Source organism: Rhizobium sp. NLR8a, assembly GCF_019685235.1.
Lineage (GTDB): Bacteria > Pseudomonadota > Alphaproteobacteria > Rhizobiales > Rhizobiaceae > Rhizobium.
Map to the genome: position 1 here is coordinate 1 of NZ_JABDWI010000016.1, position 112,953 is coordinate 112,953.

Consider the following 112,953-nt stretch of genomic DNA (forward strand, 5'->3'; position numbering starts at 1 on the left):
AGAAGGGGTCTAGCTTCATGAAAAGACTGCCTTGCCGATGACGGGAGTGGATGGGACGGCGACGTCGCGTGGCTCCAGCGGTATGGCCCCATGCGCCAGGCGGCCGGCATCGATGGCAAGCGCGAAGGCCTCGGCAATGCTGGCGGGATCGCCTGCGCCGGCAACGGCGGTGTTGAGAAGGACGGCATCATAACCATATTCCATGACGGTGGCGGCATGAGACGGGCGGCCGATGCCGGCATCGATGATCAGCGGCACATCCGGAAAGTGCGCCCGGAACGATCGCAGCGCCATCGGGTTCAGCGGCCCCTGAGCGGACCCGATCGGCGCGCACCAGGGCATCAGCACGCGGCAGCCGGCTTCCAGCAGCCTTTCCGCGACGACAAGGTCGTCGGTCGTGTAGGGGAAGACCTGAAAGCCCTCGCCAGTGAGGATGCGGGCCGCCTCGACAAGGCCGAAGACGTCAGGCTGCAGCGTATCGTGATGTCCGATGACTTCGAGCTTGATCCAGTCGGTGCGGAAGACGTCGCGCGCCATTTTCGCCGTCAGCACGGCCTCCTGCACGCTGTGGCATCCGGCCGTATTCGGCAGCACGCGCACGCCAAGTTCGCGGATCAGATCGAAAAAGGCGCCGCCCGCTTTGCCGCCGACGGCTTCGCGGCGAAGCGAAACGGTGACGATCTCGGTCTTCGAGCGCTTGACCGCTTCTGCAAGGACAGCTGGAGACGGATAGCGGGCGGTCCCGAGTAGCAGTCGGGAGCGGACTTCAACATCATAAAGTTTCAGCATCTCAGCCTCCTTGCATGGGTGAGAGAATTTCGATGCGGTCGCGTTCGCCGAGCCTGAAATCGGCGCGGTCCTCGCGGTGCACCAGCTCGCCGTTGACTGCGGTTGCCAGCCATTCGCCTTCGTAGTCGAGAGCGAGGAGAAGATCTGCGAGCGTCGCGGCCGCGACCTCCTGTTCCTCACCATTGATGATGAAGGTCATGATGCCCTCCTTTCCGGTTGATTGCCTTCGCCAAGAAGAAGCCGCGCCACCTCGCCTGCCATGGCAGGCGCCAGTAGAAAACCGTGGCGGTAGAGACCATTGACATGGACTGTGCGCCCTTCCTGCGTCACACGCGGCAGATTGTCGGGATAAGCCGGCCGCACGCCTGCGCCGGTTTCCGTCACCCGTGCCTCGCCGAAGGCAGGATTGAGGGTGTAGGCGGCATTCAGCAACTCCATCAGCGAACGCGCGGTGATAGGGCCGGTATCGTCACTTTCGATCATCGTCGCCCCGATCATGAAACGATTTCTTTCGCGCGGCACGATATAGATCGGATGGCGCGGATGCAGCAGGCGAACGGGGCGAGAGAGAGTCACTTCGTTCGTTTCGACGCAGAGCATCTCTCCGCGAACGCCGCGCAAGCCGGGCAGAAGGCCGATCTGAGCAGCCCCGGTGCAGTCGATCACCCGATCGTAATGGGCAAGGTCAGCATCGCCCGTGGTGCCGAATGTGAGACGCATGCGGGCTTCTTCAAGTCCGGCGGCCAGCCCCGCGAGTGCCTGCCGTGGATCGAGATGCGCTTCCTGCGGAAAGAACAATGCCCTGCGGAAGCGGCCGGCGAGATCCGGTTCAAGAGCCGCGATCGCCTGCTCGTCCAGCCATTCCCATCCGCTTGTCCGGCGACAAAAGTGGTCGAGTTCGCCGGCATCGCGCCCGGCCGCCACGACAAGCGTTCCCCGACGATTGATATGGCCGGGTAGTGCTGCCTCCCACCAATCGGCGGCAAGACGGCCGAGCGCCAGGACCGGCTCCTCCGCGCTTTCCCTTTCGCACCATGGGGCCAGCATGCCGCCGGCAAAGCCGGAAGCGCCTGCACCGATCCGGTCGGCTTGATCAGCGACGCTGACCCGGAAACCATGTCGATAGAGCTGCCAGGCAACGGTGAGGCCGGCAACGCCGGCCCCCTTGACGAGAATATGCATCGTCATTCTCCGGCAGGCGTTTTCGCGGCCTCGGCGACCGGCATGTAGAGATCGCCGCCATCACGATACCTGGCAGCCATCGCTTCCAGTCCTTCTTTCTGAGCTTCGGCGCGAATGTCGTGGGAAATGCGCATGGAACAGAATTTCGGGCCGCACATCGAACAGAAATGCGCTACCTTGTGCGCCTCTTTCGGCAGGGTCTCGTCATGGAAGGAACGCGCCGTATCCGGGTCGAGCGAGAGGTTGAACTGGTCTTCCCAGCGAAATTCGAAGCGCGCCCGCGACAGTGCATCGTCACGGATGCGGGCGGCCGGATGGCCCTTGGCAAGGTCGGCGGCATGCGCGGCAATCTTGTAGGTGATGACACCGGTCTTGACGTCGCTGCGGTCGGGCAGGCCCAGATGCTCCTTCGGCGTGACGTAGCAGAGCATCGCCGTTCCGAACCAGCCGATCATTGCGGCTCCGATGCCGGAGGTGATGTGATCGTAGCCGGGGGCGATATCGGTCGTCAGCGGTCCGAGCGTATAGAAGGGAGCCTCGCCGCAGACCTTGAGCTGCTTGTCCATATTCTCCTTGATCTTGTGCATCGGCACGTGGCCGGGGCCTTCGATCATCACCTGGCAATCCCTGGCCCAGGCGATCTTGGTCAGTTCGCCGAGGGTTTCAAGCTCGGCAAATTGCGCGGCGTCGTTGGCATCGGCGATCGAGCCGGGGCGAAGACCATCTCCAAGCGAGAAGGATACGTCATAGGCGCGGCAGATGTCGCAGATTTCCTCGAAATGCTCATAGAGGAAGCTCTCCTTGTGGTGATGCAGACACCACTTGGCCATGATCGAACCGCCGCGTGAGACGATGCCGGTGACACGATTGACGGTGAGCGGGATATAGGCAAGCCGCACGCCCGCATGAATGGTGAAATAATCGACCCCCTGCTCGGCCTGTTCAATCAGCGTATCGCGATAGACTTCCCACGTGAGATCCTCGGCTATGCCGTTCACCTTTTCCAGCGCCTGGTAGAGCGGCACCGTTCCGATCGGAACCGGCGAATTGCGGATGATCCATTCCCGGATGTTGTGAATGTTGCGGCCGGTGGAAAGGTCCATGACCGTGTCGGCACCCCAGCGGATTGCCCAGACCATCTTCTCCACCTCTTCCGCCATCGACGAGGTAACGGCCGAGTTGCCGATATTGGCGTTGATCTTCACCAGGAAATTCCGGCCGATGATCATCGGTTCGGCCTCCGGATGGTTGATGTTGGCTGGAATGATCGCCCGGCCGGCTGCCACTTCCTGCCGCACGAATTCGGCCGTCACGAAATCGGGAACGTCAGCGCCAAAGCTCTCGCCGTCGCGAGCGAGCGTCTCCTTCGTGGCCTGCCGGCCAAGGTTTTCGCGGATGGCGATGAACTCCATTTCCGGCGTGACGATGCCGGCACGCGCATAGGCGAGCTGGGTGACGGCGCGGCCGGCCTTTGCCTTCAGCGGCGTGCTGCGAAGGGGGAATTCCGGCGTCAGCCGTTCGCCTGTGGCAAAACCATTGTCTTCAGGCTTCACCACACGGCCTTCATAGGCTTCGACGTCGCCCCGCGCCCTGATCCAGCTCTCGCGCAAACGCGGGAGCCCGGCGTCGATCGAGACCGTATGTGTCGGGTCGGTATAGGGGCCGGAGGAGTCATAGACCGTTACCGGCGGTTCGCCCGAGGTCGGGTGAAGGCTGATTTCGCGCATCGGCACGCGCAGATCCGGATAGAGCGTTCCGGGCTTGGCGATCTTGGTCGAGCCCGGAAGCGGGCCGGTGGTGACGACCGGAGTAAGCTTGGGTGCAACAATATTCATGGGTGAGGCTCCAAGGTTTGACGTTTGGAGACCCAGTTCCAGAGTTGGAATGATGAAAAGACGCCTCAAGCAACAAAGCGAAATCCGCCCGACAGCCGCAGCGTCCGCACCGTCCCTACGCCAGTATGAACTGGATCAGGTTCAACGGGTCACTGCGCCACAACAGGCAAAGCCGTATTGTTCAGCAGAATCTCAGCCCCTTGCCGGGACACCCCTGGTGAATGCTCGGCATCAAAGACCGGAGTGGCCCTGATGTCAAGCCGACCCTCACGCGTTCTCATCCGCCGGCTTTGAGTCCGCGGCAGACATCATTCCGCGTCCTCACGCGAGCTACGGCTCTCGCCAAAGGACTACCGTCAGCCGATCTCGGAAACTTGCGGCTTAGATAAGCGGGGATCGGTGTATCGACCCGACTGTACAAGAAATGCGCCACACCAACAGCAGACAAGACGTGGATAGCGAGCGTGCCTGACCTTGCAGAGGGCCTGCCAACGCAATTTTCCAGACCCCGGCTCAACGGCCCGGTATGTAAGTCAAGCGGCAATATTTATTCAGCTGAATTGAATGTTCGAAATAGCAAAATCACTGGAAGTACTTATCCGATTTCAGCATTGAATATCTTTACACCGATAGCTGTTGTCCTTACTTCCTCTATCGTTATGTCTAGCAAGGCAACACCGATGTGAGACCACTCACGACCCGCCGTCCCCCAGCGGGACTCGCGGTCATTCTCCCTGACAATCAGCAGCCTTAAGCGTTCGACAGGTTCTTAGCGCGTCGAGCAAAAAGGCGCGCCATTTCCCCGTCATATCAACCAACGCCAACCGGGCGGTCATCGGGTGGACGAACCCGTGCGCCTATGCGAGAGAAAAGATGGAAACCCTCCAATACCTTAGCCCGATGGGATGGAAGGCGATCGAAATCGCTGTGACCCTCATCATACTGGCCATGCTGTTCCGGTGGAGCGGAGTAATCCGCTATATCCCCAACGACAGGCTCGGCATCCTCGAAAAGCTGTGGAGCTTTCGCGGCTCCGTCGACAATGGCTTCATCGCGCTCTATGGCGAGGCCGGCTTTCAGCCGGATGTCGTGCGCGGCGGTCTGCATTTCTTCATGCCGTTCCAGTATTCGATGCATCGCGCCAACCTCGTGACCATTCCGCAGGGCCAGATCGGCTATGTCTTCGCCCGTGACGGCGAGCCGTTGCCGCCGACCCAGACGCTGGCCTCGAATATCGATGCCGATGATTTTCAGGATGTGCGCAGCTTTCTCACCAAGGGCGGCCAGAAGGGGCCGCAACGCAAGATCCTGCGCGAAGGCACATATGCCATCAATCTCGCGCAGTTCATCGTGTTGACCGCGCAATCAACTTATGCAGTCAACCTGAACGCGTCGGAACAAAGACTGTTTTCCGACATGTCCACTTTGATCACTGAGCGGAATGGCTTCGAGCCCGTCCTCATCCACGACGCCGAGGACCTGATCGGGATCGTCACCATCCATGACGGTCCGGCGCTGCCGGATGGCGAGATCATCGCGCCGACCGTTGCCAACAACCCGAAGGATCCGAACTTCCACAATAATTTCCAGGATCCGGAGAAGTTTCTCAATGCCGGCGGTTATCGCGGCCGGCAATTGCAGGTGCTTGCCGACGGCAGCTATTTCCTCAACCGCATCTTCGCGACCGTCGAACTCGTGGAAAAGACGATCATCGACGTCGGCACGGTGGGTGTCGTCGTCTCCTATACCGGCCGGCGAAGCGCGGATATTTCAGGTCAGTCTTATCGCCACGGCGAACTGGTCGAGACGGGCGCACGCGGTGTCTGGTCGACGCCGCTTCTGCCGGGCAAATATGCGTTCAACACCTATGCCGGCAATATCATCATCGTGCCGACCACAAACTTCGTGCTCAAATGGACGAAGGAACAGTTCGGCGAGCACCGGCTGGACGAAAACCTTTCAGAAGTGTCGCTGATCACCAGGGATGCGTTCGAACCGGTGCTGCCACTCTCGGTCGTCGTGCATATCGACTATATGAAGGCGCCGCTCGTCGTGCAGCGTTTCGGGGACATCAAACGGCTGGTCGAACAGACACTCGATCCGATGGTCTCGGCCTACTTCAAGAATATCGCTCAGACCAAGACCTTGATCGAACTGCTGCAGGAACGCAGCGAAATCCAGCGCAGATCCGGTGACGAAATGCGGGAGAAGTTTTCGTCGTATAGCCTCGAGCTGCAGGAGGTGCTGATCGGTACGCCTCGCGCCAGTAATGGCCAGAACAGCATCGAGCAGATCCTCATCCAGCTGCGCGAACGCCAGATCGCCGTCGAGAAGGTCGAGACTTATAAGTTGCAGGAAGCGGCGGCGATCCAGGAGCGCACATTGCGCGAGAAAGAAGCACTGGCCGAACAGCAGGCCAAGATCACGACGTCGGCGCTCACCATCGAGATCAGCGAGAACGAAGGCAAGGCGCAGCTCGCCCGCACCCGCCAGCAGGCCGAAACCATTCAGGTCACCGCCAAGGCAGAGGCCGAGAAGGTGCGCCTGGCCGGCCTCGGCGAAGCCGACCGGATCAAGGCGATCGCACTTGCAGATGCCGAGCGTATCAAGGCGACCGGCCTTGCCGATGCCCAGAAGGTACGCGCCGTCGGTCTGGCGGAAGCCGAGGCGACCGAGAAGAAGGTCGCGGCCTTCGGCGGTCCGGACTATCAGCTCCACTCGCAGGTGCTGATGCGCTTTGCCGAAGCGATCGAAAACGGCAAGCTGCCGCTCGTGCCGCAGATCCAGGTCGCCGGTGCCGGCGGCGACAAGGGCGGCGCCAACGGCCTGGTGGAAATGATGCTGTCGATGCTGGTCGCCGATCGGCTTGGACGACAGGGTGCCCCGGCTGTGGTGCCAGCGCCGGCCGAATAACATTGATTGTGGATGGGCCGGTCATGCCGGCCCATTTTTCTTCCTGCCTAAAACGCCGGTCGGAAACTCTCGCGCAGAATTCCGAAAGTGGGCCGCCATTCGAATAGATCGACGCTCGTGTACACGCCGGAGCCAACGAAGGGATCTCCCGCGCTGAACGCCTCGAACTCGGCCAGCGTTTCGACTTCCGCAATTACGACGGCGGTAGAAGCCCTGCCCTCGGCCGGCGGTGCAGACGGGCCGGAAAGCATGATGCGGATCGTCGCGCCGCGCAGATAGGCCTTGTGTTCCTCGATCAATCGGGAACGTTCGGCCGCCTTGCCGGGGTCGCATACGGCATAGCGGACAACGATCATTGTTTATTCCAGATCGGCGTCAGCACGAAATCGAAATCGGAGCGCCAGACCGTCGGACGATCGATACGCTCGAAAGGCGCGACCAGGCTGTTTTTGACACCAAACACCGTATCGGATTCCAGATAGGGATCGTTGCCGACAAAAGTGTGGGTTACGAGCTTCTGATAACCTGGAGCCGTGATCAGGTAATGGGTATGGGCGGGACGGTAGGGATGGCGACCGAGCGAGGCCAGCATCTGGCCGACCGGACCGTCATCCGGGATCGGATAGGAGACCGGCTTGATGCCGACGAAGCTATAGGCGCCATCTGCACCGGTGATGAAAATGCCCCGGTTGTTCCATTTCGGCTGGATATCCGGCTGCTGGACGTCGTAGAAGCCATCGGCATTATCCGACCATACGTCGATCCGGGCTCCCTCGATCGGATGACCATCGAGATCCAGCACTCGCCCGATGAAGAGGCAAGTCTCACCCTTGCCGTCGAGCGAGATGTTTTCGCCCATCTGGCGGACGGGCGCCCCTTCGATGTGAAACGGTCCAAACACGGTATTTTCCGTGGCGCCCGGCGGACGCCGGTTGTTGATCGCATCCACCAGCATCGAGAAACCCAGCGTATCGCTGAGCAGGATGAATTCCTGTCGCTGGTCATGACAGCGATGACCGGTGCGGGTCAGGAAGCCTATGGCCAGCTCCCATTCCTCCTGGGTCAGGCTTATATCCTTGGCAAAGGCATGCAAATGCTTGACAAGCGACGCCATGACTTCGGCCAGACGTGGATTGATGTCCGGCCCCATCCGCGAATTGACGGCTTCCGCGGATCTCTCTTCGCTGAAATATTCAGGCACCTGGCCTCCTCCTAATGCGTTAACGCGGCCGTGCGCCCTCCCAGGCGCTCTGCAGCAAAGCCCGGATCGCTTTTCCTTCGATCGGGCGCGGGTTCCAGTAGGGATTCCCAGCGGCAAGTTCTGCCGCATGATCCAGATCGGCTTCCTTCATACCCAGATCCCGCAGCGCCATCGGGGCACCGATCGAAGCGGCAAAATCATAAAGACCGCTGCCCAGCGAGCCGCCGAAAAGATCGGCAGCGGGCTTGAGCGCATCCGTTGCGGCTGCGGCGTTGTAGGCAGCGGAATGGGGCAGAATGACCGCATGGGTTTCTGCATGCGGCAGATCGAAGCTGCCGCCCAGCGTATGGCAAAGCTTGTGATGCAGGGCCATTCCAACGGCTCCGAGCACCGTGCCGCACAGCCAGGAGCCGTAAAGCGCTTCGCTTCGGGGTTCGATGTCCCTCGGGGCATTGACGATTTGCGGCAAAGCCTGCTTCAGCGCGCGCAAGCCCTCGACCGCCATCATCGACGAAATGGGATTGCGATCTTGCGCATAGAGCCCTTCGACCGCATGCGCCATGGCATTGAGCCCGCTGCTGACGCTGATGTTGACCGGCAATCCCAATGTCAATTCAGGATCGTAGATCACCACCTCAGGCAGGATGCCGGGGCCGCGGACCGTGGTCTTCTGTCCGTTCTCCGTCTGGCCGAGGATCGGTGTAACCTCCGATCCAGCATAGGTCGTCGCCACCACGATCTGTGGTGCGTCGTTGCGATAGGCGATGGCCTTGCCGAGACCGATCGTCGATCCACCGCCGATCGCGACCACGCAATCGGCACCGGCCTTCTCGTATGCCGCGATCGCGCGCTCGGTCACATCGACCGGCGTGTGCATGACAGCACCGTCGAATAGTCCCGCCGCAAGCGGGCCGAGGGAAGCAGCGATGCGCTGAGCGTCGGCTTTCTGGTGCGGGGTCGAAAGGATCAGGGCGCGCTTGCCGCCCTGCCCTGTAATCGCCTCGGCGAGGCGACTCACCGAGCCGCTCCCGAAGATGACCTGGGCTGCGCTGACCGTGTATCTGAAAGGTGCGACCATGTTATCGATCGAGCTTGAACAGTGAAACTGCATTGGTGCGACCGATTTTCAGACGGTCGGCTTCGGAGATGGTGGCGCTGTCGAACCAGTTTGCAGCGTGGTCGACGTTTTCGAATGGCCAGTCTGTCGAAAACAGAATTCTGTCCGCGCCGATTTCCAGCATAGCATCGATCAGCGATTGCGTGCGGAAATTCCCCGACGTCGTAATGTAGAAATTCTCGTTGAAATAATCGGCAATCCGGCGTTTGGCCGGATAGTTCTTTTCCACCTTGACCCACGCATTCCGGTGGTCGATGCGCCACATCATGTACGGCAGTCCCTCGCCCATATGACCGACGATGATCCGCAAAGCCGGGTGCTCGTCAAACAGGCCGGATCCCATCAGGCGCAGCGCATGCACAGCGGTCTCCTGCGCGAACGCCCATGTCGGACCCATCAGCCAGGAATGGCCGGCATAGATCCGGCTGTCCTGCGGCAGCGGGTTGCGCGGGTGCAGATAGAAAGGAATGTTGAGTTTTTCGACTTCGGCCCAGAACGGACGGTATTGCGGCAGATCGTAGTAGAGCGGCGTTGTTCCGTCGCCTTCCTGCGAGAAGCCGTTGACCAATGCGCCGACGAAACCCATCGTCGTCACGCAGCGCTGCAATTCCTGCGCAGCGGCATCCGGATCCTGCAGCGGCAAAGCTGCAAATCCCAGGAAACGGTTCGGGTTTTTAGCGCATTGCTCGGCCAGAAAGTCGTTGGCGCGTCGGGAAATCTCCAGGGCCTTGGCCTTGTCCGGGATCGCTTGCACGGCTGGTGCGTTCAGCGACAGGATCATTTTCTCGATGCCGTGAGCATCCATCAGCCGCAGACGCTTGTCCTGGATATCCAGAAGACGGGCGGACAGTTCCGTCCAGTAGTCGCCCGGCACGAATCCGGCCGAATCCTGCAGCGTCTCGGGAATGGCGAAATGTTCTTCAAGCGCGATCTTGCCTTGCACGATATGCTCTCTTTCCTGTCTTCAATCGAAATAATGAGGATGGCGGATCAGAATTGTCCCTTGGGCGGAAGACCGAGCAGTTGCTGGCCGACCATGGTTCCGACGGCATCCCAGTTCATGGAAATGTGGCGCCCGACGGCATTTGCATCGCGCCATGCCCGCTGCACGGGATTGGACATCTGGAGGCCGAGGCCGCCGGTCGATGCATTGAGTGCTTCGACGGCCCGAAGCGCCAGGCTGACCGCAAAAGACTGGCTGCGGCGGGCAAGAATCCGATCTTCCTCGGTGATCTCGCCGGTGCCATCCGCGCGGGCCTGGGCCAGTTGCTGCGCCCTGGCAATATCGCGCAGAATGATTTCGCGGGCAGCATCCACGGATGCGGAGGCTTCCGCCACGCGGAGCTGGATCGTCGGAAATTCGGCGATCTTGTTGTTGCCGCCGGCAACCGCACCCCGCGTCACCCTGGTGCCGATGTGGTCGATATAGCTATCCAATGCGCCCTTCGCCGCACCGACGGCCGCGCTGCCGAGGCAGAACGGAATTCCCATGAGGAGCGGCATGTTGAAAAGGCCGACACCCTTATAGAAGCGCCCGCCCGGCGTTCTGCCTGAGGTCGCGTCCGGAAAGCTCAGTATGCGGTATTGTGGAACGAAGACATCCTTGAGGATCAGGCTTTTTGAGCCGGTACCCGCAAGGCCGACCACATCCCAGGTCTCGGCAATGGTATAATCGCTGGCGGGAACCAGAAGAAACGCCGGCATAGGACGCTCCTCCTCGCCGTTTGCTGGAATGATCGCCGCACAGAGGGCCCACTGGGCATTTTCGCATCCGCTCGCAAAGGCCCAATCGCCGGATAGACGGAAACCGCCCTCGACGCGTTCAGCCATTCGGACCGGCGCGTAGGAACCGCAGAGCAGCGCATCCGGATTGCTGCCCCACACGTCCTGCTGGACCCTTTCCTCGAACATGGCGAGGAGCCATTGATGTGCGGACAGGAGACCGGCGACCCAGCCGGTGGAGGCACAGGCCGCCGACAGTTCGATATTTGCATCGACAAGCTCGGCAAACGATCCTTCGTTACCGCCGAAACGGGCGGGCTTGACGATATCGAAATAGCCGGCGGAGCGCAGCAGATCGATATTGCGCGCCGGCACGCGACCGGATTTTTCGGTGTCGCGGGCGCCGGCACGGATTTCGTCCAGCACCGGGGCGATGCGATCTGCAAGACATGCGTTCTCGACCCGCGTTGCGGCGGGAAACAGGGAAGCTGTGTTCATGGAACGACCTTCAGTTCTGGGATGTGGGAAGCGCGTGCTGTGGTGCGCAATATTTCGAGTTTTCGTACATCAGCGGGATCGTGTCTTGGGAAAGGCGTGTATCCACCACCTGCCCGATGAAGATCGTGTGCGTCCCGTAGGGAACCGCACCCATGCGGCGGCAGACAACCGAGGCATGAGCGGAATCAAGCACCATCATGCCGCGCTCATGGCGAACCCAATCGGCAGCCTCGAACCGACGTTCAGGCGCAATCTTGCCGCTGAAACCTTCCGACAGGGCGACCTGCCTGTCGGTCAGAATGCTGACTGCAAATTCCGGCACCTCAAGCAGCATGTCATGCAGGTAGGTACGATTGTTCAGGCAGATGAGGAGAGATGGCGGATCCATCGAAAGTGATGTGACGGCAGTTGCCGTCATTCCATGGTCCGTACCGTTGCGGCAGGCGGAAATGATCGTCACCGTCGCCGGGAAACGGCGCATGGTCGATCGAAACGCATCGCTGATCGGTGCAGGGGCCGGCACTATGCCGAGAGCAGCAGTGGCAGACATGATTTCCTCCCGTGTTTCCTCGCGACCAAATTATTGCATTTGCAACTGTTGTCAACGCAAATCTATAAGTCAGGCGGGAAAAATGTTTGATCTACCCCGCCATTGTCGGCGGCTGAAAGCCAATCATGTTGTCATCCCGGTCATTTAGGTGCATGTCGGAGAGAACGTTCAGCAAGCGCCCCGAATCCCGCCAGCAGACAGAGATATGTACAAACTTACCGATTCCGTTCCGTATCTTCTCAATCGCGCCGGCGTGCGGATAGCCGAGGTGTTCGCGCAGAGAATTGCCGAAGATGATCTCAGCGTGGCGATGTACAGGGTTCTGGCGATGCTCAAGGAGCGCCGGGAAAGCACCCTGGGGGATCTCGCCGACGTCGTATCTGTCGAGATTTCGACGCTTTCGCGCCTGGTCGGCACGCTGGCCAAGCGCAAGCTGGTGTCGAGAACACGTCCGGAAGACAATGGCCGGATCGTCATCGTCAGGCTGACCCCGCAGGGCGAGTCGCTGACGGAAAGGCTCATGCCGCTTGCCGTGGAGCTTGAAAGCGCCGCGGTTCAGGGCATGTCGGCCCAGGAAGTCGCAGCCCTGAAGAATGCGCTGCGCCGCATGCACAGCAACCTGCCGGCAATATCCGCAAAGGGAAAAGTTGCCAGCTGAGAAGTTTGCAGTTGCAAATATTTTATTCGCAAGTATTTAATGGCGTGTCATCATTGTCTTGACATCGCCCGCTCGCGGGTGAGTCTGGCGCTGGGAGGAACCTCGCCGGCAATGATCCAGGAGGATTTGTACATGGATCGGTGCGGACCTGCCGCTGGCAGCAGCGTGCTTCCTGTACTCAATGTATGGGGAGGGAAAATTGGCCATACAAGATCTCGCTATTGTCAACGAACGTGTTCGCAGCCCGAATATCATCATCGCCCTTTGTGGTCTGCTGATCCTGTTTGACGGTTATGATCTGATCGTTTACGGCGCAGTCGCGCCGGCGCTGCTCGGTGAAGCAAGCTGGGGCCTGACGCCCGGCATGGTCGGACGAGCTGCTTCCATCACCCTGTTCGGCATGCTGCTCGGCGCGCTCGTTGCAGGAACACTCGCCGACAGGATAGGCCGTCGCAAGGTCATCATCGGCAGCCTGCTGAGTTTCTCCGTTATGATGATCGGCAGCGGTCTGGCGCCCAACTTTCTCGTTTTCGAGGCAACCCGCTTTCTCGCCGGTCTGGGCCTTGGCGCTCTTTTTCCGACAGTAACCGCATTGATTATCGAGTTTTCCGCGCCGAAACGGAAGGCGATCGCCTATTCGATTGCTCTTCTCGGTTATCTCGCCGGCGGCATCATCTCGGGTATGCTCGGAATGTTGCTGATACAGAAATGCGGATGGCGTCCATTGATGATCATCGGCGGCGCACCGATCCTGCTTCTGCCTTTCTTTATCCACCTCATCCCGGAGTCCCCCGAATGGCTGGCAACGAAAAACCGCCAGGCCGAAGCCAACCAGATCGCAAACCAGTACAGACTGCCCAATCCCCTAGCCAGGCCCGTTGGACAACGCCAGGTCGGCATCCGGTCACTGTTTTCCGAAGGTCGCCTGCTGCCGACCTTGAACGCATGGGGCATCCACTTTTGTTCGCTTCTGCTGACATTCGGAATGGTCAACTGGCTCCCGACCATTATGAACAAGATGGGCTACGACCTCGGTTCTGCCCTGCTCTTCTCCGTAACGCTCAATCTCGGAGCCGCGGTCGGCCTGCTGATTGGCGCAAGGATTGCCGACCGTGGAAATGTCAAAATCGTCGTGGCAGGTCTGTTTCTTCTTGGAGCCTGCTCGATCTGGTTGCTGACGCAGGTGGATCAGGGACTCCAGGTTTACGCTCTCGTCGCACTTGCCGGGACGGGAACGATCGGCACGCAGATCCTCGCCAATATTCTCGTTGGAAACCTCTATCCGGTGGAGATCCGCGGAACCGGCCTTGGCTTCTCGCTCGGCATCGGCCGTATCGGAGGCATGATAGGACCGGCCATCGGCGGTGCGGTTCTGGGTGCGGGCCTTGCTCCGCAGTGGAACTTCTACATCTTCGCTTCGGTCGGTGCCCTGGGATGCGTCCTCGCACTCATGACATTGCTGTATCGCAAAAAGGCTGAGTGATGCCGGATTGTCGGCAGGTTCCCCATCCGGAACCTGCCGACAATACTAATGAACCATTCCAGGTTTCGCCCTGTTGGCGAACTGGTGGACGAGCATGATGCCCTGCTCAAGCAGCAGTTCGGCCGCCCGCAGATTGTGTGGCGCAAGCTCCCCCGAAAGTCCGCGGATCGTATTGGCGATGCAGACGGAGTTGACGACGAAACGGGCGTCGCCCTCCTCTTCGGCCTCCTCGGCGGTCGCCTCCAAGGCGTCGGCGACAGTGTCGAGCAGGCTCGACCGTTCAACAAGCGTCATGTCGTTCAGAGTCTTCGAAATACCGTTCATGATTGTCTCCTCGCGCGAGCCCGAGGCGGGCCACAGCGCCGATTTTCTCGATGTGCGTCAGATGGCTGTGACTGTCAGATGGAGATCCATGTCTTCAGAAGCAACGCATGGCTGCCGCGCGCTTCACGCATGCGTGCAGCGCGGCTCAAGGCCACCGAGAAGAAGGTGGCGGCCTTTGGCGGGCCGGACTATCAGCTCGATTCGCAGATCCTCATGCGCTTTGCCGAAGCGATCGAAAACGGCCGGCTGCCGCTCGTGCCGCAAATCCAGGTCGGCGGCGCCGGCGCCGAAAAAGGCGTCACCAATGGTCTTGTGGAAATGATGCTGTCGATGCTGGTCGCCGATCGGCCTGGTCAGCAGCGGGCGCCGGCTGCAGTGCCGGCGCCGATCGAGCAGCATTGATTGTGGATGGGCCGGTTCCGCCGGCCCATTTTACTCGCCAGGACGCTGCCGCCATGCTCTGAATATTTCATGTTTCGCTGACGGGCGATAACGTCCGTTTATTTGTCAGACGGCGCCTGCTGGATCACTCTATCGCAACACCATTCTTGCATTCATGGCCTATCGTTTCGTCCACACTGCCGATCTCCATCTCGACTCTCCCCTGCGCTCTCTCGCGCTTCGCAACGCAGAGCTGGCCGACCTCGTGAGTGACGCCAGCCGGCAGGCGCTGGTCGCGATCGTCGATCTTTGCCTTGAGGAACAGGTCGACGCGCTTGTCATCGCCGGCGATCTCTACGACGGCGAGCAGACGTCGATGAAGACGGCGCGCTTCCTGGCAGGAGAGCTCGAACGGCTGCACCGAGCGGGCATCTCAGTCTTCAAGATCCGGGGCAATCATGATGCGATGTCGAAGATCGCCAGGGAACTGGTGATGCCCGATACGGTGAAGATCTTCGGCGGCCATGCCGAGATTGTGGAGGCCACGAAGGGCAGCTTGTCGGTCGCGATCCACGGCCTGAGCTTTGCGAAACCGCAGGCCCCGGACCCGCTGCTGCCGAAGTTCAAGCCGCCGGTAACGGATGCCGTCAATATCGGCATCATGCATACGAGCCTGGCCGGATCGGCCGGACATGATGTCTATGCGCCCTGCAACGTGCTCGACCTGCATGCCTCGGGTTTCGATTATTGGGCACTCGGGCATCTCCACCAGCGCAGCCAGTATCCCGGCACGGCGACGGTCGTCATGCCCGGCATGCCGCAGGGCCGCGACATCAATGAAGCGGGCGTCAAGACCGTGTCGCTGGTGACCGTGGCGGACGACCGGACCGTGACGGTTGAGGAGCGGCGCACCAGCATCGCGCAGTTCGATCGCGTCAATGTCGACCTCACTGGTGTCGATGATTGGCGTGAGGCGGCCATGGTGGTCGAGACGGCGCTGATGGCGCAGCGCGACCGCACGGCTTCGCCCCATCTTGTCGCACGCCTCAGGCTTTCCGGCCGCACGCCGCTCTCCTGGCAGCTCCGGCGCGATGTTGACCTCATGCAGGCGGAAGCCGAGCGGCGCAGCGACCTGATCGGCCGCACCTGGATCGAGAAGCTGGAACTCGCCTTCGAAGCGCCCTCGATGCCCGCAGACGCGTCCGCCGCCGATCCCGTCATCGAACTCGGCACGCTGATGCGGGACGAGGTCATCGCGCGTAGCGGATTTCGCGACGATGTCAGGGAGATGGTCCGGGACCTGCTCGCCGACCTGCCGCCCGAGAGCCGGGCATTTGCCGGTGATAACGAGGCGGGTTTTGAACGCTTCATCGACAGCCTTCTCGCCGATGGCGCCGAGGACATCGCCGCCCGGATGAAGGCGGTGGATCGGGGAGACAGCTGATGCGTCTGCGCCGCCTCGATCTCACCCGTTATGGCAAGTTCACCGATCACTCCATCGATTTCGGCGCGGCCCGTCAAGGTTCGCCGGACTTGCACATTGTTTATGGCCTGAACGAAGCGGGCAAGTCGACCACCTTCGCCGCCTACCTTGATCTGCTCTACGGCATTGGTGAGCGCAGCACCTATAATTTCCTGCATCCCTACAATACGATGAAGGTCGGTGCGCGATTGGAATTTGGTGGCTCGGAATACGAGCTCGCGCGGCTCAAGCTGCGGACCGGCAGCCTTGTCGATGATCGGGGACAAGCTGTGAACGAGGCGCTCCTGGCCGGCGCCCTTGGAGGCGTCGGTCGCGAGGCCTATCGCACCATGTTCTCGCTCGACGATCAATCGCTCAAGGAAGGCGGCAACGCCATCATACAAAGCAAGGGCGAACTCGGCGAATTGCTGTTCTCGGCCAGCTCGGGTCTGGCAGGCCTGAGCCGTTCGCTGGTGACCGCGGCCGACGAAGCCAACGCAATCTACAAGAAGCGGTCGTCGAGCACCAAGCTCGCGGAACTCAAGCGTTCGCTCGAAGCGCTCAAGGCCGAGCGCAATGCCATCGACACGCTTGCTTCGGCCTATGCGGGCCTGAAATCGACCCATGAGCAGGCCGAGCGCGCCTATGGCACGACCACACGGGAATTGGCCGAGGCCAAGTCGCGGTATCAGGAGCTGACCCGCCTTCTCGGCGCCTTGCCTGCAGCGCTGGAGCTCCGGCGGCTGGATGCAGATGCAGCCGCCATGAGCGATCTGCCGCGGCCGCCGTCCGAATGGTTCGCGCTCCTGCCCCAGCTTTCGCGCGACGAGACGCGGCTGCAGGCGCTTGTCGAGACCGCCGACCGCACGCTGCGCCAGCTTGCCGACCAGATCGAGGCGATCGCGATCGACGACAAGGCTCTGGCAGTCGCCGCGCATATGGACCTGCTGGATCAGGGTCGGGCGCGCTATCTTGCGGCTGAGAGCGATCTGCCGAAGCGCCGGCTGGCGCTGGCCGAACAGGAGGGTGAGTTGGTCCGACTGCTGGCCGATCTCGAACAGCCCGGCCATGCGAAACCCGAGGCCCTGCTGCTGCCCGCTTCGCTGATCGGCATCATCCGCGATCTTATCGAACGGCGTTCCGGCGTCGAGGCGAAACTGGCAGCCGCTGATCGGGAACTGTTGCGAGCGCGGGAGAATCTCGAAAGGCTGGACAGGGAAGGCGGCTCGCGAGATGGAGCTGGGGTCCTGGATCCCGAGCTTTTCGGCCGCATCGAGATCGCCCTGAGCCGGCTGGCGGGATCTGATCTCCCCGTGCGGCTTACCATGGAAGAACGGACACTTGTCCAGGCGAAGCGAACGCAGGAGAACCGGTTTGAACAGCTCGCACCCTGGAGCGGCAACGCCGCCGCTCTGCGGCAAATGGCCGTGGCAGAGCCTCGACAGATCGAAGCCTGGCGTGGCCAAGCGGCCGCTATCGACAAGCGGATTGGCGATCACGAGGGAAGGCTGCGCGATCTCGGCACCGAACAGGCGCTGACCAAAGCCCGGATCGCGGCCTTCGTCGCCGGCGGTTCGATCGACGATACCGAGGCCGCGCGGCTGCGCGATGAACGCGATGCCGCCTGGCAGGCGCATCTTACCAGCCTGAATGCCGCCACGGCTCGGATTTTCGAGGAGCGGATGCGGCAGGACGACGTGGTATCCGCCGGCCGGCTGTCGCGGGCGCAGGAACTGGCCGAGCTGCGTCAACTCCGCCAGGCGGAAGCGGCAACGGCAGCAATGATCGAGCGGCAAAGGGAACTGCTTGGCGAAGCGCGCGCCGAACATGATGCGCTTGCCGAGCGCATCGGTGATCTGCTGCCTGAAAGCATCGAACATGACGCCGAAGCCGCGGCGCGCGTGGCCGCACTCGAGACTTGGAGCACCAAGCGAGCCGCGGCGCTCGCCGCCTGGGACGATCTGCAACACGCAGAAGACACGGTGCACGCACTTCGCCTCGAACTGGATAGGTGTGTCGCAACGCTTGCGGAGAGCCTTGCAGAAGCCGGTCTTGATGACGCAGGCCAGCGACCGGTCGCCGAGCTGATGCAGGCTACAAATAATATAATCGTCGCCGGCAGAGCCGAGCGGGCGACGCGGCAGGCGCACGAGAAGGCGGTCGGTGACCTCAGCCACGATCTCAGGGAACGCGAGCGCGACCGGCAGGAGGCGGAAGCCGCCATGGCGGCTTGGGAGCGGGAATGGGCAGAGGCGCTGTCGCGAACCTGGTTTGCCGATAAGGCCGGTTCGATGGCCGCTGTCCGCGCGATGCTGAATGCGCTCGCTACACTGCCCTCCATCCTGAAGGAGAGGGATGACCTCGCAAGTCGTGTTGCCGCGATGGAGCGCGACCAGCAGCAATTCCGCGAGCAAATTGCCGGTCTCCTCAGAGACTGCGGTCTCAGCCAGTCGGCGGTGGATACGCTCGCCTCCGCAAACGCGCTTGTGGAACGTCATGAGGCGGCGCGGCATGCGGCTCAGCTTCGGGCAGACCGGCAGGCGGATCTCGAAAGACAATTGGAAAAACGGCGTGCGCTGGAGGAGGAACTGGCCGTTCACAATGCCCGCAAGGACGAATTGACCGGCTATTTCGCTGCGGACTCGCTTGCTTCGGTCGAAGCATTCCTGAACCAGTCCCGAGAGCGGGACCGGCTGGAGGAGCGAGCCGCCGCGTTACGCCACCAGATCACCGAGGCATTGCGTGCTGCGAGTTTTTCCGAAGCCGAACGGCGCCTCGACGCTGTCGACGCCGCTGCGGTCGAGCGCGACGCCATGGAGCTTGGCGCCCGGATCGAGGATCTCACCGAGCGTGCGAAACTTCTCTATTCCGACGTGTCGCTGGCGCGGCAGAAGCTCGAGGCCGTCGGCGGAGACGACGCCGTGGCCCGGATCGAGGCCAAACGCAGAACCATTTTCCTTGAAATCGAGGAACTGGCCGTGCGGCATCTGACGCTGCGCGCGGGCACGCTCGCGGCTGAACAGGCGCTGCATATCTATCGGGAAAAACATCGTAGTTCGATGATGAACCGCGCATCGGAGGCCTTTCGCCTGATCACCGGCGGCAATTATTCCGGCCTGACGACCCAGCCCGACCGGGACAAGGAGATATTGATCGGCGTGTCGCGCGACGGTGGTTCGAAGCTTGCGGACGCGATGTCGACCGGCACCCAGTTCCAACTCTACCTCGCGCTGCGGCTGGCGGGCTACGAGGAATTCGCAGCGTTTCGCCGGCCCGTACCCTTCGTCGCCGATGACATCATGGAGAGCTTCGACAATCCTCGCTCCGAAGAGGTCTTCCGCTTGCTCGGCGAAATGGCAAAGGTCGGACAGGTTATCTACCTTACCCACCATTGGCATCTCTGCGAGATCGCGCGAGACGTTGTTCCGAACGTGACCATACATCAACTGCCGTGACAACGCGCAAAGAAACGCCGCGCCACCACTGCGTTTCGGCAGGGAAATCAATCTTGCCACGGGTCCAGCACGACAATGCCCGTGCCTTCGAAATCCCGGGCATTGCGGGTGACGACGGTGAGGCCGTGAACCAGGGCCGTCGCGGCAATCAAGACATCGGCTTCATTGCGCCGGTCTGGAACATGCAGATGCGCGCAGCACGTCGCGACCGCATCGTCGATCGACAGGATACGGTCGGCGAATGCTGGCCGAACCTGATTTTCCAGCCATGCACGCAGACGAGCGCCCTGCGCTGCATCGCGGCGCTGCACGCCGAGTATTCCACGTTCCAATTCCAGGATCGTCATGGCGGAGATGCATAGGCCTGTTGCATCTTGCGCTCGAGCCCATGCGACCACATTAGCATTGGCCTTGCCGTCTCCGACCTTCCGCAGCTCGGAAACAACATTGGTGTCCAGCAGATATTTCAAGATAGATCGACTCCACGGGGGGCGATCTCAACTCGAGGCAGATCGAAGTCGATATCCGACAGGCCTGGCATGGAGAGAGCATCGACGAGACTGCGGGGCTTGCCGGTTAGCCGCTGGAATTCGTCATAGGTCATCAACACGTGGGATGGCTTTCCACGATCCGTGATGATGACCGGACCATTTTGCGCCGCCTTCTTTGCCCTGCTCACGTCGTGATTTAGTTCGCGGCTGGAAAGATGTGTCACGCTCATAATCCACCTCCGATGTAGGCACTTACCTACATATAACATTCGGAGAATGAAAGGCAAGATCAGCCGGCCGTTTCGCGGCAGGAGACGTCGGGTCACGATCGCGAAATCGATGCGGGGCTACACGAGCGATGTCGGGATATTGGCTTCCCAGATCATCTCTGATCTAGTCTCGATTCTCAGCCGGCAACGCAGCCTGGGCTGACGGTATTTGAAAAAAAGCGAGAGCCGTATTCTCATGACCACTCACCGCTTCATTCCGACGACCTTCCACAATGTCATCGGCTCTCTTCCGCCCGCCTTGCACATCGCTGACGGCGACACCGTCGTCACGGAGACACTCGACGCCATCGGCTATGACAAGGACGGCATCCGGCGGACATCTGGTCCCAACCCGATGAACGGCCCGATCTTCGTGGAAGGCGCGGAACCCGGAGATGCGCTGAAGGTCGAGATCATCAGCATGATCCCGACGAGGGACACTGGTTTTACGCGCAGCATCGTCGCGGCCAATGTCATCGATCCTGAAACGGTTCGCGACCTGCCGCCGCGCGACATGGCGATCTGGGCGATCGACCGCGAAGCATTGACGGTCCGATTGTCCGAGCCGGTCTCCGGCCTCGACAGTTTCGTTCTGCCTCTTGCGCCGATGATCGGCTGTTTCGGGGTTGCGCCCAGCCTTGGCCAGGCAATCTCGACGGCGACCAGCGGCGAATATGGCGGCAACATGGATTATCGCCTGTTCGGTCCGGGCACGACCGTTCGCTTGCCCGTATCGGCGCCGGGCGCCCTTTTCTTTTTGGGCGACTGCCATGCGGTGCAAGGAGATGGCGAGATCGTCGGTACCGGCGTCGAGACCACTTTCGACGTCACGGTGCGGCTGACGGTGGAAAAGAAGGCCGGGCTGATCTGGCCACGCGGAGAAACCGCTGAAGACATATTCACCGTCGGCAATGCGAGACCCCTCCACCAGGCGCTCCAGCATGCGACGAGCGAAATGCTGACCTGGCTGGCGTCGGATTACGGCCTGGACCGGACAGCGGCCAGCCATCTGCTCGGCCAGGTCGTGCGTTACGACGTCGGCAACGTCTTTGACCCGGCCTATACGATGGCCTGCCGGGTCGCCAAGAAATGGCTGGTTCGCCAGTCATGACGGACCAGCATATGCGTCAGTCGTGCCGCGACAGGAAGCGGGAAACGGTCGCCAGGCAAAGCTGCTTTTCCTCGACATGCGGCATATGGCTGGAATTTTCGAAGAGCACCCATTCGCAGCCCGGGACGCGTTCGAGATAGGGCCTTACGACGAGGGGCGTCGCCTCGTCATGTTTGCCCGAGATCAGCAGCGTCGGTGCTTCGATGCGGTCGAGCCTGTCTTCGATCGTCCAATCCTTCATCGTTCCGATGACGTGGAATTCCGTCGGGCCGTTCATGTTGCGATAGACGGTGTTGTCTTCGTCCATGATGGCGAATGTCCGCGCCACATCGGGCGGCCATGGCGCGACGCGGCAGACATGGCGATCATAGAAGACGCGGGAGGCGGCGATATAGTCCGGATCGGTAAGGCTTCCCGCCCGTTCGTGCTTCAGCAGCGTGTCCTGCACCTCCTTCGGCAATTCCTGCCGCAGCCGATTGGCTTCGGCAACCCAGGTGTGCATGTTGGCCGGCGAGTTGGCGATGACAAGGGCCTTCAGGCCTTGCGGCCGGCGCACCGCATGTTCGGCGCCGAGCATGCCGCCCCAGGACTGGCCGAGGAAGGCGTAACGATGCTGGATGCCGAGATGGGCAAGCAGTGCGTCGAGCTCTTCGAGGAACAGGCCGACCGTCCAGAAATCCGGGCCCTTGTCCGGAAGGCGGGTGGAATTGCCGTTGCCGAGCTGGTCGTAGTGGATGACCGGGCGGCCGTCGAGGGCGGCGATTTCCTTGAAGGAATCGACGTAGTCATGCGTGCAGCCGGGCCCACCGTGCGCAACGACGAGAGGCAGCTTGTCGCTTTTCAGCGAACCGGTGACGCGGTACCAGGTGCGATAATCGCGAAAGGGCAGATAGGCTTCACTTGTTGCGACTTCGGCCACCGACATCTCCATTCCTCGGAAGTTTGGAAACCATAACGCGGCAACCGCGGCGAAGGCAGCTATCACAAGTTATAGGATGGCAATGATCGGCCGCGCTCTTAGAGCAGGCGGTAATGAGTGGCGCGTACGACGGCCTGCGTACGGTTGCGGGCGCCGAGTTTCTTGGCCGCGGCGTTGAGATGCATGACCACGGTCGGGACGGAACGGCCGATGATGCGCGAGATTTCCTTGGCGGAATAGCCTTCCGCCGAATGGCGGAGGCATTCGCGCTCCCGCTCGGTCAGGCGAATGGTGCCGACGCTTCGAGCCTTCGTGTCGAAAAGCGAATAGGCGGTCTCATGGAAGACGTGGGCAAGCAGGTTGAAGTCAGCGATAGCGCGCAACGCATGCCGTTCGAAATCGCGGTCGCCGCGGAAACGGATGCCGGTGACCGTCGCATAATCGCCTCCCGGCATATGCACCGGCACGGTGATACCGGTCGACATGTCGCGTTCGAGGAGATAGCGCGTCACCGGTGCGGTGTCGTCACTCATGAAGCGGTTGATCAGCGTGTCCGCATTCGTGTCGTAATTCCAGAAGAACGGCGCGGTGCTGCGCAGCGCCACCTGCTGGACCGGGTCGATGCGGAAATAACCGCGATCGAACCAATAGTCGTGCATATCGTCGGCGATGTTCCGGAGCTTCAGCAGCGACGGGATCATGATCGCGCCGTCGAGGTCGTAGGGCACCGGCGTATAGTCGTAGATGAGAGCCTCGAAGCCCAGCTGCTTCATCGCCTCGAAGGCCTGGTCGATCCGGCCGTCCAGCGTCTCATGCGCCGTAAACTGCCGTCTGATCGTTCCGATGTCGTCAAGCATGGGCTGCTCCCGGTTTCGGCGTGGCGCCCTACCCTATCACTTCTTATAGCTGGCACGGAACGCGATTTACGGTAAAAAATTAACCACGCCCAAATATTGAGCAAGGGGTATTTTCTGCTGGAGCAATCAATGTGGCGTGAAATACAGCCGGACGCGCGATTTGAGATCGATGCCGGTGGCTATCGCGTCGTCGCCTATAGCTTCGGGACCGGCAACGAGACGGTGTTCTGCCTGAACGGCGGTCCCGGTCTGCCCTGCGATTACCTGCGCGAGGCGCACTCCTGCCTGATCGACAAGGGCTACCGCGTCGTCGCCTTCGACCAGCTCGGCACCGGCGCCTCCGATCGGCCGGACGATCTCTCGCTCTGGACGATCGGCCGCTATGTCGAGGAGACCGAAACGGTGCGCAAGACGCTCGGACTCGGAAAGGTCCACATGCTCGGCCATTCCTGGGGCGGGTGGCTGGCGATCGATTATGCCTTGACCTACCCCGAAAACCTCAAGACGCTGATCCTCGAGGATACCGTCGCCGACATGCCGCATCTGATCTCGGAACTGGAACGGCTGCGGGCAGCGCTTGGTCCGGAAACAGTCTCGATGATGCAGAAGCATGAGGCGCAGGGGACCTACGATCATCCGGAATATATCGCCGCCGTCACCATCCTCAACTACCGCCATGTCTGCCGCCTGGCCGAATGGCCGGCGCCGATACGCCGTTCGCTCGACGACTGGAACATGGCGCCTTACGCGACGATGCAGGGCCCGAACGAGTTTCTTTACATCGGCAACCTCAAGGACTGGAACCGCATCCCGGATCTGCCGCGGCTGACGCTGCCCGTGCTGATCACCACGGGAGAGCATGACGAGCTGACGCCCGCCTGCGCGCTCAGGATGAAGCTGGCGCTGCCGAATGCCGAGCTCCGGGTGTTCGCCAATGCCAGCCACATGCCCTTCTATGAGAACCCGCAGGACTATTATCCGGCGCTTCTCGATTTCCTCGACCGGCACAAGGCAGCCTGATGAAAATGAAAGCGGCTCAAACCGGACGAGGACAGAGGGGCGGCCGTGCTCATGTATCGCTATAAATTCGTTCTGACCCGACCGCTTCAGTTCCTGCCCGTCATCTTCGGCATCAGCGTCATCACCTTCATTCTGGTTCGGCTGATCCCCGGCGATCCGGCGCGCAACATCCTCGGTACGCGCGCCACACCGGCTGCCCTTGCCAGCATCCGTGCCCAATACGGTCTCGATCAGCCGATGTGGCTGCAATATGTCTATTTCCTCAAAAATCTCGCCAATGGCGAGATGGGCAAATCGATCCTCTACAAGATCGACGTGCTGAAGCTGATCGTCACCCGCATCGAGCCGACGCTTGCCCTCGTCGCCGCAAGCGTCGTGCTGTCGGTGCTGATCGCTGTGCCGATGGCGGCGATCGCCGCACGCAATGCCGGCCGGGCGCCGGACCATGCGGTGCGCATCGTCTCGACCTTCGGCATCGGCTTTCCGCCCTTCTGGTTGGGGCTGATGCTGATCATCCTCTTCAGCGTCGAACTCGGGCTGCTGCCGGTTTCCGGCTACGGCGCGACGCTCGGCGACAAACTTGCGCATCTCGTGCTGCCGAGCCTGACGGTGGCGCTGTCGCTCTCGACCGTTTTGACGCGCAGCCTGCGCGCCGCGATGATCGAGTCGCTGAAATCAGATGTCGCGACGGCGGCGCGCGCCCGCGGCATGCCCGAAGGCATCGTCTTCTGGCGGCACGTGCTGCCGAATTCGCTGGTGCCGACGATCAACCTGCTTGCCGTCAACATCGGCTGGCTGATCGGCGGCACGGTTGTGGTCGAGAGCGTCTTCGCGCTGCCCGGCATGGGCCAGCTCCTCGTCAGGGCGATCTTCTCGCGTGACTATATGGTGGTGCAGGGCGTCGCGATGGTCTTTGCCTGCGCCACCGTGCTGATCAACTTCATCGCCGATATCGTCACCGTTGCCGTCGATCCGAGGGTGAAGCTATGAGCGTCGAGGTGACAACACCCGCGTCCCCTGGCCGCCTCCTCCTCGGCCGGCGGCCGATGTTTGCCGTCGGCGCCGGCGTGCTGTTGTTCTTCATCCTGCTGGCGCTTGGCGCGCCTCTTCTCGCGCCCTATGACCCGATCATGCAGAATGCCGAGGTGCGCCTGCAGGCGCCTTCGCTGCTTCACCCCTTCGGCACCGACAATTTCGGCCGTGACATCCTCTCCCGCGTCATCTGGGGTGCGCGCGTCGATCTGCAGATGGCGCTGATCGGCGTCGTCTTCCCGTTCCTGATCGGCACGACGGTCGGCACCATCTCCGGCTTCTTCGGTGGAATCGTCGATGCACTGTTCATGCGTCTGGTCGATATCATTCTTGCCTTTCCCTTTCTCGTGCTGATGCTGTCGATTATCGCGATCCTCGGCCCAGGACTCGGCAGCTTCTACATCGCCATGGCGCTGGTCGGCTGGGTCTCCTATGCGCGGCTGATCCGGGCGCAGATGCTGGTGCTGAAGAGCAGCGATTACGCAGTGGCCGCCGTCAGCCTCGGCTTCAGCCGCAGGCGTATCATGTTCCGGCACCTGCTGCCGAACGCGATTGCCGGCTCGATCGTCTTTTCCATGTCCGATGCGACTCTGGTGCTGCTGAGCGGTGCGGCCGTCAGCTATCTCGGCCTCGGCGTCCAGCCGCCGATCGCCGAATGGGGCGTCATGGTCGCGGAGGGGCAGAGCTTCATCACCACCGCCTGGTGGATCACGCTGTTTCCCGGCCTCTCCATCGTCTGCCTTGCCTTCGGCTTCAGCATGCTGGGCGATGCGCTCGGCGAATTGCTGGGAGTGCATGAATGAGCGGTCCTGTGCTCTCCGTTCGCGATCTCACCGTCAGAGCGCATCTCGATTCCGGCCCGCGCACGCTGCTTGATGCAGTCTCGCTCGATCTCGGTCGCGGCGAAATTCTCGGTCTCGTCGGCGAGAGCGGCTCGGGCAAGAGCCTGTTCTGCCGCTCGCTGGTGCGCCTCTTGCCCTCCTCGCTGCTGAAGATCGAGAGCGGTTCCATGCTGCTGGAAGGACGCGACCTGACGCGGATCCATGACGTTGAGATGCTGAAGGTGCGCGGCGGTGAGATCGGCATGATCTTCCAGAACCCGACCAGCCATCTCGATCCGGTCATGCGGATCGGCAATCAGATCGCCGAGGGCATCCGCTATCATCAGGGCCTTGGTGCCCACGAAGCTCGCGCCGCGGCGTTGGAAATTCTCGCGCAGGTCGGCTTTCCCGACCCCGGCCGGCAGTACGACAGCTATCCGCATGAATTTTCCGGCGGCATGCGCCAGCGGGCGATGATCGGTGTTGCCCTGTCCTGCAATCCGAAAATCCTGATCGCCGACGAACCGACGACGGCGCTCGACGTCACCATTCAGGCGCAGATCCTGCGGCTGCTGATCGATATTCGCGACCGCCGCGGCCTGTCGATCATTCTCATCACTCACGATCTCGGCATCGTCGCCCAGACCTGCGACCGCATCGCCGTAATGCGTGGCGGCAAGCTCATCGAAGAGGGGCCGAAGCGGACGATCCTCGCACAGCCGCAACATCCCTATACGATCAACCTGATCGACAGCCACCCGTCGATATCAGGCGGGATGCCGGCGCCGGCGCTCGAGATCGCCGAGGCACGCGCGCCGGCGAGACCCTTGCTCGAAATCGATGATCTGCACGTGCGTTTCAGAGCCGGTGGCAGCCTGGTCAAGGGTGGCGCCAAGACGGTCAGCGCCGTTGCCGGCGTCAGCCTGCAGATCATGCCGGGCGAGACGGTCGGCATCGTCGGCGAATCCGGCAGCGGCAAAAGCACGCTTGCCCGCGCCGTGCTCGGTCTCACGCCACTTTCCTCGGGTCATGTCACCTTCGACGGTGTCGATCTCACGCTGCAGAAAAGCGCTGGCCTGGCAAAGCTCAGGCGCGAAACGGCGATGGTGTTCCAGGACCCCTATAATGCCCTCAATCCCCGGCTGACGATCGGGCAGATGCTGGCCGAGGTGCTGAAGGTGCAGGGCAAGGTCGCCAAGGCCGATATTCCGGCGCGCATCGGCGAACTGCTCGATCTCGTCGGCCTCGAGCGCGAATTCGCTGAGCGCAAGCCGCGCAGCATGAGCGGCGGTCAGTGCCAGCGCGCCGGCATCGCCCGCGCGCTTGCCGTCGAACCGAAGCTGATTATCGCCGACGAATGCGTGGCGGCCCTCGACGTCACCATCCAGGCGCAGATCATCGAGCTTTTCCGCCAGCTCACCGCGAAGATGAACCTGACGCTGGTCTTCATCGCCCATGATCTGGCGATCGTGCGCAATCTCTGCGAACGCGTCGTCGTGATGTATCGCGGAGAGATCGTCGAGGAGGGCCGCTCCGACGAGGTCTTCGCGCGGCCGAAGCATGCCTATACCGCGGCGCTGATCGCTGCCATTCCCGACATCGATCCTGACAAGCCGCTGCTGCAAGGGCACCGGCCGCAGGGACGAGGCGCAATCCATATCCATCAGACGCATGCCATAACAAAGAAGGGAACGAACTGATGCCAAACAGGTGGAAATCAATCGGGCTTGCCGCCATGCTCGCTGGCCTGACATTGAGTGCAAGCTATGCCGAAGCCGCCGGTGTGCTCACCATCGGCCGCCGCGAGGATTCGACGACATTCGATCCGATCAAGACGGCGCAGAACATCGACAACTGGGTGTTCTCGAACGTCTACGATGTGCTGATCCGCGTCGACAAGACAGGCACCAAGCTGGAGCCGGGCCTTGCCGAAAGCTGGACCGCCTCCGATGACGGGCTGACCTACACCTTCAAGATCCGCGATGCGAAATTCTCGGACGGTTCGCCGCTGACGGCGGAAGACGCGGCCTACAGCCTGCTGCGCATCCGCGACGACCCGGCCTCGCTCTGGAGCGATTCCTACAAGGTGATCGACACGGCGGCTGCGACCGACGCGCATACGCTGACGATCAAGCTCAAGAATCCGTCGGCGCCGTTCCTGTCGACGCTGGCGCTGCCGAACGCTTCCGTCATTTCGAAGGCGGGCATGGAAGCGCTGGGCGCCGATACCTATGCCGAAAAGCCGGTCGCATCCGGCGCCTTCACCGTCGAGGAATGGCGGCGTGGCGACCGCATTATCCTTAAGAAGAACCCAAACTTCTGGCAGGCCGACCTAGTCAAGCTCGACGGCGTCGAGTGGATCTCCGTGCCCGACGACAATACCCGGATGCTCAACGTCCAGGCCGGCGAGCTGGATGCGGCGATCTTTGTACCGTTTTCCCGGGTCGAGGAGCTGAAGAAGGATACAAGCCTCAACGTCGACATCGATTCCTCCACTCGCGAGGATCATCTTCTGATCAACCATGCGCATGGCGCGCTCGCCAAGAAAGAAGTCCGCCAGGCGCTCGACTTGGCGATCGACAAGAAGGCGATCGTCGACGCCGTCACCTTCCGCCAGGGCACGGTTGCCAACTCTTACATTCCGAAAGGCGCGCTTTATTATTTCGCCGATAATTTGCAGCGGCCCTACGATCCTGAAAAAGCAAAGGAGATGCTGCTTGCTGCTGGCGCTTCCGACCTGACGCTCAATTATCTGATCCGCGCCGGTGACGAGGTCGACGAACAGACGGCCGTGCTGGTCCAGCAGCAGTTGCAGAAGGCCGGCATTACCGCCAACCTGCAAAAGGTCGACCCGAGCCAGGAATGGGACATGACGGTTGCGGGCGACTACGACATCTCCGTCAACTATTGGACGAACGACATCCTCGATCCGGACCAGAAGACAACCTTTGTTCTCGGCCACGATTCGAACAATAATTACATGACCAACTACAAGAATGAGGCGGTGAAGGAGCTGGTCGCCAAGGCGCGTCTCGAACTCGACCCGAAGAAACGCGAAGAGATGTATGTCGATCTGCAGAAGATGGCCAAGGACGACGTCAACTGGATCGACCTCTATTACAGCCCCTACATCAACGTCTCGCGCAAGAATATCGAGAACTTCCACCAGAACCCGCTCGGCCGCTTCTTCCTGGAAGACACGGTCAAGAACTGAGTTCGGGCAGCTCGCAATGCTCCGCCGCCGTAGGGGCGGCGGAGCCTGATTTATTGCTGAAACAACCAGCTGGCACGGCTTGCTTATTCGGCAGCCGCCAGCTTGTCCTGCGTCTTGGTCTCGAAATCGCTGGCGTCGTGGCGCTCGTGCAACTGGCTCGACGGGTCGCCGGAGAGGCGGTTGACCATCCGGCCGCGCTGCACCGCGGGCCGGCTATAGATATTGTCGGCCCAGCGCAACACGTTTTTATAGTCCCCGACTTGCAGGAATTCCGCGGCCTCGTAGCTCCAGCCCTTCACCAAGCCGCCGTACCACGGCCAGATGGCAATATCGGCGATCGTGTATTGACTGCCTGCCACATATTCGCTTTCGGCAAGACGGTGATCGAGCACGTCGAGCTGACGCTTCACCTCCATCGCGAAGCGGTCGATCGCATATTCGATCTTGGTTGGTGCATAGGCGTAGAAATGGCCGAAGCCGCCGCCGAGATAGGGCGCGCTTCCCATTTGCCAGAACAGCCATGACAGGCATTCGGCACGCTCACTCGGCTCGGTCGGCAGGAAGGCGCCGAACTTCTCGGCGAGATAGGTGAGGATGGCGCCGGATTCGAAGACGCGGACCGGCTTCGGGCCGCTGCGGTCCATCAGCGCCGGGATCTTGGAGTTGGGATTGACGGCGACGAAGCCGCTGCCGAACTGGTCGCCCTCGCCGATCCTGATCAGCCAGGCGTCATACTCCGCACCGCCATGACCGAGCGCCAGCAGTTCCTCGAGCATGATCGTGACCTTCTGGCCGTTCGGCGTTCCGAGCGAATAGAGCTGCAGCGGGTGGCGGCCGATCGGAAGCTCCTTCTCATGTGTCGGTCCTGCGATCGGGCGATTGATGTTGGCGAATTGGCCGCCATTCGCCTTGTTCCAGGTCCAGACCTTCGGGGGGATATAGTCGGAGGTACCGCTCATCTTTTAAACTCCTGGCATTGATCAGACAGAGTGCGACGCCGGTTGGGTCGTCGCATTTTTCCTGACATAGCAGAGGCGATGAGGTTTTGTCACAGCTATCGGAGCGGCTTCACGCAATCGTCAGAGCCTTGGCAAGGTTGATGAAAATCTGCCGATTCAGGCCGCACCCTCGCCTTCATGATTGACCGCCGTCCGGGTACCGGAGGAGAACATGATCAGCGCGAAGAGCGGTTCGGTGCCGAGCGCGCGCGCCCAGTGACGGATATTGCGGGGAATGCGGATCGCATCGCCAGGTTCGAGCCGATAAAGCGCATCGCCGAGCTTGTGTTCGCAACTGCCGGAAACGACGTAGAGGATCTCCTCGCAGTCGGGGTGCGAATGCAGCTGGTTGCGTTCGCCGGGATTGATGCGACAGGTACCGAAGGTCATCTCGGCGCCGGGCGTGCCGTCGCCGGTGATCTTCCAGTTGAGTTCGCCCCAACTGGTCGGCATGAATTCACCGCCAGCTTTCCTGAAAATCACATCGGTATCGCTCAAGGCTGTCCCTCCCTGTCAGAGATTGGTGGTGACGCCGGCATTCGTGCGTCTGTAGAATTCGAAGAGCTTCATGATCTCGCGGGCGATTTCGAGCGTGCCCCTTGATATCTGGGTGCCGGCAAGGATCGCATCCGTCAGATGCAGGATCTCGGGCACATAGCCGAGATAAAAGAGATTGTTGTTATAGAGCTGGCCGAGCGAATGCTCAGGCTCATAGAGCAAAGCGGCATTCTCGTCCGGCTGGATGAAGCTTGCGGCGCGGCCATAGGACGGCAGGTCCGCCTTGCGGAAATACGTCAGACGGCTGCCGTTTTCGATGATGGCGTTGGCGCCTTCGCCGATGATCTCCACGCGCTCGAAGATGCTGCCGCCCGACTGGCCGGCGGCGAGGTGCAGCGTTCCGATCGCGCCGGAGCGGAAGCGCAGGCTGGTGACGCTTGCCCCGGCCAACGGCTCCCACTCATAACTGGCACGCTCTATCTCGCCGCCGAGGAAATTGAGGATCGCGCCTGGATGGTAGATATGGTCGAGAAAGCTCTGCATCTTGACGAGATCGGCGCGGTCTTCCGGCCTCGGCAGGCTCTGGGGATAACGGACATTGATCGAGGTCAGCCTGCCGAAACCCGGCGAGCCGATCAGATCCTTGAGTTTCTCGATCGTCGGAAAGAAGGTCTTCTTGAGACCGGTCATCACCATGCGGCCGGCCGCCGCACTTGCCGCCTGCAGCATTTCGATATCGTCGATGCTTGCCGCTGTCGGTTTTTCCATCCAGACGTGCGCGCCCGCTGCAAGGGCGTCGAGCGCCAGATCGGTCGCCTGGACCCGGCCATCGGGATGATAGGCGGTGACGAGAAAGACCAGCTCCGGCTTTTCTCGCTCCAGCATCTCGCGATGATCGGTATAGGCCTTGCCGGCGCCGAAGAGTTTTGCGAATTTCTCGGCGCGGCCGAGATCGAGATCGCAGATGCCGGCAAGTTCCACCGGCGCATATCGCAGCGCCGGATAGACATTGCGATAGGCATGGCCGCCGGCGCCGATGAAGCAGGCCTTGATGCGATGGTCGAATTCGAAATTGTAGCGGATTTCCCGCTGGACGTGATGCGACATGGTCAGCCCTTGATTGCCCCCTGCGTCAGCCCCTCGGTGAAGCGGCGCTGCATCAGGATGTAGAGAAGAATGATCGGCAGGAACGAAATGACGGTGCCCGAGAAGACCAGGCGATAATCGGAGGCATAGGTGCTGGCGAAACGGACCAGCCCGAGCGGCAGCGTCTGTACCTCGGGGCTGATCAGCACGATCAGCGGCAGGAAGAAATCGTTCCAGGTGGAAAGCGCGCTGATGATGACGAGCGCTTGCACCGCGGGTGTCGAGATCGGCAGAAAGACCTTGGTGAGGATCTGGAAATGCGAAGCGCCGTCGATCTTGGCGGCCTCGATCAGATCGTCCGGCACGCCGATGAAGAAGCTCCGCATCAGGAAGATGCCGAAGGGAATGCCGTTGCTGACCTGCACCAGCACGATACCAGCAAGCGTGTTGACGAGATTCAGTCCGAAGAGCACCTGGTAGAGCGGGATGACGATCGCCTGGACCGGCACGGTGAGCCCGAGGATGAAGGCGTAGAACAGCCATTCCCGGCCGGGAAATCGGATCTTGGCAAGCGCATAGCCGGCCGGCGCGCAGGTGATGAGCGACAAGGCGACGACGCCGACGAGGTTGATGAGGCTGTTGCCGACGAGGTCCCCGAAGCCGCCGATCTGCCAGGCGTCGAGATAATTCCGCCACATCAGGTCGGCGGGCCAGGTGAAGGGATCGGCCTGGCCAATCTCGGCCTCTGTCTTGAAGCTCGAGATCACCAGCCAGACGAAGGGAGCGAGGATCAGAATCAGGACCGGGGTTAGCGCCAGCGCCACCGGCCATTCGCGATTGCGCACACTCATTGGGAAAGCCTCGCGCGCCAGCGGTTGAAGACGATGGTGATGGCGATCGCAAGCAGGCTGAGCAGGATGCAGAGCACCGCCGCAAGCCCGTGATCCTGGGACTGGAAGGCAAGCCGGTAGATGTAGGTGGTGATCAGTTCGCTCTGATAGAACGGGCCGCCATTGGTCATGACGAAGACCGTGGCGAAGCCTTTCAGGCCATTGATCATCGCCAGCGAGACGACGAAGGTGGTCACCTCGTGAAGCCCCGGCAGCGTGACATAGATCAGCTTCTGGAAGGCGTTGGCGCCGTCCACTTCCGCCGCGTCGTAAAGCGAGTGGTCGATATTCTGCAGGCCGGCGATGAAGAGCAGCATGTAGAGGCCGAAGCCCTGCCACGAGCTTGCGACATTGACGGAGAACAGCACCAAAGCGGGATCGGAAAGCCATCCTCGCGTGAACGCGCCGAGCCCGATCCGCGTCAGGGCCGTGTTCAGCAGGCCGAAAAACGGGTCGTAGATATTGGCCCAGATGACGCCGACGACGGCGAGCGACACCAGATGCGGCAGGAAGAAAGCGGTGCGGAAGAAGACTTGTGTCACTCTCAGTCTGCTGACGGCAAGCGCCAGCAGCAGACCGAGGCCGCCGGCCATCACCACATGATAGGCCAGCCAGAGGAAGGTATGGACGAGGCTCTTCCAGACGATCGGATCCTGCGCCGCCTTGGCGTAATTGTCGAGGCCGACGAAGCTCGCGGAGGTATTGAAGCCGGCGGAACTGTTGAAGCTCAGCCAGAAGGTGGCGGCGATCGGCAGCAGCGTGAAGACGGCATAAAGGGTGAGCGCCGGCGCCATCAGCCAGAATGCGGTGCCGGCATCGCCATCGGCTGAGCCGGACCCGGCTACCCGGCGTTTGGACATACGGGCGGATGTGCCACCCGTATGTCCCGCCATGGCGGGGACGGTGCTGAGAGGAGCCACGACCTTGCCGCCGGGCGTTTCTGGGATGACCACTATTTCGCCTCTGCCATCTTCGCCTGGATCTGCTTCATGCCGTCCTCGCCGCCGATCTGGCCGGAGATCAGGCCCTGAATGACCTGGAAGTAGGTGTCGAGCACGGGGCCTGGCAGATAGACGCTCGGATTGTAGCCGACGCCGCCTGCGGCAGCCGCGAAGATGTCCTTCAGCACGGGGGTCGGCGGCTCGACACCGGGAATTTCGCGCGGATAGATCATCGTGCTTGCCGGATCCTGCGCGCGCTTCTTCATCACGGCATCCGAAAGCATGAAGTCGATCCACTTCATCGCAAGCTCCGGCTGCTTTGAGTTGACCGGAACGAGCCAGCTCCAGCCGACGCCGCCGGTGGGGATATCAGCACCCTTGATGTCAGAAGGCATGGGCGCATAACCGGCGTTGGCGAGGTCGTAGCCGGCCTTGCGGGCATTGGCGGTGAACCAGGGACCGGCAACGAACATGGCCGCACGCTTGTTGAACCAGAGGCGCGAGGCGCCGTCGAGATCGAGGCCTGCCATTTCCTTCTTGATATAGCCCGCCTCGATCAGCTTCTGCAGCCGGACGGCGCCGGCGGCGACCGATGGGTCGTCGAAAGCGATCTCGCGGCGCAGCGCCTTGCCGATCACTTCCTTGCCGCTCGCCGATTGCAGTAGGTTGCCGAAGAGGTGGCCGGCGCTGCCCGGTGTGCGCGGACCGATGGCGATCGGCTGCAGCCCGGTTTCTTCGATCGCCTTCATCAGCGTTTCGAACTCGGCCCACGTCGCCGGCATTGTCCAGCCCGCCTGCGCGAAGAGATCTTTGTGATACCAGATGCCGAGAGCATCGAGCCCATCCGGAACCTCGTAGATTTCCCCGCCGAACTGGCCCTTCAGCTCGGTGTAGAGCCAGGGATAGATCTCATCCTTCCAGCCGCGCTTTTCATATTGTTCGGTGAGCGGCACGACCTGCTTGGCGTTTTTGACGACGCTGATGCGGCCGATACCGGAATTGGTGAGGATTACGTCAGGCCCGGCATCCGACTGGATCGCCGCCTGCACCGCGCCGTTGCTGATCGTGCCGGTCGGCGGCATGAATTCAACCGTTACACCGGGATTGGCCTTCTCGAAATCGGCCTTGATGCCGTTCCAGAGCTGCGCGACCAGCGGTTCGGTGATCTGCTCCGGACCCCACATTTTCAGGGTCTCGGCATGCGCCGGCAAGCTTACGGCGATCATCGCCGCCAGTGCCGTTGTCCGGGCCAGAAATTTCAGCATTGTTCCCTCCTCCGGGCCGCTCCTTGGCCACGTTTTCCGCTCGTTGAAAGGAGACCTCCCTCTCCTTCATTCACCCGGCTAACGCGCCGGATTTTCTTTCTGAAAGCGCGCCATGACGGCCTGCTGGACGTCGCTGATATGCGCGTGCATCAGCGCCTTGGCGCCGGCGATGTCGCGCGCCCGGAAAGCCTGCAGGATCTGATCGCGCTCCTCGGCGGCCCTTTCGGCCAGGTCACGACTCTCATTGGCGATCGAGCGGCAGATCTGGATCTGCAGCGCGAGCCGCGCCAGCGTTTCGACCAGCGGCGCGCTTCCCGAAAGGTCGGCGATGGTCTCGTGAAATTCCTTGTCGCGGATGCCATAGGTCGCCATGTCGCCGCGGCGCAGTGCCGCCACCGCCTCATCCAGGATGCGCTCGAAGTTTGCGATATGCCGGTCGCTCATCTCCGGAACGGCGAGCTCGACGGCGAAGCATTCGAGAGTTTTGCGCAGAATATAGAGGTCGTCGATCTCCTTCGGCGTGAAGCTGCGCACGAAGAAGCCGCGATACGGCCTGATCTCGATCAGTCCTTCCTTGGCAAGCGTTCCTATGGCCTCGCGGAACGGCGTGCGGCTGACCTGCAGGCGCTCCGTCAATTCCTTCTCATCGATCGAGACGCCGCTCGGCAGTTCGCCGGAGACGATCAGGCGAACGATCTCCTCGTAGATCCGTTCACGAAGGGTGAGGTGGCGAGGTGCGTTCATGATTTCTGTTTCCGTCTGGCGTTCATGATTTAAGTATGCAATATGCGAAATAATATACAATATGGAAAATACAAAAAGCAGGAACTTTATCGAAGTATGTGAAAATTGATCGAAAAGAGGAGGAAAAACAATGGGAAAGGTCTATATCGTCGGTACCTGCGACACCAAGGGCGCTGAATTGAACTATGCCAAGGAGGTGGTTCTTTCGGCCGGAGCCGATGCGGTGCTGGTCGATGTCGGCACGCTGGGGGACGGCGCGGACGCCGATATCAAGGTGCGCGTAGTCGCCCAATTTCATCCCGCCGGTGCGGCGGCCGTCCTTGGACAAACGGACCGGGGGACAGCGGTTTCGGCCATGGCCAAGGCGTTGACGGCTTTTCTCAATTCGCGTGGCGACATCGGTGCCGTGCTCGGTCTTGGCGGAACCGGCAATACCGCACTGGTCACGGAGGCGATGCGGGCACTGCCGATCGGGGTGCCGAAACTGATGGTCTCGACGGTCGCCTCAGGCAATGTCGCGCCCTATGTCGGGCCGAACGACCTCACCATGATGTATTCGGTCGTCGACGTCGCCGGCCTGAATGCCATCTCGCGCAAGGTGATCGGCAATGCCGCCAATGCGGCGGCCGGCATGGTCCGCAACCCCATTCCCGCCTCGGCGGATGACCGGCCGGGCATCGGCATGACCATGTTCGGCGTCACCACTTCCTGCGTCACCCAGGTTCGCGAGATGCTCGGCGAGACGCATGAAATCTACGTCTTCCATGCCACCGGCGTCGGCGGCCAGTCGATGGAGAAGCTTGCCGATTCCGGTCTGCTGCAGGGCGTGATCGACGTGACGACGACGGAGGTTCCCGATCTCCTTGTCGGCGGTGTTTTTCCGGCGACCGAGGATCGCTTCGGTGCCATCGTCCGCACCGGCCTGCCCTATGTCGGCTCGGTCGGTGCCGTCGACATGGTGAATTTCGGCGCGCGGGAAACGGTGCCGGCAGCCTTCCGCGACCGCAGGCTCCACATCCACAACGCGCAGGTGACACTGATGCGAACCACGCCGGAAGAGAACAGCAGGATCGGCGCCTTCATCGTCGACCGGCTCAACCGGATGCAGGGGCCGGTTCGTTTCCTGCTGCCGCTTCAGGGCGTTTCGGCAATCGACGCCGCCGGTCAGCCGTTCCACGATCCCGAAGCCGACGCGGCACTGTTTTCCGCCATCCGGACCGGCTGGCACGACGCGCCGAACAGGCGCCTCGTCGAGGTCGATGCCCATATCAACAGCCCGGAATTTGCCGTCGCACTCGTCGCCGGCTTCCATGAGATCCATGCCTGAGGAGAGAGTTTTGACCCGTATCGATAGAAACGACATATTGACCAAGCTTCGACGGAAGATCGCCGAGGGCCGGCCGATCATCGGCGGTGGCGCCGGCACCGGCCTTTCCGCCAAGAGCGAGGAAGCCGGCGGCATCGACCTGATCGTGATCTACAATTCCGGCCGTTACCGCATGGCCGGGCGCGGCTCGCTGGCCGGCCTGCTGGCCTATGGCAATGCCAATGAGATCGTCAAGGAGATGGGCCGCGAGGTGCTGCCGGTTGTGCGCCATACGCCGGTGCTTGCCGGCGTCAACGGCACCGACCCCTTCATGCTTCCCGATCACTTCCTCGACGAATTGAGGGCAACGGGTTTTGCCGGCATTCAGAATTTCCCGACCATCGGGCTGATCGACGGCACCTTCCGCGCCAATCTCGAAGAGACCGGCATGGGCTTCGATCTGGAAATCGACATCATCGCCCGCGCCCACGCCAAGGACATGCTGACGACCCCTTACGTCTTCAGCAGCGACGACGCCGTGGCCATGACCAAGGCCGGCGCCGACATCGTTGTCTGCCATCTCGGCCTGACCACCGGGGGCGCGATCGGCGCCGAAACGGCGCTGACGCTCGACGGCTGCGTGGAAAAGATCAACGCGTGGTCGGATGCCGCAAGATCGGTGCGCAACGACGTCATCGTGCTCTGCCACGGCGGGCCAATCGCCATGCCCGCGGATGCGGCCCATGTGCTCGCCCGCTGCAAGGGCTGCAACGGCTTTTACGGGGCAAGCTCGATGGAACGCTTGCCGACCGAGGTCGCGATCAGGGCGCAGGTCGAGGACTTCGCAAAGATATAGGCGCGGCTTCGACCGGCTGCACGCCAACGGCCGGCGATGAGCTATGGCATGACCATCGCGCCAGAGGCTTGCTGGGAGCGAAGGATCTGGTCCAGCTGTGCGACGAGGGCGCGGCTGCCTTCCACATCCTCCGCCAACCTGGAGAAAACATCCGCCATGCCGCGGAAGATGGTTGCCGCCGGATCGCCCTCTCCGAGGAAATCGGCAATCTCCTGCATTTCGGCAACCCAACGATAGGCCTTGGGATACATGTCTGGAATGGATTTCGACAGCTTGCGGTCGAAATCGGGAAGGCTTTCGGAGAGCTCGGCCTTCAGGCTCTCAGCCGCGCCCGAGCGCGATGCGGCAAGCAGCATGGCAGCGCCAAGGCCGATAAATCCCTTGTTGATGCCGGCATAACACATTTTCAGCGCCGAAGCTGCGCCGAGCGGTCCGTCCAGCCTGCGGACCCGTAAGCCGTAATCTTCGAGCAGTCTGCTTCGCTCCGCGCCGTCGCCGCTGACATAAAGGGTCGGACCTGATTTTCCGGCAACCGGCGGCCCTCCGATGATAGCGCCGTCCAGCACCGTCACGCCGATGCCGTCGAACCGGGCTGCAAGCGCCTGCATTGTCTTCGGTGCAATTGCATTGAGGTCGATGAAGGGCGGCGCCGGCGTCCTCGCCGATATGTCGGCAACCAGTTCGGCGACTCTGAGTGCCTCAGCTGGCGGAACGATCGACAGGATCAGCTCGGCTTCGGTCAGCTCTTGGCGGCCGACCGGCACCATGCCGGTTGTCTTGGCTCGCACGATCGTCTGCTCGCTTCGGCCATCGAGGCAAGTCAGCACCGTAGCGCCATGCTCGATCAATCGTTTGGCGACCGCGCTTCCCATTGCGCCCGCTCCGATAATGGCAAAGCTCGGCATCTGAAACCTCGATGTTGTGACGGCACCCGCATGAGAGTTACCGCCGATCGGGCGGTCGTCAACTGCGACAATGCGGCTGAATTCTCGTCTTGAGGCGGCCGATGGTTGCCAATATGCCGGCGGCAGTCCGGCTTGACTTTAGTCAAAGCAGGCGCTGTGGATAGCCTTATGATCAGGCAAATGACTCGCATTCGAGGATATTGATCTCAATGTATCGCACGATCATCTGCTGCATCGGCATGGGCTCGAGACAGACGGCCAACCGTCTGCTGCGCCGGGCTGCGGCGCTGGTGGATGAAGGCGGAACGATCGTCGTCATGCATGTCATCGAGAATATCCCGCGCCACCACCTGACCGGTGTCCCCGAGGAATTCGAGACGGCTGCCATTATCGACGCCGAACGGAAACTTGCGTCGCTGTGCAAGGAGCTGGACATCCCGGCGATGATCGAAGTTCGCATCGGCGTTGCCGCCTCGCTGCTCGTCTCGGCCGCAAGGGAGAGAGCAGCCGATCTCATCCTGCTGTCATCCCACGTGCCCGATATCACCGACTATGTCTTCTCCTCGATCGTCGAGAAGGTCGTGCGCCATGCAGGGTGCTCGGTTCTCATCGACCGGCGCCTCGATCATGCCGGAGAAGATTCTGCGGCTCAAACAGAAGACGTCGTTTCGCTCTGATCCTGGCGAGCCTCCGCCGATCATGGCATGACGGGATTTTGACGCTTGGCATCCCCTCCCCTGCGGCGGCCCGGCAACCTATATCAATCCCAACCCAACCAGCAGTATTCACTGCCCGACCGGAGATATGCATGAGCCAGGATCCTTATGAGCTTCTGGGCGTGAAGCGAGATGCGACGCAGAAGGATATTCAAAGCGCCTTCCGCAAACTCGCCAAGAAACTTCACCCCGACCTCAACCCCGGCGACAAACACGCCGAGGACAGGTTCAAGGAAATTTCGACCGCCTACGAGATTTTGAGCGATGAGGAAAAGCGCGGCCGCTTCGACCGCGGCGAGATCGATATGTCGGGCGCCGAGCGGGCCCAGCGCAACTATTATCGCGATTATGCCGCGGCCAGCGGTCCCAACGATCCCTATCACAACAGCGCCGGCTTCGCCGATTTCGGCGACGCCGATGACATCTTTGCGAGCTTCTTTTCGCGCCGCACCGGCGGTGGCCGGTCGCGCAGCCAGGGTCAGGATCGGCGGTTCTCCATGGAGGTCGATTTTCTCGAGGCCGTCAACGGCGCCAAGACCGAGATCAAGTTTCCCAATGGCCCCGCGCTCGAGGTGCAGATCCCGCCGGGAACCCGCGACGGCCAAACCTTGCGGCTGCGCGGCAAGGGTGAACCGGGCATTGGCGGTGGGCCAACGGGCGATGCGCTGATCGAGATTCGCGTGCGGCCCCATCGCTTCTTCACGCGTGACGGTGACGACATCCGCCTGGAACTGCCGATTTCGCTCAGCGAAGCCGTGCTCGGCGGCAAGGTTCGGGCACCGACGCCGTCCGGACCGGTCAGCCTGACGCTGCCGCCGCATTCCAACACCGGCAAAGTACTGCGTCTCAAAGGCAAGGGTGCTCCGAAACGCGGCGGTGGACACGGCGACGTCTACGTCACCCTGAAGATCGTATTGCCCGACCGCCCCGACGAGCGGCTCACGTCTCTGGTGGAGGAATGGGCGGCCGCACATCCATACGATCCGAGAAAGAACATGGAGGCCTGATCATGGATGATCTCGAATTCCGTCTTTACTTGAAAATCGATGTCGTCCAGCTCGATTTCTGGATCGAACACGGCTGGCTGATCCCGGAGACGTCGAGCGGAGGGCGGCAGTTTCGCGAAGTTGACGTCGCCCGTGCCCAGCTCATCCTCGATCTCATCGGCAATATGGGTGTCAACGAGGCCGGCGTCGACGTCGTCATGAACCTGGTCGACCAGCTCCACGGCCTGCGAGGAACGATGAGCAAGCTCATGACGGCGATCAGCCGCCAGGAGCGCGAGGTCCAGCAACGGCTGTTCGATAGTCTCCAGAATATCGACCGGCTTTAGAAATTGGCCACGTGCGTCTCTTCAGGTTGTGTACCAGTAGCGGACGATGTGGAAGAACAGCGGCGCCGCGAAGGTGATAGAGTCCAAGCGGTCGAGCACGCCGCCGTGACCCTCGATGACATAACCCCAGTCCTTGGCGTTGAGGTCGCGCTTGATCGCCGAGAGTACGAAGCCGCCGAAGAAGCCCGCGACGACGATGACCGTGCTGACGGCCGCCGCCTGCAGCGGCGAGAACGGCGTCAGGCGATAGAGCAGCGTTCCGACAAGGATGGCCGAGGCGCCGCCGCCGAAGAGGCCTTCGAGCGTTTTCGATGGGCTGATATTCGGCGAGAAACGATGTTTTCCGAGAAGCTTGCCCCAGACATATTGGAAGACGTCGCTGAGCTGCACGACGATGACGAGATAGACCAGGAGAAGGGCCGAGGGCGTGCCGGTCTGCAGCATCAGAAGTGCGGGAGCATGGCTGATCGAATAGACTGTCAGCATCAATCCCCATTGCACCCTGGCGGTGCGCGCCAGGAATTCGTTGACGTCGCCTGTCAAAGTCGCCACTGCTGGCAGGATCAGGAAGGCATAGACCGGGATGAAGATCGCGAAGAGGCCGTACCAGAGTGTCCCGAGTAGCACATAGTGCACCGGCAGCACGACGAAGAAGGACAGGAACAGCGCCAGGTGATCGCCGCGCCGCGATGGCGTCAGCGTCCAGAATTCGCGAAGCGCCATGAAGGACAGGAATGCGAAGAGGACGACCACCGCAGTATCGCCGAGCAGTATCGCACCGCCGAATATTGCCACCATGATCCACCAGGAGCGGATTCGGGCATTGAGATTGTGGACGGTCGCGACGGATCCGGGCTCGGTCGCGCGCCGCTGAAGGATGAAGCCGATGGCCGAGGCGACCGCCAGCAGACCGAGGATTGCGGCAAGCACGATGGAGAAAAAGCTGCTCATGCGATGTGCTTTCCGTCCGCCAACTCGATGACTGCTGCACGGGCGCGGGCCAGGAACACGTCCTTTGCTTCGCCCGGTTCGATGCGCAGCGGCTTGCCGAAGCGCGCCGTGCAGGTGATCGGCACGATGAGCCAGCTTCCCTTCGGCAGGATGCGCTGAAGATTGTCGAGATGGATCGGCACGAGATCGACATCGGGGAAACGGCAGGCAAGGCGATAGATGCCGCTGCGGAACGGGGCGATCTCCTCGCTGGCGCTTCTCGTGCCTTCCGGGAAGATCAGGACCGAGCGCCCCTCCTCGAGCAGGCGCTCGACCGGCTCCAACGGGTTGCTCTCGGGCAGAGGCTTGCGGTCTATCAGGACGGCGCGCAGGCCTTTCTCGGCAATGAAACGCCGAAAAGCGCTCGTTCCCCAGTAATCGCGCGCCGCGACCGGGTGGGTCAGCCGCCGCACCGGCCACGGCAGCGCAGCCATGACGGCAACGGTATCGACATGGCTGTTGTGATTGGCGAAATAGATGCGGCGGCGGGGGTCGGGCGTACAGCCCCGCCACTCGCTTCGGGCGCCGACCATGATCCGGACGAACAGCACGAGAAGGCGACGGACGAGCGCGACCGGCCAGGACGACGACCGGCTCGCGATCGGCCGCCCCGAGGCGTCTTCTTCTTCACCCATTTCAATGTCCCCAACCCAATTGATCTATGCATAGCCTGCCGGAGTCGTCGCGCCAAGCCCTGCAAACCCGGCCCGAGAAGCACGGCGGCAGCGCGCGTGCAGCCCTGCCATATCTCGTTCTTTCAGCCAGGTCGTGGCGACCGATCAGCCTGATTTTTAAGCTCATTCGTTGCTTGACACATTTTTGGGCGTTGCTATGATTTTTGAACCAAATGGTAAAAAAAGGGGAGCAATCAATGACCAAAGACATCCTGATTTCACGCCGGGCAGTCATCGCATCGGGCATTGCGCTTGGCGTCAGCGGCTTCGCCCCGCTGGCAAGGGCTGCTGCGCCGTTGAAAGTTGCCGGCATCCATGCGTCGCCGGTTGAAAATGCCTGGAACTCCTGTCTGCACAAGGCCCTCCAGGATGCGGCCAAGGACGGCGTCATCGAATATGTCTTCTCCGAGGGCGTCTCCGGCACCGATTATCCCCGCGCCATGCGTGAATATGCCGAACAGGGCAACAAGCTGATTATCGGCGAGGCCTATGCGGTGGAAAAGGAGGCGCGGCAGGTCGCGGCCGATTATCCCGATACCGCTTTCGTGCTGGGTTCAAGCGGCGAGCAGGCCGGCGACAATTTTGGCGTCTTCGGCACCTGGAACCATGACGGCGCCTATCTCGCCGGCATGCTGGCGGGCAAGATGACCAAGTCGAACATCGTCGGTTCGGTCGGCGCCATTCCGATCCCCGAGGTCAATATGCTGATCAACGCCTTTGCCGCGGGCGTCAAGGCGGTCAACCCCAATGCCAAGCACCTCGTCTCGTTCATCGGCACCTTTTTCGATCCGCCGAAGGCCCGTGAAGCCGGTCTTGCCCAGATCGACGCCGGCGCCGACATCCTGTTCGGCGAGCGCATCGGCACGGCCGACGCTGCCAAGGAACGCGGCATCAAGTCGGTCGGCTCGCTGGTCGATTACACGCCGCGTTATCCGGATACGGTGTTTGCCAACGCCATGTGGTATTTCCGCCCGATCCTCAATGCCGCGATCGCCGATGTCGCTGCCGACAAACCAGTCGGGAGGAACTACACGTCTTACGGCCTGATGAAGGAAGGCGGCAGCGATATCGTCTTCGTCAAGGGCGTGGCGCCTGCCGAGGCGGAGGCCGCGATGGAAGCCAAGCGGGCGGAGATCAAGGCCGGCACCTTCCAAGTTCCGAAGTTGATGGAAGAGCCGAAGTAGTTCGCCCCATGCAGGGCGATGCGACGGAACTGGCGGCAGCGATCAGGCATGGCAGCCTGAGTGCTGCAGAAGCGTTGCAGATCTCCCTCGAGGCCGCCGCACGGCATGAGTCGCTCGGCGCGATCGCCTATCTCGATGCCGCCATGGGTTTCGCCGCGGCGCACGCCTGCGATCGGGAGCGGCAGAGCGCGCCCGGCGATTTTGCCGCCCGGCCCTTTCCCGGCGTGCCGACCTTGGCGAAAGATCTTGGCGGCCCCTTTGCCGGGTTGCCGGTGACGGCTGGTTCTCGCCTCTTCGAACGAAAGGGCGGCGAAGCCGATTCCGATCTTGCTTCTCGGTTCCGCGATGCTGGCTTCTGCCTGTTCGGCTTGACGACGAGCCCGGAATTCGGCCTTTCGCTCGCCAGCGAACCGGCAATCGGGCCTGTCTGCCGCAATCCGCTCGATCCGGCCCGCACCGCCGGCGGCTCCTCCGGCGGCGCTGCGGCGGCGGTTGCGGCCGGGATCGTCGCGATCGCCCATGCCACCGACGCCGGCGGCTCGATCCGTGTGCCGGCCGCCTGTTGCGGCCTCGTCGGACTGAAGCCGACCCGCGGCGCCATTCCGGGCGGACCATCCTTCGGCAACCACCTCGCCGGCATCGCCAGCGAACTCGCGGTCTGCCGCTCGGTGCGGGATACGGCACTGATTTTCAGCCGGCTGACCGGTCATGCGCGCGGCCCTGTTGCGGATCCCTCCCCTGTCGATACCGGCGCTGGCCGTTTGCGGATCGGCCTGCTGACCGATACTGGGTCGGCCTACCCGACCGAGGGCGATCGGCTCACAGCCGTCGAGGCGGCGGTGCGCGTGCTCGAGAACGATGGACATGTCGTCGTCCCGCTCGCCTGGACCGACTTCGAATGGAGCGTCATCGCCAGCAGCCGCGCCTTCGCCGATATCGTTTCCGTCAACCTCGCCGCGCTCATCGAGGCGGCAGTGCTCGATGAAAGCAGGGCCGAGCCTCTCACGCAGGCTTTCGCGGCGCGCGGGCGGGCACTGTCGGCCATTATGCTCTGGAACACCCTGAGCGACGCCGTCCTGGTGAGCCATCGTCTCTGGTCACTGTTCGACAGGGTCGATTGCATCCTGATGCCGATGCTCGCCGCCGCGCCCCTTGCGATCGGCTCCTTTCCGTCCGATCATGCCGACACGGAACTGCATCTCGAACGAATGGCGGCATTCGCGCCGCTTGCCTGCCTGGCCAATATTTCGGGTTTTCCTGCTTTGACGCTCCCTTTCGGACAGGATCAACAGGCTATGCCGCTGCCGCTGCAGCTCTTGGCGCCTATGGGCCACGAGCCACGCCTTCTGTCGCTTGCCGCACGCCTGGAGGCCGAGGGGCGATGGCAGCACCGGTTTCCGGTGGCGGGATTGTTGTCATGACCGGGTCTGTTCTCGAGATTGTCGGCGTCAGCAAACGCTTCGGCGCCAATCTCGCCAATGACGATATTTCCATGACCCTCGCCAAGGGCGAGATCGTGGCCCTGCTCGGCGAGAACGGTGCCGGCAAGACCACGCTGATGAGTATCCTTTTCGGCCATTACGTGCCGGATGCCGGCCGAATTCTGATCGACGGCGCCGAGCTGCCGCAGGGAAAGCCGCGCGCGGCAATCCGCGCCGGCGTCGGCATGGTGCACCAGCATTTCTCGCTCGCCCCCAATCTGACGGTCCTTGAAAATGTCATGACCGGCACGGAGGGACTATGGTCCTGGCGTTCGGCAACGTCAGCGGCGCGCAAGAAGCTCCTGGCCATTTCCGAGCGCTTCGGCCTCACGGTTGATCCCGACGCTCGCCTTGGCGATCTGTCGGTCGGCGAGCAGCAGCGAGTGGAAATCCTCAAGGCGCTCTACAACGACGCCCGCATCCTCATCCTCGACGAGCCGACGGCGGTGCTGACCAACATCGAGGCCGAGCGGCTGTTCACGACGCTGAAGGAAATGGCCCGCCAGGGCCTGTCGTTGATCTTTATCTCGCACAAGCTCGATGAGGTCATGGCTGCGGCCGACCGCATCGTCGTCTTACGCGGCGGCAAGATGGTCGCCGAACGCAGGTCAGCGGAAACCGGCAAGGCGGAACTCGCCGAACTGATGGTCGGGCGGCGCGTCACACGGCCCGTGCGCGAGCCGTCGACACCCGGGGCCATTGCCCTCGAAGCGGACGGCGTGACGGTGCGCACCGGCGGCGTCGATCGGCTGAAATCGGTCAGCTTTCGGCTGCATCAGGGCGAGATCCTCGGCATCATCGGCGTTTCGGGCAATGGCCAGGCGGCGTTGGCGCGCCTTCTGTCCGGCACGCTGGCGCGCAGCGGCGGCGACCTCAGGCTGTTCGGGGAAGCGGTCGGTCATCTCGGCGTCGCCGATGTCGTCGAAGCCGGCATTGGCCGCATTCCCGAGGACCGCAACCATGAGGGCGTGATCGGCGAAATGGCCATCTGGGAAAATGCGGTGCTGGAGCGCATCGCTTCGCCCACCTTCTCGCGCCGCGGGCTCGTCAACCGCAAGGCCGGCATGGCCTTTGCCCGCGAGATCATCGACGGCTTCGACGTTCGCGGCGGCGGCCCGGCAACCCGCGCGCGGCTGCTGTCCGGCGGCAATATGCAAAAGCTCATTCTCGGGCGCAGTCTATATCGGCGGCCGCGCATCCTGATCGCGGCGCAGCCTGCGCGCGGCCTCGATGAAGGTGCGGTTGCCGCCGTGCATGCGCGCCTGCTGGAAGCTCGTCGGCAGGGGACTGCGGTGCTGCTGATCTCGGAGGATCTTGACGAGGTGATTGCGCTTGCAGACCGCATACAGGCGATCGTCGGCGGCCGGCTGTCGCCGCCCGTCGACGCCGATGGCGCCGACGCCCGCAGGCTGGGGCTGATGATGGCCGGCGAATGGCAAGAGACCCGCGAGGCCGATCATGCGATTTGAGCGCCGCGAGCACCGCCCGCTTTACCTGCTGATCGCCACCCCCGTCATCGCCATCATCGCGGCGCTGGCGCTGGCGGGCATCTTGATCTCGATCGCCGGCGCACCTGTTCTCGACGCCTATTGGCGCATTCTGACCGGCGCCTTCGGTTCGCGGCTTTCGGCGACCGAAACGCTGACACGGGCAACGCCGCTGATGCTGACCGGGCTTGCTGCCGCCGTCGCCTTCCGGGCGCGGCTCTGGAATATTGGCGCCGAGGGCCAGTTCTATCTCGGCGCCATTGCCGTTGCGGCAGCAAGTTCGAAACTGCTGGGTAATCTTCCCGCGCCCATCCTCGTCCCGCTCCTGCTGCTGATCGGCGCCATCGCCGGCATGGTGCTGATCCTGGTTCCGCTATGGCTCAGGCTGCGCTTTTCCGTCGATGAGGTCGTCACCAGCCTGCTCATCAACTTCATCGCCGTGCTTTTCGTGTCGATGCTGATCGACGGGGTTCTCAAGGATCCGCTCGCTTTCGGCTGGCCGCAGTCGCAATCCGTCAGCGATCACGCCATGCTGCCGAAGCTGATCGCCCGCTCGCGCCTGCATATCGGCTTTGCGATCGCCATCGTTCTTGCCGTCGTCGTCCATTTCGTTCAGTCCCGTACGGTGTTCGGCATGCAGTCCCGCGCTGCGGGCCTCAATCCCGCCGGCGCGGTCTTCGCAGGTGTGCCCCTCGGCAGAACGCTGGTGAAGGTCGCCTGCCTCTCGGGCGGGCTTGCGGGGCTTGCAGGCGCGATCGAGGTGATGGGCGTCAAGGGTTACGTGACGACCGATCTGTCGCCCGGTTTCGGCTACGCCGGCATCGTGGTGGCGATGCTTGCCAATCTCAATCCGCTCGGTGTCGTCTTCGCCGCCATTTTCACGGCCACCATGTTCGTGGGCGCCGACGGCATGAGCCGGGGTCTCGGCATCCCGACCTATATCGCCGATGTCACAGTGGCGCTGTCGCTGCTGACGATGCTGATCGCGTTGTTCTTCACCCAGTACAGGATCCGGCGATGATGCAGCTGTTCGATATCATCGCCTCCGCCGGCCTCTGGGCGGCAATCCTGCGGATCGCCACGCCGCTGATTTTCGGCACACTCGGCGCCCTGCTCTGTGAACGGGCGGGTGTGCTCAATCTCGGCATCGAAGGCATCATGACCTTCGGCGCGATGATCGGCTGGCTTTCCGTCTATCATGGCGCCGATCTCTGGACCGGCCTGCTGATTGCTGCGATCGCCGGCGGCGTCTTCGGTCTGCTGCATGCGGGGCTGACGGTGACGCTCGGCCTCTCGCAGCATGTCTCCGGTCTCGGCGTCACGCTCTTTGCATCGAGCTTCAGTTATTATGTCTTCCGGCTGATCGTGCCGCTTGCCAATACGCCGCCGACCATCGTGCCGTTCCAGCCGATCGCCATTCCCGGCCTCTCGACGCTGCCTTTCATCGGCCCGGCCTTCTTCACGCAGACCGCGCCGACCTATCTTGCGATCCTGATCGCCCTGTTGATGGCCTACATCATCTTCCGCACGCCCATGGGGCTTGCGATCCGCATGACCGGCGAAAACCCGCATGCTGCGGAAGCCCAGGGCGTCAATCCGATGAAGGTGCGTTACGGCGCGGTCATCGCCGGCAGCGCGCTGATGGGAATGGGCGGCGCCTTCCTGACCTTGTCGGCGTTCAACAGCTTCTTCCCGACCATGGTGCAGGGGCGCGGATGGATCTGCATCGCGCTCGTCGTCTTCGCCTCCTGGCGGCCGGGCAGGGCGCTTTTCGGCGCCCTGCTCTTCGCGTTCTTCGATGCCTTTCAGCTTCGGCTGCAAACCGTGCTGAGCGGGCTTGTGCCCTATCAGCTCTTCCTGATGACGCCCTATATTCTCTCCATCGCCGCGCTTGCCGTCATGGCCCGCCGCGCCCGCGTTCCGCAGGCGCTGATGCAGCCCTACCGCCGCGGCGAGCGCTGAGACCGTCCACATCCTACGAGGCTCCGATGTTCGATCTGATCGTCAGAAACGCAAATCTCCCCGATGGCCGCACCGGCATCGATATCGGCATCGAGGGCGGCAGGATCTTTGCCGTCGAGCCCAATCTCCAGGCGCAGGCTGGCGAAGAAATCGATGCAACCGGCAGGCTGATCAGCCCGCCTTTCGTCGATCCGCATTTTCATATGGACGCCACCCTGTCGCTCGGCCTGCCGCGCATGAACGTCTCCGGCACGCTGCTCGAAGGCATCGCACTTTGGGGCGAGCTGCGCCCCATCGTGACGAGGGAAGAACTGGTCGATCGCGCGCTGCGCTATTGCGATCTGGCGGTGACGCAAGGCCTGCTTTTCATCCGCAGCCATGTCGATACCAGCGATCCCAGGCTGGTGACGGTCGAGGCGATGATCGAGGTCCGCGAGAGGGTCGCGCCCTATATCGACCTGCAATTGGTCGCCTTCCCGCAAGACGGCTATTACCGCTCGCCGGCCGCGATCGACGCGCTCAACCGTGCTCTCGACATGGGCGTCGACATCGTCGGCGGCATTCCGCACTTCGAACGGACGATGGGCGAAGGGACGGCCTCGGTCGAGGCGCTCTGCCGTATCGCCGCCGATCGCGGCCTGCCGGTCGACATGCATTGCGACGAAACCGACGATCCGCTCTCGCGCCATATCGAGACGCTGGCCGCGCAAACCATCCGCTTCGGACTGCAGGGACGTGTCGCTGGCTCGCATCTGACCTCGATGCATTCGATGGACAATTATTATGTTTCCAAGCTCATCCCGCTGATGGCAGAGGCTAAGATCAACGTCATCCCCAATCCGCTGATCAACATCATGCTGCAAGGCCGGCACGATACCTATCCGAAACGCCGCGGCATGACCCGCGTGAGGGAGTTGATGGATGCCGGGCTCAACGTTTCCTTCGGGCATGATTGCGTCATGGACCCGTGGTATTCGATGGGATCAGGCGACATGCTGGAGGTCGGCCATATGGCGATCCATGTCGCGCAGATGGCCGGCATCCAAGACAAGAAGAAGATCTTCGATGCCCTGACGGTCAACTCGGCAAAGACGATGGGCCTTTCAGGTTACGGCCTGGAGAAGGGATGCAACGCCGACCTCGTCATCCTCCAGGCGCGCGATACGCTGGAAGCGCTGCGGCTGAAGCCGAACCGACTGGCCGTGATCCGCCGCGGCAAGGTTATCGTCCGCTCGGCGCCGCGCATCGGCGAGCTTTTCCTGGACGGGCGTCCGGCCCGGATCGATAGTGGTCTGGATTACGCGCCGCGCTATTGAGACGCGACGACGCCTGCGCGCTATCTCGTTGCGCGGCGGGCTGTGATGATCCAGGCGCGGGAGTCGAAAAACACACCCTCCGGCGCCATATGCGCCGCCAGCAAATCGCGCAGACGCTGCAGCGGTTTGCCGGGCGGCTCATCGGTGCGTGCGAGCGCGTCCTTCACAAGATAAAGGCCGGCGAGCGCCTCGGACGCCGCATCGACGTCCGGTCCATAGAAGACCGGCTCTCGCACGTCGGCAAAATCGATCGACGTAAAACCTGCGGTACTCAAAAGGTCCTTCGCAATGGGAGGATTGCCAAGCGAAAACGGATTGGGACCACCTGCCGAAACCGTAGTTGCGGGCGCCAGGGCCTGCCGGATGGCGCCAGACCACTCGTTATGCTCCCGGCTTTGCCATACCATCCACACAAGGCGCGCGCCCGGACGCATCGCCCTGCCGATATTGGCAAATGCCGCCGCCGGATCGGCAAAAAACATCACGCCGAACCGGCTGATGCAGAGGTCGAAGCCGGCAGCCGGAAAGGCATGGAATTGCGCGTCTGCCTGCTCGAATACCACATTTCGCAAACCTTCCGCAGCACTCCGTCGCCTTGCGACTTCGAGCATCTCGGCTGATGTATCCACTCCGACCGCTTTTCCTTGCGGCGCGGCGCGGGCGGCCTCGCGCGTCGTCTGTCCCGCGCCGCAGCCGATATCGAGCACCAGGTCACCGGGGGCAACGCCGGCAGCAATACGCAGGTGCCGATTGTGTCTCGCCAATTCCGCGTCGTAAAAGTCGGCACGATCCAACGCCATAACACTCACTTTGCTTTGTTCGAGGATCAATCTTCAGTCTGATGGGGTTTCGCGTGCCAAAACAGATTGCATATGAGGATCAGTTATGCAAGATGAAGACTGGTTGCGAATTGCAATCGGAAAGATGGGTATGGAAATGACCGGGTCAACTCTCGTCGCCGAAAAGATCGTCGCATTCGAAAATGTGCAACTGCACACCCAGGCCTTCGGCGATCCGGCCCACCCGCCCGTATTGTTGATCATGGGGGTGATGTCTTCGATGCTGTGGTGGCCGGAAAGGTTCTGCGAGGAACTCGCCGCACAAGGGCGCTACGTGATCCGCTACGACCAGCGCGACACCGGCCTTTCCACGTGTTATCCGCCGGGCGAGCCGGACTATTCGTTTAGCGATCTGGCCGACGACGCCATCGCCGTTCTCGACGGTTATGGAATTGAGGCCGCGCATCTGGTGGGCATGTCGATGGGCGGTTTCGTGGCGCAAGAGGCCGCATTGCGCCACCGCCGGCGCGTGCGGACACTTACCGTGATCAGCTCGTCGCCGGTCGGAGTCGACGGCCTGCCTTCTTCGACCAAAGCTTACAAGGAACATTCCGCCGCTGCCGAAAGTCTCGACTGGTCGGATCTTGGGACCATCGCCGATTTCCTGCGCCGCGATTCAGCCATGCTGGCCGGCACCAGGCATCCGCACGATGCCGAGGCGGCAACCGCCCTCATCGCACGCGACATGAGCCGCGCCGCGTCCTTTGTCAGCGCGATCAACCATTTCATGCTGTTGAGCGAGGATGGCGCCGCCACGTTGCATGCGTCCGGTATCGATGTGCCGGTTCTCGTAATTCACGGGACGTCGGATCCGCTCTTCCCGATCGAACACGGAGAGGCCTTCACCCGTGTCGCGCCGAGCGCTGAGCTGCACCGGCTTGTTGGTGGCGGGCACGAAATTCACGATCGGGACATCGACGAAATGGTGCGTATCATTGCCGATCGCACCGGGTTCTGACCCGCCTGCCGAGCGGCTGGACGCGCCATGCATGCCGGCATTGTTTCCGGCATGCATGCGCCAATTGCGTCAGGCAATCTTCTGGCGGGCCGGCAGCTTCCAGCCGGGCCGGATGAAATGGCAGGTATAGCCGTTCGGAATCCGTTCCAGATAATCCTGATGCTCTGGCTCGGCCTCCCAGAAATCGCTCACCGGCACGACCTCAGTGACGACCTTGCCGGGCCACAAGCCGGACGCGTCGACATCGGCGATCGTATCGCGGGCGACACGCTCCTGCTCCGGGCTGGTGTAGAAGATCGCCGAGCGATAGCTCGTGCCGACGTCGTTGCCCTGGCGGTTGCGCGTGCTCGGATCATGGATCTGGAAGAAGAATTCAAGGATTTCGCGATAGCTGATCCGGGCGGGGTCGAAGATGATCTCGATCGCCTCGGCATGGGTGCCGTGGTTGCGGTAGGTGGCATTCGGCACATCGCCGCCGGTATAGCCGACGCGGGTCGAAATAACGCCATTATAGCGGCGGATGAGGTCCTGCATGCCCCAGAAGCAGCCGCCGGCGAGCACTGCACGTTCTTCGGTCATTGGGTGTCTCCTTGTTTCCCGAGAGATAGTGTCTCGCACCTTAGATTTCCATATCTCGAGTCCGGCGACCGGCCTGGTTCACGCGTTGACCAGGAAGCCTTCCTTGAGCCAGGGATGCAGCGCCTTGCTGGCCGCGAGGATATCGCCGCGCCCGTCGACTTCAGCGCCGGAAAACCGCGTGACGATGCCGCCGGCCTCTTCGACCATCAGCGCCGAAGCGCCGAAATCATGGATCGAGAGCCCATCCTCGAAAAAGCCGTCCAGCCGGCCGCAGGCGACATAGGCGATCGACAGCGCCGCCGAGCCCAGGCGGCGCACGCCCGCCGTGTTGGCCATCAGGCGTTTGATGGCATCGAAATAGGTCTCCTCCGCAACCGCCTTCACCTGGCCGGGAATGGGCAGCCCGGCGCCGATCAGCACGTTTTCGATGTCGGCGACATCGGCGCAGCGGATGCGCTCGCCATTGAGATAGGCGCCGCCGCCGATCTCGGCGCTGAACAGTTCATCGAGCATGGCATCGTAGACGACACCGGCGACCAGTCGGCCGCCTTCGGCAATTGAAATCGTCATACCGAAATGCGGAACGCCCCAGGCGTAATTGGTCGTGCCGTCGATCGGGTCGATGTAGATAATCGGGGTCTCCGGCCCAGCCGTGCGGTTACCGACAGCCTCCTCGCCCTGGATGGCATATTCAGGGAAAGCCTTGGCCATCTCATCGACGATGATACGCTCGATGGCGACATCGATTTCAGTCTGATAATCGCGCGGCGCCTTGGCCAGTATTTCCCCGGATGTCCGCCGCCGCAGGGAAGCCCGGGCCGTCTCGCCCGCCTTCAACACCGTTTCGGCAAGCACGATGAGGCGGGGCGACGCGTTCGGGGAAAGGCGCGCTGAAGTCGGGGAGGATGCCATGAAAAAAATCCAGATGCTGTAGATATGAACGAAGTGAATCGTGCGGAGCCACTCCCTTCGCAGAGACCGATGATGGTTTTATGAAGCTGCCCGCGCCCGACAGGTCTTATATCAGGCGCTCGGTCGATGCGTCAAAAAGATGGACCTGGGCCGGATCGACCGAAAGTCCGATCATCTCTCCTGGTCTGACCTTGTCGCGCCGCGTCTCGACGATCGTCAGTTCCGGCTGCGTCGCCGCGACGATGAAGGTCGAGGAGCCCGTGGATTCGACGAAGGCGATCGGCACGTCGAAGCTGCCCTGCCCGGGCGCGACAACCTCGATATGCTCCGGCCGGATGCCGGCGACAAGCTTGCGTCCAGGTTCGATTGCGCGTGCCAGTGCAAGCTTCTGTTTTACCGCGCCGAAATCCAATACCAGGCTCTTGCCGTCTTCGGCGGCGATCGCTGGAATGAAATTCATCGCCGGAGAACCGATGAACCCGGCGACGAACCGGTTCGCCGGCCGGTCGTAAAGGTCAAGCGGCGCGCCCTGCTGTTCGATGATGCCGTCGCGCATCACCACGACATGGTCGGCCATCGTCATCGCTTCGACCTGGTCATGCGTGACGTAGACGAAGGTGGCGTTCAGCCGGTCATGCAACGCCCGGATTTCCTTGCGCATCGAGACACGCAACGCGGCATCAAGGTTGGAAAGCGGCTCGTCGAACAGGAAGGCTTGGGGGTTGCGGATAATTGCGCGGCCCATGGCGACGCGCTGTCGTTGGCCCCCGGAAAGCTGGCGCGGATAACGGTCGAGCAGTCTGGAAAGGCCGGTGATGGCAGCGACCTCCTCGGCTTTCTGTTTTGCCTCAGCCTTGGGGACGCGGTGCATCTTCAGCGAGTAGGTCAGGTTCTGTTCCACCGTCATATGCGGATAGAGGGCGTAACTCTGAAAAACCATGGCGATATCGCGTGCTCGCGGCGGCACGTCGTTCATCACCTTGCCGGCAATCTTCAGCGTGCCGCCGGTAATTTTTTCCAGCCCGGCAAGCGAACGGAGCAACGTCGACTTGCCGCATCCTGACGGACCGACCAGCGCCACGAATGTGCCCTTGGGAATTGATAGGTTGACGTTCTTAAGCGCGTGAAAGGCGCCGTAGTGCTTCTCGACGCCCGAGAGTTCGATTTGGATGTCCTGGCTCATACCGAAAACCTTGCAGGTCCCCAACCGGGACCGATGAGATGGTCAAGGGTGAAAAACGTCGTCACTTGACTGCTCCAGCGGCGATGCCGCGCGTCAGCGTGCGCTGGAAGATCAAGAAGAAGATCACGGTCGGTATTATACCCAGGAAAGCCGCCGAGGCCTGCAGCACCGGGTCCGACATGTTCTGACCGCGGGTGAGGCCCATGGCGACCGAGACCGTCTGGTTGTTATTCGATACCAACATGACGAGCGGGATCAAGAATTCGTTCCAAGTCCAGATGAAAAAGAAGGTTCCCAGGACCATGAGCGTCGGCCTCAGCATCGGGACGACGACAAACCACAGCGTTTTCCAATGGGTCGAGCCATCCATCTCTGCCGCTTCGAGGATTTCCTTGGGAAAGGTACTCAGCACGGTCGAGAGCAGGTAAGTCCCGAAAGCGCTTTGCAGGACCGCGAAAATGATGATCACAGAAAGCTGCGTATCATAGAGGCCGCTCGCTTTCGCCATGTAGTAAAGCGGGTAAATGATGGACTCCTGCGGCACCATAATGCCGAGAAGAAAGACCACCAAAATCACGCGCGAACCCGGCACCTTGCCGACCCCAATCGCATAGGCGTTGAACAGGCTTATCAGTACCCCCAACACCGATACAGCCAGACTGATCACCACGCTGTTGAGCAGCTTGCGGCCGAAATCAGACACCGTCCAGAATTTCTCGATCGCCGTGAGATCGATCGACCGAGGAATCGAAAGCGGTCCGCCGACCGCGTATTCGGCGCTCGCCTTGACGGCGTTGAGCAGAGCAAGGAAAAAGGGAAAGAGCGTAAAGGCGAGGAGCAGAATAAGGATGGCCAGCACCACCCACCGCATGGGATCGCGTCGGGCGCGATCGGCAGGTGCGGTCGCTTTTGCCTTGGTGGTACCGTCGCTGAGAACTGAGTAAGCCATGATCTACTCCTTCGCCTCCTGCTGGGACTGGAAACGTAGGAAAATCACGGCCAAAGCGATCGTCAGAGTCGTCTGCACGACCGCGATGGCTGCGGCATAGCCGACGCGTTGTGTTGTGAAGAAGTGGTAGTAAGTCAGATAGGATGGCACGAGGGTGGAATTGTCGGGGCCGCCGGCGGTGATGACAAAAATTGGCGCAAAGACTTTAAGCGCTGCGATCAGTGTGGTCAGCACAACGACGAAAATCTCCGGCGCCAGGAGCGGAATGGTGATCGTCACCAGCCGGCTCCACCAGTTTGCGCCATCGAGCTCGGCAGCCTCGTAGAGGGAAGGGTCGATGCGCGAAAGACCGGCCATGAAAACCACCAGACAGTAGCCGACCTGTATCCAGACAATGACGAGCGAGACGGCAGCAAGCGCGTATGTCGCATCGCCGATCCAGTTCTGGGCGAGGTTATCAAGGCCGATGGCCTTCAGCGTGATGTTGATGACACCGACGGGATTGAGAATCCAGCCCCAGAGCACGCCCGCGACCGTTACGGGCAGAATCTGCGGTAAGTAAAAACCGGCCCTGAAGAAGCTCGAAACCCATTCCCCGAATTGGTCCCTGACGTAGTCGAACAGCAGAGCGGCGAGCACCAGGCCGATACACACGGGTATCACGGTCATCGAGACGATGAACAGTAGCGTGTGATACATCGATCCCCAGAATTGATCGTCCGTAAGCAGGCGATGATAGTTCTGCAGGCCGACCGGTCGCGGCGTGCCAACGCCCTTCCATGCCGTGAAGCTCAGCCCGATATTGGCGAGCTGCGGTATGAGCACGATCAGAATGAAGCCGATCACCCCCGGGATGAGGTAGAGGCTATAGCTTCGTGAACCGTCGCTCGATCGCTGGCTGGATATAGCCATATCATTCTTCCTTCAGCCTACCACAATGGGCTGCGCCGGAGGCGCAGCCCAGCGTTCAAGGTCGCGCTACTGGTTCTCCTGCGCGTCGTCGTAGACCTGCTTGATCTCTTCGACGAACTGCTCCGCAGTCAGACTGCCCTGGAAAAGGCCGGTGTCTTTCTGATTGAGCACGTCGTAGTAGCCGGGGACCGGCCAGTCAGGATAGAAACCGAGGCCGTTTTTGTCAGAGATCTGCTTGAAAACCGCTGCGGCGTTCTTACCGATGGGATTGGCGATGGCGGAAAGATCAGCGGCGATCGGGACGCCGCCGGCATTGCCGAGTTCAGCTTGGTACTTCGGCGACAAGGTCAGGCTGATCCACTCGGCGGCGAGGTCGGGATTCTTGCTACTTTTGGGAACGACCCAGAGATTGCCTGTCGAGCCGACAGAATATTTCGGCGTCGGAATCACGAACTGGCCCCACTTGAAGTCCTTGATGGTCGAGGCAAAGGTGCCGAGATTCCACGTGCCCGAGACGTACATCGGTGCTTTGCCCGAGGTAAAGAGCAGAGCTGCATCCGGGTCCTTCATGCCCGTGGAGTCCTTGCTGATGTAGCCCTTGCTGACCCAGTCGACCAAGGTCTGGGCCGCATAGAGGTAGGGCGCGCCGTCGAGAGGTGCCTTCAAACCCTGATAATTCTGGATCCAGGCGTCATCGGCCTTGGTGTAGGCGAGAGAGGCAAGCAAGTGCTGGCCACTGGTGTCGATGGCGCCGAGCGCGAGGGGCGTGAGACCTTTCTGCTTGAAGGCTTCCAAGTCAGCGACCCACTCTTCAAGCGTGGTCGGCGGCTTGAGGCCTGCCTTTTCGAACATGTCAATATTGTAGAAGCACGAAACATATTCGCCGAAGACAGAAACGCCCCAAACAGGGCCAGAGCCATAGATTCCCTTTTCGTCATAACGGCTGAGGACAAAATCGCCTTCGTTAAGGATCTTGTCCCAGCCCTCCTTCTTCACGTAGGCATCCAGATTGGTCAGCAATCCCTGGCTTGCAACCAGGCCAGCGGTCGCATTGCCCTTATTGTACTCAAGCACGTCGGGGGCCTGATCGGAATTGAGGATCATGCCGCCTGAGGCCTGCAACTGCTGAAATGTCTTTTGCTCAAAGCTGACGTTGATGTCCGGATGTTTCGCCTTGAACTCCTCGAGCGCCTTCTTCCAGACAATGCCCTGAGCCGTGGTCGGCTCCTCGAACCACCAGATCTTGAAGGTCTTCTGTTCGGCATGGCCGATCGATGTCATCAGCATCGCCGTGCCGAGCGCTAGCGCAAGTGTCGCAATTCTTTTCATGCCTTCCTCCCAAAAAAGCGGCTGCGCCGCGAAAAGACGAGTTAGTCAGTCATGGCGCCCCGCCCCGGGCCTCCCAGCCCGGCGGCGCTCCATTTTAGTCGGTTGATCAGGGATCAACAATGAAATCTCCGCCCCGGCACTTCTTCAGATAGTTGAGCCCGTGAACCTGGCCAGTCATTTCGAGCTCGTCGCGATAGACCGGGTCGTGCCAGCCTTCGATGTCGATCGAGCCGGACCAGCCGGCGAGGCGCAGCTCGGAGATGATGTCGGTCCAGTTGCTGTCGCCGAAGCCCGGCGTGCGCATGAAGACGAATTTCTCCTTGCCGAAGATGCCGTGTTCCTTGATGACCTCCCAGCGGATGGTCGCGTCCTTGCCGTGGACGTGGAAAAACTTGTGCGCCCATTTGCGGATCTGCGGCATGGGGTCGATCAGATAGACCATCTGATGGCAGGGTTCCCATTCCAGCCCGATATGATCATCCGGCGTTTCGTTGAAGATCAGCTCCCAGGCATCCGGATTGTGGGCGATATTCCAGTCGCCGCTCGCCCAGTTGCCGTCCATGGCGCAATTCTCGAAAGCGATCTTGACGCCCTTGTCGGCCGCCCGTTTGGCCAGCTCGCTCCAGATTTGTCTATAGCGCGGCAGGCTGTCGGTCAGCGGCTTGCCGCGGACGCGGCCGGTGAAGCCGGCAACGCAGGTGGCGCCGAAATGATGGGCATTGTCGATGCAATCCCTCCAGCCCTGCAGCGTCTCGAGATCGATTGCGCTCTCTTCCAGCGGATTGCCGAACATGCCGAGCGTCGAGATGGTGATGTCGCGGTCGCCGATCGCATCAAGGCAGCGCTTGCCGAGCTCGGCGAGGTTCTGCCCCTTGGTCGTCTGCCAGAAGAAAGGTTCGAAGCTTTCGAAGCCGAGGTCGGCAATCTGACCGATGCGCTGGGCGGCATCGCCCTTGTTGCCGCTGACCATGGTGCCGATGCGAATGGATTTTGCAGGGTTGCTCACGTCACGTCATCCTGTGCTGAATTTCGATGCGCCGGCCGGTCCTGGCGCTTTCGATCGCGCCGAAGACCATGGCAAGGCTCCTGATGTTGTCGGAATTGACGGTCTCGGGCTGCTTGCCGGTGCGGATCGCCGCGATGAAATCGGCGATGACGCTGGCGTGGCCGTGGGTTTCCTCGTGGTGTTCCGGACCGGGAACGTTTACGGAAGCAAAGCCGTGCAGAAGACCGGGCTCTTCACCGGCGACGGCGGCCTTGAAGCTCTCCTCGCCGTCCCAGGTCAGCATTCCCTTCGAACCGACGAGACGCCACTGGCTTTCCCAGCTGGTGCGCTCGCCTTCGGCGCACCAGGAGCCGCGATAGGTGAAGACGATGTCGTCGGAAAATTCGAAGATTGCGTTTGCCGACGCGCCGTGCCGGTACCAGGAACCCTTCGGGTTGCGCTCGACGCAATAGACGGCGAGCGGCTTCCTGTCCGCGACGTAGCGGGCAGCATCGAAGGTGTGGATCGCCATATCGAGAAGCAGCACATTGTCCATCTCCTCGCGAAAGCCGCCGAAATGCGGCGCGAGGAAGAAATCGCAGTGAATGGCGGTGAGTTCGCCGATCGCACCACTGTCGACGAAACGGCGCAGGCGCCTGACCCCCGAAATGAAGCGACGGTTCTGGATGACGGCGTGGATGCGGCCGGTCTCTGCAGCGAGATCGATCAGCGCCGCGCCTTCGGCCAGCGAGGCCGCCATCGGCTTTTCGCTGAGCACATGGCAGCCGGCCTTGAGCGCGGTCGAAACGACATCATACCGGGCGGGCGGAATGACGATGTCGAAGACGAGATCGGCTTTCGTGGCGGCAATCATCTCCGACAGGTCAGAGCCGATGACGGCGTCTTCCAGACCGAACTCGGTGGCGAGCTTTTCCGCCGTCTCCCGGTTCAGGTCGACGAGGCCGACGATGGCGATGGAGTCGGCGAGTTGAGGGTGGGACGCGATGGCGCGCAACCAACCTTTGGACATAGCTCCGCACCCGCACAGAATGGCACTGAATTTCACGATTTCCTCCGAGGGAATGGCGCCAACTCTCCTCGTGACACGCATCCCGTAAACGTTTACGACTGTAGGCGAAAACATTTTACGCTGTCAATAGAGGCAAAATGCGAAAATGCGGACCGGAGGAAAAGCGTCAGCCATGAAAGGGATTCGCCAGCTTGCCGAGCACCTGGATATCTCGATCGGCACGGTCTCCCGTGCGCTGAACGGCAAGCCTGACGTCAACGAGGAAACCCGCCGGCGCGTGCTGGCGGCGGCCGAGGAGCTCGGCTATGTCGCCAATCAGTCGGGGCGAAGCCTCCGGCAAGGAGAGACAAAGGTCATCGGCCTGATGATCGAAGCGAGCCGGGAAGCAGTGGAAAATGCCGATAACTTCTTCCTCGGCGTCACAAGCGGCCTGCAGCATGTTTTTGCCCGGCACAAGCTCGACCTCCTGATGCTCCCCTGCCCTGCCGACGAGGATCCGTGCGAATATCTGAAGCGCATGGTGGCGCGGCGCGTCGTCGATGCGATGATCATCTCCAACACGCAGCGCATCGATCAGCGCATCGATCTTCTGTCGCGAGCAAAGATTCCCTTCGCCGCCGTCGGCCGCAGCCTTTCGGCCGGCAATTTTCCCTGGATCGACCTCGATTTCGAAGGCGTTGCCGAAGGTGCTGTCGAAAGGCTGGTCGCGCGCGGCCATCGCCGGATCGCGATCACGGCGCCCTCAAGCGAAGTCAACCTCGGCTACGTCTTTGTCGAGAGCTATCGCCGCACGCTCGAACGGCACGGCATTCCCTTTGACCCGTCGCTCGTCATTCGCGTCCAGTCGAGCGAACAAGGCGGGTATCAGGCAGCGCACGAACTGCTGCAACTTGAAGATCGGTCGACCGCAGTCATCCTGATTTATGAGCTGATGGCGATCGGCCTTTACCGACGCCTGGGGGAATCGGGCGTCTTGCCTGGCCGCGATCTCGCGGTGATCGGCTTCCGCGACGCCCCCCGTGCCCGCTTCCTGCAACCCTCGCTCAGTTGCTTCCGCATGTCGCTCTACGATCTCGGTATTGCGCTCGGCCAGATGCTGCTCGCCAACATGCCGGCCTATCGCGAATTCTATCCGGATGGCGGCGGCAACATCATTTGGCCGCTGGAACTGGTACCGGGGCAAAGCGATGCCTTTGAGGTCGAGAACCAGGCCTGAGCGCTGCGGCGGCCGTTCCCCTCACGTGATCGAACCGTAGGGAAGGGGCATGCCGGCATCTCGTCGCGAAGGTCATATTCGGCCCTTGATAATCGCGGCCTGGCAAGGCAGGAGAGTGACATCACGGAGATTAGATGCAGATGACGAGATTGGCGGATTCGCAAGGCCTGGAGATTTCGCATGAGGGGCATCGCACCCGTCTGAAATGGCACCGGCTGCGCAAGCGGTTTGCCGATCCCCTGTTCTCCGCCGAGGTGATGGCGGAGGGTTTTGCGGCAGGCGCCTCGATGGAACTCGATCTGCGCGTGCGCGCCGACGGCGGCTTCGTCGTGCTGCACGACAGGGAGCTTGAAGGTGAGACGACGGGCCGTGGACCAATCGCTGCAAAGAACGCTGCCGACCTCCGCGATACCAGGATGAAGGACGGCACCCGGCCGCTGATCCTCAGCGAGGATCTCGCCGATATGATGCGGGCAACGCATCCGGCCGCATTGCTGCAATTCGATATGAAGGACAATTACGAAGCTGTCGGCACCCGCGGCATCGAGCATCTTGCCAGGCATTTCCGCAATATCGCCGCCTCGGTGATTGTCAGCGGCGGCAGTCTCGACCTCATCGTGGCAGTCAAGGAAAAGCTACCGCATCTGCTGCGCGGCATCGATCCGACCGACAAGCTCTACGACATCAGGAAGGCCGGCGGCTGGAAAGCTGTCGAAACAGAATTGCGCGCCGATCTAAACGGCCCGACCGAGCCGGACACGGTCTATCTCCACTGGCCGCTGATCCTCAACGCCGCTAAAGAGGGGCTGGATATGATCGCGCTCTGCCAGGACCACGGCAAGCGCGTCGATGCCTGGACCTTCACGCTGAAGCAGCCGGAGGCTGGCTTCAGCGAAGAGGAGTGGCTGAATTTTTTGGCACTGATGGCACTCAAGCCGGATCAGATCACCACCGACGAAGCGCCGGCGACCGAGCGCGCCTGGCGCCGCCGCATTAACGGGTAACGGGTGCCAGTCCTTCGATGTCGAGGATGAAGGCGAATTCGTCGGCAAGCCCCGGCGAATAGGCGATGACCGGTCCGCCTTGCGCAAGCGATTTATCGACCGACGGCATGGCCACGATCGCGCCGGCCTCTTCGGCGATCAGCGCCCCTGCGAGCATGTCCCAGGCATTGAGGTGGCGTTCGTAATAGAGGTCTGCCGCGCCTTCGGCGACGCGAAGGAGGTCGAGGGCGGCAGCGCCCATGCGGCGATAGTCCATTCCGCGCTCATGAAGTCGCTTGGAGAGCGCGAGATACTCATCGAAGCTCGTCTTGCGCGAATGACCGAGAATGACGAGCGCATTGGCCGGATCGGCAGTCGTCGCCGCATGGATCGCCAGTCCATCCTTGAAGGCGCCGCCGCCGCGTGCCGCGTGAAATACTTTGTCCTCGGCAGCGTCGTAGACGACGCCGATCTCGACCTTGTCGCCGACGACAAAGGCGATCGAAACGCCCCAGTGGCGGAAGCCCCTGATATAGTTGGTCGTGCCGTCGATCGGATCGACGACCCAGGTGCCGGCCCCTTCCGATTGCCCGCCGCTCTCCTCTCCCATGAAGGTATCGTCGGGAAAGCGCGAGATGAGCCCGTGGCGGATCGCCTGCTCGGCCCTCCTGTCGGCGATGGTGACGAAGTCCTGCAATCCCTTGCTTTGGACGGCAAGAGTGCCGGGATCCGACTCGCGCCGAAACCCGGCCGTCTCCCGTCCGACCTCGAGCGCAACGGTAATCGCGGCCTCCGCCCGTGCGCGGATGGCAGCGGCGTCGAATGCGGCGTTCATCAGGCAGTCCTTCTTTTTATCAATGTCACCGGTGTGAATTCGACACGCGCCGTCAGCTCCGGTTCGGCCATCCGGCTTATCAACAGGTCGACGGTCTGTTCTGCCTGGAGGTCACAGGGTTGGCGGATGGTCGTCAGGTCGTAGGCGGCCCAAGCGGCCTGGGGAATGTCGTCATGGCCGATAATGGGGATCGGCGGCGCCTCGTCGCGGCCCCTGCCTTGCATGATGCGATCGATCACGCCGCAGGCCATGTAGTCATTGGCGCAGAACAGCCCATCGATGCCGGATGCGGCCAGGTCGGGCGCCGCATCATAACCGCTCCGGTAGTCATTGATTCTGACCTGCAGGAACTGCGCCTCGACGCCAAGCTGCTTGCAGTCGGCGATGAAGGTCTCGCTGCGACGTCGCGCGGTATAGGATTTGGCCGGGGCAGCCATCACGGCGGGCTTTCGCACGCCGCTGTCGATCAGGTGGCTGGCTGCCAGATGCCCGGCCATGCGGTCGTCAGAAATGATACGGTCGACCAAGGGAATGTCGTCGCCCTTGTTGATCAGTACGATTGGCACGCCTTCGGCCGCACATTGTTCGCAGATTTCGGTCGGCGGTGCGTCGGATGTGACAATGACGCCTGACACGGCGTAATGCAGCAATTGGCCGATGACCGTCGAGGTATCCGCCTCCTGTGAGGTCGGCAACAGGATCGGGCGGAAGTTACGGGCGAGCAGCGCCCGAGACAGATGCTCGATCTGCAGCGTGCGGAACGGGTTGTCGAAACCGGCGGCAACGAGACCGACGAGATCGGAGCGCTTGTTGGTGAGGCTTCGGGCAAGATAGTTCACTCGATAGCCGAGTTGCTTGGCGGCCTGATAGACCTTCTCGCGCGTTTTCGGCGAGACGCTGGCATCCGGCGTGAAGGCGCGCGACACGGCAGCGCGCGAGACGCCGGCCGCCCGCGCCACGTCGAAGGAGGTTGCCTTGCGCGGCCCCTTGTCCTTGTCAGCCAAGTGCTTTCTCCTTAATCGGAGGCGGCCGCATCAGATCGGGCAGATCGGTGCAGATGCCGAGAACCGGCAGTTTCATGAGGTCATCGAGAATGGTCCGCCGCTCCTCGTGCCAGAGCACGATCTCGCGGCCAGCCTCGAAGGCGCGGGCCATCAGCGCCTCGGTCACCAGATCCTGCGGGCGCTCCCCTGCCCTCTCCCAGCAGAGATGCAGAATATCCGCGCGGGCCTCCTCACCGAGAGCATGCGGATCGTGGCCGACACGGATCAGCACCGAGAGCGGAAAATCGCAGGCCGCGTCCCTGAGTTCGCGCACCTGCGCGGTATCGAAGGAACCAAGGCAGGCAAAGCGCTGGTTCATTTCGACAAGGTGCCGCCAGCATCGGATGCCCGTCCCCGGCGCCTTGAGTTCGACATAGAGGCCAGTCCCGGTCTCTCGGGCGAGAGCGGCGACCTCCGAAAAGGTCGGCACGTCGACGCCGTCAAGGCCGGCGAGCTCAGCCGCCGTCATTTCCGATATACGTCTGTCGATGCCATAGACCCGCTGCAGATGGTCGTCATGCGAGACGACCACCACGCCGTCAACGGTCAGCTGCGTGTCGAGCTCCCACATCTCCGCGCCGAGTTCGGCCGCGCGGCGGAAAGCGGCGAGGGTGTTTTCGCGTTCGTGGCCGCTGGCGCCGCGATGGCCGATGCAGAAGGGAAGCCGGCCCTTGGCCGTCGGCCAGCCGTAACGTTGGAAGAAGGCTGAAAAATCGCGGGTCATCAGAGCCTCGTTCCGTTCTCGTCGAAGACGAACACGCCGCGGCTGTCGATGCCCCAGGCGACATCGTCGCCGACGTGAACATCGTTGCGCGCCGGCTGGATCGAGCGCAGCAGCGGCCCGCCGGCAACACGCACGTCGTAAAGGTTTTCTCGGCCTTGTGTTTCGGCGAAGGTGATCTTGCCGGACACGGTGACGTCGCCCGCAGGCGTAAAATGCTCCGGCCGGACGCCGAGCATCAGCTTGGCGCCTTCGGCGGCGCCGATGGCTCTCGGCAACGGGACCCGGATCTCACTTTCCGGGATTGCGAAGGCGCCCTTGTCCATGACGCCGCGCAGGAAGGTGATCGGCGGATTACCGAGGAAGCCAGCAACGAAAGCGGTCTTTGGATCGTTGTACATCTCGGCCGGTGTGGCGATCTGGACGATCTCGCCCTCCTTCATGATGGCGATGCGGTCGCACATGCTCATCGCCTCCACCTGGTCATGGGTGACGAGGATGGCGGTGATGCCGGTCTCTCGCTGCAGGCGGCGGATCTCCGAGCGCATTTCGAGGCGCAGCTTGGCGTCGAGATTGGCGAGCGGCTCGTCGAGCAGCAGCACGTCGGGTTTGCGGATCAGCGCGCGGGCCAGCGCCACGCGCTGCTGCTGGCCGCCGGAAAGCTCGGCCGGCCGCCGGTCCATCAGCTTGCCGATCTGCACGAGGGTCGCGATGCGATCGACCTCTTTGCGGATCTCGGCGGCAGGCATGCCCTTGACCTTCAGGGGGAATCCGATGTTTTCGGCAACCGTCATGTGCGGGTAGAGCGCATAGGACTGGAAGACGACACCGACATTGCGGGCCTGGCTCGGGAGATCCGTGACATCCCGCTCGCCGAAGAGGATGCGCCCGCCGGTCGGCCTGTGAATGCCGCAGACCGCAAAAAGCGTCGTTGACTTGCCGCAGCCGGACGGTCCGAGCAAGGCCAGCATCTCGCCGCCGGCGACTTCGAGCCGCATGTTCTCGATGACCTTGGTGGAGCCGAAGCTCTTCGAGAAATTGTCGAGGAGGATGCGCATCAACCTTTGCTCCCGCCGCCGTAGATGTTCATGAGGTATTTGTTGAAGAGCGCGTAAACGATCAACACCGGAATCAGGTAGAAGAGGCCGACCGCCTTGAACATGTTGAAGTCATAATTGTTATCGTCGGCGAGGAAGCCAGCGAGATAGACCGACAGCACCTGCACCTGATTGCCCGGCGCCAACACCTGCGGCAGGATGAACTCGCCCCAGCCGGAGAGGAAGGAGAACAGGCCGAGGGCCATGATGCCGGGCTTGACCTGCGGCAGCACCAGGCTGCGCCAGACCCTGAAACGCGAAGCGCCATCAACGACGCCGGCCATTTCGATTTCCCAGGGCACGGTATCGTAGAAGCCCTTCATCAGCCAGATGCCGAGCGGCAGGTCGATCGCCGCCTTCACCAGGATGACGCCGATCAGCGAGTTATAGAGGCCGATCATCTGCAGCACGATGAAGATGGCGATGATCAGCGTTACCGACGGAAAAGCGTGCAGCACCATGACGCCGGCAAGGAAGAAGCCGCGTGCCGGCACGTTCAGCCGAGACAGCACATAACCGGCCATCGAGGAGACGAGCAGCACCAGACTGGTGGTGCAGGCCGAAAACAGCAGCGTATTCAGGGTCACGTGCCAGATGTTCGCCTTGCCCGCCGTTGTCTGCCACAGGAAACGCCAATGGTTGAGCGTCAAGCCGGAGGGCAACAAGGCGTCCGGCGGCTTCACCGTGACGGTGTCGAGGAAGAGATAGACATACATCAAGAGCAGCGGCAGGCTGACGATGGTCAGCGCCGTCAGGACAGGCCAGCCGCGATAATTTGCCGAGGGCTGCGAGCGTTCGACCATGGTCAATCCTCGATCAAGGGCTTGGCGACAAGCGTGCCATAGTTGAAGACGCGCAGATAAAGCAGCGACAGAACCACGCCGATGACGACGAGCACCAGCGCCATGGCGGCACCCAGTCCGTATTCGAGATTGCCGGCATAGTTTCTGAGTGCGGTGTGATAGGCGGAGAGCGCCCAGACCTCTGTCGCGTTGCCCGGCCCGCCATTGGTGGCGAGCAGGATTTCATTGAAGGAGGCGAGCAGCGACAGCGTCTGATAGCAGGTGACGAAGAGGATCGGCCAGCGCATCTGGGGCAGGATGATGTAGCGGATCTGCTGCCAGCGTGAGGCGCCGTCGACCTCGCTCGCATAGAACTGGCTCTTCGGGATGGCCTTCATCGCCGACGAGAACACCAGCATGCCCATCGAGGCGCCGATGAAGCCGTTGATCAGCACGACGAAGAACCAGGCATTATAGGCGGTATCGAGCAGATAGTTCTTCGGGGGGTAGCCGAACTTGCCCATCAGGATGGAGATGAAGCCGCTGTCCCAGGCGAGCCACTTCCACAGCATGACGTAGATGACGACGGGCGTGATGCGCGGCAGGAGCCAGATGCCGCGAAAGATCGAGGCCGGCGTCGGAGGCATGTAATGCGTCCAGATGGCAAGCAGCAGCGCATAACCGACGTTGAAGAGCATCAATACTAGCGCGACATAGAGAACGGTATTGAAAAGCACACGCGCCATGTCGGGCGAGCTGGCCATGCGTGAGAAATTGTCGGTCGTCCAGGTCCAGCCGGTATAGGTGGTCTTGGCGACGGTTTCCTTCTGCTCCGGCGTCAGCTTGAAACCCAGACCGTCCAGCGACAAAAACAGCTGTTCCTTGCTGTCGAAGCGCGTGTTGAGGACGGAGCGGTTGAACTGTTCGGAGATCTGTTTGACCTCACGCGTCGAAGGGCGTTCTGCAAGATCCTTGATCATGCGTTCGACCTCGCGCCGCGTCGCAAAGATCTCGCCGGCGTGTTTGGCGCGCAACTCCGCCGCGATCGCAGGCGCAAGGCCGAGGCCCTCCACGGCCTTGAGGCCGGCTTCGTCGATCGTGTAGCGCGGCTCGGCCATCTCGGCCGCGATCTCCGGCATCGCCGATTTCAGCGTGATCAGCGAATTAGGTGCGATCTGATAGACGCCCCCTGAAATGCCAGTCGCCGTGGTCATGTTGGTCATGGAGAAGACTGCCGTCAGAACGACCGGCATCAGGAAAAACAGCACGATCATGACCGCCGCAGGCGCGATCATCACCAGTCCGAGCGTTCTGGACGTTTTCATGGAAGCCTCCTCGAAGGGATCGATCGGGCGGCGGGGTTGCCGCCGTCCGGAGGGATGCTTCGATCTCAGCGGATGACGATCTTGTCACCGAGCGTGCTTTTCAGCTCGCTTTCGGCATCGCCGATGGCGGCGTCGACGGTCTTGGCGCCGGTCCAGGAAGCTTCGAGGTTCTTCCACATGATGTTCCAATAGGTGCCGAAATCGGAATTGTTCGGCATCGCATTGGCATGCGGCAGCAGGCGTTCGGTGGCTTCGCGGGTCCAGCGGTCAGCCGAGTAAAAATCCACTTCAGACTCCGCCTCAGAAATGCCGAGATGGGCTGACTTGACCGCATGCAACGCATTGATGCGCGGCTCCGAGGCGATCGTGATCAGCTTGGCGGCGATATCGGTGTCCTCCTTGTCGTGGCCTGCGGTCAGGAGGTAGACGAGCGGATGCGTCAGCGTGTTGGCCTTGCCCCCTTCGCCGGCCGGGATCAGCGTGAAGATAACGTTGCCGAAGAAATCCTTGAGGCCTTCCTGATTGACGAGTCGGGCATAGTGCCAGGTGCCGCCGTCCCAGATGCCGGCCTTGCCGGTGGCGACTTCCTTCCACCACTGGTCGCCCGGCATGCCGATGTGGTTCTTCTTGGTGACGCCTGATTTAACAGCGTCGGCGAAGAACTGGTAAGTGCGTGCCATCGCAGCCTTGTCGAAAACAAGCTTGCCGCCTTCTTCCATCGTGCCGCCGAAGCTGGTGTAGAACTGCCAGTAATCCGGACCGTTGCTGGTGCGCGGATAAAAGCCGTAGCCGGGCTGGACGAGGCCCTTGTCCTGCATCTTCTTGGCGTCTTCGAGCAGGTTCTTCATCGTATACTTACCGTCCTGCACGTTCTGCGGCAGGGCGTCGAGATCGGCGTCACTGTAGCCGATCGCCTTCATATACGGTTTCCAGAAGAACATCGGCCGGGATTCGGCATCCTGCGGGATGCCGTAGACGGTGCCGTTGTAGGAGGCGATCTTCAGAAGATTTTCGTAGATGCCGTTGAGCGGCCAGGAGTCGAGGTCGACATAATCTTCGATCGGGACGATCAGGCCGGATTGCGACCAGGGCGCGATGTCCTCATGGCCGCTTACGACGATGTTCGGGGCGGTCTTGGCTTCTGCGGCAAGGGTCAGCGCCTGTTTGAAGTCTTCCCAGGCGCTATAGGGCTTTTTCTCGACGGTGATTTTCAGGTCTTCGCCCTTGAGGGCGGCTTCGCGCTGCAGCTGCTGCGCCGCGATCTCGATGGCATCGAGACGATAGACGTCGTTCGGGCCGGTGCCCCCGGCCCAGACGCTGATGGTAACATCCTTGGCGAATGCAAATACGGAGGTCGAGGCCAGGATGGCAGCCGCGATCGTAAGGGATTTCAACGTCGGCAAAATGGTCATCTTCTTCATCTCCCCAGAAGAGCAGTGTGAAGCCTCTTGACGGGTCATCACTGGTGTTGACGACCGCTTCGAGAGCCCGCGAAACGTGACAAGTCCCGCTCTATTGGCTTGATGTAACGGTCGAATGACAAAATTGAGCACGTGTGCAAAAATTATTATGACGATGTGCGCGGGACTTGCAAGCGGCAGTGTTAGACGGGCATCTTTTGTGCTTCAAATTGCGGCTTTCCTGGTCTAGCATCGCCTCATGAGCCTTGAATCCGTCCGCGCCTTCCTCCGTGCTCACGCACCCGATATCGACATCATCGAAACCGCCGAGAGTTCCTCGACGGTTGCCCTTGCCGCCGAAGCCCATGGCGTCGAGCCCGCCCAGATCGCCAAAACGATCTGTCTGCGCGTCGGCGAACAGATGATGCTGGTGGTCGCCGGCGGTACGGCGCGGCTCGACAATCGCAAGTTCAAGGACACTTTCGGGGCCAAGGGGCGCATGCTCGATGCCGAAGAGGTCGTGGCGGTCACCAGCCATCCTGTCGGCGGCGTCTGCCCGTTCGGCCTGCCCGCGCCGCTGCCGATCTATTGCGATATTTCGCTGAAACGTTTCGATGAAGTCGTACCGGCGGCCGGCTCGACCAATTCGGCCGTGCGCATCGCTACGGGACGGCTGGCCGAGCTCACCGGCGCCAGTTGGGTCGATGTTTGTCAGTAAAACACTCGCAAAACTTCAAACAGAAGAAAGACGACCTATATTCTATCCCGACATGCCGTGATTGTGCATGACAGGAGACCAGGAATGCCGAGTGCCGTTTCGCGTTTTGCCAAGATGGCGGCCATTGCCGTACTGACGAGCGCTACCGTTTTTGCCACGATCAGCGATGCCGATGCGCGACGCGCCGGCGGCTTCGGCGGGTTCGGAAGCCGTGGCACCCGCACTTTCAGCGCGCCTCCGGTTACCCGTACGGCGCCTGCCCCGGCTGCCCCCATCGAACGATCGATGACGCCGCGCCCGCAAACGACGGCACCCTATAGCACGCAGCAGCCCGGCTACGCCCAGCAGCGCCCGGGTTTCTTCAACGGCTTCGGCCGTTCGATGATCGGCGGGCTGATCGCCGGCGGTCTCCTCGGCATGCTGCTCGGCCAGGGTTTCGGCGGCGGCTTCGGCTTCCTCGGCATGCTGCTGCAGATCGCTTTGATCGGCGGCGCCGTCATGCTTGCCATGCGTTATTTCGCCAACCGCCGCCAGCCTTCTTACGGCGCCAGCGGTCAGAGCCGGTCCTACGGCCAGTCCGTTAAAATGTCGCCCACGAACTCTTCGTCGTTCCAGATCCCGGCGATCGGCTCGGGCGCCGGTTACGGCGGACTGCCGCGCGGCAATCGCCTAAGCGACGAGATCGGGCTGGTCCAGGCTGATCTCGACCAGTTCGAGGAGTTGCTGACGAGCGTGCAGACCGCTTACGGCGCCGAAGATTACGGCGCGTTGCGCCGGCTGACGACGCCCGAGGCCATGTCCTACCTTGCCGAGGAACTGGGAGAAAACGCCACCAACGGCGTGCGCAACCGTGTCTCCGACGTCAAGCTGCTGCAGGGCGATATTGCCGAGGCCTGGCGCGAGAACGGCCAGGAATATGCGACGCTCGCTATGCGTTATTCCTCGATCGATGCGATGGTCGAACGCGACAGCGGTCGCGTCGTTTCCGGCGACGACCGCCGTCCGAGCGAAAGCACCGAGATATGGACCTTCGTGCGCAGGCCGGGCGCGGACTGGAAACTCGCCGCGATCCAGGGCACCGGGCAGCGCGCCGCTTAAAGAAGGCTCTTATTCACGCCGCCCAGGCTGTCAATCAGCTTGGGCGGCATCTTCAATTCACCGCGACCGGCTTGGAGCGCATGCGGGAGACCGTCTCGCGCTCCGCCCGTTTGCAGCGCATCGGCGGCAGGCCGCGATCCATCAGGTCCATGTCCTCGAGCACCATGTCGCCCATCTTCTTGAAGGCGCTGTCGAGCGCTCCGGCCCGGTGCGCCGAGCGGATGAAGCCCTTCAGGCTGCGTACCGGATGATCAGGCGGCAGCGGCTCTTCAGGGTAGACGTCGCTTGCCGCGACGATATGGCCTGACGAAACGGCCGCCATCAATGCGTCGAAATCGACAACGTCGGCGCGGCTGAGCAGGATGAAGGCCGCTCCCCTGCGCATGCTGGAAAAGGCCTCGGTACCGAGAAATCCCCTGTTTTCGCTGGTGACGGCTGCGACGACAAAGACGAAATCGCTCTTCGTCAGGACATCCTCCAGGCTTGCGGGCTCGACGCCGTTTTCTTCGAGGATCGAGCGGGGCAGCCAGGGATCGAAGACCCGGATGCGCGCCCTGAAACCGGACAGCAAGCGGCGCAGCGCCCTGCCGAGATCGCCGAAGCCGACAATGCCGATCTCGGAACCGGCGATCAGCCGCGCGCTCGCATTGCCCTCCCCGCCCCAGAGCTCGCTGCCCTGGCGAAAGGCCACGTCGGCATCGACGATGCCGCGCGCCAGGGCCAGCGCAAAGCCGAGACCGATTTCGGCCACCGGCTCGGCGAAAACCTGGCCCGTCGTCACGACATGGATGCCGCGCTCGAACAGCACGTCATAGGGCATGTTGTTGAGAAGATTGCTCTCGACGTTGAGGATCGAGCGTAGAGCCGGCATTCTGGCGAGCGTTTCCGCCGAGAGCGGCGGCTGACCGATCACATAGCGCGCTCTGCCGAGAATTTCGTCGCCAAGCCCGGCGATGTTCTTCGGATCGGCTTCGACAACTTCGTATTTCGCCTGCAGTTCGGCGCGTGCCTTATCGCTGAAGATCAGATCGAGCGTGCGCGGCTCGGGCGCGCTGATCGCCAGCGGTCGTTCGGCATTTGTCATCGGCATCTCCTCCGTCGCGGCGGCTTGCGTTGCCGGCTGGAGAATTGATAACCTCCGACCGCGGCCGTTTCCAGTTGGTGGACGAGAAATTGCAGAGCGAACCGCGCACCGGTGCTGATCATGAGTGGCCGAAGCAATGGAAAGCGGCATTTGCCTATCAGATAAGCAATTGAATTCTCTGGCTATTCGTGGCTTTTCTGTTGACGGTCCGAACTGCCTGAATTAGCTTGAGGCATCCCGGCAGGAAGTCGAAGAATTGCAAAGGAAACGAACCATGAAGTCAGTACTTAAGAGCGGCCTGCTTGCCTTGGCTGCCGCAGCGCTACCGGCTGTCGCTTCCGCCCATCCTGCCGTCGGCGACGCTGCCGGCTTCAGCCACGGCTTTGCTCATCCGATCTCCGGCCTCGATCATGTCCTTGCCATGGTGATGGTCGGTGTGGTTGCTTTCCAGCTCGGCGGTCGCGCCATCTGGCTCTTGCCGTTGACCTTCGTCCTGATGATGGCATTTGGCGGTGCTCTCGGCGTTGCCGGCGTTGATCTTCCCTTCGTTGAGACAGGCATTGCGCTTTCCGTCGTCGTTCTGGGGGGCATGATTGCAATCAATGTCAGGGCGCCGCTGGCTACGGCGCTCGGCATGGCGGGTCTCTTCGCCATCTTTCATGGCCATGCGCACGGCGCCGAAATGCCGGACGACGCTGCCGGCGCCGCCTATGCTGCCGGCTTCATGATGGCAACCGGACTGCTGCATGGCGCCGGCCTCGCGCTTGGCTGCGTGATCGGCCGCGCCGGCGAACGCCAGGGCGTTTTCGTCACGCGGGCGGCCGGCGGCCTTGCCGCCATCTCGGGACTGGGCATCCTGGCCGGTCTGATCTGATCTGTCCGCATTTCGGCAAGAAGCCGATACGCAGCTAACGCACCTCGCTCGGACAATTACGCTCGGCATGCGCGATGCAATGCCGGACATAGTTTTCGCATTATTGCGCTGACGAACCGCGGAGTTGCGCCGCGTAATCCGCTGCGGTCAATACCACGCGTGAATTGACAATATCCAAATTGACGCAGGCACCTCTTGCTGATTGTCGGCGGGAGGTAAAGCTCTGTATAGTGATTTCAGAAATTTCTGAAATCACAGACTCAACGGAAATTGACATGAACCTTCCGCCTCTCGTTCAGTCCTTTGTTCTCCATTTCGGGGAAATGGGATCGCGCTGGGGGATCAATCGCACAGTCGGTCAGATCTACGCCCTGCTATTCGTCTCTCCCGCCTCGCTCTGCGCCGAGGAGATCGCCGATTCCCTCAGCATCTCGCGCTCCAATGTGTCGATGAGCTTGCGCGAGCTGCAGGCCTGGAATCTCGTCCTTCTCAAACACAAGCCGGATGATCGCCGCGATTTCTTCACCACACCCGATGATGTCTGGCAGATATTGAGGACGCTTGCCGAGGAGCGGAAGAAACGGGAGGTCGACCCGACGCTGTCGGTTTTGCGCGAAATCCTGATGCAGCGCCCGGCAAGCGAAACCGAGCGCTATGCGCAGGAACGCATGGGCGAGATGCATACGCTGATCGAACAGCTGACGCATTGGTATGAAGACGTAAAACAACTTGAAACGGAAAGGCTCGCGACGCTACTCTCGCTGGGCGCGAAAGTGACAAAGCTTCTGGAGGCCAAGGACCGAGTCATCTCGCTCGGCCGCAGCCGCCGGCCGAATCCTGCGAACAAGAGTTAGCGGCATGGGCACTGCTTTCTTCGACGCGACAAACGAAGCGGATGGACGGCCGCGGGCTGGAAAGGTCGCGACACCACGCGCCGATGCGGGCAAAGGCCGGCTGCGCAATGCGGCGATGCTGCAGGCGCTGGCCGCTGTCATCTGGATCCCGCAGGCTGCGCTGCTGGCCGTCTCGGTTGGCCGTCTCGCCGGCGGCGGCGGGCAGCATGACGTTCTCTGGCCGGCCTTTGGCATTCTCGTTCTCGGATTGGTAAGAAGCTGTCTCGACGCGGCTGGGGGGCGCCTGGCCTTCCGCGCCGCGCGGAGCGAACTCAGCCGAAAGCGGCAGGCGGCGGCCGCTTCCCTCTCCTTGGCGTCGCCGGTCGACCGCGGCCGGCCGGCATCCGGCAAAGCCGCGAGTGTCATCGGCGAACAGGCTGAGCTCATCGTGCCCTATCTCGCCCGTTTCCAGCCGGCGCGGGTGAAAGCGAGCCTTGTGCCGCTCGTCATCCTTGTCTTTATCCTCGCCGTCTCCTGGATCGCCGCGCTGGTCCTGCTGTTTGCCGCGCCGCTGATTCCGATCTTCATGGCGCTGATCGGTTGGCGCGCCCAGGCGGCCAGCGAAAAGCAGCTTGTGGCGACCGGCGATCTCAACGGCTTCCTACTCGACCGCCTGCGCGGACTGACGACGATCCGTGCTCTGGATGCGGTCGATACAACGGCCCTGCGGCTGCGTCGCGAGGCGGAATCGCTGCGTGCGCGCACTATGTCCGTGCTGAAGATCGCCTTTCTGTCCTCGGCCGTGCTCGAGCTTTTGGCAGCGCTCGGAGTGGCTATGGTTGCCGTCTATGTCGGCTTCAGCCTGCTCGGCGAAATCCGTTTCGGCACTTGGACAGGACGGCTCGACCTGACAGAGGGACTGTTCATGCTGCTGCTGGCGCCGGCCTTCTTCGAGCCGCTGCGCGAACTCTCGGCCGTCTGGCACGACCGGGCGGCGGGGGAAGCGGCGCTGAAAGGCCTGGACGCGCTTGCCGCCGAAGGTCTGTCCATTCGGGGATCGGCCGAACCGGCGGCTCTCGCCAGCACCGAGGCGCCCGGCATCCGACTTGAAAATCTCGCCTTTGGTTACGGCGCCGACGAGCCGCTGATCCTCGACCGCTTCAACCTCGATATCGCCGCCGGCGAACATCTGGCGCTGCTTGGTGCCAGCGGCTCCGGCAAGTCAACGCTTCTTTCGCTGATAGCGGGACTGGCGCCCTGCGTCGGTGGCCGCATCGTCATCGGTGGCATCGAGCTTGGGGATGACACCGTCGCCACGCTGCGGGGCGCGATGGCTTGGATCGGCCAAAAGCCGCATATCTTTGCCGGTACCATCGCAGGCAATATCGCACTCGGCAGGCCTGGTATCTCGCGCGGCGACGTGGCGGACGCGCTTGCCGCCGCCAGCCTCGGAAAGGTTGCCGACGCTTATGGGGGCCAGCCGCTCGGCGAAGGCGGGATCGGTCTTTCCGGCGGCGAGGCGCTGCGGCTTGCGATCGCACGCGCTGCTTGCAATCCTGATCTGAAGATCATTCTGGCCGACGAGCCGACCGCGCATCTCGACGCGGACACGGCGGCTGATGTGACCGAGACCTTGCTCGCGCTGGCGCGGGGTCGTACCCTCATCGTCGCGACACATGATCCGCTGCTCGCCGCCCGCATGCACCGCGCCATCCGCATCGATGCGGATTTCGCCATGAGGGAGGCGGCTGAATGAGCTTCTTTGTTGCAGACATCAAGCCGATCCTTCGTCTGTTCTTGGCCGAACGTCGACGCGCGTTGTTTGTCGGCGCCGTGCTTTCGGCGGCAACGGTGACGGCAGGGGTCGCGCTGCTCGGACTCTCCGGCTGGTTCATCACCGCCACTTCCCTTGCCGGGCTATCGGCCGCGGCCGCCATGACCTTCGACGTTTTCGCACCGGCCGCCGGCATCCGCCTGCTCGCCGTCGTCAGGACGGCGGCACGCTACGGCGAGAGGCTTGCGACCCATGATGCAACACTCGGCGTGCTTGCCGCGCTGCGCGAAAGACTGTTTCGCGGCTTTGCCGAACCGGGTGCTGCCCGTGCTCTGGCGCACCGTCCGGCGAGACTGCTGTTCCGGCTGACGGGCGATATCGATGCGCTTGATTCCCTCTATCTCCGAATTCTCGTGCCGGCTGCTGTCGCGATCGGCGCAACACTGACTGCGAGCGTGGTGCTTGGCCTGATGCATCCCCCGTTCGGCCTGTGTTTCGGCCTCTTTCTCGCCGGAGCCGGCCTTGGCCTGCCATTGATCGCGGGCCGCGTTGCGCGCAAACCCGCCCGCAGGCGTGCCCATGGCATCGAGGCGCTGCGGTCACGGACGATCGATCTCGTCGCCGGCCAGACCGACCTGCTGATGGCCGGCCGGCTCAAGGCGCAGAGGAGCGCCATCGCGGATGCCGACAGTTACGCGGCTCAAGCCGATGATCGGTTGAACCGTGTCGAAACCGGTCTGACATTCGGTTTCGGCCTCGTCTCCACGCTCCTGCTGACGGCATCGCTGCTCACGGTGGCCGCGCTTGCGGAAACGAAAGCGATTAGCGCGCCGATCGCAGCCCTCGGCCTGCTCGTCGCCTTCGCGGCGGTCGAACCCTTCGCGGCGCTCCGCCGCGGGGCTCTGGAACTCGGCCGAACGCTGCTGGCCGCAAAGCGGATCGCACCGCGGCTTGCCGTCGCTGATGAGACCCAACCGCCAGCGACGCCGCTGCCGGGACACGCCTTTTCTCTGGCTGGCGTGTCCGCCTTCCATGAGAATTCCGCCGTGCCGGCGCTGGAGGACATCGACCTGGTGCTCAAGCAGGGCGAACGCCTTGCCGTCATCGGCAGCAGCGGCGCCGGCAAGTCGAGCGTGCTCGCTCTGCTTTCCCGCGAGTTGCCGGCAAGCGCAGGAAGCGTCGCCGCGATGAGGGCGACCTTGCTGACGCAACGGACGGAACTCTTCGAGGATAGCCTGCGCGGCAACCTTCTTCTTGCGAACCCGGATGCGAGCGAGGACCGCCTTCGCGAAGCGCTCGCCGCCGCCGGCCTGCTTGCCGATATCGAGGCCATGCCAAAGGGGATCGACACAAGGCTCGGCGAGTGTGGGCTCGGACTTTCGGGCGGCCAGTCGCGCCGGCTGGCGCTTGCCCGGCTGTTCCTGCGCGACACGCCGCTCTGGCTGCTCGACGAGCCGACCGAAGGCCTCGACGGCGCCACCGCTCGCGATGTGCTCTCACAGCTGTCGTTAATGGCGGCAGGCCGCTCGCTGGTGATCGCCACGCATATCCGCCGCGAGGCTGCGGTTGCCGACCGCATCGCCGTCATCGAGGGCGGCCGTATTTCGGAAGTTTCGCGCCGTGGGGAGGCGGCGTTCGAAAAGGCGCTCGACCGGCTTCGATCGGACTGAGCAAGACCCGCATGCCCTCACCCGCCGGCCGGCGCTGAGGAACGCTCCGTACCCCGTGGGACCGTGGGAGAAAGACAATGGAACTAGATATCGTAGCACTTTCGCGCTTCCAATTTGCGCTGACGGCGCTTTACCACTTCCTGTTCGTGCCGCTGACGCTCGGCCTGTCCGTGCTCCTGGCGATCATGGAAACCGTCTATGTGATGACCGGCCGCCAGATCTGGCGGCAGATGACAAAATTCTGGGGCACGCTGTTCGGCATCAATTTCGTGCTCGGCGTCGCCACCGGCATCGTCATGGAATTCCAGTTCGGCATGAACTGGAGCTATTACAGCTATTATGTCGGCGACATCTTCGGCGCGCCGCTGGCGATCGAAGGCTTGATGGCCTTCTTCCTGGAGGCCACCTTCGTCGGGCTGTTCTTCTTCGGCTGGGACAAGCTGTCGAAGGTCGGCCATCTCGTCGCCACCTGGGCTGTGGCGCTCGGCTCGAATTTTTCCGCCCTTTGGATTCTCATAGCCAATGGCTGGATGCAGAACCCGGTGGGATCGGCACTCAATCCGCAGACGATGCGCATGGAGATCACAAGCTTCTTCGACGTCGTCTTCAACCCGGTCGCCCAGGCGAAATTCGTTCATACCGTGTCGGCAGGCTACGTCTGCGCTTCGATCTTCGTGCTCGGCGTCTCGGCCTGGTATGTGCTGAAGGGCCGGCATATCGAGCTTGCCAAGCGTTCGATGACGGTCGCCGCCTCCTTCGGTCTTGCCTCGGCGCTGTCCGTCGTCGTGTTGGGTGACGAGAGCGGTTATCTGGCAACCGAAAACCAGAAGATGAAGCTCGCCGCGATCGAAGGCATGTGGAAGACGGAGCCGGCTCCGGCCGCCTTCACCGCCTTCGGCTTTCCGGATCAGGAAGCGCGCGAAACACATTTCGCCGTGCATATCCCCTGGGTCATGGGCTTGATCGGCACACGATCGCTGACGACGGAAATACCCGGAATCGATAAGCTCGAACAGCAAGCCGAAGCCCGCATCCGCGGCGGCATCAGAGCTTACGATGCGCTTATGCAGATCCGCGCAGCGCCGACGCAGGATCAGGTTGCGCAGGAAGTGCGCACCTCCTTCGAGGATCTCGGCCATGATCTCGGTTATGCCCTTCTGCTGAAGCGTTATGTCGACGATCCCCGCCAGGCGACCGACGCGCAGATCGTTCAGGCGGCGCGTGATACGATCCCGCATGTGCCGACCCTCTTCTGGTCCTTCCGCATCATGGTTGGGCTCGGCATCTTCTTCATCCTGCTGACATCAACCTTCTTCTGGCTATCGGCGCGGCGCCATCTCGACGAATATCCGCTGCTGCTGCGGATTGCCGTGCTGGCGATCCCGCTTCCCTGGGTCGCCATCGAGCTCGGCTGGGTCGTCGCCGAATTCGGCCGCCAGCCCTGGGTGATCGAAGGCGTGCTGCCGACGGCGGCAGCCGTCTCCAGCCTCGGCGCCGGCACCGTGCTTCTGACGATCATCGGTTTTGCCGCGCTCTACACGGTTCTGATCGTCATCGAGATGAGTCTGATGATCAAGGCGATCCGCCAGGGACCGGAACCGGACGACGCGCCGCAAGCCGTGCTGATTTCCGAAACCCTCGTCCCGGCCGCGGAGTGACCTGTCATGATCCTTCACGAACTCCTCGATTATGAAACCCTGCGCGTCATCTGGTGGCTGCTGCTCGGCGTCTTGCTGATCGCCTTTGCGACGACCGGCGGCTTCGACCTCGGCGTCGGCACGCTCCTGCCCTTCGTCGCCAGGACCGATACGGAGCGGCGCCTGGCAATCAACACCATCGGCGCAACCTGGGAAGGCAACCAAGTCTGGTTGATTCTCGGCGGCGGCGCCATCTTCGCCGCCTGGCCGCCGCTTTATGCAGTCTCCTTCTCGGGCTTTTATCTCGCAATGTTTGCGATCCTCTTCGCACTCATCCTGCGTCCGGTCGGTTTCAAATACCGGTCGAAGCGGGAAAGTGTCCGCTGGCGCTACGGCTGGGACTGGGCGCTCTTCATCGGCGGCTTCGTGCCGGCGCTGATCTTCGGCGTTGCCGTCGGCAATGTGCTGCAGGGCGTGCCCTTCCGCTTTGCCGACGATATGCGGATCTTCTACGAAGGCTCGTTCTTTGCCCTGCTCAACCCCTATGCTTTGCTCTGCGGCCTGCTCTCCGTCGCCATGCTGACGATGCACGGCGCGGCCTGGCTGGTGTTGAAGGCGAGCGGGCCGGTTGCGGAACGCGCCAGGAGTTATGGCAGCATCGCCGCCCTGGCGGCCATCGTGCTATTTGCCCTCGGCGGGCTCTTCCTATGGGTCGGCGTCAGTGGCTATCGCATCAGCAGCGATATCAGCCCGATCGGGCCTTCCAATCCGTTGCTGAAGACGGTGGTGCCTGAGAACGGCGCATGGCTTGCCAACTACACCGCCCATTCATGGATGATCGTCGCGCCCGTCCTCGGCTTTGCCGGTGCGGCATTGGCCTTCATCGCCATGCGGGCAAGGCGCGAGGTGATGACACTGCTTTTCAGTAAGATCGCGATACTGGGGATCATCTCAACGGTCGGCCTGTCGATGTTCCCGTTCATCCTGCCCTCCTCCCTCGATCCGCGCTCGAGCCTGACGGTTTGGGATGCATCCTCCAGCCACATGACGCTGTTCATCATGCTCGTGGTATCGGCGATATTCCTGCCGATCATCTTTGCCTACACCGCCTGGGTCTATAGGGTTTTGTGGGGCAAGGTCGACGAGAAATCGATCACAGACAAGAACAGTCACGCTTACTGAGGGAGACGAAACGATGTGGTATTTCGCATGGATTCTCGGCCTGCCGCTGGCAGCCGCCTTCGCTGTCCTCAACGCCATGTGGTACGAGCTGATGGACGACGCAGCCGGAAGAAAGGCGTCCGAAACGCGCAAATAAATATGCGAAGGGCGCGGCTTCGAACCGCGCCCTTTCCCTGTTTTATCAGCCTTCCAGCCACTTCACCTGATCGGGTGTCAGCTTGATGTCGAGCGCCGAGAGGCTGTCCTCCAGCTCGGCGATGGTGCGCGGCCCGATCAATGGAATGACCGGGAAAGGCTGGGCGATCACATAGGCGAGCGCGATGTGGATCGGGTTGCGGCCGAGCTTGTTGGCAAGCTCGATGGCGCGGTCGCGGCGCCCGAAATTGCGCTCGGAATACCAGACCCGCACGATCTCCTCATCGTCCCGCTTGTCGCGGCCAGCGCGGTCGGTGAAGAAGCCGCGGCCCTGGCTCGACCAAGCGAAGTTCGGGATCTGCTTGTCGTTAAGCCACGTCTTCCAGTCGTCGTCGGAGGCGGCGACGCAGCCGGCCCAGATCGGATCGAGCATCTCAGCAAGCGAGAAGTTGTTGGAGAGCGCTGCCGGTGCCCTCTTGCCGGTCTTTTCGGCATAGGCGATCGCCTCGTCGAAACGTGCGCGCGTCCAGTTCGAGCCGCCGAAGATGCCGCGGATGCGGCCGCGTTTGACCTCGGCATCCATGGCATCGACGAATTCGCCGACAGGCACGTCGGTATTGTCGCGATGCATGAAATAGATGTCGACATAGTCGGTCTTCAGCCGGGCGAGCGACTGGTCGAGCTGCTTTGCAATCATGTCGGGATAGCAGAGCGGCGAATGCGCGCCCTTGCCGATCAGCACGATCTCCTCGCGCGGCACCTTGCGGCTGGTGTGCCAGTCCCCGAAGATCGCCTCCGTCTTGCCGGCGCCATAGACAAAAGCCGTATCGAAGGCGTTGCCGCCGGCTTCGTAGAAGGCGTCGAGCGTCAGGGAGGCGGCGGCAAAGTTCGGGAAGAACTCGAAGCCGAGGGTCACGACCGAAGCCGGCTTGGAGATGCCCGGAATCTGTCGCTGCGGAATGCTGTTGCCGCGCGTGACCGCGCCGCCTGATATATTGGCCGTGCGTTTGGCGGCTTTTTCGACGCCATATTCGAGCCCGACCGAGGCGCGCCACTGGTCGAGCACGCGCAGGTTTCCGATCGAATCGGCCCAGCTCATGCCTGGAGAACTGAACTCGGTTCTGCCGGCCCGGATCGCATCGCCCGCCGCGTCCGCTTCGAAGGAATAGAGCCAGCGCTCTTCCTTGACCTCTACCGTCTCCTGTTTGCCGCCCTTGAAGATCTCGATCTTGCCGACGCCGCCCTTGTGGCCGGAGGCGAACCAGAAATCCGCGACCTCGATCCGGCCTTCGGAGCCGATGATGCGCAGCACATTGTCCTGCTGAGCCATGATCGAGCAGGAGACTTCGGCGATGATCTCGTTCGGGAACTTGAGCACGGCCGACGCCCATTCGTCGACGCCGCTCTCTCCGAGATGGGCGACGCCCGACACCTTCTCCGGCTCGAGGAAGGCTTTGCCTTCCGCGGCGCCAGAGATCAACCGCGCCATGGAAACAGGATAGCCGCCGACATCGAGAATGCCGCCGCCGGCGGTATCATTGGCGAAAAGCCGATGCTCCGGCTTATAGCTGCCCATGTTGAAGCCGAAGCTCGAACGGATGATGCGGATCGTGCCGATGACGCCGCTCTTGATGAGCTGAACCAGCTTTTCCGTCTGCGGATGCACCCGGTACATGAAAGCTTCGCCAGCAAAGACGCCGGCTTTCTTGGCTTCGTAATAAACGGCTTCGGCATCATAGGCCGAAAGCGCGATCGGCTTTTCCACCAGGATGTGCTTGCCGGCGCGCGCCGCCTTGATCGCCCATTCGGCATGGCCGGTATGGGGCACGGAAATATAGACCGCATCGACTTCGGGGTCGGAAAGCAGCGCCTCGTAACCATCAACGATGCGGGCGCCCGGGAAGTTTTCGGCAAGTCCCAGCTTGGAAGGGTTGCGGGTGGCGATCGCGACCAGTTTGCCGGTGCGCGAGTGGGCAACGCCATCGGCAAAGGTGCGAGCGATGGTGCCGGGGCCGATGATGCCCCAGCGGATCGGTTGATCTGAAGTCATGGAAACCTCTTTCGTCTTTCTGCCTTGGGATTGCGGTTTAGCGGAGCCGTTTGCCAGCGCCGTCGAAAAGGAATGTGCGGCTGGCGGGAAGGCCGACGGTCAGCGTCTCGCGATTGCCTGATGTGCGCGATTCCGGCCGCTCGATGATCAGCTGTTCGTCGCCGACGGCGGCATAGATGTAGCTGGTATTGCCGAGGTGTTCGGCGACATCTATGGCAACGGTAAGATCGGTATCGCCGGCACCTGCATCGACGAAATGTTCGGGCCGGATGCCGAGGGTCACTTTCGCACCGGTTTCGATGCGATCGGCGACGGACAGCGGCAGGCGCGTCGCCGGATTGCTCTCCAGCGCGATCACCGCCCTGCCCGGCTGCGCCTCGACGACCGCGGCTTTCAAGAAATTCATCTTCGGCGAGCCGACGAAACCGGCGACGAACTGGTTGGCCGGATCGTCATAGAGGTCGAGCGGCGCGCCGATCTGCTCGATGTTGCCGGCGCGCAGCACGACGATGCGGTCGGCGAGCGTCATCGCTTCCGTCTGATCGTGGGTCACGTATATCATCGTCGTGCCGAGCTGTTTGTGCAGCCTTGATATTTCCACACGCATCTGCACGCGCAGCTCTGCGTCGAGGTTCGATAGGGGTTCGTCGAACAGGAAGACCTCAGGTTCGCGCACGATGGCGCGCCCGATGGCGACGCGCTGCCGTTGACCGCCGGAAAGCTGTTTCGGCCGCCGTTTCATCAGTTCGGTGATCTGCAGGATATCGGCGACATGGCTCACGCGCCGCTCGGTATCGGACTTCGGGTTGCCGTTCATGCGCAAGCCGAAGCTCAAATTCTCCTCGACCGTCAGATGCGGATAGAGCGCATAGGATTGGAAGACCATGGCGATGCCGCGATCGGCCGGCTCGACGTCGTTGACGACCTTGCCTCCGATCCGAAGCTCGCCCGATGTAATATCCTCGAGACCGGCGATCATCCTCAGCAGCGTGGACTTGCCACAGCCGGAAGGGCCGACGAAGACGACGAATTCGCCGTCCTTCACCTCCAGATTGGCGCCATGGATGATCTCGAAGCCGCCGAAGCGTTTGACGATGTTGGTCAATGAAAGCTCTGCCATTCGGCTTCCCCGATTACTTGATTGCGCCGGCCGCGATGCCGGCGATGAAATGGCGCTGGAGCGCCACGAAGACGACGAGGATCGGCGCCGTCAGCAGCACCGCGCCGGCCATGATGCCGCCCCAGGACACCTTGGTGAGGCCGATCAGCGTTCCCAATGCCACCGGCGCCGTCATCATCCCCGGTCTGGAATTGATGAGCAGCGGCCAGAGGTAATTGTTCCACGAATGCAGGAAGAGAATGATCGCCAATGCCGCCATGGTCGGACGCGCCAGCGGCAGGGCGATGCGCAGGAAGATCTGCCATTCCTTGACGCCCTCGACGCGGGCCGCGTCGAAGAGCTCGCCCGGCATCATTGAGAAAGACTGCCGCATGAATAAGACGCCGAGGGAATTGAAGAGCGGCGGCACGATCAGTGCCACCCAGGTGTTTGCCAGCTTGAACTCGCGCGCCACCATGATGAATTGCGGGATGACGACCACGGAGAACGGCAGTGTGATCGTACCGAGGATGATGGCGATGACGACGGAGCGGCCGACAAAACGGTAACGTGCCAGCGCCCAGCCGGCCATCGACGTCAGCATCACCGAGAGCACGGTATAGATAAGCGCCACGCCGATGGAGATCACCATTGCGCCAACGAAATCGGTATCGGCCTGCAGATTTTTGAAATTCTCGACGAAGTTGGTCGATGGCCACAGCACGATCTCGGGATTGAAGATGCCGTTGTCGGGCATTGTCGAGAAAACGAACATCATCCACAGCGGAAACAGCCAGATCAGCGCCAGCGGCGCCAGCGCGGCGTGCAGCGCGATCTGACGGATGAGAAGGGATTGCGACTTGGATCTCATTTCGGGTCCCTCCCGATCCAGAGATTGAAAAAGGAGATCACCACGGCGAGAGCGGCCATCGTATAGGCGATCGCCGAGGCATAGCCGAAGTTCAGCGAGGTGAAACCCTGGCGGTAGAGGAAGAGGCCGAGTGTCTCCGTGCCGCCGCCCGGACCACCGCGATTGGTGATGAGGAAGGGTTCGGTAAAGAGCTGCATGGTGCCGATCACCGAGAGCACCACACAGAAGAGGATGATCGGCTTTAAGAGCGGCAGGGTGATGTGGAAGAATTGTTGTGCCTTGTTCACCCGGTCGAGCGTCGCGGCCTCGTAGACATCGTCGGGGATGGCCTGCAGGCCGGCCAGGATGATGATGGCGTTATAGCCGGCCCAGCGCCATGTGACGGCGAGGATGATTACGCCCATTGCGGCATTGGCGTTGTCGAACCAGGAGATCGGGCTGAAGCCGACCGCTGAGATCATCTTGTTGACGATGCCGAAATCGAGGCTGAACATCAGCCGGAACACGGCCGCGTAGGCAACCTCACCGACGACGACGGGGGCAAAGAAGGCGAAACGGAAAAGCGGGCGCGCTTTCAGGAGCGGCGAATTGAGCAGTACGGCCATGACGGTGGCCAGCGCGATCATTACAGGCACCTGGATCACCAGGATGATCAGCGTGTTGTACAGAGCATTATAGAAGGCAGGGTCGTAGAAGAGCCGGCCCCAGTTGGCCTGGAAACTGTATTTCCACGGATTGATGCGCGTGTTCTGAAAGGAAATCAGGAACGAGTCGATGATCGGCCAGACCCAGAAGGTGGCGAAAACAAGCAGATAGGGGGCGAGGAACGCATAGGCGCTCCGGGTTCTGAACGGCATCGAGCCTCCTCCTCACGAACGAATGAATGACCGGGCGGTTGCAAGCCGGGAGAAAGCCGGGCGCGGGAAGCGCCCGGCATCGTCATTCATTGCGCGATCGGAAGTCCGGTTGCGGAAGCGATCTGCTTGGCGGCATCGTCGAGAGCCGCTTTCGCGTCGGGGTAGCCGCCCGCGAAGAATTTCGCCTGCGTTGCCTTGAAGATGCCTTCGGCATCGCTCTGGAAGGCGGTGCCGCGGCTCGGCACGATCTTCGGCAGTGTCGCGAGGATGTCGGCCCAGACTTTCTGGCCGCCCCAATAGGGCTGCGCCTCGTTGACGAAAGGATCCTTTTCGGCAGAAAGCAGCGACGGCACCAGACCGAATTCCTTCAGCATGGTGACCTGACCTTCATTCGTGCCGAGGGCGTAATTGACGAATTTCCAGGCGGCATCCTTGTTTGCGGAAGTCGCCGAAATGGCGAGCGAGGAACCGCCGAGGTTGGCGGCATGCGGACCATCGGCCGTCAGGCTCGGCATTCTGTAAACGCCCCACTTGCCCTTGAGGTCAGGCGAGGTCGAGCGCACGGTGCCTTCATACCAGCCGCCATAGAGCTGGCTTGCGGCCTTGCCGGCGGTATTAGCCTGGATCTTCTCGTCCCAGTTGGCCGCCGTCAGCGTGCCCGCATCCTTCATCTCTTTCACCTTTTGCAGCGCGGCGACGCAGGCCGGCTGATTGATGGTGATGTTCTGGCCGTCGGTCGAGAAATAGCCGCAGCCCTGTTCGTTGGCGATCATGCGGAACCATTCGCTGTCGCCGTTGAAATCCGCCTGCGCCATGACGACGCCGGGATTGGCGGCGGAAATCTTCTTGCCGGCCGCGATGAAATCGTCCCAGGTGCTGATCGTGCTCGGATCGACGCCGGCCTTTTCGTACATGTCGCGGCGGTAGAAAACGGCGACGGGGCCGGAATCCCACGGCATGGCATAGGCGACATCGCCGACCTCAAGTTCGGTGCGCTTGAAGTCGGGGAACTTCGCCTGGATATCGGCCGTGTAGCCGAGCTCCTTCAGATTGGCGAAGCAATCGGGGAAACGGCTCCAGAAGATTTCAGCCTCGAAATTCTCGATGCTGACAATGTCGGGCAAGCCGTCGCCGCCGGCAGCGCAGGCCGCGAGCGTCTTGTCGAAAACCTGGCTGTTGCCAAGGTCTTCGACGGTGACCTTGATATCGGGGAATTGTTTGTTGAAACCGGGCAGCGTGGATTTCAACGCCGATGCGGCGACATTCCAGCTCCAGATTGTGAGATTGGCCGACTCAGCGAAGGCGGAGCCGGAAGCAAGCAGTGCGACAGCTGCGGTCGCAGCGAGAAGTTTGAAGCGCATTGAAAATCCTCCCTTTTCAATTGCCGATCTTTCACGAACGCGGTTAGACTATCCGCAAGGGAGCGGCTGTCTCCTAAAAAGGGAATATGGATTTGGCGGAAAGTAAGGTCGGCACGGCTGCAATCTATCAGCCCGGCGCAAGCAGCATCGAGGGTTCGCCGACGGCGCTGCAGATGTTTCATGCCCATCCGCTCGTCATGGCCATGCCGCACTGGCATGCGCAGGTCGAGGTCAATTACGTCATGCGCGGCACTGTTCATTATCGGATGAGCGACCACGAATTCCGGCTGAGCGCCGGTCAAATGTGCCTGTTCTGGGGCGGGCAGCCGCATCAGATGGACGAATCCTCGGATGATTCGCTCTATGCCGGCGCCCATCTGCCGCTCATCTATTTCTTCCGGCTGCGTCTGCCGATCAGCATTTCCAGCCGGCTAATGAAGGGCGAGACGCTGTTGACTTCGGCAACCGATGCCGCCGACAACGAGAACTTCGCCCGCTGGTCTCGCTATTCCAAGTCTGGCGATTCCGCCAAGGCCCAGCACGCAGTCGACGAACTGCTGCTGCGCATCGAGCGCATCGCGCTCGAACCCTATTCGATGACGACATCGAAAACGGCCGTCAGCCTGGAAGGCGATCAGCCGCAACCCAACTCCTCGCGCAGCGTCGCGCGCATGTGTGATTTCATCGCCGCCAATTTTCTGCAGGACATCGATTCGGTCGATATCGCCCGCGCCGCCGATCTGCATCCGAAATATGCGATGAACCTTTTCAAGCGATCGACCGGCATGACGCTCAGCAAATATGTGACGCTGCTCAGGCTGTCGCGCGCCCAGGCGATGCTGATGAGCGAAGGTGCCAACGTTCTGCAGGTGGCGATGGACAGCGGCTTCGGCTCGATCAGCGCCTTCAACAAATCCTTCCGCCACATCGCCGGCATGTCGCCGTCCGATTTCCGCCGCGACATCCGGCTGGTGACGACGATGCCCGCCGGCGCCTTCCGCAATTAACGCACGCTCCGCCTCATCGCCCGTCAGGGAGAATGCCAAGCGCCGCCCGGCATCCTCCGCTTGATCATTCAGCGGCTGCCAGCCGCGCGCTGTTCTTCCGGAAGCCAGGAGCGATAGAGCGGATGATCGGCGGCGATCGGCATCGGCGTCGGCTGGCCGGTGCGCTGGGAGAAATAGGCAGCCGTCACCAGCTCCAGCGAATTGCGGGCATCCTGCAACGTCACCGGCGGTTCCGTGTCCTCGACGATCGCCTTGTGGAAGAGCTCGAACTGGCGGGTATAACCATCTTCGCCCGGCACATAGGCGGCGAGCGCCGCATCGACCCGCGCCTGGTGTTCTTCGGTTCCGGCGGTAAAGACCCAGGGATCGCGGCCCATCGTATAGGGTTCGAGGATGCTTTCGGCGACGAGATCGCTGAAGCAGAAACGCAGCCGCGAGATTTCCTTGCGTGAGCCGAGCGTCATCGACAGCGTCGCCAGCGAACCGTTCTGCATCTTCACCGAAAGAGCGGCCGTATCCTCGACCTCGATCGGATTGACCAGCGTCGCGCCATAGGAAAACACCTCGGCGCAAGGGCCGTGCACGTAGTTCAGCATGTCGTGGGCGTGGATCGCGTGGCCGAGAAGGCCGCCGCCGAGTTCACTCGCCCATTTGCCGCGCCACGGCACGGCATAATAATCCGGACCGCGCCACCAATGGGTCTCGATCGTCGTCAGGAACGGCTTGCCGGCGAGGCCCTTCTCGATCAACAGTTTCAACTTCTGCAGGCCGGAGCCGTAGCGATACTGAAAGATCGGCATCAGCTTCCGGCCGGGGAAGCTGGTGAGGATGCGGCCCATCTCGTCGACCTCGGCAATCGAGCCGAAGAGCGGCTTTTCGCAGATCACATGCTTGCCTGACACAATGCCTTTGCGGCAGAGCTCGAAATGCGAACTCGGCGGCGTCGAAATGTCGATGATGTCGAGATCGTCCCGGGCAAACAGCGAATCCGCATCCTGCGTATATTCCCGAATGCCGAATTCGTCGCACAGCGCCCGGCCGCGATCCTCGTCCAGCGAGCAAAGGACGGGAACCTCGAAGAGATCCTTGTTCCAGCCGAAGCCGGTCAGGTGCCGCGCGGCGATGCCTGCGCCGATGACGCCGACGCGTAATTTTCTGGCCATGATATCCTCCTCAGCGGGCGCCGATGCGCGCGGCCTTCGTCTGGGCTTCGAGCGAAAGGCGGCAGACTTCGAAAACGTGATCCTGCGTCATCGCCGTCTGCGTGCGGTTCGCGACATCGGCAGTGAACGCGTCGAAATAGTCGAGCTTCTCACCGCTGCAATCGATATGGGTCATTTCCTTGCCATTGACGAGGAAGAGGTGATCCTTGCCCGGCCGGCCGGCAATATCGATATATTTGCGAAGCTCGATATAACCCTCTGTGCCCAGGATGGTAAGACGGCCGTCGCCCCAGGTCGGCAGCGCCTCCGGCGTGAACCAATCGACGCGAACGTAGCCCGCCGCCCTGTCGGAGCGCAGCAGCACCTCGCCGAAATCCTGGAAGGCGGGTTTATCGGGCATGCCGAAGTTGCCGATCGAGCTGGCGATGACTTCGCCCGAGGTCGAGCCGGTATAGAACAGGAATTGATCGACTTGGTGCGAGGCGATGTCGACGATAATGCCACCGAAGGCTTCGGGCTCGAAGAACCAGTCGGGACGTGTCGGCAGCTGCAGCCGGTGCGGACCGACGCCAAGCGTCTGAATGACCTTGCCGATCGCGCCTTCCTTTACCAGCTTGCCGGCCTTGACGGCGGAGCGCACGCAATGGCGCTCGGAAAAGCAGATGGAGAAGATTTTGCCGGTCTCGGCAACGGTGCGCTTGACCTCTTCGAGCTGGGCAAAGGTCGTCACACCAGGCTTGTCGATCATCACATCCTTGCCCGCTTTCATCGCGCGGATGGCAAGCCCGGCCCGGTCGCGCGGAATGGCGGAAATGCAGATGACGTCGATCGACGGATCGTCGAACAGTTTCTCTCGGTCGATCTGCGGTGCATCGGGATAGGTCTTCTCAAAGGCTTCCCGCAACGCCGGCACGGAGGTCTGCGGGCAATAGCCGACGAACTCGCCGCCTGCGGCGAGCAGTCCCTTCACGTGATCGAACGTATGCCCATGGTCGATTCCGACGACGGCAAATCTCAACATCGCTGCAATATCCTCCCGGGATTTTCGTGCGGCCGGCTGATGCCGGCGTCCTCCATCTCGGCCAAAACAGATAACGAAAGCGGGCTGCTGTCAAGGCGAGTTGCGGGATGAAATCGTTGGTGCTCATATCTAAATGTTTGTAAAATAACGACTATTATGTATCTAAATAGTTATTTGTGGCCTTCGTTCGAATGGATGCAGGCAGTTCCTCTTTTCGATCCAATCCGGCAAAAGTCTTTTTCCCCCGCCTATCTTGCTCCATTCGGCCGAATGTGATCGATTTCGGCCGCCGCCGGGATGGAGGGCGGCAATGATCTCGGAATTCTTTCAAGAGCGCTCGCCGCTTGCCTGTGACGGAGGATCACCATGACTCATCCCCTTCTCGATGCTGCCGTTTCCGGCGGAATTTTTGTTGGCCGCGTCTGGAATCCCGAAGTTGCCGGCCCGAGCATCGTGACCCTTCGCGACGGGATGCTCGTCGACATCACCTCGCACGAGGCGCCGACACTGAGCGCCCTCTTCGAGACGCAGGATGCTGCGGGCTTCGTCCGAGCCGCAAATGGCAAGGCGATCGGTTCGCTGGAGGAGATTGCCGCCAACAGCACCGGAAAACCGGATGCTGGACGGCCCTGCCTGCTTGCGCCCGCCGACCTGCAGGCGGTCAAGGCCTGCGGCGTCACCTTTGCCCAGTCGATGATCGAGCGCGTCATTGAGGAGAAGGCGGCCGGCAATCCCGATCGCGCCGCTTCGATCCGCGAGCGCGTCAGCGCGCTGATCGGCGGCAGTCTCACCAATCTCAAGGCCGGTTCGCCCGAGGCCGCCAAGGTCAAGCAGGCGCTGATCGACGAAGGCATGTGGTCGCAATATCTCGAAGTCGGCATCGGTCCCGATGCCGAGGTCTTCACCAAGGCACCGGTGCTCTCTTCCGTCGGTTGGGGTGCCGATGTCGGCCTGCATCCGATCTCGACCTGGAACAATCCGGAGCCGGAAATCGTGCTCGCGGTCAACAGCCGCGGCGAGATCAAGGGTGCGACGCTCGGCAATGACGTCAATCTTCGCGATGTCGAAGGCCGCTCGGCCCTCTTGCTCGGCAAGGCCAAGGACAACAATGCCTCCTGCTCGATCGGTCCGTTCGTCCGGCTGTTCGATGCCGGTTACGGGCTCGACGAGGTACGCAAGGCCGAACTCGATCTAAAGGTAACCGGGCAGGATGGCTTCGTGCTGCATGGCAAGAGTTCGATGTCGCAGATCAGCCGCGACCCGACCGATCTCGTCAAACAGACGCTTGGCCCTCATCATCAATACCCCGATGGTTTCATGCTCTTCCTCGGCACGTTGTTTGCGCCGACGCAGGACCGTGACGCGCCGAAGCAAGGCTTCACGCACAAGATCGGCGATGTCGTCGAGATTTCGTCGGCCGGGCTCGGCGCGCTCGTCAATACCGTGCGCCTCTCCACTGAATGCCCGCCCTGGACGTTCGGCATATCGGCGCTGATGCGCAACCTTGCGACGCGCGGGTTACTCTAAGCAAAGTGCGCAGCGGTTTGCCTCCGGCTGCGCAGATTTTATGAATTACTGGTTTCGCCGTTTGCCCTCTAGCAGGTCGAGAACGGAGTTCGCCGCTTCCAGAACGTTCGTGCCTGGGCCGAACACGGCCGCAACGCCGTGTTCGTGGAGGAATTCATAGTCCTGCCGCGGAATGACGCCGCCGCAGACGACGATGATATCGTCACCGCCCTTTTCCCTGAGCCTGTCGACCAACTGCGGCAGCAGCGTCCTGTGGCCTGCGGCGAGCGACGAGACACCGACGACATTGACCTTGCGATCAAGCGCCAACTCGACAGCCTCGTCAGGCGTCTGAAACAGTGGACCGGCGAGCACGTCGAAGCCGATATCGCCGAAGGCCGAGGCGATTACCTTGGCGCCCCGGTCGTGCCCGTCCTGACCGAGCTTGGCGACCATGATTTTCGGCCGGTATCCCATCGCTTCCGTCACCTCTGCCATACGCTCCCTCAGGACGGCAAGTTCCGGCTCGTTGTCATAGGCCTCGCCATAGACGCCCTTGATGACATCAGGTGTCGCGGCGTGATCGCCAAAGGCGGCGCGCATCGCATCCGATATCTCGCCGACAGTGGCGCGGGCCCGTGCCGCCTCGATGGCGGCGGCCAGCAAATTGCCTTTGCCGCTGCGTGCGGTTTCTGCCAGGGCGGCCAGCGTTTCGCGCACGGCGCTGCTGTCACGCCGCCGCTTCGTCTCCTCGATGCGGCAGATCTGCGCGGTGCGCACCGCGCTGTTGTCGATTTCCAAAATGTCGATCGGCTGTTCGTTGTCGAGCCTGTAGCGATTGACGCCGACGATGACCTCCTCGCCCTTGTCGACGGCCGCCTGGCGGCGCGCCGCTGCTTCCTCGATCAGCCGCTTTGGCAGACCTTCGTTGACAGCCTTCGTCATGCCGCCGAGCGCTTCCACCTCCTCGATCAGCGCCCAGGCCTTGTCGGCAAGTTCCTTCGTCAGGCTCTCGACATAATATGAGCCGGCCAGCGGATCGACCACCTTGGTCACGCCGGTTTCATGCTGGAGGATCAGCTGGGTGTTGCGGGCGATGCGGGCGGAGAATTCCGTCGGCAGCGCGATCGCCTCGTCGAAGGAATTGGTGTGCAGCGACTGCGTGCCGCCAAGCACGGCCGACATCGCCTCGAAAGCGGTGCGAATGATGTTGTTGTAGGGATCCTGCTCCTGCAATGAGACGCCGGAGGTCTGACAATGGGTGCGAAGCATCAGCGAGGATGCCTTCTTCGGCTGGAACTCCTCCATGATACGGGTCCAGAGCAGCCGGGCGGCGCGCAGCTTTGCCGCCTCCATGAAAAAATTCATGCCGACCGCAAAGAAGAAGGAGAGTCTTCCGGCAAAATCATCGACGTTGAGACCCTTGGCGATCGCCGCCCTGACATATTCGCGGCCGTCGGCCAGCGTGAAGGCAAGCTCCTGGACCAGTGTCGCGCCGGCCTCCTGCATGTGATAGCCGGAGATCGAGATCGAATTGAATTTCGGCATCTCCCTTGCCGTATAGTCGATGATGTCGGCAACGATCCGCATCGAAGGTTCGGGCGGATAGATATAGGTGTTGCGGACCATGAACTCCTTGAGGATGTCGTTCTGGATGGTCCCCGACAGCTCGGCCCTCGGCACGCCCTGCTCTTCGCCGGCGACGATGAAGGAAGCGAGGATCGGAATGACGGCGCCGTTCATGGTCATTGAAACCGACATGTCGCCAAGCGGAATACCGTCGAACAGGATTTTCATATCCTCGACGCTGTCGATCGCGACGCCCGCCTTGCCGACATCGCCCTCGACGCGAGGATGGTCGCTGTCATAACCGCGATGGGTGGCAAGATCGAAGGCGACCGACAGGCCCTTCTGGCCGGCTGCGAGATTGCGGCGATAAAAGGCGTTCGATTCCTCGGCTGTGGAGAAGCCGGCATATTGGCGGATCGTCCATGGCCGGCCGGCATACATCGTCGCGCGCGGTCCGCGGGTAAAGGGTGCAAAACCGGGCAGCGAGCCGAGATGCGCGGCGCCTTCGAGATCCTCGGCGGTATAAAGCGGCTTGACAGCGATGCCTTCCGGCGTCTGCCAGGTCAGTGTCTCGGGTGAGGCGCGCAGTTCCTTCTGCGCAAGCTCCGCCCAATCCGACAGCGTCTTCTTCGTCATGCGTTCCTCCGGCTGCTTCATCGCCACCTTATCACTTCACAGGTGGCTGATGCGATACGGCCTTAGGACAATTAAAGCAGCCGCACGCCTGCGGTTTTGACCTATCTGTGGTCGAGCTTGGCGACCAGTCGGTCGCCGAGCCACTGGATGCCGCAGACGAGGATGACGAGGACGGCGACCACTGCGATCATGACATTGGTTTCGAAGCGCTGATAGCCATAGCGAATGGCAAGGTCGCCGAGGCCGCCGGCGCCGATCGCGCCTGCCATGGCCGAGGCGCCGATCAGCGTCACCAGCGTGACGGTGAAACCGGCGACGATGCCAGGCAGCGCTTCAGGCACCAGCACCTCGCGGATGATGGTCCAGCGATTGCCGCCCATGGCGCGGACGGCATCGATCAGCCCGCGGTCGACCTCCCGCAACGATACTTCGGCGATGCGCGCATAATAAGGTGTCGCGGCGATGGCGAGCGGCACGATGGCCGCTCCGGTGCCGAGCGCGGTGCCGACGATCAGCCGCGTCAGCGGGATCAGCGCCACCAGCAGGATGATGAATGGCACCGAGCGGAAGCCGTTGATGACGGCGCCGAGCATGCGATTGATCCAGAGATTTTCGGCGATGCCGCCGCGCGCCGTGACGACGAGGGCAAGGCCGAGCGGCAGCCCGGCGAAGAGCGAAATCACCCCCGAGGCGACAGTCATCAGGACCGTCTCCCAAAGCGAGCGAAGAAGCAGTTCAAGCATGATCGGTGTCATAACCAAGCACCTCCACCCGGGCAGACCGGGCTGTCAGGAATTGTTCGACCTTTCCGGCGAGCGCGGGGTCGCGCGCGGGGACGGCGATGAAGAACCGCGCCACCGGCTGGTTCTGGATATGGTCGATGCCGCCATGGACGAGGCGGAAGGAATGCGGCAGCATCGCCGAGAGTTCCGCAAACAGCGCCCCTTGCGCTTGCGGCCCGGCGAGATCAACACTGAGGATCACTTCGCTGCCTGTCTTCGCCGACAGCCGGCCGAGAATGTGATCGGGAAGTTGCGGGCGGATGCCGCCCAGCAAGCTCCTGGTGATGTCAGTCTGCGGATTGGCGAAAACCGACCAGACCTGGCCCTCCTCGACGATCCGCCCGGCATCGATGACCGCGACGCGATCGGCAATGCCGCGCACCACTTCCATCTCATGGGTGATCAGCAGAATGGTCAGTCCGAGCTTACGGTTGATATCCCTGAGCAGCGCCAGAATCGATCGTGTTGTCTCCGGGTCGAGGGCCGATGTCGCCTCGTCCGACAGCAGCAGTGCCGGGCGTGCTGCCAGGGCCCGAGCGATGCCGACGCGTTGTTTCTGGCCGCCGGAGAGTGATGCGGGATAGGCTTGCGCCTTGTCGGCAAGCCCGACGAGCTCGAGCAGTTCGTGGGCTCGCTTCACGCGTTCGGCCTTGGCAACACCCTCGATCTTCAGCGGCAGCGCGACATTGTCCTCGACCGTTTTGGCGGACAGCAGGTTGAAGTGCTGAAAGATCATGCCGATGCGGCGGCGCAGCGGCTGCAGCTCCTGCTCCTGAAGTCGGGTGATATCGCGGCCCTCGATGCGGATCTCGCCGCTGTCGGCGCGCTCCAACCCGTTCAGGCAGCGGATCAGCGTCGACTTGCCGGCGCCGCTGCGGCCGATGATGCCGAGGATCTCGCCCCTCTTTACGCTCAGCGAAATACCGTCGAGCGCCGGCGTGGTGCCGAACCGCCGCTTCACATCGATCAGCCTCACCACCTCTTCGGTCACCGTCGTCTGCGGCTGCGCCGCGACCGCAGTGGTGGAAACAAACGAATTCATGTGCTTTTCCTTGCAAACGCCGAAGGCGGTCCGAGCGGGGAATGCCCGAACCGCCTTTAGGCAGGCCTTAACCCCGGCCTTCTCTCGGATCAATAGGCGCTGAGACCGGTCCCTTTATAGACCTTGTCGAACTCGGCCTTGACGGTGTCGTTCTGGTAGGACGACACCAGCGTCTTGACCCAGTCCGCATTCTTGTTCTCTTCCTTGACGGCGATGAAGTTGCGGTACGGGTTATCGGCGGTCGGCTCCTGCGCGATGCGCTCGGCCGGAGAAAGACCGCTTTTCAGCGCCCAGTCGGTATTGACGACGCCGGCATCGAGATCGTCGATCGAACGGCCGACGATGCCGGCATCGAGCTCCTTGATCTCGATCTTCTTCGGATTGTCGCTGACGTCAGCAACGGTCGCAAGAATGCCGGTGCCGTCCTTCAGCTTGATCAGGCCTTCATTCTGAAGAACTCGCAGCGCCCGACCTTCGTTCGAGGGATCGTTCGGCACGCCGATGACGGCGCCTTCGGGGATCTCAGCGACGGCCTTGTGCTTCTTGCTATAGAGACCGATCGGCCAGACGCCGGTATAGCCGACGGGGACGATGTGATAGCCGTGCTGCTGGATCTGGTTGTCGAGATAGGGTCGGTGCTGGAAGGCATTGGCGTCGATTTCGCCGCGCTCCAGCGCTTCGTTCGGCTGAGTATAGTCGTTGAAGGTGATGGTCTCGATCGTCAGGCCCTTCTTGGCCGCCTCGCTGGTCACCACGCGCCATACATCCTCATCCTCGCCGGCCATGATGCCGACCTTGATCGACTTGTCCTCGGCAAAGGAAAGTGCGGGTGCCGCAAGGGTAAAAAGTGCAGCCGCGGAAACAGCGACGGCCGCAAGAGCCGCGCGGCGCGAAAGGTGGAGGCCGTGAAGATTTTTGTTCTTGGTCATTTTATATCCCGTCTGACTGAATGAGGCCGAACGCCCCGAGCCGGTCGATCATGGCAAATGGCTGGGTCGCGGGCGAAGCAAGAAAGTCTGATGTGGAGGAAAGGTCGGAAAAACTCTTGCCCCGTCATCAACACCGGCAGGATAAATTTTCCATCAAATTTATGGATTAATTGCGGCTTGTGAGCATCCCCTAAAAAAGGAAAACGTCGCCTGTGGCCGCCGTTTGCAACCACGGCGGCCAAAGGGACGACGGACTTCTCAGACCCGCTCCGATACGGCAATCGTGACGTCCCGGATGGCCTCAGGCCGGCTTCTGCTTCGGAATGCGCGGCAGGAAGATCGTCAGCAGGCCGAGCAGCGGCAGGTAGGAGCAGATGCGGTAGACGAAGGCGATGCCGTGAGTGTCAGCAAAATCGCCGAGCAGCGCAGCCCCTAACCCCCCTGCCCCGAATGCAAAGCCAAAGAAAACGCCGGCAATCAGCCCGACGCGGCCGGGCACCAGTTCCTGCGCGAAGACGACGATCGCTGAAAAGGCCGACGCGAAGACCAGGCCAATGACGATGCTGAGCACGCCTGTCCAGAAAAGATCGGCATAGGGCAGCAGCAATGCGAAAGGAATGACGCCGAGGATCGAAAACCAGATGACGAAACGGGCACCGAAGCGATCGCCGATCGGCCCGCCGAGGAAAGTGCCGACGGCGACCGAACCGAGGAACAGGAACAGCATCAGCTGCGCCTGCTGCACGCTGAGTTCGAACCTGTCGATGACATAGAAGGTGAAGTAGCTCGACACGCTCGCCATGTAGACATTCTTCGTCGCCGTCAGCAACACGAGGATCAGCAGCGCCCGGACGACCCGGCTCTGCGATAACGGCAGAGTTCGACTCGCGGCCGGTTTGCTGGCGTTTTGTCGCCTGTGGCTCATATACCAGCTGCCTACCCAACTCAGCACGATCATGCCGATCATCGCGATGGCGGCAAACCAGGAGACGCTGTGCTGCCCGAGCGGCAGCACGATGAAGGCGGCGAGCAGCGGACCGATCGCCTGGCCGGCATTGCCACCGACCTGGAAAAAGGACTGCGCGAAACCGTGGCGGCCGCCGGAGGCAAGACGGGCAACACGCGAGGATTCCGGATGGAAGACGGCCGAGCCAAACCCGATCAGGCTTGCCGCGACCAGCAGCAGCGCGAAATTGCCGGCATTGCCGAGCAGAATGAGTCCGCAAAAAGTGCTCGCCATGCCGACCGGCAGCGAATAGGGCATCGGCCAGCGATCGGTGACGATGCCGACCGCCGGCTGCAGCAGAGACGCCGTGACCTGGAACGTCATGGTCAGCAGGCCGATCTGGACAAAATCGAGATCGTAATTTGCCTTGAACAGTGGATAGAGCGAGGCGAGCAGCGACTGCATGATGTCGTTCAGCATATGGCAGAAGCTGACAGCCATCAGAATGGACATCGTTGTCTTTTCGAAACGGGGTGCGCGCTCGGCAACGCTTGCCATCAACATCCTCCTGCACAGGCACGATCAGTGCCGTCGTTTTCGATGGATTTTGGGCGATCGGGGCTGGCAAGACTATCAAGCGACGGTCGCTGAAAGATACTTAACGCAGGTCGGCCAACGATCACCAGCCCGGTTTGGCCAGGATCGGTACGGCTTTTGTCTGATTTTCCCCACCGCCGATCGGTTCCTGCGTCGCTGGCGTTTGCCGGATGGGGGTTTTCATATCACAGTCAGCCGTGATCATCGCAGATATGCTATACTACATGAAAACAACCGTGGAAAACTGCTGGCAGGGGTACTACAGCTGCGCCGATTGAAATCCGATCGAGGCTGAAAACACGCGATGAATGTCAAGACACCGAATGCCATAGACAGCTACGTCGGAGCGCGCATCAGAACACGCCGGCAGCTGCTTGGAATGAGCCAGGAGCGGCTTGCCGAGCAGATCGGCGTGACTTTTCAGCAGGTTCAGAAATACGAGAAGGGCATCAACCGCATTGGTGCGAGCCGCTTGCAGCGAATCGCCGAAGTGCTTCACACCTCACCGAGCTTCTTCTTCCAGCAGAACGAGTCACAGCCATTGAGCCTGCAAGGGCTGGATCTGCCGGACCGCGCCGACCCCGTCGCTGAATTCCTGCGGACGAAGGAAGGGCTGGTGCTTAATCGGGCCTTTCTGAAGATTGCCGATCCCGATATCCGTGAAACGATCATCGCATTGGTGAAAGCGATGGCGCAGGCGGAAAGCGGCCCGGCTTTGCCGTCGATAGCGAATATCACCCGTCCGCCTCTCGAGTAACGGGCCGGCGGGCAATTCTCCTGCGAGCTCAGCCTCGCGTGATCTGGGAAGTTGCGGCTGATCGGCCAGAGCCCGGCACCTTACCGCCGCGCCGTGCTCTATGCCGACGAACCGGTGGCTTGCCGCTGCGGACATGCCGCAAAGCGCTTTGCCCACCCGACATTGCGATTTGGATTATCATGCCGGTGTTTCCAGCCGACCTCGTCCGATTCGGCCCGTGAACGTGCGATTGCACCGGCCAGCGACAGGCGCGGCCTGCGCAACCGCTTGAAAAAGATTGGACAACCTTTTGATAGGGTCTTGTTAACCCTATTTGCCTTGCCACTCCTCCAGAATCGGCGCTAAATGCGGTTTCTCAGCGCGTAGAGCTTTTAAATCGCATTTTCGAGATTTCCATGAATATGGCACCGCAAATAGACAAAGCAATTTCCGATGTCGATCAGCTGATCATCGGTCAGGCGCAGGAACTCTCCGACAAGCTGAAGCAGCATCGGCTCGAAATGTTTCCTCCGCGCGCGCTGAAGGGTCTGCGGGAATTTCAGCTCGCCGAGGTGGCGCGGTTTCTCGGCGTGACCAGCGGCTATCTTCGAAATCTCTCGCTCGAGGGCAAGGGTGCCCTCCCCCAGGTCACGCCGTCCGGCCGCCGATCCTATACGGCGGAGCAGATGGAAGAGATGCGCGGCTTTCTCGAGCACAATGCGCGGGCCGGAACGCATTATATACGTCATCGCCGCGGCCACGAACATCTGCAGGTCGTCGCCGTCGTCAACTTCAAGGGCGGCAGCGGCAAGACGACGAGTGCCGCGCATCTTGCCCAGCATCTTGCCCTGACCGGTCACCGCGTCCTTGCCGTCGATCTCGATCCGCAGGCGTCTCTTTCCGCCATACACGGCTTTCAGCCGGAGTTCGACGTCAACGAAAACGAGACGCTCTACGCCGCCATTCGCTACGACGATCAGCGGCGTCCGCTGCGGGACATTATCCGGCCAACCAACTTCCCGAACCTTCACCTTGTGCCGGGCAATCTTGAACTGATGGAATTCGAGCACGATACGCCGCGGGTCCTCGCTCAGGGTAAAGCGAGTGATTATGGGCGCGTTTTCTTCGCACGGCTGGATGAGGCACTCGCTTCGGTCGCGGACGATTACGACGTCGTCATCATCGACTGCCCTCCGCAGCTCGGCTTTTTGACCATGAGCGCCATTTGCGGTGCGACGGCGGTGCTGATCACCGTTCATCCGCAGATGCTCGATGTCATGTCGATGTGCCAGTTCCTGCAAATGCTTGGCGAAGTGCTGAACACCCTGAAGGGAGCCGGCGGCAACATGAACCTCGACTGGTTGCGTTATCTCGTGACCCGCTACGACCCGCAGGACGGGCCGCAGACGCAGATGGTCGCCTTCATGCGCTCGATGTTCAAGAGCCATGTGCTCACCAACCCGATGCTGCGCAGCGTCGCGATCTCCGATGCGGCGATGACAAACCAGACACTGTATGAGGTCGAGCGAAGTCAGTTTACCCGCGCGACCTATGACCGCGCCATGGAGGCGATGGAGGCGGTCAACACGGAAATCGTCGATCTCATTCACAAGGCATGGGGCCGGAAATGAGCGGGAAGTTTACTGCGGTAAACCCGGGCAAGGAGCTGGCTGATGGCGCGTAAAAATCTTCTGTCGGGCCTGATGGATGATTCCAAGAAGTTTACCGCGGTAAACAATGAGGATGAGCCGGCCCATCGCGACGAGAGGCAGCATATCACCTATAAAGGGATTGGCGCACTCGGGGCGGTCACCCGCAGCATCGATGCCTTGGCCGCCAAGGCCGATGCCGCCAAGGCGATCGAAGAGCAGCTGGCGAGCGGCGAGACGGTGATTGATCTCGACCCGGCGCTGATCGAAGATTCCTTCGTGAGCGACCGGCTCGCGCATACCGACGAACAGTTCCGGGAACTGGTCGAGGCGATCCGCCTGCGCGGCCAGGATTCACCGATCCTCGTGCGCCCGCATCCCGAGAGGGAGGGGCGATACCAGATCGCTTTTGGCCATCGTCGCGCACGGGCGGCAAAGGAGCTCGGCCGACCTGTTCGGGCGGTGGTCAAGAAACTCGACGACCGCGACCATGTTATTGCGCAGGGCCAGGAGAATTCGGCGCGCGCCGATCTCTCCTTCATCGAGAGGACGATGTTTGCCGACAAGCTCGATACGTTGGGTTTCGATCGGGAAACGATCATGTCGGCACTCAGCGCCGACAAGACGACGGTGTCCAAGATGCTGTCGGTCACGAAGCGGATTCCGGCCGAAGTCCTGACCGCGATCGGCGCAGCCAAGACGACCGGTCGCGATCGCTGGCATGATCTTTCGGTAAAATTCGAGACGGAAAACATTGCCGCCCGGGCGATTGCGTTCACCAGATCGGCGGAGTTCGAGACGGCGGAGCCGGACGCCCGCTTCGACATGCTCGTCGCCTTCATCAGCAGGAAGCAACAGGCTTCGTCCGCCGCCGCAATTCAGCCCGTGGCTCACGCCTGGCAGCGCCAGGACGGAGCCGTCAAAGCGAAGATCAAGGATGATGGAAAACAGTTCACCATCGCGCTGAAGGCGGAGAAGGCATCTGCCTTTGGCGCCTACATCGCCAGCAATCTGGATCGTCTCTACGAGGCGTTCGAGAAGACACAGGATTTGACGAAGAACGGAGATCAATAAGCAAAAGAAAAGGCCCCCGAACGTTGCCGCCGCGGAAGCCCTCTCTGATCTAGACACCCAGAGAATCACATTTCCGCGAATCATAGTCAAGAGTCTTTGGCACCGAATTTGGTGAGCCGTGATCTTTTGCCTTGAAGAAGGCGAAAAAAATGGAAAGCGGAAGTGTGACGACGCCCTTCGGGCGGCGGCCGATGACGTTTGGCATGTTGGCAAACCAGGCCGCTGCCCGAAGGATCGAGCCGGGCCGATCGATTGACAAGTGGAAACTCTATCGCGCCCTGTGCGAGGCCAGACCGCTGCTCGGCATTACCGATCGGGCGCTCTCTATCCTGAACGCCTTGCTGAGCTTTTATCCCAAGGGAGAGCTCTCCGAGGACAATGGCCTGGTCGTCTTTCCTTCGAATGCGCAGCTCTCTTTGCGCGCGCATGGAATGGCGGAGCAGACGATCCGCCGCCATCTGGCGGCGCTGATCGAGGCCGGATTGCTGATCCGCAAGGACAGCCCGAACGGCAAGCGTTACGCCCGCAAGGAGCAGGGCGGGGAGATCCGTGAGGCATTCGGCTTCTCGCTGGCGCCGCTGCTTGTGCGCGCTGACGAGATCGAGCGGCTGGCGGCGGAGGTGGCAGCCGAGCGATTGCAACTGCAGCGGCTCAAAGAGCGCCTGACGCTTTGCCGGCGCGACATCGCCAAGCTCATCGAGTTGGCCGTGGAAGAGGGGGCCTCTGGTGATTGGAGCGGGGTTCACCTGCATTTTCGAGGCGTCGTCGAACGGCTGCCGCGGTCGCCATCCTTCGAGAAGATCGCCGCCGCGCTCGACGAACTGGAACTGCTGCGCGAAGAAATCACCAATCAGTTGGAAATGCAGGTCAAAGCTCCAAATCAAAGCGGCAATGCCCGACATTCTGAGCGGCACATACAGAATTCAAATCCACACTGCATTACTGAACTTGAACCAGACTTCGAAACGAAGCAGGGAGCAACGGCAGACGACCAATCGGAAGGTTGGGCCGAGCCGATGGCCAGAATAGCGACACATGAAGGGAAGGGCAGGCCCGTGCCGGCTGCAAGCTCAGCTTCGACTGCCGGCGGCGGGCTCAAATCCTTCCCGCTGGGCCTGGTGCTGCAGGCCTGCCCAGAGATCACTGCCTATGGACCGCAGGGCTCGGTGGGCACATGGCGCGATCTGATGGCGGCAGCTGTCGTCGTGCGCTCGATGCTCGGAGTGAGCCCCTCGGCCTATGAACAGGCCTGCGAGATCATGGGGCCTGAAAATGCGGCTACCGTCATAGCGTGCGTGCTTGAAAGGGCAGGGCACATCAATTCCGCCGGTGGTTACCTCCGTGATCTGACCCGCCGCGCCGAAAGAGGCGAATTTGCCATCGGACCGATGCTGATGGCGCTTGTCCGCACCAATTCGCCAATCAGGGGTAAGACTGGATGAGATTGCCATGCGGTTTGCCCGCGTCGGCTTATGGTTAACGAAAGGTGACGGAAATAAACGGGGAGATAACTTCCCGTTAAGTTCTTCTTCCTTTAAGATCATGAGGTTACAAGATTTTTGATCGGCAAGGCGAGGAAAGGATCTGATCGACGATCGGCTGTCGTTCTCTGGAGAAACGATGCGGTTGGAGTTGACGTGAAATGCCTTTTTGACGATACGGCGCGGTGGCGTATGGCGAAAATCCGCTGAAGAGGCAATGGAAGAAGTACGGCGATGGGCTTGAAACGGGCAGTGGATTTTTTGCTGGCTTTGGTGGCTTCGGTCATCCTCCTCGTTCCGATCCTTGTTGTCGCTCTTTGTGTCCGGCTCACGTCGCCAGGACCGATCCTCTACTGGTCAAAACGGATCGGGCGTTTCAATCAGATCTTCCTGATGCCGAAATTCCGCAGCATGCGCGTCGACACGCCGACCGTCGCGACGCATCTACTCGAAAACCCCGAGCGGTTTCTGACGCCGATCGGGTCGTTTCTACGCAAATCCAGTCTCGACGAACTGCCGCAGCTCTGGTGCATTCTGGGCGGCAAAATGAGTTTCGTCGGGCCGCGGCCGGCGCTCTACAACCAGTATGATTTGATCGAATTGCGGACGGTCCATGGGGTCGACCAACTCCTGCCCGGATTGACCGGATGGGCGCAGATCAACGGGCGGGACGAACTGCCAATTCCGGAGAAGGTGAAATTCGATGTCGAATATCTTGAGCGGCGCTCGATCGGCTTCGACATGCGCATCCTGTTTCTGACGGCCGAGAAGGTCATCCGCCGTAGGGGAATAAAGCATTAAGTTACCTACTTCTGATAGATAAGAGGTGCGGAACACCTTGATTTCCGATTATTTCAGTTGCGCTCGTTGTAGAAAATGACAAGAAGGTGGTTGTCTATTTGATCCGCGAGACGCTGGGAAGCAATGCCTGAAAATACCCCCACTGAGACGCCACGCTCGGGATGGTTCTTAGTGCCGATGCAGGCGCTTGTCGCCCCTTTGCTGGCCATGCCGCGTGCTGCCAAACGCGCGCTCGCCCTGCTGGTGGATTCCGGCCTTTGCGTTCTGACGATCTGGCTGGCTTATTGCTTCCGCCTGAACGAATGGACGGTGCTAACCGGCGTGCAGTGGTTGCCGGTCTTGGTTTCCCTGTGCATGGCCCTTCCGATCTTCATCGTCATGGGCATGTATCGGGCGATCTTCCGTTACGCCAACATGGCCGCTTTCATTGCCGTTCTGAAGGCCATTGCTATCTACGGCGTCGCCTTCATGACGATCTTTACGGCGCTCAGCGTCCCGGGCGTTCCGAGAACCGTCGGCATTCTTCAGCCCTTCCTGCTGCTGATAGCGATCGGCCTGTCACGGTTGGGGATCCGTTATTGGCTCGGGGATACCTATCAGCGTATTCTTCACCAGAATACGCTCGCCAAGGTGCTGATCTATGGGGCGGGAAATGCCGGACGGCAACTCGCCGGCGCTCTGACGAGCAGCGCCGAACTCAATGTGGTCGGTTACCTCGATGATGATCCGCGCCTTAAGGGCGGCATCATGGGCGGTTTGCCGATCTATGACCCGTCGGATCTTCCGGTGCTCGCTGAAGCACTTGGCGTGCACAACGTGCTTCTTGCTCTTCCATCCGCATCGCGGCAGCGTCGCAATGAAATTCTCGAGCATATCCGTAAAGCCAGGGTGAACGTCCGGACATTGCCGGATCTCACAGCGCTGGCTCAGGGACGAGTCGCCGTTTCCGATATTCGTGAGCTGGAGATCGAAGACCTGCTGGGCAGGGAAGCGGTTGCGCCGCGGCAAGAGCTGCTCGACAAGGCAATGCGCAACAAGGTGGTGATGGTCACGGGCGCCGGCGGCTCTATCGGCGGCGAGTTATGTCGCCAGATTCTGCGCAATGCGCCTTCGAGCCTCATCCTCATAGATCAGAACGAGTTTGCGCTTTATAATATTCATGCCGAATTGCTGAAGCTGGCCGAAGCTTACAAGCATGAGAGCCTGCAGATCGTGCCGATCCTTTGTTCCGTCCGCGACCAGGATCGCATGGAACATATCATGCAGAGCTGGCGGCCTCAGACGCTTTATCACGCCGCCGCTTACAAGCATGTGCCACTCGTCGAACACAATGCCGTGGAAGGCATCAAGAACAATGTCATGGGGACATTGATCACCGCACGTGCGGCAAATAAATGCGGCGTCTCGAATTTCGTGCTGATCAGCACCGACAAAGCCGTGCGCCCGACAAATGTGATGGGCGCCAGCAAGAGGCTGGCGGAGATGGTGCTGCAGGCGCTCGCGGCAGAGCTGAACGCTGATAGACTGCGGACAAACTTCTCGATGGTCCGCTTCGGAAATGTTCTCGGTTCCTCCGGATCCGTCGTGCCGCTGTTCAGGCAGCAGATCAAGGATGGCGGCCCTGTTACCCTGACGCATCCGAAAATAACTCGCTACTTCATGACCATTTCGGAAGCCTCGCAACTTGTCATCCAAGCGGGTGCCATGGCCGAGGGTGGCGATGTTTTCCTGCTCGATATGGGCGAGCCCGTCCGCATTGCGGATCTCGCCCGCAAGATGGTCGAACTGTCCGGATTGACCGTCCGGGACGTGGATAATCCAGAAGGGGACATCGAGCTAGCCGTTACCGGCCTGAGGCCCGGCGAGAAGCTTTATGAAGAACTGTTGATCGGGGATAACCCCGAGACAACTGAACATCCGCGGATTATGAAGGCGCGCGAGGATTTCCTGTTCTGGGCGGAACTTTCGAAGAAGCTCAACTCGCTCAATGCGTCCTTGGACCGAAACGACATGGTCGCGGCACGGGCGACCTTGGCAGAACTCGTTTCCGGCTATTCCTCAACGGGTGAGGTTTCAGATCTTGCGTTCACCGGCGCCGAAACCAATCCGGCGCAAGAAGATATCAACGCGCTAGCCTCAGGCGCAGGAAATTAGCTTCGAACGACAGCTGCATAGCGTGTACTGCCCCGATCCGCGCAAATAAGAGCGACCATATAGGCGAAGATCGGATCCAGTGCCTTTTGGTTGAACATGATGCCGAAGCTGCCGGTAATAATGTAACTGGTGGTGAGCAGAAGAGCGATCGCCATGGCTAGATCCCGGCCAGGGCCGGGTTCCTTTTTCCACGCACCGATCACGGGCGTCAGCAGCAGCAGTGAAAGCGCCGCGATGCCGACAAGGCCGGCGTCGATTCCCGCTGTGAGAAAGCCGTTATGGACATGGGAATAGGGCAGTTGCGGCCTTAGGCCCTCAGGGACTTCTGCCAGGACAGCAGCCATCCGGTTCTGCGGGCCATAGCCGGTCAGCGGATCCTTGGTGATTGCGGATAGGGCGCCCTTGTAGAGGGCAACGCGCGCGCTCAGCGAGGTGATATCACCATTGGTGCTTTCGAGCGACGACAGATTGTCCTGGAGCTCACGGACGCGATAGACAACCTGGTCGCTGCCCAGGGCGAGAAGTCCCAGCAGCAATACCGAGCCGGTGATGGCGAGGCTGCGCAGACTGATATGAAATCGGTTTTTGGGAAAATACCAGAGAAAGATGACGAGCTGGACGGGGATGACCAGCCAGGCCGAGCGCGTTCCGGAAAGCAGCGCGCAGCCGAGACCCGCGGCATACCCCAATATCGCGATCTTTTGCTCCATGCTTTTGGGAGATTGAATATTGAGTAGCGCGACGCCGCCGAAAAGCACGCCGATAACGCCGAGCAGCGCCGCGTTCGAGGTTCCCGCCTCCGCCCTGGGCATCAGGAACAAGACTTGAAGCAGGCTGAAAAGGAAAGTAACAATCATCCCGAGGCCGGCGGCGAGGATAAAGAGCGGTACAAGGCGGCCATCGGGAGATTGACGCATACGCGGCAAAATCAGCCAGATCGAAAAGAACGGCAGGAGCCGGAAAATCCAATCCAGTTCTTCCGAGAAAGGCGGATTGACGAATATGCTGACGATCATCACCACCGGGTAAATCGTCATGCAAATGGCAACCACCAGATCGGACTTCGACAGGTTCAGAGGACAGCGGGCTCTTGCCAGACAATAGAGGCCCGATAGCATCGACCCGAGGAGAATGAAGGAATTGAAGTTCGGCGAAAGTCCGGGCAGGATTGCAAAGAGAAAGACCGCAATGCCGTTGGTTCGATCAAGCGCGCTTCCAGATCCGTTTCCAGGATGAAGTACCGCAATCACGAGTTGCCTGAAATAGTTCACTTTGGTAGCCCTGAGGTGTTGCTTTCCAGCCTCGCTAAGGACGGTTGCCACCACTGTCAAGCCGTGAACGCGGGCAGAACCCGTGCTTTTTGCACTGTCGTATTCCGGCAACAGCAAGCCCGGATGCACTTTGCTCACTTGGCAATGGGCCGCAATAGCTTGCTATAGCAAAGCCGTGCCGATCGGAAAACACGTTTGAAGTGCGATCGAGAAGCTTTGTCATCGTGCGGCGCGATCCGGCCCATGGGGACACCTTTCGAGCACGACCTTGACCTCCCATCATCACCGAGTATCGGGCGATTTGTCAAAACTAACATCGTTGAAGTCTGCAGCTACCGCCAATAAAGGCGCGAGTTTTCCACCGATGACCGGCCGAGGAGATAGCCGAACCCGAATGCGACAATACCTATAGTGAGCAACAATGCGCTTGCGGTCTGCGGGTGGTTTCTTGCCCCGGCCGTGACTGCATAGACCTCGCGTTTCACCCCGCTGGCCGCCGATTGGGCAACCTTGGCCAATCCTTCCGGCGGCTCGACGGGTGTGCCGGTGAATCCGGCGTCCAAGTCTCTTTTATCGACCATGTCGGGACCTTTCCTGCATTGACTCAAGACTGCAATTTAATCCTGCTCGCGTGTGCCGGGTGAGGCTTCGCGTTGATCGGCGTCTTCGAGATCCGTCTTGACCAGGAACGTATCGCTATGTTCGCGCGAGGCCTCTCGCAACGCTTCGAGCTTGGGAGGATTGTCGGCCTCGCCATGCCGCGTATCGAGCTCTTGTTCGGCGCGGGTCCAATGATCCTGATGCCTGCCCTCCGGCCTGCCGTCCTTCTCCCACAGCACGTATGCTCTTTTGCGGATCTCCTCCTCGCGGCCAGCGGCCGGAGAATCGGTGCGCTGCCCGACGGTCTGGTGTGCCGCTTGCCGCGCCATCTTCCCTTTCCGCGCACCGGCGGGGGAGGAATCCTTCAGCCGCGTGTCGTCAGTCGTGCCTTCACTTCTTTTGCGTACCGGGTTCTTCATCGGCGCCTCCTTGATTGGATCTCAACCAATTCGGCTGATCTAAGTTCCAACCAAGAGACGCGGCCAGCATCGAAACGGCGGTTGAAGCGACGCGGAACCTCAAAATGTAAACCAGTTCCTCCGCAGCTCTTGGCAAGGCGCTGAGGCTGATATACTAGTATGTCAGAACGCCACCACCGGTCTTGAGTATGCGGCAGTCCCCAGAAGCCGAAGCGCCTGCTGTTCCGATTTCCCAAGGAGTCGGTCCGAAGTTGCGACGCGTCACCACGGCCGGCGCCATCTACGAACGGCTCTATGCCGACATCGTCTCGCTCAGGATGCCGCCTGGCCTGTTGCTGCAGGAGAAGCGGATTGCCGAGGATTTCAGGGTCAGCCGCACGCCGGTGCGCGAGGCACTGCTCAGGCTCTCCGAAGGCGGTCTGGTCGACATCTATCCGCAGTCGGGCACGGTCGTATCGCGTGTGCCTGTCGCGTCGATCCCGGAGGCGGTGGTCGTGCGCAAGGCGCTCGAAGGTACGACCGTCGAGGCTGCGGCCGAAACCGCCAGCGCTGCCGATATTGCCCATCTGGACGCCATCATCTCCCGGCAGCGGTCGCATGCCGCGGTCGGCAACGCCTCGAACTTTCATGAGGAGGACGAGGCCTTTCACGAAGCGATTGCTGAGATAGCAGGTTATCCCGGCATCTGGGCGATTCTGAAGACGGTCAAGGTGCAGATCGACCGGGCGCGGCGGCTGGCGCTGCCGGCGCTTGGGCGGATGGACAATGTGATCCGCGAACACATCGTCATTCGCGACGCGCTCGTCGCCCATGATGCCACGGCTGCGCGCGGCGCGATGATCCATCACTTGAGCGCCGTCATTCCCGATGTCGATGAGCTACGCTCGCGTTACCCCGATTATTTCTGCTGACGGCAGGATCACCACGAAACGAAGAGTCGAGGGAAGGAAGAAAGATGCGACAGGGTTGGAGATGGTTCGGACCGGAAGCGCCGGTGACGCTGGATGATGTCCGCCAGACGGGCGCCACTAATATCGTCTCATCGCTCCATCAGGTGCCGATTGGCAGGGCCTGGACGGAGAAGGAGGTGCGCGAACGCCAATCGCTGATCGAGACGACGCCAGCCGACCGCTCGCCGCTCGTCTGGTCGGTCGTCGAAAGCATTCCGATCCCCGATGCCATCAAGCGCAGGGGCGGGGAGGCGAAGGCCGAAATCGAGGCGTGGATCGCAAGCCTCGAAGCGGTCGCCGCCTGCGGCATTCCGATCGTCTGCTATAATTTTATGCCCGTCGTGGACTGGACCCGCACCGAACTCGATTTCGTGACGCCGACCGGGGCCACCGCGATGCGCTTTGATCATGAGCGTTTCGCGGCCTTCGATCTTTTCATTCTGGAACGGCCGGATGCGGCACGGGACTATGCCGATGCAGATCGGGAACGGGCGCGCATCGTCTTCGAGGCGATGTCGGAGGAGGAGATCGCCGAGATCACCCGCATCATCACATCGGCTCTGCCGGGTTCGACCACCGAACCTCTGACCATTCCGGCCTTCCGGGAAAAGCTTGTCGCCTATCGCGGTATCGATGCCGCAAGGCTGCGCCGGCACCTGATCGAATTCCTCGAGGCGGTGACGCCGGCCGCCGAAGCACGCGGCGTCAAGCTGACGCTGCATCCCGACGATCCGCCGCGGTCGCTGTTCGGTCTGCCGCGCATCGCCTCGACGGCCGATGATTATGCTGCTCTCTTCGATGCGGTGCCGTCGAAGGCGAACGGCATGTGCTATTGCACCGGCAGCCTTGGCGTGCGCGCCGATAACGATCTGCCGGCGATCGCCCGCCGTTTCGCCTCACGGATCTATTTCGCCCATCTGCGCGCTACGACGAGAGAGGGCGATGGCCGAACATTCCATGAAAGCGCGCACCTGGAGGGCGATGTCGACATGGTTGCCGTTCTCCGGGAACTTGTCACGGAAGACCGCCGCCGTGGCGCTCAAGATACCATCGTCTTCCGCTCGGACCATGGCCACCGCATGCTCGACGATCTCGACAAAACAGTCACGCCCGGCTACCCCGCCATTGGCCGCATGCGCGGCCTTGCCGAGCTTCGCGGCATCCTGCATGCACTGGATGCCCCGCCGACCTGAGGGCATTGGCGTCGCTTGGCATAGAAAATCATTGCGCTCTGGAGCCCAAGCGACACTTCAGAGCGCGCAACCCTTCAGGAACAGATCCGTGCACATCTTCGCCCTTGCGGCGATCTCCTTGATCCCCGGCGGCTGTTGCTGGCGCAGCATCGCTGCACGCTGTGGCTCCATGATCATCATCCCACGGAGCATCCCGCAGGCGGCATGTGGATCGTCGAGTGCGATCAGCCCGCGATCGATCTGTCTACGCAGCCAGTCCTCCATCAGCGCGTTGGTCCTGACGATCGCTTTCTCATAGAAGGTCGTGGCGATCTCGGGAAAGCGGTCGGACTCGCTGATGACGAGCCGAGTCACGGTGATCGTGTCCAGCGAGAGCGTCAGCATGCCATAGGCCATCAGCATGCGCTCCAATCCTTGCCTGAGGTCCAATACCGCAAGCGTTCCGGGATCGAGCGACATGAGGAAGCGCCCCGTCCGCTCGATGATCATCTCGGAAAACAGATCCGCCTTGGTCGGAAACAGCCGGTAGAGTGTCTTGGTCGAGACACCAGCCCCTTGCGCGATCGCGGCGATGCTTGCCGCGGCATAACCATTCTCGTGGAACTGCCGGTTAGCCGCCTCGATGATCACGCTTCTCGTATCGTCGTCGCAGCGGACTTGCGGTCGTCCTCGCGGTCTCTTCTCGATTTCGTGATTTTGGACCATGACTATTTTCCAAATTCTTGTTGACACCGATTTTATAAAGCATATTTTGGAAAATAACAAGTTTCCAAAAGTGGAACTGACATGAATTTAGAGGCCGCAGCCGGTAGCGACAGCGACCAGTAATAGGAGAAAGGCAATGTCCATCAGTACGCTGCAGGCCCTGAACAACAACGCGCCTGTCACCGAAACCACGGCGGAGGGCGCGCCGGCAACCCTTGATACCGGCAACACGTCACGCATCGTCGAAGCTGCCGCCGTTTTGGAGCATCCCGCCCCCAAGCGCCGTGGCCGCGGACTGTTGCTGGGCGCGACCGCCATCGCCCTGATCGCCGCCGCCAGCTATTACGGCCATAGTTACTGGACCTTCGGCCGCTTCGAGATTTCCACCGACGACGCCTATGTGAAGGCCGACAATACGACTGTCGCACCAAAGGTTTCGGGCTACATCGCGGAAGTGCTCGTCGGTGACAACCAGGTGGTCAGGGCGGGTCAGCCGCTCGCACGCATCGATGATCGCGATTTCCGTGCCGCTCTCGATCAGGCCAAGGCCGATGTCGCCGCCGCCGAGGCGACGCTCAACGCCAAGCAGGCGTCGCTGGATATTCAGCAGTCGACGATTGCCGCAGCCCGCGCCACGGTCGAGGTCGACAAGGCAAACGAGACCTTCGCCGAACAGAACAACAGGCGTTACGCCAATCTCGCCACCAATGGTTATGCGCCAGTTCAGACGGCACAACAGGCCGCTTCCGCCATTGCCGCCGCCCAGGCAACCATTGTTCGCGACAACGCTGCGCTCGACGCCGCCGTCAAGCAAGTCGACCTTCTCAATGCCGAACTCGCCCAGGCGAAGGCGACGCTCGCCCATGACCAGGCTGTCCAGCATCAGGCTGAACTGAACCTCTCCTATGCAGAGATTACCGCCCCTGTCGACGGCACCGTCGGCAACAGGACGCTGCGGGTCGGCCAGTATGTGCAGGCGGGCACCCAGCTGATGTCGGTTGTACCCACGAGCGCGATCTATGTGATCGCCAACTACAAAGAAACGCAGCTGACCGATGTTCGCGCCGGCCAGCCGGTGGATATCGAGGTCGATACTTTTCCAGGCCGCATCTATCGGGGCCATGTCGATAGCCTTGCTCCGGCAAGCGGCCAGGAATTCGCGCTTCTGCCTCCCGACAACGCGACCGGCAACTTCACAAAGGTCGTTCAGCGCATTCCGGTCAAGATCGTGCTCGACGGCGAAGCCGCCAATGGCGACTTGCGACCCGGCATGTCCGTTCAGCCGAGCATCGACACCAAGGCCGATGCCGGCCGCAGTTAGGCGCGGGGATTAGGAGATCGCGTCATGTCCACTACCGCAGCAACAGCCGCCCCCATATCGCAGCCGGGCGCCGGCACCAAGGAATGGATCGCCGTTCTCGCCGGCATGATCGGCGCCTTCATGGCGATCCTCAACATCCAGATCACCAATGCCTCCCTCCTCGACATCGAGGGCGGCATCGGAACGGGCGTCGACAACGGCGCATGGATATCGACCTCCTACCTGATCGGGGAGATCGTCGTCATTCCGCTGACGGCCTATTTCAGCAATGTCTTCTCGTTTCGCCGCTATATCCTCGTCAATTCCATTCTCTTTCCGCTATTTTCGATGGCTTGTGCCTTCGCGCATGATCTCGGCACGATGATCCTGCTGCGCGGCCTGCAGGGCTTTGCCGGTGGCGTACTGATCCCCATGGCCTTCACCATGGTGCTAACCAAATTGCCGAAGACCCAGCAGCCGCTGGGGCTCGCGATCTTCGCGCTGTCGGTCACTTTCGCCCCGGCCATCGGCCCGACGATCGGCGGCTACCTGACGGAGAATTATGGCTGGCAGACGATCTTCTTCATCAACACGATCCCGAGCCTCATTATGGCGGCCGCTCTCGCCCTGACGCTGGAAAAGCAGCCGATGCAGCTCCACCTTCTGAGGGAAGGCGACTGGGCCGGCATCTTCACCATGGCCGTCGGCCTCTCGGCGCTGCAGACCGTGCTGGAGGAAGGCAACAAGGAAGACTGGTTCTCTTCGCCCTTCATCGTCAAGCTCAGCCTTGTCGCCTTCGTCTTTCTCGCCGTCTTCATCTGGATCGAGCTGACGGTCAAGAAGCCGCTGGTAAAGCTGCGGCTGCTCACTCAGCGCAATTTCGGCATCGGCGTGCTGGTCAACGTCCTGGTCGGCGTCGCGCTCTTTGGCACAGTCTATATCCTGCCGCAATATCTCGGCCAGGTGCAGCGTTATAATGCCGAGCAGATCGGCAACGTACTCGCCTGGACCGGCCTGCCGCAGCTGTTGCTCATTCCGCTGGTGCCTGTTCTCATGAAGCGTTTCGACGCCCGCTATATCGGCTTCCTCGGTATCTCGATCTTCGCGATCAGCTGCTTCATGAACATCATGCTTTCGGCTGACAATGCCGGCGACCAGTTCTGGA

Annotated in this window: 104 protein-coding genes, 1 pseudogene and 1 riboswitch (1 of these 106 only partly in view); of the genes and pseudogenes, 47 read left to right on the forward strand and 58 right to left on the reverse strand. The window is 61.5% G+C overall.

What is annotated here, in order from left to right; translation table 11 throughout:
• Positions 1-15: 15 nt before the first annotated feature.
• The 4 genes from HJC04_RS26700 to thiC are packed head-to-tail and all read right to left on the reverse strand — an operon-like array spanning position 16 to position 3,806.
• Positions 16-789 carry a thiazole synthase gene (locus tag HJC04_RS26700; RefSeq protein WP_221147494.1) on the reverse strand — a complete coding sequence of 258 codons (774 nt, stop codon included), beginning with the start codon at positions 787-789 and terminating at the stop codon, positions 16-18.
• 1 nt (position 790) lies between these two features.
• On the reverse strand, positions 791-988 hold the full coding sequence (gene thiS, locus HJC04_RS26705) for a sulfur carrier protein ThiS (protein ID WP_210633790.1): 198 nt from the start codon (positions 986-988) through the stop codon (positions 791-793).
• Complete coding sequence (gene thiO, locus HJC04_RS26710; RefSeq protein ID WP_221147495.1) at positions 985-1,971, reverse strand: glycine oxidase ThiO; 987 nt, start codon at positions 1,969-1,971, stop codon at positions 985-987. The genes thiS and thiO overlap by 4 nt, the downstream gene beginning before the upstream one ends.
• Positions 1,972-1,973: 2 nt before the next feature.
• On the reverse strand, positions 1,974-3,806 hold the full coding sequence (thiC, locus tag HJC04_RS26715; RefSeq protein ID WP_221147496.1) for a phosphomethylpyrimidine synthase ThiC: 1,833 nt from the start codon (positions 3,804-3,806) through the stop codon (positions 1,974-1,976).
• 94 nt (positions 3,807-3,900) lie between these two features.
• Positions 3,901-4,032: riboswitch (TPP riboswitch) on the reverse strand.
• Between the two features lie 647 nt (positions 4,033-4,679).
• Here thiC and HJC04_RS26720 point away from each other — a divergent pair.
• Positions 4,680-6,719, forward strand: coding sequence for an SPFH domain-containing protein (locus HJC04_RS26720; protein ID WP_210633793.1), 2,040 nt, complete (start codon positions 4,680-4,682; stop codon positions 6,717-6,719).
• Between the two features lie 47 nt (positions 6,720-6,766).
• Here HJC04_RS26720 and HJC04_RS26725 read toward each other — a convergent pair whose 3' ends face one another.
• From HJC04_RS26725 to HJC04_RS26750, 6 genes are read right to left on the reverse strand one after another with little or no spacing between them, the layout of a single operon-like run.
• Positions 6,767-7,075: a YciI family protein gene (locus tag HJC04_RS26725; protein ID WP_210633794.1), complete on the reverse strand. Its 309-nt coding sequence runs from the start codon at positions 7,073-7,075 to the stop codon at positions 6,767-6,769.
• On the reverse strand, positions 7,072-7,920 hold the full coding sequence (locus tag HJC04_RS26730; RefSeq protein ID WP_210633795.1) for a dioxygenase: 849 nt from the start codon (positions 7,918-7,920) through the stop codon (positions 7,072-7,074). Before HJC04_RS26730 ends, HJC04_RS26725 begins: the two co-directional genes overlap by 4 nt.
• A gap of 19 nt (positions 7,921-7,939) precedes the next feature.
• Positions 7,940-8,998, reverse strand: coding sequence for a maleylacetate reductase (locus tag HJC04_RS26735; protein ID WP_210633796.1), 1,059 nt, complete (start codon positions 8,996-8,998; stop codon positions 7,940-7,942).
• A gap of 1 nt (position 8,999) precedes the next feature.
• Positions 9,000-9,980, reverse strand: coding sequence for a gamma-resorcylate decarboxylase (gene tsdA / locus HJC04_RS26740; RefSeq protein ID WP_221147497.1), 981 nt, complete (start codon positions 9,978-9,980; stop codon positions 9,000-9,002).
• A gap of 47 nt (positions 9,981-10,027) precedes the next feature.
• Positions 10,028-11,257 carry a flavin-dependent monooxygenase gene (locus tag HJC04_RS26745; RefSeq protein WP_221147498.1) on the reverse strand — a complete coding sequence of 410 codons (1,230 nt, stop codon included), beginning with the start codon at positions 11,255-11,257 and terminating at the stop codon, positions 10,028-10,030.
• 10 nt (positions 11,258-11,267) lie between these two features.
• Positions 11,268-11,807, reverse strand: coding sequence for a flavin reductase family protein (locus HJC04_RS26750; protein ID WP_221147499.1), 540 nt, complete (start codon positions 11,805-11,807; stop codon positions 11,268-11,270).
• Positions 11,808-12,012: 205 nt separating this feature from the next.
• On the opposite strand from HJC04_RS26750, the gene HJC04_RS26755 reads away from it, so the two are divergent.
• Positions 12,013-12,465 carry a MarR family winged helix-turn-helix transcriptional regulator gene (locus tag HJC04_RS26755; protein ID WP_221147500.1) on the forward strand — a complete coding sequence of 151 codons (453 nt, stop codon included), beginning with the start codon at positions 12,013-12,015 and terminating at the stop codon, positions 12,463-12,465.
• A gap of 181 nt (positions 12,466-12,646) precedes the next feature.
• Positions 12,647-13,948 carry an aromatic acid/H+ symport family MFS transporter gene (locus HJC04_RS26760; RefSeq protein ID WP_221147501.1) on the forward strand — a complete coding sequence of 434 codons (1,302 nt, stop codon included), beginning with the start codon at positions 12,647-12,649 and terminating at the stop codon, positions 13,946-13,948.
• Positions 13,949-13,993: 45 nt separating this feature from the next.
• Here HJC04_RS26760 and HJC04_RS26765 read toward each other — a convergent pair whose 3' ends face one another.
• Positions 13,994-14,272 (reverse strand): hypothetical protein, encoded by a 279-nt coding sequence (locus HJC04_RS26765; protein ID WP_210633556.1) that lies wholly within the window; start codon positions 14,270-14,272, stop codon positions 13,994-13,996.
• Between the two features lie 144 nt (positions 14,273-14,416).
• Here HJC04_RS26765 and HJC04_RS26770 point away from each other — a divergent pair.
• The 3 genes and pseudogenes from HJC04_RS26770 to HJC04_RS26780 form a co-directional block, all read left to right on the forward strand.
• Positions 14,417-14,674: pseudogene (locus HJC04_RS26770) on the forward strand (flotillin family protein); the annotation flags it as partial.
• A gap of 154 nt (positions 14,675-14,828) precedes the next feature.
• Positions 14,829-16,097 (forward strand): DNA repair exonuclease, encoded by a 1,269-nt coding sequence (locus tag HJC04_RS26775; RefSeq protein WP_221147502.1) that lies wholly within the window; start codon positions 14,829-14,831, stop codon positions 16,095-16,097.
• Positions 16,097-19,570 (forward strand): AAA family ATPase, encoded by a 3,474-nt coding sequence (locus HJC04_RS26780; RefSeq protein ID WP_221147503.1) that lies wholly within the window; start codon positions 16,097-16,099, stop codon positions 19,568-19,570. Before HJC04_RS26775 ends, HJC04_RS26780 begins: the two co-directional genes overlap by 1 nt.
• 47 nt (positions 19,571-19,617) lie before the next feature.
• On the opposite strand, the gene HJC04_RS26785 is transcribed toward HJC04_RS26780, so the two are convergent.
• Both HJC04_RS26785 and HJC04_RS26790 read right to left on the reverse strand, forming a co-directional pair.
• The gene (locus HJC04_RS26785) at positions 19,618-20,040 is read right to left on the reverse strand and encodes a type II toxin-antitoxin system VapC family toxin (protein WP_221147504.1); all 423 of its coding nucleotides are present in this window, start codon (positions 20,038-20,040) and stop codon (positions 19,618-19,620) included.
• Complete coding sequence (locus HJC04_RS26790) at positions 20,037-20,291, reverse strand: type II toxin-antitoxin system Phd/YefM family antitoxin (RefSeq protein ID WP_221147505.1); 255 nt, start codon at positions 20,289-20,291, stop codon at positions 20,037-20,039. The genes HJC04_RS26785 and HJC04_RS26790 overlap by 4 nt, the downstream gene beginning before the upstream one ends.
• A 235-nt stretch (positions 20,292-20,526) precedes the next feature.
• Here HJC04_RS26790 and HJC04_RS26795 point away from each other — a divergent pair, with 235 nt between their 5' ends.
• The gene (locus tag HJC04_RS26795; protein ID WP_221147506.1) at positions 20,527-21,441 is read left to right on the forward strand and encodes an acetamidase/formamidase family protein; all 915 of its coding nucleotides are present in this window, start codon (positions 20,527-20,529) and stop codon (positions 21,439-21,441) included.
• Between the two features lie 16 nt (positions 21,442-21,457).
• On the opposite strand, the gene HJC04_RS26800 is transcribed toward HJC04_RS26795, so the two are convergent.
• Both HJC04_RS26800 and HJC04_RS26805 read right to left on the reverse strand, forming a co-directional pair.
• Positions 21,458-22,360, reverse strand: coding sequence for a proline iminopeptidase-family hydrolase (locus tag HJC04_RS26800; protein WP_210633561.1), 903 nt, complete (start codon positions 22,358-22,360; stop codon positions 21,458-21,460).
• A 98-nt stretch (positions 22,361-22,458) separates the two neighbouring features.
• Positions 22,459-23,217 carry a LuxR family transcriptional regulator gene (locus HJC04_RS26805; protein WP_221147507.1) on the reverse strand — a complete coding sequence of 253 codons (759 nt, stop codon included), beginning with the start codon at positions 23,215-23,217 and terminating at the stop codon, positions 22,459-22,461.
• A gap of 129 nt (positions 23,218-23,346) precedes the next feature.
• Here HJC04_RS26805 and HJC04_RS26810 point away from each other — a divergent pair, with 129 nt between their 5' ends.
• Genes HJC04_RS26810 through HJC04_RS26830 form a run of 5 tightly spaced genes read left to right on the forward strand, consistent with a single transcriptional unit; the run spans position 23,347 to position 29,304 of the window.
• Positions 23,347-24,237 (forward strand): proline iminopeptidase-family hydrolase, encoded by an 891-nt coding sequence (locus tag HJC04_RS26810; protein ID WP_210633563.1) that lies wholly within the window; start codon positions 23,347-23,349, stop codon positions 24,235-24,237.
• A gap of 51 nt (positions 24,238-24,288) precedes the next feature.
• Complete coding sequence (locus HJC04_RS26815) at positions 24,289-25,227, forward strand: ABC transporter permease (protein WP_210633564.1); 939 nt, start codon at positions 24,289-24,291, stop codon at positions 25,225-25,227.
• On the forward strand, positions 25,224-26,072 hold the full coding sequence (locus HJC04_RS26820) for an ABC transporter permease (RefSeq protein WP_221147508.1): 849 nt from the start codon (positions 25,224-25,226) through the stop codon (positions 26,070-26,072). The genes HJC04_RS26815 and HJC04_RS26820 overlap by 4 nt, the downstream gene beginning before the upstream one ends.
• Positions 26,069-27,790, forward strand: coding sequence for a dipeptide ABC transporter ATP-binding protein (locus tag HJC04_RS26825; protein WP_409078122.1), 1,722 nt, complete (start codon positions 26,069-26,071; stop codon positions 27,788-27,790). The genes HJC04_RS26820 and HJC04_RS26825 overlap by 4 nt, the downstream gene beginning before the upstream one ends.
• Positions 27,790-29,304 (forward strand): ABC transporter substrate-binding protein, encoded by a 1,515-nt coding sequence (locus HJC04_RS26830; protein WP_221147509.1) that lies wholly within the window; start codon positions 27,790-27,792, stop codon positions 29,302-29,304. The genes HJC04_RS26825 and HJC04_RS26830 overlap by 1 nt, the downstream gene beginning before the upstream one ends.
• An 83-nt stretch (positions 29,305-29,387) precedes the next feature.
• On the opposite strand, the gene yghU is transcribed toward HJC04_RS26830, so the two are convergent.
• From yghU to HJC04_RS26865, 7 genes are all read right to left on the reverse strand, one after another.
• Complete coding sequence (yghU, locus tag HJC04_RS26835) at positions 29,388-30,263, reverse strand: glutathione-dependent disulfide-bond oxidoreductase (RefSeq protein WP_210633567.1); 876 nt, start codon at positions 30,261-30,263, stop codon at positions 29,388-29,390.
• Between the two features lie 156 nt (positions 30,264-30,419).
• Positions 30,420-30,800 carry a cupin domain-containing protein gene (locus HJC04_RS26840; RefSeq protein ID WP_210633568.1) on the reverse strand — a complete coding sequence of 127 codons (381 nt, stop codon included), beginning with the start codon at positions 30,798-30,800 and terminating at the stop codon, positions 30,420-30,422.
• Between the two features lie 15 nt (positions 30,801-30,815).
• The gene (locus HJC04_RS26845; RefSeq protein WP_221124355.1) at positions 30,816-31,907 is read right to left on the reverse strand and encodes a Gfo/Idh/MocA family protein; all 1,092 of its coding nucleotides are present in this window, start codon (positions 31,905-31,907) and stop codon (positions 30,816-30,818) included.
• A 2-nt stretch (positions 31,908-31,909) separates the two neighbouring features.
• The gene (locus HJC04_RS26850; protein ID WP_221147510.1) at positions 31,910-32,737 is read right to left on the reverse strand and encodes a carbohydrate ABC transporter permease; all 828 of its coding nucleotides are present in this window, start codon (positions 32,735-32,737) and stop codon (positions 31,910-31,912) included.
• The gene (locus tag HJC04_RS26855) at positions 32,734-33,669 is read right to left on the reverse strand and encodes a carbohydrate ABC transporter permease (protein WP_221147570.1); all 936 of its coding nucleotides are present in this window, start codon (positions 33,667-33,669) and stop codon (positions 32,734-32,736) included. The genes HJC04_RS26850 and HJC04_RS26855 overlap by 4 nt, the downstream gene beginning before the upstream one ends.
• 59 nt (positions 33,670-33,728) lie before the next feature.
• A complete protein-coding gene (locus tag HJC04_RS26860; RefSeq protein WP_221147511.1) occupies positions 33,729-34,982 on the reverse strand; it encodes an extracellular solute-binding protein in 1,254 nt (417 codons plus the stop codon).
• A 78-nt stretch (positions 34,983-35,060) separates the two neighbouring features.
• A complete protein-coding gene (locus HJC04_RS26865; RefSeq protein ID WP_221147512.1) occupies positions 35,061-35,726 on the reverse strand; it encodes a GntR family transcriptional regulator in 666 nt (221 codons plus the stop codon).
• Positions 35,727-35,856: 130 nt separating this feature from the next.
• On the opposite strand from HJC04_RS26865, the gene HJC04_RS26870 reads away from it, so the two are divergent.
• Both HJC04_RS26870 and HJC04_RS26875 read left to right on the forward strand, forming a co-directional pair.
• Positions 35,857-37,053: a Tm-1-like ATP-binding domain-containing protein gene (locus HJC04_RS26870; RefSeq protein ID WP_210633573.1), complete on the forward strand. Its 1,197-nt coding sequence runs from the start codon at positions 35,857-35,859 to the stop codon at positions 37,051-37,053.
• Positions 37,046-37,888 (forward strand): phosphoenolpyruvate hydrolase family protein, encoded by an 843-nt coding sequence (locus tag HJC04_RS26875; protein ID WP_409078123.1) that lies wholly within the window; start codon positions 37,046-37,048, stop codon positions 37,886-37,888. The genes HJC04_RS26870 and HJC04_RS26875 overlap by 8 nt, the downstream gene beginning before the upstream one ends.
• Positions 37,889-37,929: 41 nt before the next feature.
• Here HJC04_RS26875 and HJC04_RS26880 read toward each other — a convergent pair whose 3' ends face one another.
• Complete coding sequence (locus HJC04_RS26880; protein WP_221124349.1) at positions 37,930-38,793, reverse strand: NAD(P)-dependent oxidoreductase; 864 nt, start codon at positions 38,791-38,793, stop codon at positions 37,930-37,932.
• Positions 38,794-39,002: 209 nt separating this feature from the next.
• Here HJC04_RS26880 and HJC04_RS26885 point away from each other — a divergent pair, with 209 nt between their 5' ends.
• From HJC04_RS26885 to HJC04_RS26895, 3 genes are all read left to right on the forward strand, one after another.
• Entirely contained in the window at positions 39,003-39,470 is a 468-nt protein-coding gene (locus HJC04_RS26885; RefSeq protein WP_210633576.1) for a universal stress protein, read from the forward strand.
• A gap of 131 nt (positions 39,471-39,601) precedes the next feature.
• On the forward strand, positions 39,602-40,516 hold the full coding sequence (locus HJC04_RS26890) for a DnaJ C-terminal domain-containing protein (RefSeq protein ID WP_221124348.1): 915 nt from the start codon (positions 39,602-39,604) through the stop codon (positions 40,514-40,516).
• A 2-nt stretch (positions 40,517-40,518) separates the two neighbouring features.
• Positions 40,519-40,842 (forward strand): chaperone modulator CbpM, encoded by a 324-nt coding sequence (locus HJC04_RS26895; protein ID WP_210633578.1) that lies wholly within the window; start codon positions 40,519-40,521, stop codon positions 40,840-40,842.
• A 21-nt stretch (positions 40,843-40,863) separates the two neighbouring features.
• Here the strand turns inward: HJC04_RS26895 and HJC04_RS26900 are convergent, their stop codons facing one another.
• Together HJC04_RS26900 and HJC04_RS26905 are read right to left on the reverse strand one after the other, a co-directional pair.
• Positions 40,864-41,793, reverse strand: a complete 930-nt coding sequence (locus HJC04_RS26900) for a phosphatidate cytidylyltransferase (RefSeq protein WP_210633579.1) — start codon at positions 41,791-41,793, stop codon at positions 40,864-40,866.
• The gene (locus tag HJC04_RS26905) at positions 41,790-42,467 is read right to left on the reverse strand and encodes a 1-acyl-sn-glycerol-3-phosphate acyltransferase (RefSeq protein WP_247241822.1); all 678 of its coding nucleotides are present in this window, start codon (positions 42,465-42,467) and stop codon (positions 41,790-41,792) included. Before HJC04_RS26905 ends, HJC04_RS26900 begins: the two co-directional genes overlap by 4 nt.
• 236 nt (positions 42,468-42,703) lie before the next feature.
• On the opposite strand from HJC04_RS26905, the gene HJC04_RS26910 reads away from it, so the two are divergent.
• Genes HJC04_RS26910 through HJC04_RS26935 form a run of 6 tightly spaced genes read left to right on the forward strand, consistent with a single transcriptional unit; the run spans position 42,704 to position 49,936 of the window.
• Complete coding sequence (locus HJC04_RS26910) at positions 42,704-43,690, forward strand: BMP family protein (RefSeq protein ID WP_221147514.1); 987 nt, start codon at positions 42,704-42,706, stop codon at positions 43,688-43,690.
• Positions 43,691-43,698: 8 nt separating this feature from the next.
• Entirely contained in the window at positions 43,699-45,111 is a 1,413-nt protein-coding gene (locus tag HJC04_RS26915; protein ID WP_210633581.1) for an amidase, read from the forward strand.
• Complete coding sequence (locus tag HJC04_RS26920; RefSeq protein ID WP_221124346.1) at positions 45,108-46,640, forward strand: ABC transporter ATP-binding protein; 1,533 nt, start codon at positions 45,108-45,110, stop codon at positions 46,638-46,640. The genes HJC04_RS26915 and HJC04_RS26920 overlap by 4 nt, the downstream gene beginning before the upstream one ends.
• On the forward strand, positions 46,630-47,679 hold the full coding sequence (locus tag HJC04_RS26925; RefSeq protein ID WP_221147515.1) for an ABC transporter permease: 1,050 nt from the start codon (positions 46,630-46,632) through the stop codon (positions 47,677-47,679). The genes HJC04_RS26920 and HJC04_RS26925 overlap by 11 nt, the downstream gene beginning before the upstream one ends.
• Complete coding sequence (locus HJC04_RS26930) at positions 47,676-48,620, forward strand: ABC transporter permease (RefSeq protein WP_221147516.1); 945 nt, start codon at positions 47,676-47,678, stop codon at positions 48,618-48,620. Before HJC04_RS26925 ends, HJC04_RS26930 begins: the two co-directional genes overlap by 4 nt.
• A gap of 26 nt (positions 48,621-48,646) precedes the next feature.
• Entirely contained in the window at positions 48,647-49,936 is a 1,290-nt protein-coding gene (locus tag HJC04_RS26935) for an amidohydrolase family protein (protein WP_221147517.1), read from the forward strand.
• Between the two features lie 20 nt (positions 49,937-49,956).
• Here HJC04_RS26935 and HJC04_RS26940 read toward each other — a convergent pair whose 3' ends face one another.
• Positions 49,957-50,736: a class I SAM-dependent methyltransferase gene (locus HJC04_RS26940; RefSeq protein ID WP_210633586.1), complete on the reverse strand. Its 780-nt coding sequence runs from the start codon at positions 50,734-50,736 to the stop codon at positions 49,957-49,959.
• A 130-nt stretch (positions 50,737-50,866) separates the two neighbouring features.
• Here HJC04_RS26940 and HJC04_RS26945 point away from each other — a divergent pair, with 130 nt between their 5' ends.
• On the forward strand, positions 50,867-51,733 hold the full coding sequence (locus HJC04_RS26945) for an alpha/beta fold hydrolase (protein WP_221147571.1): 867 nt from the start codon (positions 50,867-50,869) through the stop codon (positions 51,731-51,733).
• Positions 51,734-51,802: 69 nt separating this feature from the next.
• On the opposite strand, the gene msrA is transcribed toward HJC04_RS26945, so the two are convergent.
• The 8 genes from msrA to HJC04_RS26985 all read right to left on the reverse strand — a co-directional run bounded on the left by msrA (position 51,803) and on the right by HJC04_RS26985 (position 59,648).
• On the reverse strand, positions 51,803-52,312 hold the full coding sequence (gene msrA, locus HJC04_RS26950) for a peptide-methionine (S)-S-oxide reductase MsrA (RefSeq protein WP_210633589.1): 510 nt from the start codon (positions 52,310-52,312) through the stop codon (positions 51,803-51,805).
• 78 nt (positions 52,313-52,390) lie between these two features.
• The gene (locus tag HJC04_RS26955) at positions 52,391-53,224 is read right to left on the reverse strand and encodes an inositol monophosphatase family protein (protein WP_221147518.1); all 834 of its coding nucleotides are present in this window, start codon (positions 53,222-53,224) and stop codon (positions 52,391-52,393) included.
• 106 nt (positions 53,225-53,330) lie between these two features.
• On the reverse strand, positions 53,331-54,407 hold the full coding sequence (locus tag HJC04_RS26960) for an ABC transporter ATP-binding protein (RefSeq protein ID WP_221147519.1): 1,077 nt from the start codon (positions 54,405-54,407) through the stop codon (positions 53,331-53,333).
• A 61-nt stretch (positions 54,408-54,468) separates the two neighbouring features.
• Positions 54,469-55,356: a carbohydrate ABC transporter permease gene (locus HJC04_RS26965; protein ID WP_210633594.1), complete on the reverse strand. Its 888-nt coding sequence runs from the start codon at positions 55,354-55,356 to the stop codon at positions 54,469-54,471.
• A gap of 3 nt (positions 55,357-55,359) precedes the next feature.
• Positions 55,360-56,268 (reverse strand): carbohydrate ABC transporter permease, encoded by a 909-nt coding sequence (locus HJC04_RS26970; protein WP_210633596.1) that lies wholly within the window; start codon positions 56,266-56,268, stop codon positions 55,360-55,362.
• A 66-nt stretch (positions 56,269-56,334) separates the two neighbouring features.
• Positions 56,335-57,597, reverse strand: coding sequence for an ABC transporter substrate-binding protein (locus HJC04_RS26975; protein WP_221147520.1), 1,263 nt, complete (start codon positions 57,595-57,597; stop codon positions 56,335-56,337).
• Between the two features lie 106 nt (positions 57,598-57,703).
• The gene (locus tag HJC04_RS26980; RefSeq protein ID WP_210633598.1) at positions 57,704-58,603 is read right to left on the reverse strand and encodes a sugar phosphate isomerase/epimerase; all 900 of its coding nucleotides are present in this window, start codon (positions 58,601-58,603) and stop codon (positions 57,704-57,706) included.
• Between the two features lies 1 nt (position 58,604).
• The gene (locus HJC04_RS26985; protein ID WP_210633600.1) at positions 58,605-59,648 is read right to left on the reverse strand and encodes a Gfo/Idh/MocA family protein; all 1,044 of its coding nucleotides are present in this window, start codon (positions 59,646-59,648) and stop codon (positions 58,605-58,607) included.
• Between the two features lie 136 nt (positions 59,649-59,784).
• On the opposite strand from HJC04_RS26985, the gene HJC04_RS26990 reads away from it, so the two are divergent.
• Positions 59,785-60,828, forward strand: coding sequence for a substrate-binding domain-containing protein (locus HJC04_RS26990; protein WP_221147521.1), 1,044 nt, complete (start codon positions 59,785-59,787; stop codon positions 60,826-60,828).
• 134 nt (positions 60,829-60,962) lie between these two features.
• Complete coding sequence (locus tag HJC04_RS26995) at positions 60,963-61,832, forward strand: glycerophosphodiester phosphodiesterase family protein (protein ID WP_210633604.1); 870 nt, start codon at positions 60,963-60,965, stop codon at positions 61,830-61,832.
• Here HJC04_RS26995 and HJC04_RS27000 read toward each other — a convergent pair.
• The 7 genes from HJC04_RS27000 to HJC04_RS27030 form a co-directional block, all read right to left on the reverse strand.
• Positions 61,822-62,646, reverse strand: coding sequence for an inositol monophosphatase family protein (locus tag HJC04_RS27000; protein WP_221147522.1), 825 nt, complete (start codon positions 62,644-62,646; stop codon positions 61,822-61,824). The genes HJC04_RS26995 and HJC04_RS27000 overlap by 11 nt on opposite strands.
• On the reverse strand, positions 62,646-63,650 hold the full coding sequence (locus tag HJC04_RS27005) for a LacI family DNA-binding transcriptional regulator (protein WP_221147523.1): 1,005 nt from the start codon (positions 63,648-63,650) through the stop codon (positions 62,646-62,648). Before HJC04_RS27005 ends, HJC04_RS27000 begins: the two co-directional genes overlap by 1 nt.
• Positions 63,643-64,413, reverse strand: a complete 771-nt coding sequence (locus tag HJC04_RS27010) for a glycerophosphodiester phosphodiesterase (protein WP_210633609.1) — start codon at positions 64,411-64,413, stop codon at positions 63,643-63,645. Before HJC04_RS27010 ends, HJC04_RS27005 begins: the two co-directional genes overlap by 8 nt.
• A complete protein-coding gene (locus tag HJC04_RS27015; protein ID WP_221147524.1) occupies positions 64,413-65,468 on the reverse strand; it encodes an ABC transporter ATP-binding protein in 1,056 nt (351 codons plus the stop codon). Before HJC04_RS27015 ends, HJC04_RS27010 begins: the two co-directional genes overlap by 1 nt.
• Entirely contained in the window at positions 65,468-66,310 is an 843-nt protein-coding gene (locus tag HJC04_RS27020; RefSeq protein ID WP_221147525.1) for a carbohydrate ABC transporter permease, read from the reverse strand. Before HJC04_RS27020 ends, HJC04_RS27015 begins: the two co-directional genes overlap by 1 nt.
• A gap of 2 nt (positions 66,311-66,312) precedes the next feature.
• Positions 66,313-67,614, reverse strand: a complete 1,302-nt coding sequence (locus HJC04_RS27025) for a carbohydrate ABC transporter permease (RefSeq protein ID WP_221147526.1) — start codon at positions 67,612-67,614, stop codon at positions 66,313-66,315.
• A gap of 65 nt (positions 67,615-67,679) precedes the next feature.
• Complete coding sequence (locus tag HJC04_RS27030; protein ID WP_221147527.1) at positions 67,680-69,026, reverse strand: extracellular solute-binding protein; 1,347 nt, start codon at positions 69,024-69,026, stop codon at positions 67,680-67,682.
• A gap of 247 nt (positions 69,027-69,273) precedes the next feature.
• Here HJC04_RS27030 and HJC04_RS27035 point away from each other — a divergent pair, with 247 nt between their 5' ends.
• Entirely contained in the window at positions 69,274-69,732 is a 459-nt protein-coding gene (locus HJC04_RS27035; RefSeq protein ID WP_210633617.1) for a YbaK/EbsC family protein, read from the forward strand.
• 84 nt (positions 69,733-69,816) lie between these two features.
• On the forward strand, positions 69,817-70,830 hold the full coding sequence (locus tag HJC04_RS27040) for a Tim44 domain-containing protein (protein WP_210633619.1): 1,014 nt from the start codon (positions 69,817-69,819) through the stop codon (positions 70,828-70,830).
• 52 nt (positions 70,831-70,882) lie between these two features.
• Here HJC04_RS27040 and HJC04_RS27045 read toward each other — a convergent pair whose 3' ends face one another.
• Entirely contained in the window at positions 70,883-71,914 is a 1,032-nt protein-coding gene (locus HJC04_RS27045) for a hydroxyacid dehydrogenase (RefSeq protein ID WP_210633620.1), read from the reverse strand.
• Positions 71,915-72,188: 274 nt separating this feature from the next.
• Between HJC04_RS27045 and HJC04_RS27050 the strand changes: the two genes are divergently transcribed.
• From HJC04_RS27050 to cydX, 7 genes are all read left to right on the forward strand, one after another.
• Positions 72,189-72,788 (forward strand): HupE/UreJ family protein, encoded by a 600-nt coding sequence (locus tag HJC04_RS27050; protein WP_210633622.1) that lies wholly within the window; start codon positions 72,189-72,191, stop codon positions 72,786-72,788.
• A gap of 275 nt (positions 72,789-73,063) precedes the next feature.
• Positions 73,064-73,642 (forward strand): GbsR/MarR family transcriptional regulator, encoded by a 579-nt coding sequence (locus HJC04_RS27055; protein WP_210633624.1) that lies wholly within the window; start codon positions 73,064-73,066, stop codon positions 73,640-73,642.
• Positions 73,643-73,646: 4 nt separating this feature from the next.
• On the forward strand, positions 73,647-75,377 hold the full coding sequence (gene cydD, locus HJC04_RS27060) for a thiol reductant ABC exporter subunit CydD (RefSeq protein WP_221147528.1): 1,731 nt from the start codon (positions 73,647-73,649) through the stop codon (positions 75,375-75,377).
• Entirely contained in the window at positions 75,374-77,065 is a 1,692-nt protein-coding gene (locus tag HJC04_RS27065; RefSeq protein WP_221147529.1) for an amino acid ABC transporter ATP-binding/permease protein, read from the forward strand. The genes cydD and HJC04_RS27065 overlap by 4 nt, the downstream gene beginning before the upstream one ends.
• A gap of 77 nt (positions 77,066-77,142) precedes the next feature.
• Complete coding sequence (locus HJC04_RS27070) at positions 77,143-78,723, forward strand: cytochrome ubiquinol oxidase subunit I (protein ID WP_221147530.1); 1,581 nt, start codon at positions 77,143-77,145, stop codon at positions 78,721-78,723.
• 6 nt (positions 78,724-78,729) lie between these two features.
• The gene (cydB, locus tag HJC04_RS27075; RefSeq protein ID WP_210633631.1) at positions 78,730-79,884 is read left to right on the forward strand and encodes a cytochrome d ubiquinol oxidase subunit II; all 1,155 of its coding nucleotides are present in this window, start codon (positions 78,730-78,732) and stop codon (positions 79,882-79,884) included.
• A 13-nt stretch (positions 79,885-79,897) separates the two neighbouring features.
• Positions 79,898-80,020, forward strand: a complete 123-nt coding sequence (gene cydX / locus HJC04_RS27080) for a cytochrome bd-I oxidase subunit CydX (protein WP_210633633.1) — start codon at positions 79,898-79,900, stop codon at positions 80,018-80,020.
• A gap of 45 nt (positions 80,021-80,065) precedes the next feature.
• Here the strand turns inward: cydX and HJC04_RS27085 are convergent, their stop codons facing one another.
• The 5 genes from HJC04_RS27085 to HJC04_RS27105 form a co-directional block, all read right to left on the reverse strand.
• Entirely contained in the window at positions 80,066-82,069 is a 2,004-nt protein-coding gene (locus HJC04_RS27085; protein ID WP_221147531.1) for an aldo/keto reductase, read from the reverse strand.
• 37 nt (positions 82,070-82,106) lie between these two features.
• Positions 82,107-83,189 (reverse strand): ABC transporter ATP-binding protein, encoded by a 1,083-nt coding sequence (locus HJC04_RS27090; RefSeq protein ID WP_210633636.1) that lies wholly within the window; start codon positions 83,187-83,189, stop codon positions 82,107-82,109.
• Between the two features lie 13 nt (positions 83,190-83,202).
• A complete protein-coding gene (locus HJC04_RS27095) occupies positions 83,203-84,039 on the reverse strand; it encodes a carbohydrate ABC transporter permease (protein WP_064806618.1) in 837 nt (278 codons plus the stop codon).
• Positions 84,036-84,896 (reverse strand): carbohydrate ABC transporter permease, encoded by an 861-nt coding sequence (locus HJC04_RS27100; RefSeq protein WP_221147532.1) that lies wholly within the window; start codon positions 84,894-84,896, stop codon positions 84,036-84,038. The genes HJC04_RS27095 and HJC04_RS27100 overlap by 4 nt, the downstream gene beginning before the upstream one ends.
• An 86-nt stretch (positions 84,897-84,982) precedes the next feature.
• Positions 84,983-86,257: an extracellular solute-binding protein gene (locus HJC04_RS27105; protein ID WP_210633640.1), complete on the reverse strand. Its 1,275-nt coding sequence runs from the start codon at positions 86,255-86,257 to the stop codon at positions 84,983-84,985.
• A gap of 86 nt (positions 86,258-86,343) precedes the next feature.
• Between HJC04_RS27105 and HJC04_RS27110 the strand changes: the two genes are divergently transcribed.
• Complete coding sequence (locus HJC04_RS27110; protein WP_210633642.1) at positions 86,344-87,264, forward strand: helix-turn-helix domain-containing protein; 921 nt, start codon at positions 86,344-86,346, stop codon at positions 87,262-87,264.
• A 68-nt stretch (positions 87,265-87,332) separates the two neighbouring features.
• Here the strand turns inward: HJC04_RS27110 and HJC04_RS27115 are convergent, their stop codons facing one another.
• Entirely contained in the window at positions 87,333-88,427 is a 1,095-nt protein-coding gene (locus HJC04_RS27115; protein WP_210633644.1) for a Gfo/Idh/MocA family protein, read from the reverse strand.
• A gap of 10 nt (positions 88,428-88,437) precedes the next feature.
• Positions 88,438-89,448 carry a Gfo/Idh/MocA family protein gene (locus HJC04_RS27120; RefSeq protein ID WP_221147533.1) on the reverse strand — a complete coding sequence of 337 codons (1,011 nt, stop codon included), beginning with the start codon at positions 89,446-89,448 and terminating at the stop codon, positions 88,438-88,440.
• A gap of 366 nt (positions 89,449-89,814) precedes the next feature.
• Here HJC04_RS27120 and HJC04_RS27125 point away from each other — a divergent pair, with 366 nt between their 5' ends.
• Positions 89,815-90,975, forward strand: a complete 1,161-nt coding sequence (locus HJC04_RS27125; RefSeq protein ID WP_210633647.1) for a fumarylacetoacetate hydrolase family protein — start codon at positions 89,815-89,817, stop codon at positions 90,973-90,975.
• A 45-nt stretch (positions 90,976-91,020) separates the two neighbouring features.
• Here the strand turns inward: HJC04_RS27125 and scpA are convergent, their stop codons facing one another.
• The 5 genes from scpA to HJC04_RS27150 form a co-directional block, all read right to left on the reverse strand.
• The gene (scpA, locus tag HJC04_RS27130; RefSeq protein ID WP_221147534.1) at positions 91,021-93,159 is read right to left on the reverse strand and encodes a methylmalonyl-CoA mutase; all 2,139 of its coding nucleotides are present in this window, start codon (positions 93,157-93,159) and stop codon (positions 91,021-91,023) included.
• Positions 93,160-93,260: 101 nt separating this feature from the next.
• Positions 93,261-93,914 carry a methionine ABC transporter permease gene (locus HJC04_RS27135; RefSeq protein WP_210633650.1) on the reverse strand — a complete coding sequence of 218 codons (654 nt, stop codon included), beginning with the start codon at positions 93,912-93,914 and terminating at the stop codon, positions 93,261-93,263.
• On the reverse strand, positions 93,895-94,983 hold the full coding sequence (locus tag HJC04_RS27140) for a methionine ABC transporter ATP-binding protein (RefSeq protein ID WP_221147535.1): 1,089 nt from the start codon (positions 94,981-94,983) through the stop codon (positions 93,895-93,897). Before HJC04_RS27140 ends, HJC04_RS27135 begins: the two co-directional genes overlap by 20 nt.
• 89 nt (positions 94,984-95,072) lie before the next feature.
• Positions 95,073-95,912 carry a MetQ/NlpA family lipoprotein gene (locus HJC04_RS27145; protein WP_221147536.1) on the reverse strand — a complete coding sequence of 280 codons (840 nt, stop codon included), beginning with the start codon at positions 95,910-95,912 and terminating at the stop codon, positions 95,073-95,075.
• 301 nt (positions 95,913-96,213) lie between these two features.
• Complete coding sequence (locus HJC04_RS27150) at positions 96,214-97,416, reverse strand: MFS transporter (RefSeq protein WP_210633656.1); 1,203 nt, start codon at positions 97,414-97,416, stop codon at positions 96,214-96,216.
• 343 nt (positions 97,417-97,759) lie between these two features.
• Here HJC04_RS27150 and HJC04_RS27155 point away from each other — a divergent pair, with 343 nt between their 5' ends.
• The 6 genes from HJC04_RS27155 to HJC04_RS27180 all read left to right on the forward strand — a co-directional run bounded on the left by HJC04_RS27155 (position 97,760) and on the right by HJC04_RS27180 (position 105,350).
• The gene (locus HJC04_RS27155; protein ID WP_221147537.1) at positions 97,760-98,212 is read left to right on the forward strand and encodes a helix-turn-helix domain-containing protein; all 453 of its coding nucleotides are present in this window, start codon (positions 97,760-97,762) and stop codon (positions 98,210-98,212) included.
• 395 nt (positions 98,213-98,607) lie between these two features.
• Positions 98,608-99,822: a plasmid partitioning protein RepA gene (repA, locus tag HJC04_RS27160; RefSeq protein WP_210633659.1), complete on the forward strand. Its 1,215-nt coding sequence runs from the start codon at positions 98,608-98,610 to the stop codon at positions 99,820-99,822.
• Between the two features lie 42 nt (positions 99,823-99,864).
• Positions 99,865-100,914: a plasmid partitioning protein RepB gene (gene repB / locus HJC04_RS27165; RefSeq protein ID WP_210633661.1), complete on the forward strand. Its 1,050-nt coding sequence runs from the start codon at positions 99,865-99,867 to the stop codon at positions 100,912-100,914.
• A 149-nt stretch (positions 100,915-101,063) separates the two neighbouring features.
• The gene (gene repC, locus HJC04_RS27170; RefSeq protein ID WP_221147538.1) at positions 101,064-102,356 is read left to right on the forward strand and encodes a plasmid replication protein RepC; all 1,293 of its coding nucleotides are present in this window, start codon (positions 101,064-101,066) and stop codon (positions 102,354-102,356) included.
• A 273-nt stretch (positions 102,357-102,629) separates the two neighbouring features.
• Positions 102,630-103,196 (forward strand): sugar transferase, encoded by a 567-nt coding sequence (locus tag HJC04_RS27175; RefSeq protein WP_221147539.1) that lies wholly within the window; start codon positions 102,630-102,632, stop codon positions 103,194-103,196.
• A 123-nt stretch (positions 103,197-103,319) separates the two neighbouring features.
• Positions 103,320-105,350 carry a nucleoside-diphosphate sugar epimerase/dehydratase gene (locus tag HJC04_RS27180; RefSeq protein WP_221147540.1) on the forward strand — a complete coding sequence of 677 codons (2,031 nt, stop codon included), beginning with the start codon at positions 103,320-103,322 and terminating at the stop codon, positions 105,348-105,350.
• Here the strand turns inward: HJC04_RS27180 and HJC04_RS27185 are convergent.
• The 3 genes from HJC04_RS27185 to HJC04_RS27195 all read right to left on the reverse strand — a co-directional run bounded on the left by HJC04_RS27185 (position 105,347) and on the right by HJC04_RS27195 (position 107,640).
• Positions 105,347-106,621, reverse strand: coding sequence for an O-antigen ligase (locus HJC04_RS27185; RefSeq protein ID WP_210633804.1), 1,275 nt, complete (start codon positions 106,619-106,621; stop codon positions 105,347-105,349). The two genes, HJC04_RS27180 and HJC04_RS27185, sit on opposite strands and share 4 nt — an antisense overlap.
• Before the next feature lie 332 nt (positions 106,622-106,953).
• Positions 106,954-107,202: a hypothetical protein gene (locus HJC04_RS27190; RefSeq protein ID WP_210633668.1), complete on the reverse strand. Its 249-nt coding sequence runs from the start codon at positions 107,200-107,202 to the stop codon at positions 106,954-106,956.
• A 36-nt stretch (positions 107,203-107,238) separates the two neighbouring features.
• On the reverse strand, positions 107,239-107,640 hold the full coding sequence (locus HJC04_RS27195; RefSeq protein ID WP_210633670.1) for a DUF2934 domain-containing protein: 402 nt from the start codon (positions 107,638-107,640) through the stop codon (positions 107,239-107,241).
• 188 nt (positions 107,641-107,828) lie between these two features.
• Between HJC04_RS27195 and HJC04_RS27200 the strand changes: the two genes are divergently transcribed.
• Positions 107,829-108,551, forward strand: a complete 723-nt coding sequence (locus HJC04_RS27200) for a GntR family transcriptional regulator (protein WP_210633672.1) — start codon at positions 107,829-107,831, stop codon at positions 108,549-108,551.
• A 44-nt stretch (positions 108,552-108,595) separates the two neighbouring features.
• On the forward strand, positions 108,596-109,783 hold the full coding sequence (gene uxuA, locus HJC04_RS27205; protein ID WP_221147541.1) for a mannonate dehydratase: 1,188 nt from the start codon (positions 108,596-108,598) through the stop codon (positions 109,781-109,783).
• A 57-nt stretch (positions 109,784-109,840) separates the two neighbouring features.
• Here the strand turns inward: uxuA and HJC04_RS27210 are convergent, their stop codons facing one another.
• A complete protein-coding gene (locus HJC04_RS27210) occupies positions 109,841-110,488 on the reverse strand; it encodes a TetR/AcrR family transcriptional regulator (RefSeq protein WP_210633676.1) in 648 nt (215 codons plus the stop codon).
• Between the two features lie 136 nt (positions 110,489-110,624).
• Between HJC04_RS27210 and HJC04_RS27215 the strand changes: the two genes are divergently transcribed.
• Both HJC04_RS27215 and HJC04_RS27220 read left to right on the forward strand, forming a co-directional pair.
• Entirely contained in the window at positions 110,625-111,809 is a 1,185-nt protein-coding gene (locus HJC04_RS27215) for an HlyD family secretion protein (RefSeq protein WP_221147542.1), read from the forward strand.
• Between the two features lie 24 nt (positions 111,810-111,833).
• Positions 111,834-112,953, forward strand: the 5' portion of a protein-coding gene (locus HJC04_RS27220) for a DHA2 family efflux MFS transporter permease subunit (protein ID WP_210633680.1). The gene runs 464 nt beyond the window's last position; the window shows 1,120 of its 1,584 coding nt (coding positions 1-1,120); the start codon lies at positions 111,834-111,836; its stop codon lies off the right edge, out of view.

What these genes read in the sequence shown, in the direction of transcription:
- HJC04_RS26700 (WP_221147494.1), bottom strand. Translation starts at nt 789, where the DNA reads ATGCTGAAACTTTATGATGTTGAAGTCCGCTCCCGACTGCTACTCGGG.
- thiS (WP_210633790.1), bottom strand. Translation starts at nt 988, where the DNA reads ATGACCTTCATCATCAATGGTGAGGAACAGGAGGTCGCGGCCGCGACG.
- thiO (WP_221147495.1), bottom strand. Translation starts at nt 1,971, where the DNA reads ATGCATATTCTCGTCAAGGGGGCCGGCGTTGCCGGCCTCACCGTTGCC.
- thiC (WP_221147496.1), bottom strand. Translation starts at nt 3,806, where the DNA reads ATGAATATTGTTGCACCCAAGCTTACTCCGGTCGTCACCACCGGCCCG.
- HJC04_RS26720 (WP_210633793.1), top strand. Translation starts at nt 4,680, where the DNA reads ATGGAAACCCTCCAATACCTTAGCCCGATGGGATGGAAGGCGATCGAA.
- HJC04_RS26725 (WP_210633794.1), bottom strand. Translation starts at nt 7,075, where the DNA reads ATGATCGTTGTCCGCTATGCCGTATGCGACCCCGGCAAGGCGGCCGAA.
- HJC04_RS26735 (WP_210633796.1), bottom strand. Translation starts at nt 8,998, where the DNA reads ATGGTCGCACCTTTCAGATACACGGTCAGCGCAGCCCAGGTCATCTTC.
- HJC04_RS26745 (WP_221147498.1), bottom strand. Translation starts at nt 11,257, where the DNA reads ATGAACACAGCTTCCCTGTTTCCCGCCGCAACGCGGGTCGAGAACGCA.
- HJC04_RS26750 (WP_221147499.1), bottom strand. Translation starts at nt 11,807, where the DNA reads ATGTCTGCCACTGCTGCTCTCGGCATAGTGCCGGCCCCTGCACCGATC.
- HJC04_RS26755 (WP_221147500.1), top strand. Translation starts at nt 12,013, where the DNA reads ATGTACAAACTTACCGATTCCGTTCCGTATCTTCTCAATCGCGCCGGC.
- HJC04_RS26760 (WP_221147501.1), top strand. Translation starts at nt 12,647, where the DNA reads ATGTATGGGGAGGGAAAATTGGCCATACAAGATCTCGCTATTGTCAAC.
- HJC04_RS26765 (WP_210633556.1), bottom strand. Translation starts at nt 14,272, where the DNA reads ATGAACGGTATTTCGAAGACTCTGAACGACATGACGCTTGTTGAACGG.
- HJC04_RS26775 (WP_221147502.1), top strand. Translation starts at nt 14,829, where the DNA reads ATGGCCTATCGTTTCGTCCACACTGCCGATCTCCATCTCGACTCTCCC.
- HJC04_RS26780 (WP_221147503.1), top strand. Translation starts at nt 16,097, where the DNA reads ATGCGTCTGCGCCGCCTCGATCTCACCCGTTATGGCAAGTTCACCGAT.
- HJC04_RS26790 (WP_221147505.1), bottom strand. Translation starts at nt 20,291, where the DNA reads ATGAGCGTGACACATCTTTCCAGCCGCGAACTAAATCACGACGTGAGC.
- HJC04_RS26795 (WP_221147506.1), top strand. Translation starts at nt 20,527, where the DNA reads ATGACCACTCACCGCTTCATTCCGACGACCTTCCACAATGTCATCGGC.
- HJC04_RS26805 (WP_221147507.1), bottom strand. Translation starts at nt 23,217, where the DNA reads ATGCTTGACGACATCGGAACGATCAGACGGCAGTTTACGGCGCATGAG.
- HJC04_RS26810 (WP_210633563.1), top strand. Translation starts at nt 23,347, where the DNA reads ATGTGGCGTGAAATACAGCCGGACGCGCGATTTGAGATCGATGCCGGT.
- HJC04_RS26815 (WP_210633564.1), top strand. Translation starts at nt 24,289, where the DNA reads ATGTATCGCTATAAATTCGTTCTGACCCGACCGCTTCAGTTCCTGCCC.
- HJC04_RS26820 (WP_221147508.1), top strand. Translation starts at nt 25,224, where the DNA reads ATGAGCGTCGAGGTGACAACACCCGCGTCCCCTGGCCGCCTCCTCCTC.
- HJC04_RS26825 (WP_409078122.1), top strand. Translation starts at nt 26,069, where the DNA reads ATGAGCGGTCCTGTGCTCTCCGTTCGCGATCTCACCGTCAGAGCGCAT.
- HJC04_RS26830 (WP_221147509.1), top strand. Translation starts at nt 27,790, where the DNA reads ATGCCAAACAGGTGGAAATCAATCGGGCTTGCCGCCATGCTCGCTGGC.
- yghU (WP_210633567.1), bottom strand. Translation starts at nt 30,263, where the DNA reads ATGAGCGGTACCTCCGACTATATCCCCCCGAAGGTCTGGACCTGGAAC.
- HJC04_RS26845 (WP_221124355.1), bottom strand. Translation starts at nt 31,907, where the DNA reads ATGTCGCATCACGTCCAGCGGGAAATCCGCTACAATTTCGAATTCGAC.
- HJC04_RS26850 (WP_221147510.1), bottom strand. Translation starts at nt 32,737, where the DNA reads ATGAGTGTGCGCAATCGCGAATGGCCGGTGGCGCTGGCGCTAACCCCG.
- HJC04_RS26855 (WP_221147570.1), bottom strand. Translation starts at nt 33,669, where the DNA reads ATGGCGGGACATACGGGTGGCACATCCGCCCGTATGTCCAAACGCCGG.
- HJC04_RS26860 (WP_221147511.1), bottom strand. Translation starts at nt 34,982, where the DNA reads ATGCTGAAATTTCTGGCCCGGACAACGGCACTGGCGGCGATGATCGCC.
- HJC04_RS26865 (WP_221147512.1), bottom strand. Translation starts at nt 35,726, where the DNA reads ATGAACGCACCTCGCCACCTCACCCTTCGTGAACGGATCTACGAGGAG.
- HJC04_RS26870 (WP_210633573.1), top strand. Translation starts at nt 35,857, where the DNA reads ATGGGAAAGGTCTATATCGTCGGTACCTGCGACACCAAGGGCGCTGAA.
- HJC04_RS26875 (WP_409078123.1), top strand. Translation starts at nt 37,046, where the DNA reads ATGCCTGAGGAGAGAGTTTTGACCCGTATCGATAGAAACGACATATTG.
- HJC04_RS26880 (WP_221124349.1), bottom strand. Translation starts at nt 38,793, where the DNA reads ATGCCGAGCTTTGCCATTATCGGAGCGGGCGCAATGGGAAGCGCGGTC.
- HJC04_RS26885 (WP_210633576.1), top strand. Translation starts at nt 39,003, where the DNA reads ATGTATCGCACGATCATCTGCTGCATCGGCATGGGCTCGAGACAGACG.
- HJC04_RS26890 (WP_221124348.1), top strand. Translation starts at nt 39,602, where the DNA reads ATGAGCCAGGATCCTTATGAGCTTCTGGGCGTGAAGCGAGATGCGACG.
- HJC04_RS26895 (WP_210633578.1), top strand. Translation starts at nt 40,519, where the DNA reads ATGGATGATCTCGAATTCCGTCTTTACTTGAAAATCGATGTCGTCCAG.
- HJC04_RS26900 (WP_210633579.1), bottom strand. Translation starts at nt 41,793, where the DNA reads ATGAGCAGCTTTTTCTCCATCGTGCTTGCCGCAATCCTCGGTCTGCTG.
- HJC04_RS26905 (WP_247241822.1), bottom strand. Translation starts at nt 42,467, where the DNA reads ATGGGTGAAGAAGAAGACGCCTCGGGGCGGCCGATCGCGAGCCGGTCG.
- HJC04_RS26910 (WP_221147514.1), top strand. Translation starts at nt 42,704, where the DNA reads ATGACCAAAGACATCCTGATTTCACGCCGGGCAGTCATCGCATCGGGC.
- HJC04_RS26915 (WP_210633581.1), top strand. Translation starts at nt 43,699, where the DNA reads ATGCAGGGCGATGCGACGGAACTGGCGGCAGCGATCAGGCATGGCAGC.
- HJC04_RS26920 (WP_221124346.1), top strand. Translation starts at nt 45,108, where the DNA reads ATGACCGGGTCTGTTCTCGAGATTGTCGGCGTCAGCAAACGCTTCGGC.
- HJC04_RS26925 (WP_221147515.1), top strand. Translation starts at nt 46,630, where the DNA reads ATGCGATTTGAGCGCCGCGAGCACCGCCCGCTTTACCTGCTGATCGCC.
- HJC04_RS26930 (WP_221147516.1), top strand. Translation starts at nt 47,676, where the DNA reads ATGATGCAGCTGTTCGATATCATCGCCTCCGCCGGCCTCTGGGCGGCA.
- HJC04_RS26935 (WP_221147517.1), top strand. Translation starts at nt 48,647, where the DNA reads ATGTTCGATCTGATCGTCAGAAACGCAAATCTCCCCGATGGCCGCACC.
- HJC04_RS26940 (WP_210633586.1), bottom strand. Translation starts at nt 50,736, where the DNA reads ATGGCGTTGGATCGTGCCGACTTTTACGACGCGGAATTGGCGAGACAC.
- HJC04_RS26945 (WP_221147571.1), top strand. Translation starts at nt 50,867, where the DNA reads ATGGAAATGACCGGGTCAACTCTCGTCGCCGAAAAGATCGTCGCATTC.
- msrA (WP_210633589.1), bottom strand. Translation starts at nt 52,312, where the DNA reads ATGACCGAAGAACGTGCAGTGCTCGCCGGCGGCTGCTTCTGGGGCATG.
- HJC04_RS26955 (WP_221147518.1), bottom strand. Translation starts at nt 53,224, where the DNA reads ATGGCATCCTCCCCGACTTCAGCGCGCCTTTCCCCGAACGCGTCGCCC.
- HJC04_RS26960 (WP_221147519.1), bottom strand. Translation starts at nt 54,407, where the DNA reads ATGAGCCAGGACATCCAAATCGAACTCTCGGGCGTCGAGAAGCACTAC.
- HJC04_RS26965 (WP_210633594.1), bottom strand. Translation starts at nt 55,356, where the DNA reads ATGGCTTACTCAGTTCTCAGCGACGGTACCACCAAGGCAAAAGCGACC.
- HJC04_RS26970 (WP_210633596.1), bottom strand. Translation starts at nt 56,268, where the DNA reads ATGGCTATATCCAGCCAGCGATCGAGCGACGGTTCACGAAGCTATAGC.
- HJC04_RS26975 (WP_221147520.1), bottom strand. Translation starts at nt 57,597, where the DNA reads ATGAAAAGAATTGCGACACTTGCGCTAGCGCTCGGCACGGCGATGCTG.
- HJC04_RS26990 (WP_221147521.1), top strand. Translation starts at nt 59,785, where the DNA reads ATGAAAGGGATTCGCCAGCTTGCCGAGCACCTGGATATCTCGATCGGC.
- HJC04_RS26995 (WP_210633604.1), top strand. Translation starts at nt 60,963, where the DNA reads ATGCAGATGACGAGATTGGCGGATTCGCAAGGCCTGGAGATTTCGCAT.
- HJC04_RS27000 (WP_221147522.1), bottom strand. Translation starts at nt 62,646, where the DNA reads ATGAACGCCGCATTCGACGCCGCTGCCATCCGCGCACGGGCGGAGGCC.
- HJC04_RS27010 (WP_210633609.1), bottom strand. Translation starts at nt 64,413, where the DNA reads ATGACCCGCGATTTTTCAGCCTTCTTCCAACGTTACGGCTGGCCGACG.
- HJC04_RS27015 (WP_221147524.1), bottom strand. Translation starts at nt 65,468, where the DNA reads ATGCGCATCCTCCTCGACAATTTCTCGAAGAGCTTCGGCTCCACCAAG.
- HJC04_RS27020 (WP_221147525.1), bottom strand. Translation starts at nt 66,310, where the DNA reads ATGGTCGAACGCTCGCAGCCCTCGGCAAATTATCGCGGCTGGCCTGTC.
- HJC04_RS27025 (WP_221147526.1), bottom strand. Translation starts at nt 67,614, where the DNA reads ATGAAAACGTCCAGAACGCTCGGACTGGTGATGATCGCGCCTGCGGCG.
- HJC04_RS27030 (WP_221147527.1), bottom strand. Translation starts at nt 69,026, where the DNA reads ATGACCATTTTGCCGACGTTGAAATCCCTTACGATCGCGGCTGCCATC.
- HJC04_RS27035 (WP_210633617.1), top strand. Translation starts at nt 69,274, where the DNA reads ATGAGCCTTGAATCCGTCCGCGCCTTCCTCCGTGCTCACGCACCCGAT.
- HJC04_RS27040 (WP_210633619.1), top strand. Translation starts at nt 69,817, where the DNA reads ATGCCGAGTGCCGTTTCGCGTTTTGCCAAGATGGCGGCCATTGCCGTA.
- HJC04_RS27045 (WP_210633620.1), bottom strand. Translation starts at nt 71,914, where the DNA reads ATGACAAATGCCGAACGACCGCTGGCGATCAGCGCGCCCGAGCCGCGC.
- HJC04_RS27050 (WP_210633622.1), top strand. Translation starts at nt 72,189, where the DNA reads ATGAAGTCAGTACTTAAGAGCGGCCTGCTTGCCTTGGCTGCCGCAGCG.
- HJC04_RS27055 (WP_210633624.1), top strand. Translation starts at nt 73,064, where the DNA reads ATGAACCTTCCGCCTCTCGTTCAGTCCTTTGTTCTCCATTTCGGGGAA.
- cydD (WP_221147528.1), top strand. Translation starts at nt 73,647, where the DNA reads ATGGGCACTGCTTTCTTCGACGCGACAAACGAAGCGGATGGACGGCCG.
- HJC04_RS27065 (WP_221147529.1), top strand. Translation starts at nt 75,374, where the DNA reads ATGAGCTTCTTTGTTGCAGACATCAAGCCGATCCTTCGTCTGTTCTTG.
- HJC04_RS27070 (WP_221147530.1), top strand. Translation starts at nt 77,143, where the DNA reads ATGGAACTAGATATCGTAGCACTTTCGCGCTTCCAATTTGCGCTGACG.
- cydB (WP_210633631.1), top strand. Translation starts at nt 78,730, where the DNA reads ATGATCCTTCACGAACTCCTCGATTATGAAACCCTGCGCGTCATCTGG.
- cydX (WP_210633633.1), top strand. Translation starts at nt 79,898, where the DNA reads ATGTGGTATTTCGCATGGATTCTCGGCCTGCCGCTGGCAGCCGCCTTC.
- HJC04_RS27085 (WP_221147531.1), bottom strand. Translation starts at nt 82,069, where the DNA reads ATGACTTCAGATCAACCGATCCGCTGGGGCATCATCGGCCCCGGCACC.
- HJC04_RS27090 (WP_210633636.1), bottom strand. Translation starts at nt 83,189, where the DNA reads ATGGCAGAGCTTTCATTGACCAACATCGTCAAACGCTTCGGCGGCTTC.
- HJC04_RS27095 (WP_064806618.1), bottom strand. Translation starts at nt 84,039, where the DNA reads ATGAGATCCAAGTCGCAATCCCTTCTCATCCGTCAGATCGCGCTGCAC.
- HJC04_RS27100 (WP_221147532.1), bottom strand. Translation starts at nt 84,896, where the DNA reads ATGCCGTTCAGAACCCGGAGCGCCTATGCGTTCCTCGCCCCCTATCTG.
- HJC04_RS27105 (WP_210633640.1), bottom strand. Translation starts at nt 86,257, where the DNA reads ATGCGCTTCAAACTTCTCGCTGCGACCGCAGCTGTCGCACTGCTTGCT.
- HJC04_RS27110 (WP_210633642.1), top strand. Translation starts at nt 86,344, where the DNA reads ATGGATTTGGCGGAAAGTAAGGTCGGCACGGCTGCAATCTATCAGCCC.
- HJC04_RS27115 (WP_210633644.1), bottom strand. Translation starts at nt 88,427, where the DNA reads ATGGCCAGAAAATTACGCGTCGGCGTCATCGGCGCAGGCATCGCCGCG.
- HJC04_RS27120 (WP_221147533.1), bottom strand. Translation starts at nt 89,448, where the DNA reads ATGTTGAGATTTGCCGTCGTCGGAATCGACCATGGGCATACGTTCGAT.
- HJC04_RS27125 (WP_210633647.1), top strand. Translation starts at nt 89,815, where the DNA reads ATGACTCATCCCCTTCTCGATGCTGCCGTTTCCGGCGGAATTTTTGTT.
- scpA (WP_221147534.1), bottom strand. Translation starts at nt 93,159, where the DNA reads ATGACGAAGAAGACGCTGTCGGATTGGGCGGAGCTTGCGCAGAAGGAA.
- HJC04_RS27135 (WP_210633650.1), bottom strand. Translation starts at nt 93,914, where the DNA reads ATGACACCGATCATGCTTGAACTGCTTCTTCGCTCGCTTTGGGAGACG.
- HJC04_RS27140 (WP_221147535.1), bottom strand. Translation starts at nt 94,983, where the DNA reads ATGAATTCGTTTGTTTCCACCACTGCGGTCGCGGCGCAGCCGCAGACG.
- HJC04_RS27145 (WP_221147536.1), bottom strand. Translation starts at nt 95,912, where the DNA reads ATGACCAAGAACAAAAATCTTCACGGCCTCCACCTTTCGCGCCGCGCG.
- HJC04_RS27150 (WP_210633656.1), bottom strand. Translation starts at nt 97,416, where the DNA reads ATGGCAAGCGTTGCCGAGCGCGCACCCCGTTTCGAAAAGACAACGATG.
- HJC04_RS27155 (WP_221147537.1), top strand. Translation starts at nt 97,760, where the DNA reads ATGAATGTCAAGACACCGAATGCCATAGACAGCTACGTCGGAGCGCGC.
- repA (WP_210633659.1), top strand. Translation starts at nt 98,608, where the DNA reads ATGAATATGGCACCGCAAATAGACAAAGCAATTTCCGATGTCGATCAG.
- repB (WP_210633661.1), top strand. Translation starts at nt 99,865, where the DNA reads ATGGCGCGTAAAAATCTTCTGTCGGGCCTGATGGATGATTCCAAGAAG.
- repC (WP_221147538.1), top strand. Translation starts at nt 101,064, where the DNA reads ATGGAAAGCGGAAGTGTGACGACGCCCTTCGGGCGGCGGCCGATGACG.
- HJC04_RS27175 (WP_221147539.1), top strand. Translation starts at nt 102,630, where the DNA reads ATGGGCTTGAAACGGGCAGTGGATTTTTTGCTGGCTTTGGTGGCTTCG.
- HJC04_RS27180 (WP_221147540.1), top strand. Translation starts at nt 103,320, where the DNA reads ATGCCTGAAAATACCCCCACTGAGACGCCACGCTCGGGATGGTTCTTA.
- HJC04_RS27190 (WP_210633668.1), bottom strand. Translation starts at nt 107,202, where the DNA reads ATGGTCGATAAAAGAGACTTGGACGCCGGATTCACCGGCACACCCGTC.
- HJC04_RS27195 (WP_210633670.1), bottom strand. Translation starts at nt 107,640, where the DNA reads ATGAAGAACCCGGTACGCAAAAGAAGTGAAGGCACGACTGACGACACG.
- HJC04_RS27200 (WP_210633672.1), top strand. Translation starts at nt 107,829, where the DNA reads ATGCGGCAGTCCCCAGAAGCCGAAGCGCCTGCTGTTCCGATTTCCCAA.
- uxuA (WP_221147541.1), top strand. Translation starts at nt 108,596, where the DNA reads ATGCGACAGGGTTGGAGATGGTTCGGACCGGAAGCGCCGGTGACGCTG.
- HJC04_RS27210 (WP_210633676.1), bottom strand. Translation starts at nt 110,488, where the DNA reads ATGGTCCAAAATCACGAAATCGAGAAGAGACCGCGAGGACGACCGCAA.
- HJC04_RS27215 (WP_221147542.1), top strand. Translation starts at nt 110,625, where the DNA reads ATGTCCATCAGTACGCTGCAGGCCCTGAACAACAACGCGCCTGTCACC.